The 82941-nt window shown below is 69.6% G+C and carries 62 protein-coding genes and 5 pseudogenes; 30 read left to right on the forward strand and 37 right to left on the reverse strand.

Annotated features, from left to right (window positions below):
* Window positions 1–169 (forward strand): response regulator transcription factor (locus NFU81_RS24030; protein WP_251493455.1); only part of this gene is annotated, 169 nt, incomplete at its 5' end.
* A gap of 40 nt (window positions 170–209) precedes the next feature.
* Here NFU81_RS24030 and NFU81_RS24035 read toward each other — a convergent pair.
* The 3 genes from NFU81_RS24035 to NFU81_RS24045 form a co-directional block, all read right to left on the reverse strand.
* A complete protein-coding gene (locus NFU81_RS24035) occupies window positions 210–1928 on the reverse strand; it encodes a GAF domain-containing sensor histidine kinase (RefSeq protein WP_251493323.1) in 1719 nt (572 codons plus the stop codon).
* A gap of 239 nt (window positions 1929–2167) precedes the next feature.
* Window positions 2168–2830, reverse strand: a complete 663-nt coding sequence (locus NFU81_RS24040; protein ID WP_251493325.1) for a helix-turn-helix domain-containing protein — start codon at window positions 2828–2830, stop codon at window positions 2168–2170.
* A 319-nt stretch (window positions 2831–3149) separates the two neighbouring features.
* The gene (locus NFU81_RS24045; RefSeq protein WP_251493328.1) at window positions 3150–3713 is read right to left on the reverse strand and encodes a pyridoxamine 5'-phosphate oxidase family protein; all 564 of its coding nucleotides are present in this window, start codon (window positions 3711–3713) and stop codon (window positions 3150–3152) included.
* 507 nt (window positions 3714–4220) lie between these two features.
* Between NFU81_RS24045 and NFU81_RS24050 the strand changes: the two genes are divergently transcribed.
* The 3 genes from NFU81_RS24050 (at window position 4221) to NFU81_RS24060 (ending at window position 9366) form a co-directional block, all read left to right on the forward strand.
* The gene (locus NFU81_RS24050; RefSeq protein WP_251493330.1) at window positions 4221–6887 is read left to right on the forward strand and encodes a cation-translocating P-type ATPase; all 2667 of its coding nucleotides are present in this window, start codon (window positions 4221–4223) and stop codon (window positions 6885–6887) included.
* A gap of 355 nt (window positions 6888–7242) precedes the next feature.
* On the forward strand, window positions 7243–8118 hold the full coding sequence (locus NFU81_RS24055; RefSeq protein ID WP_251493332.1) for a universal stress protein: 876 nt from the start codon (window positions 7243–7245) through the stop codon (window positions 8116–8118).
* Window positions 8119–8373: 255 nt separating this feature from the next.
* The gene (locus NFU81_RS24060) at window positions 8374–9366 is read left to right on the forward strand and encodes an Acg family FMN-binding oxidoreductase (protein ID WP_251493334.1); all 993 of its coding nucleotides are present in this window, start codon (window positions 8374–8376) and stop codon (window positions 9364–9366) included.
* 42 nt (window positions 9367–9408) lie between these two features.
* On the opposite strand, the pseudogene NFU81_RS41600 reads toward NFU81_RS24060, so the two are convergent.
* Both NFU81_RS41600 and NFU81_RS41340 read right to left on the reverse strand, forming a co-directional pair.
* Window positions 9409–9483 (reverse strand): annotated as a pseudogene (locus NFU81_RS41600) (CBS domain-containing protein); the annotation flags it as partial.
* A 38-nt stretch (window positions 9484–9521) separates the two neighbouring features.
* Window positions 9522–9755 (reverse strand): annotated as a pseudogene (locus tag NFU81_RS41340) (hypothetical protein); the annotation flags it as partial.
* A gap of 84 nt (window positions 9756–9839) precedes the next feature.
* Here NFU81_RS41340 and NFU81_RS24065 point away from each other — a divergent pair.
* Complete coding sequence (locus NFU81_RS24065) at window positions 9840–10715, forward strand: universal stress protein (RefSeq protein WP_251493336.1); 876 nt, start codon at window positions 9840–9842, stop codon at window positions 10713–10715.
* Window positions 10716–10830: 115 nt separating this feature from the next.
* On the opposite strand, the gene NFU81_RS24070 is transcribed toward NFU81_RS24065, so the two are convergent.
* The 4 genes and pseudogenes from NFU81_RS24070 to NFU81_RS24085 all read right to left on the reverse strand — a co-directional run bounded on the left by NFU81_RS24070 (window position 10831) and on the right by NFU81_RS24085 (window position 12975).
* Entirely contained in the window at window positions 10831–11073 is a 243-nt protein-coding gene (locus NFU81_RS24070) for a carbohydrate-binding protein (RefSeq protein WP_340188952.1), read from the reverse strand.
* A 22-nt stretch (window positions 11074–11095) separates the two neighbouring features.
* Window positions 11096–11649, reverse strand: a pseudogene (locus NFU81_RS24075) (beta-galactosidase); the annotation flags it as partial.
* A 118-nt stretch (window positions 11650–11767) separates the two neighbouring features.
* Entirely contained in the window at window positions 11768–12160 is a 393-nt protein-coding gene (locus NFU81_RS24080; protein ID WP_422665269.1) for a hypothetical protein, read from the reverse strand.
* On the reverse strand, window positions 12157–12975 hold the full coding sequence (locus NFU81_RS24085; RefSeq protein ID WP_251493338.1) for a phytanoyl-CoA dioxygenase family protein: 819 nt from the start codon (window positions 12973–12975) through the stop codon (window positions 12157–12159). Before NFU81_RS24085 ends, NFU81_RS24080 begins: the two co-directional genes overlap by 4 nt.
* A 151-nt stretch (window positions 12976–13126) precedes the next feature.
* Between NFU81_RS24085 and NFU81_RS24090 the strand changes: the two genes are divergently transcribed.
* Window positions 13127–13924, forward strand: coding sequence for a helix-turn-helix transcriptional regulator (locus NFU81_RS24090; protein ID WP_251493340.1), 798 nt, complete (start codon window positions 13127–13129; stop codon window positions 13922–13924).
* Window positions 13925–14386: 462 nt separating this feature from the next.
* Here NFU81_RS24090 and NFU81_RS24095 read toward each other — a convergent pair whose 3' ends face one another.
* From NFU81_RS24095 to NFU81_RS41345, 4 genes are all read right to left on the reverse strand, one after another.
* Complete coding sequence (locus tag NFU81_RS24095) at window positions 14387–14929, reverse strand: hypothetical protein (protein ID WP_251493342.1); 543 nt, start codon at window positions 14927–14929, stop codon at window positions 14387–14389.
* A 226-nt stretch (window positions 14930–15155) separates the two neighbouring features.
* Entirely contained in the window at window positions 15156–16553 is a 1398-nt protein-coding gene (locus NFU81_RS24100; RefSeq protein ID WP_251493344.1) for a C39 family peptidase, read from the reverse strand.
* A gap of 396 nt (window positions 16554–16949) precedes the next feature.
* Complete coding sequence (locus NFU81_RS24105) at window positions 16950–17666, reverse strand: G1 family glutamic endopeptidase (RefSeq protein WP_251493346.1); 717 nt, start codon at window positions 17664–17666, stop codon at window positions 16950–16952.
* Window positions 17667–18034: 368 nt separating this feature from the next.
* Window positions 18035–18247 (reverse strand): hypothetical protein, encoded by a 213-nt coding sequence (locus tag NFU81_RS41345; protein WP_422665270.1) that lies wholly within the window; start codon window positions 18245–18247, stop codon window positions 18035–18037.
* Window positions 18248–18364: 117 nt separating this feature from the next.
* Between NFU81_RS41345 and NFU81_RS24115 the strand changes: the two genes are divergently transcribed.
* Complete coding sequence (locus tag NFU81_RS24115) at window positions 18365–18892, forward strand: hypothetical protein (RefSeq protein ID WP_251493348.1); 528 nt, start codon at window positions 18365–18367, stop codon at window positions 18890–18892.
* A gap of 257 nt (window positions 18893–19149) precedes the next feature.
* On the opposite strand, the gene NFU81_RS24120 is transcribed toward NFU81_RS24115, so the two are convergent.
* Window positions 19150–20580 (reverse strand): M1 family metallopeptidase, encoded by a 1431-nt coding sequence (locus NFU81_RS24120; RefSeq protein WP_251493350.1) that lies wholly within the window; start codon window positions 20578–20580, stop codon window positions 19150–19152.
* Window positions 20581–21840: 1260 nt separating this feature from the next.
* Here NFU81_RS24120 and NFU81_RS24130 point away from each other — a divergent pair.
* The 4 genes and pseudogenes from NFU81_RS24130 to NFU81_RS24145 all read left to right on the forward strand — a co-directional run bounded on the left by NFU81_RS24130 (window position 21841) and on the right by NFU81_RS24145 (window position 25900).
* The gene (locus tag NFU81_RS24130) at window positions 21841–22191 is read left to right on the forward strand and encodes an arabinofuranosidase catalytic domain-containing protein (RefSeq protein WP_422665271.1); all 351 of its coding nucleotides are present in this window, start codon (window positions 21841–21843) and stop codon (window positions 22189–22191) included.
* 129 nt (window positions 22192–22320) lie between these two features.
* Complete coding sequence (gene xynC, locus NFU81_RS24135) at window positions 22321–24174, forward strand: glucuronoarabinoxylan endo-1,4-beta-xylanase XynC (protein WP_251493464.1); 1854 nt, start codon at window positions 22321–22323, stop codon at window positions 24172–24174.
* Window positions 24175–24346: 172 nt separating this feature from the next.
* Window positions 24347–25285 (forward strand): annotated as a pseudogene (locus NFU81_RS24140) (arabinofuranosidase catalytic domain-containing protein); the annotation flags it as partial.
* The gene (locus tag NFU81_RS24145) at window positions 25268–25900 is read left to right on the forward strand and encodes a cellulose binding domain-containing protein (RefSeq protein ID WP_274037776.1); all 633 of its coding nucleotides are present in this window, start codon (window positions 25268–25270) and stop codon (window positions 25898–25900) included. The pseudogene NFU81_RS24140 and the gene NFU81_RS24145, both read left to right, overlap by 18 nt.
* A 224-nt stretch (window positions 25901–26124) precedes the next feature.
* On the opposite strand, the gene NFU81_RS24150 is transcribed toward NFU81_RS24145, so the two are convergent.
* The 11 genes and pseudogenes from NFU81_RS24150 to NFU81_RS24195 form a co-directional block, all read right to left on the reverse strand.
* Window positions 26125–27660 carry a glycoside hydrolase family 43 protein gene (locus NFU81_RS24150; RefSeq protein ID WP_251493352.1) on the reverse strand — a complete coding sequence of 512 codons (1536 nt, stop codon included), beginning with the start codon at window positions 27658–27660 and terminating at the stop codon, window positions 26125–26127.
* 125 nt (window positions 27661–27785) lie between these two features.
* On the reverse strand, window positions 27786–28856 hold the full coding sequence (locus tag NFU81_RS24155) for an aldose epimerase family protein (protein ID WP_251493354.1): 1071 nt from the start codon (window positions 28854–28856) through the stop codon (window positions 27786–27788).
* Window positions 28857–28961: 105 nt separating this feature from the next.
* Window positions 28962–30467, reverse strand: coding sequence for an L-arabinose isomerase (gene araA / locus NFU81_RS24160; protein WP_251493356.1), 1506 nt, complete (start codon window positions 30465–30467; stop codon window positions 28962–28964).
* A gap of 12 nt (window positions 30468–30479) precedes the next feature.
* Window positions 30480–30617, reverse strand: a complete 138-nt coding sequence (locus tag NFU81_RS24165) for a hypothetical protein (RefSeq protein WP_251493358.1) — start codon at window positions 30615–30617, stop codon at window positions 30480–30482.
* Window positions 30617–30850 (reverse strand): class II aldolase/adducin family protein, encoded by a 234-nt coding sequence (locus NFU81_RS41350; RefSeq protein WP_422665272.1) that lies wholly within the window; start codon window positions 30848–30850, stop codon window positions 30617–30619. The genes NFU81_RS24165 and NFU81_RS41350 overlap by 1 nt, the downstream gene beginning before the upstream one ends.
* A gap of 67 nt (window positions 30851–30917) precedes the next feature.
* Window positions 30918–31250, reverse strand: a pseudogene (locus tag NFU81_RS24170) (ribulokinase); the annotation flags it as partial.
* Window positions 31251–31315: 65 nt separating this feature from the next.
* Complete coding sequence (locus tag NFU81_RS24175; protein WP_251493360.1) at window positions 31316–32374, reverse strand: LacI family DNA-binding transcriptional regulator; 1059 nt, start codon at window positions 32372–32374, stop codon at window positions 31316–31318.
* A gap of 345 nt (window positions 32375–32719) precedes the next feature.
* On the reverse strand, window positions 32720–34300 hold the full coding sequence (locus NFU81_RS24180; RefSeq protein ID WP_251493362.1) for an RICIN domain-containing protein: 1581 nt from the start codon (window positions 34298–34300) through the stop codon (window positions 32720–32722).
* A 458-nt stretch (window positions 34301–34758) separates the two neighbouring features.
* The gene (locus NFU81_RS24185) at window positions 34759–36282 is read right to left on the reverse strand and encodes a glycoside hydrolase family 43 protein (protein WP_251493364.1); all 1524 of its coding nucleotides are present in this window, start codon (window positions 36280–36282) and stop codon (window positions 34759–34761) included.
* A gap of 304 nt (window positions 36283–36586) precedes the next feature.
* The gene (locus NFU81_RS24190) at window positions 36587–38383 is read right to left on the reverse strand and encodes an RICIN domain-containing protein (protein WP_251493366.1); all 1797 of its coding nucleotides are present in this window, start codon (window positions 38381–38383) and stop codon (window positions 36587–36589) included.
* A gap of 398 nt (window positions 38384–38781) precedes the next feature.
* Window positions 38782–39846: a LacI family DNA-binding transcriptional regulator gene (locus NFU81_RS24195; RefSeq protein WP_251493368.1), complete on the reverse strand. Its 1065-nt coding sequence runs from the start codon at window positions 39844–39846 to the stop codon at window positions 38782–38784.
* Between the two features lie 279 nt (window positions 39847–40125).
* Between NFU81_RS24195 and NFU81_RS24200 the strand changes: the two genes are divergently transcribed.
* The 9 genes from NFU81_RS24200 (at window position 40126) to arfA (ending at window position 50867) form a co-directional block, all read left to right on the forward strand.
* Window positions 40126–41376 (forward strand): sugar ABC transporter substrate-binding protein, encoded by a 1251-nt coding sequence (locus NFU81_RS24200; RefSeq protein ID WP_251493370.1) that lies wholly within the window; start codon window positions 40126–40128, stop codon window positions 41374–41376.
* Between the two features lie 101 nt (window positions 41377–41477).
* Window positions 41478–42467 carry a carbohydrate ABC transporter permease gene (locus NFU81_RS24205; protein ID WP_251493371.1) on the forward strand — a complete coding sequence of 330 codons (990 nt, stop codon included), beginning with the start codon at window positions 41478–41480 and terminating at the stop codon, window positions 42465–42467.
* 83 nt (window positions 42468–42550) lie between these two features.
* Window positions 42551–43345 carry a carbohydrate ABC transporter permease gene (locus NFU81_RS24210; RefSeq protein ID WP_251493373.1) on the forward strand — a complete coding sequence of 265 codons (795 nt, stop codon included), beginning with the start codon at window positions 42551–42553 and terminating at the stop codon, window positions 43343–43345.
* 67 nt (window positions 43346–43412) lie between these two features.
* On the forward strand, window positions 43413–45197 hold the full coding sequence (locus NFU81_RS24215) for an amylo-alpha-1,6-glucosidase (protein ID WP_251493470.1): 1785 nt from the start codon (window positions 43413–43415) through the stop codon (window positions 45195–45197).
* Window positions 45194–45337 carry a hypothetical protein gene (locus NFU81_RS24220; protein WP_251493375.1) on the forward strand — a complete coding sequence of 48 codons (144 nt, stop codon included), beginning with the start codon at window positions 45194–45196 and terminating at the stop codon, window positions 45335–45337. Before NFU81_RS24215 ends, NFU81_RS24220 begins: the two co-directional genes overlap by 4 nt.
* Before the next feature lie 698 nt (window positions 45338–46035).
* Window positions 46036–47319, forward strand: coding sequence for an ABC transporter substrate-binding protein (locus tag NFU81_RS24225; protein WP_251493377.1), 1284 nt, complete (start codon window positions 46036–46038; stop codon window positions 47317–47319).
* An 11-nt stretch (window positions 47320–47330) separates the two neighbouring features.
* A complete protein-coding gene (locus NFU81_RS24230) occupies window positions 47331–48347 on the forward strand; it encodes a carbohydrate ABC transporter permease (RefSeq protein WP_479688507.1) in 1017 nt (338 codons plus the stop codon).
* A complete protein-coding gene (locus tag NFU81_RS24235) occupies window positions 48347–49249 on the forward strand; it encodes a carbohydrate ABC transporter permease (RefSeq protein ID WP_251493381.1) in 903 nt (300 codons plus the stop codon). Before NFU81_RS24230 ends, NFU81_RS24235 begins: the two co-directional genes overlap by 1 nt.
* A gap of 118 nt (window positions 49250–49367) precedes the next feature.
* The gene (gene arfA, locus NFU81_RS24240) at window positions 49368–50867 is read left to right on the forward strand and encodes an arabinosylfuranosidase ArfA (protein ID WP_251493383.1); all 1500 of its coding nucleotides are present in this window, start codon (window positions 49368–49370) and stop codon (window positions 50865–50867) included.
* A gap of 86 nt (window positions 50868–50953) precedes the next feature.
* Here arfA and NFU81_RS24245 read toward each other — a convergent pair whose 3' ends face one another.
* Window positions 50954–52540 carry a CocE/NonD family hydrolase gene (locus NFU81_RS24245; RefSeq protein ID WP_251493385.1) on the reverse strand — a complete coding sequence of 529 codons (1587 nt, stop codon included), beginning with the start codon at window positions 52538–52540 and terminating at the stop codon, window positions 50954–50956.
* Between the two features lie 348 nt (window positions 52541–52888).
* On the opposite strand from NFU81_RS24245, the gene NFU81_RS24250 reads away from it, so the two are divergent.
* On the forward strand, window positions 52889–54568 hold the full coding sequence (locus NFU81_RS24250; protein ID WP_251493387.1) for an RICIN domain-containing protein: 1680 nt from the start codon (window positions 52889–52891) through the stop codon (window positions 54566–54568).
* Between the two features lie 70 nt (window positions 54569–54638).
* Here the strand turns inward: NFU81_RS24250 and NFU81_RS24255 are convergent, their stop codons facing one another.
* Complete coding sequence (locus NFU81_RS24255) at window positions 54639–56807, reverse strand: glycoside hydrolase family 36 protein (protein WP_422665274.1); 2169 nt, start codon at window positions 56805–56807, stop codon at window positions 54639–54641.
* An 87-nt stretch (window positions 56808–56894) separates the two neighbouring features.
* On the opposite strand from NFU81_RS24255, the gene NFU81_RS24260 reads away from it, so the two are divergent.
* The 4 genes from NFU81_RS24260 to NFU81_RS24275 are packed head-to-tail and all read left to right on the forward strand — an operon-like array spanning window position 56895 to window position 61145.
* Complete coding sequence (locus tag NFU81_RS24260) at window positions 56895–57929, forward strand: LacI family DNA-binding transcriptional regulator (protein ID WP_251493390.1); 1035 nt, start codon at window positions 56895–56897, stop codon at window positions 57927–57929.
* Between the two features lie 59 nt (window positions 57930–57988).
* The gene (locus tag NFU81_RS24265) at window positions 57989–59323 is read left to right on the forward strand and encodes an ABC transporter substrate-binding protein (RefSeq protein WP_251493392.1); all 1335 of its coding nucleotides are present in this window, start codon (window positions 57989–57991) and stop codon (window positions 59321–59323) included.
* A 20-nt stretch (window positions 59324–59343) separates the two neighbouring features.
* Window positions 59344–60288 carry a carbohydrate ABC transporter permease gene (locus NFU81_RS24270; protein ID WP_251493394.1) on the forward strand — a complete coding sequence of 315 codons (945 nt, stop codon included), beginning with the start codon at window positions 59344–59346 and terminating at the stop codon, window positions 60286–60288.
* A gap of 5 nt (window positions 60289–60293) precedes the next feature.
* Window positions 60294–61145, forward strand: coding sequence for a carbohydrate ABC transporter permease (locus NFU81_RS24275; RefSeq protein ID WP_251493473.1), 852 nt, complete (start codon window positions 60294–60296; stop codon window positions 61143–61145).
* A gap of 69 nt (window positions 61146–61214) precedes the next feature.
* Here the strand turns inward: NFU81_RS24275 and NFU81_RS24280 are convergent, their stop codons facing one another.
* A complete protein-coding gene (locus tag NFU81_RS24280; RefSeq protein ID WP_251493396.1) occupies window positions 61215–63197 on the reverse strand; it encodes an alpha-L-fucosidase in 1983 nt (660 codons plus the stop codon).
* Between the two features lie 68 nt (window positions 63198–63265).
* The gene (locus NFU81_RS24285; RefSeq protein WP_251493398.1) at window positions 63266–65671 is read right to left on the reverse strand and encodes a ricin-type beta-trefoil lectin domain protein; all 2406 of its coding nucleotides are present in this window, start codon (window positions 65669–65671) and stop codon (window positions 63266–63268) included.
* A 599-nt stretch (window positions 65672–66270) separates the two neighbouring features.
* Between NFU81_RS24285 and NFU81_RS24290 the strand changes: the two genes are divergently transcribed.
* Entirely contained in the window at window positions 66271–67647 is a 1377-nt protein-coding gene (locus NFU81_RS24290; protein WP_422665273.1) for an RICIN domain-containing protein, read from the forward strand.
* 158 nt (window positions 67648–67805) lie between these two features.
* Here NFU81_RS24290 and larE read toward each other — a convergent pair whose 3' ends face one another.
* Genes larE through NFU81_RS24315 form a run of 5 tightly spaced genes read right to left on the reverse strand, consistent with a single transcriptional unit; the run spans window position 67806 to window position 72518 of the window.
* Window positions 67806–68642 carry an ATP-dependent sacrificial sulfur transferase LarE gene (larE, locus tag NFU81_RS24295; RefSeq protein ID WP_251493400.1) on the reverse strand — a complete coding sequence of 279 codons (837 nt, stop codon included), beginning with the start codon at window positions 68640–68642 and terminating at the stop codon, window positions 67806–67808.
* Complete coding sequence (larC, locus tag NFU81_RS24300) at window positions 68639–69793, reverse strand: nickel pincer cofactor biosynthesis protein LarC (RefSeq protein ID WP_251493402.1); 1155 nt, start codon at window positions 69791–69793, stop codon at window positions 68639–68641. Before larC ends, larE begins: the two co-directional genes overlap by 4 nt.
* Complete coding sequence (gene larB, locus NFU81_RS24305) at window positions 69790–70467, reverse strand: nickel pincer cofactor biosynthesis protein LarB (protein WP_251493435.1); 678 nt, start codon at window positions 70465–70467, stop codon at window positions 69790–69792. The genes larC and larB overlap by 4 nt, the downstream gene beginning before the upstream one ends.
* A 10-nt stretch (window positions 70468–70477) precedes the next feature.
* The gene (larA, locus tag NFU81_RS24310; RefSeq protein WP_251493437.1) at window positions 70478–71779 is read right to left on the reverse strand and encodes a nickel-dependent lactate racemase; all 1302 of its coding nucleotides are present in this window, start codon (window positions 71777–71779) and stop codon (window positions 70478–70480) included.
* Between the two features lie 25 nt (window positions 71780–71804).
* The gene (locus tag NFU81_RS24315; protein WP_251493439.1) at window positions 71805–72518 is read right to left on the reverse strand and encodes a FadR/GntR family transcriptional regulator; all 714 of its coding nucleotides are present in this window, start codon (window positions 72516–72518) and stop codon (window positions 71805–71807) included.
* A 259-nt stretch (window positions 72519–72777) separates the two neighbouring features.
* On the opposite strand from NFU81_RS24315, the gene NFU81_RS24320 reads away from it, so the two are divergent.
* The 4 genes from NFU81_RS24320 to NFU81_RS24335 all read left to right on the forward strand — a co-directional run bounded on the left by NFU81_RS24320 (window position 72778) and on the right by NFU81_RS24335 (window position 77774).
* Complete coding sequence (locus tag NFU81_RS24320) at window positions 72778–74082, forward strand: enolase C-terminal domain-like protein (protein WP_251493441.1); 1305 nt, start codon at window positions 72778–72780, stop codon at window positions 74080–74082.
* A gap of 77 nt (window positions 74083–74159) precedes the next feature.
* Complete coding sequence (locus NFU81_RS24325) at window positions 74160–75215, forward strand: sugar ABC transporter substrate-binding protein (RefSeq protein WP_251493443.1); 1056 nt, start codon at window positions 74160–74162, stop codon at window positions 75213–75215.
* Window positions 75216–75235: 20 nt separating this feature from the next.
* Window positions 75236–76744, forward strand: a complete 1509-nt coding sequence (locus NFU81_RS24330) for a sugar ABC transporter ATP-binding protein (RefSeq protein WP_251493445.1) — start codon at window positions 75236–75238, stop codon at window positions 76742–76744.
* The gene (locus tag NFU81_RS24335; protein ID WP_251493447.1) at window positions 76737–77774 is read left to right on the forward strand and encodes an ABC transporter permease; all 1038 of its coding nucleotides are present in this window, start codon (window positions 76737–76739) and stop codon (window positions 77772–77774) included. Before NFU81_RS24330 ends, NFU81_RS24335 begins: the two co-directional genes overlap by 8 nt.
* Before the next feature lie 113 nt (window positions 77775–77887).
* On the opposite strand, the gene NFU81_RS24340 is transcribed toward NFU81_RS24335, so the two are convergent.
* From NFU81_RS24340 to NFU81_RS24350, 3 genes are all read right to left on the reverse strand, one after another.
* A complete protein-coding gene (locus tag NFU81_RS24340) occupies window positions 77888–79318 on the reverse strand; it encodes an arabinofuranosidase catalytic domain-containing protein (RefSeq protein WP_251493478.1) in 1431 nt (476 codons plus the stop codon).
* Between the two features lie 172 nt (window positions 79319–79490).
* The gene (locus tag NFU81_RS24345; protein WP_251493449.1) at window positions 79491–80978 is read right to left on the reverse strand and encodes an endo-1,4-beta-xylanase; all 1488 of its coding nucleotides are present in this window, start codon (window positions 80976–80978) and stop codon (window positions 79491–79493) included.
* Window positions 80979–81436: 458 nt separating this feature from the next.
* Window positions 81437–82941, reverse strand: a 1505-nt coding sequence (locus tag NFU81_RS24350; RefSeq protein WP_251493452.1) for a ricin-type beta-trefoil lectin domain protein, incomplete at its 5' end; no start/stop codon positions are given.

Genomic DNA, 82941 nt, shown 5'->3' on the forward strand with positions numbered 1-82941 from the left:
CGCGCTGATCGGCGAGGGCCTGACCAACCGCCAGATCGGCGAGCGGCTCTACCTGTCGGAGAAGACGGTGAAGAACAACGTCTCCCGGCTGCTCAGCAAACTCGGCGTCGAACGTCGCATCCAGGCCGCGGTCATCGCCACCCAGAGCGGTCCCGGGCAGGCCCGCTGAACGACTGACTGCCAATGGTTGACGCGAGCCCCCGGGCTCCTCACGTATTCGGCGCCAGTGGCACGGTCCACTCCAGGCAGGTGCCCCCCTCAGGGCCGGGACCGGTGCTCATCCGGCCGCCGCGGCGTTCCGCGCGTACGGCGAGGCTGTGCAGGCCGCTGCGCGGCACATCCGCGGGAATGCCGACCCCGTTGTCGGTGACGGTCACCGTGAGGCTCCCGGATCCGACGACCAGCGACACCGCCACCCGGCTCGCCCGCGCGTGACGGACCGCGTTGGACAGGGACTCGACCAGCACGGCCACGGCGTCCTCGACCACAGGTTGCGGCACATCGGTGTCCAGCAGACCTTCCATGTGCAGCGCGGGCGTGAAACCGAGTCCGCGTGCGGCGTTCTCGATCTCGGCCGTGGCACGCGAGCGCAGCCCCTGCGGTCGGCGCTCCCCTTCCCGGGCACGCAATCCGAAGATCGTCGATCGGATGATCTTGATCGTTTCGTCGAGGTCGTCCACGGCACGCAGCAGGCGCTCGCTGGCTTCCGGATGGTCCACGAAGCGCACCGCGCTCTGAAGGGTCATCCCGGTGGCGAACAACCGCTGAATGGCCAGGTCGTGCAGGTCCCGGGCGATCCGGTCGCGGTCCTCCAGCAGGGCCAGCTGTTCCGCTGCACGCCTGCGCTGGGCCAGCTCCATCGCCAGCGCCGCCTGCCCCGCGAAGGCGAGCAGCGGCCCGGTGTCGGCCTCGGTGAACGGCGGTGCCTGCTCCCGGCGCCCCAGCAGCAGCGCGCCGCGCGCTCCTTCTTCGGTCATCAGGGGCACGGCGACGACCGGCCCGAGGCCGGCGAATCGGGGCGGTCCCACCGTCACCCGCGGATCCTTCTGGATCTCGGCGGTGGTGATCGGCTCGCCTGCGGCCATCGCCGCGCCCATGAACGAGCCCTCCAGAGGCAGGACCAGTCCCTGGTGGTCCTTCGCGTCCACTCCGGTGGCGATCATCACCCGCAGATCCGAGCTGTTCTCGACGGTGAGCGCCACTGCCCCCAGGTCCGCGTCGAGGATGCTGCTGGCATGCCGCACGATGCCTCGCAGCACGTCCATCTCGTCGGCCCCGGACAGCAGTGCCGCGACGATCTCGGCGTTCGCCTCCATCCAGCGTTGCCGGTCGCGGGACTGCTTGTACAGCCGCGCGTTCTCGATGGCCACGCCGGCCGCGACCGCCAGCGTTCGCAGCACCGTCTCGTCCTCGCTGTCGAACTCCCCGCCGCCGCGCTTCTGGGTCAGGTAGAGATTCCCGAAGACCTCCTCCCGCACGCGGATCGGCACCCCGACGAAGGAGTGCATCGGCGGATGGTTCGGCGGGAAGCCGTAGGACGCCGGATGCTCCGAGATCTCCTCGATGCGCAGGGGTTCAGGGTTGCGGATCAGCTCGCCGAGGATGCCGTGGCCGGACGGCAGCGGGCCGATCGCCGCAGCCTGTTCCTCGGTCACCCCGACGGTCAGGAAGGCCGACAGGCGCGTTCCCTCGATCACGCCCAGTGCCCCGTATTCCGCGTCGACCAGCACCACGGCCGACTCCACGATCTGGCGCAGCACCTGCGGCAGGTCGAGCTCACGGCCCACGGACAGCACGGCTTCGAGCAACCCGTGCACCCGGTCCCGCGTGCCGCGCACCGCGTTGATCCTGACCTGCAGTTCGTCCAGCAGTTCATCGAGCTGCAGCCGGGGAAGCTGCCCGGCGTCGCCGCCCGAAACCTCGCCCACCGGTTCCTCCACTCACGCCGACCTGCAGATCCGGGACGATCCCCGCACCACGGTAGCCGTCAGCAGAGCTCGTCGCGCCCGCTACGAGCGACCAGAGGTGGCACCGCCTCGTCGTGCGAGCCGACGGACACCGGGCAGGACCATCCGGCCCGCCCATGGGCAGAGCGCTACCGGGCCGGCGGCGAGGCTGCCCTGCGGGTCCTCGGAGTCCCCGCCGGGCCTTCCCGCTGTGCCAGGCGTCAGCCGGAGCCCGCCCTGATGCGGCGCCCGGTGATGCGGACGGGACTGATCCGTACCCACATCTCGCGATCGCCGCCGGCCCAGGGAGCGCTGCGTGCCCGGGCGCGGAGCCGGCGGACATCATCGGCCTCGGTGACCTGAGTGGCCGGCCCGAGGACCAGCACACTCCAGCCCTCGCTGAGAGCTTCGTCCACCCGGTCCACCTCGAACGCCACGTCGCGGCCGACCGTTGCGGAGGGTGCCGCGGTCGGTGCGGTCCTGAAGGCGATGGTCCCCCCCTCCACGGCATAGTTGACCGGCAGGATCGCCGGGCCGTCCTCCGTGGTGACCGCGACCCGGCCCACCCCGTGGTCGGACAGCAGAGCAAGGCATTCGTCGCGGCCGAGAGGCGTGAAGACAGGGTTGACGGCTGCCTCGCCCATGCCAGGTGGCATCCCTGCCGCGCCACCGCGCAGTTGCGGGACGGTGGACTCCAGCGCATCCGCCACCCGCAGCATGAAGGTCGGCCCGGGGAGAGCGGTCGGCTCCTCCTCGACGTACCGCAGATAGGCGGCAGCGATTCCGGCACGCTCGGCCACCTCCTCGCGGGTGAGGCCGAGCTCTTCACGGCGCAGCGCGAGCCGCCGACCGATGTCGCCTGCGGGAACCGGATCCTGCGGCATGCGATCACGTCCGTTCGTCGGTCCGGACGCTCATGGTGTCACGGGGCGGTTCGCCGAGGACGGTTCTGAGCGCCCCGCGCTCGGCCGCACGGGCGAAGACGTCGTAGGCCTCATCCATCTGGGCCAACGCGAAGGTGCGGGTGACCAGTGAGGCAGCCGGGACATGCGCACCATGCCGACGATGCCGCCTGCCGGTCGCGCACACGGCGTCGACCGCGTACGCGCCCTCGACATCACAGCCGTGACCGGCCGGACGGTAAGTTTGTCAGGCCAGGGGAAGCTGGCCCGCCCGGGCCGTTCGGCGCCGAAATCAACGGTGCTACGACCCGCCTGACATGCTTCTGATGTGGCGCCCCGTGACCTCGCCCGGCCCGATGCGTATCCACAGGGGCCGGTCTCCCCCGGCCCATGGCTCCACTGTGAAGTGCTCGGTGAGGCGTCGCACCATGGCCGGGTCCTCGATCCGCTCCGCGACGCCGGTGATCAGGACGCTCCAGCCCTGGCTGAGGCGGTCGTCGATGCGGTCGACCTGGAAGGACACCCTGGCTCCCGTCTCGGGCGCGGCTGGGCCGCCGTTGGCCGTGCGGTACAGGATCGACCGGGCCTCCACAGCGTAGTTGACCGGGAAGACCGCGGGGCCGGGCTGGACGGGCAGGGCGACTCGGCCGACTCCCCGAGTGCCGAGCTTGTCCCAGCATTCGGCTGTGGTGAGCCGGATCAATGCGGGGCGCGGCGTCGGCGCGCTCTGCCCCGGTGGCAGATCACCGCGCCCTTCGAGCAGCTCGTGATACGTCATCTGCAGCGCCGCAGCTATCCGGAGGAATCCGCCGGGGTCGAAGCCCGGACCTTGTACGAGCAGGTGCTGGAAGTATCGGGGCGTCATGCCGGCCTGGGTGGCCAGAGCGTTTTCGCTCAGGCCGAGGGCTGCGCGGCGTCTGCCGATACGACGCGCGATGGCACCGGGCTCGGGCGCCCGCCCATCGGGTCCGGCGTTCGCATTCACAGCAGATCCACCTTCTTCGCCCGGCGGTTGTGGAGAGCGCCCGCCTTCGGCGGGCGTGGACAGGCCGTTTACCACAAAACAGGCGGCCTGCTACTCCAGCCTCACTCACCAGTCCGGCGAGCGCCATGCGGCGCGTACGTTCCGCCGTGGTGCGGCGTGCCGCTCCCGGGCGGTTCCGACCTGGCCCGGGCGGCGGTCGCCCTCGTCCGCGGGCCACGGACATCACCCGACCGGCCTCCGGCGCCTCGCCCGTCGCCGGCCGGCCGCGAGGATAGTGTCACAGAGCGTGTCATCACACCCGTGGAGGCAAAGTGCTCTGGACTGAGTCGGGTGCCGCCGGTACCGGTCGCGCGGCGGACCGGGTGGCGCGGATCCGGACCGAGCTCCGTGCCTGAGGAGCCGTACCCGTCGCCCCACGCGGACCGGGCAGGGGTCGGACTGCCGCAGCGGGAGGCGGACCGGCGCCTGGCGGAGTACGGCCGGAACGAGGTGGGCCGCCGGCGACGGACCCCCGTGTGGTCCCGCGTCCTGGCTCAACTGAGAGACCCGCTGATCCTGGTGCTGCTCGGGGCGCTCGTTCTCACGCTGGCGATCGGGGACCACCCGGACGCCGTGGTGATCGGCTTTGTCGTTGTCGTCAACACCTCGGTCGGGGTCACGCAGGAAGTGCGGGCCGACCGCGCGGTGGAGGCGCTGAGCGCCATGTCCGCGCCCATCGCCCGGGTGCTCAGGGACGGGGTCGAGCGCCAGGTGGCCGCCATGGAGGTGGTACCCGGCGACGTCGTACTGCTGAGCGAGGGGGACATCATTCCCGCGGACGCGTCGCTCCTGGAGTCCTCGGCCCTGCTCGTCGACGAGTCCGCGGTCACCGGCGAGTCGGTGCCGGTGGAGAAGGGGACGGGCGGAGAAAGCGACTCGGTGCTGCGCGCCGGGACCATTGCCGTCCACGGCCGCGCGGTCGGGGTGGTCACGGCGACCGGCGCGGCCAGCACCCTGGGACAGATCGCGGCCCTGCTCGACACGAAGACCGGGACCACGCCCTTGCAGCGCCGCCTGGCCGGGCTGGGACGGATTCTGGCTCTGGTCACCATCGCCTTGTGCCTGGTGGTCCTGATCCTCGGACTGGCCAGGGGCCAGAGCCTGGAGGTGATGGCGGTGACCGCGGTCAGCCTGGCGGTGGCGGCCGTTCCCGAGTCGCTTCCGGCCGTTGTCACCCTCAGCCTGGCGTTGGGTGCGCGGAGGATGGCAGCCCGCCACGCCATCGTGCGCCGGCTGTCCGCGGTGGAGACCCTCGGCTCGGTGACCATGCTGGCCACGGACAAGACAGGCACCCTGACCGAGGGGTCCATGGTCGTCGAGGAGGTGTGGACACCACGCGGCGCGGCAACGCTCACCGGGATCGGATACGCCCCCCTGGGCGAGGTCCGTCTCCGGTCGGGGGCCGAGGAACCGCTGGCCCGCGAGGCGGTACGGGACCTCTTCGTCGCCGCCGCCCTGTGCAACGACGCGACGCTGAGCGCGCCGGAGGAACCGGACGGCGCCTGGACCGCACTCGGGGACCCGACCGAGGCCGCCCTGCTCACCGCCGCAGGGAAAGCAGGGATCGACCACGAGCGTCTCGTGCGCGAGCGTCCGCGAATCGGCGAGGTGCCTTTCGACAGCACTCGCCGCAGGATGACCACCGTGTGTCGCACACCTGGTGGTGACGTGCAGGTCTGCCTCAAGGGGGCACCAGAGGCAGTCCTGACGCCCGGCGTACTGGCCGAACCGGCGAAGTTGTTGGAAGACGCCCGCCAGGAAGCCGCTCGCCTGGCGAACGACGGCTACCGCGTACTGGCAATCGCCCGGACGACACGGGCACAGGCCCCAGCCGACCCGCAGACGGCGGAGTCCGGACTGGCCCTGCTGGGTCTGGTGGCGATGAGCGACCCGCCCAAGCAGTCGGCCGCCGACACGCTGGCCGCGTGCCGCCGGGCCGGCATCACCACGGTTCTGATCACCGGCGACCACCCGGCGACCGCGGCCGCGGTCGCCGGACGTCTGGGCCTGCTCACCGGCACGCACCCGAGCGACGTGGGGTCGCACGGGCACGTGGCAGGACGCGCATGCGTGGCAGGAAAGGCGGAGGCCCCCGACCAGCAGGTGGTCACGGGTGGGCAACTGGCGGCGGGTGAGATCGCGGACCTCACCCGGGTGCGGGTCTTCGCCAGAACGAGCCCGCAGCAAAAACTCGAGATCGTTCAGGCCTGGCGCTCCCAGGGGAGGGTCACGGCCATGACCGGAGACGGCGTCAACGATGGCCCCGCCCTCCGCCACGCCGACATCGGCGTGGCCATGGGTCACCGCGGCACCGAGGTCGCACGGCAAGCAGCCGACCTCGTGCTGGCCGACGACGATGTGGCGACGATCGTCAGCGCCGTGAAAGAGGGGCGACGCATCTACGACAACATCCGCCGATTCCTGCTCTTCGGAATGTCCGGGGGGACGGCGGAGATCGCCGTCATGCTGCTCGGCCCCCCGATGGGCCTGGCCCTCCCGTTGCGCGCCGGGCAGATCCTGTGGATCAACCTCCTCACCCACGGCCTGACCGGCGTCGCCATGGGGGCGGAGCCGGCCTCTCCAGGTGCCATGAACCGACCGCCGCGCCCTCCGCAGCAGCACGTCCTCGGCGATGGCCTGTGGAATCGCGTCCTGATCTTCGGTGCCCTCATCACAGCTGTCAGCCTCGGGGCGGGACTCTGGGCAGAGCACCGCGGCGGCACCTCCTGGCAGAGCATCCTTTTCCTGACCCTGCTCACCGCGCAGCTCGGGCTCTGCCTGGGCCTGCGAGAACGGTTGCTGACCTGGGAGAACCCGTGGCTTCCGGCCGCTGTGACCACCTCCGTCACACTGGGCGTCGCCGCGCTGTACGTTCCTGCGCTGCGCACCCTGCTCGACACGGAGCCGCTGAGCGGCTGGGAGCTGCTTCCCGCGCTGCTCGCCGCCGTGCTGGGGCTTGCCGCAGGTCGTGAAGGACGGCAGAGGAGACAAGGCGGCACACTCCGCGAGACCTGAACGGCCTCGGCGGCACGCCGGGAGGGCGGGACAGCGCCGTGGCGACGCCGCCAGGGCCGCCCGGTCCCGCCCATTTCCCCGTCGTCCACGACTGACGTTCTGCTGTGCCGGATGGGCAACCCGGACTCGCCGCACCGCGAGACCCGCGTTGCCGTCCGCCACGGGCTCCCACCCCCAGCCTCCCGGTCCTGCTGTCCCCGGGCCGCCGGTCGGCCAGGATCGGGGTCCGGCAGGGCCGCGCTCGGGGGGCCGCCGGCCGGATTGCGGCGGCCGCAGGGCAGCCGCAGGCTGGGAAGCGGGCTGCGTTCGCCTGGCCTCCAGCCCATCTCCGCTCGGGCTCGACGCAGGAGGAACCATGGACACAGCGGCGCGGCAGCACCACCTGCTCGGCCCGGTCGTGGTCGGCACGGACGGCTCGGACCAGGCGACCCGGGCGGTGCTCTGGGCGGCGGCCGAGGCGACCGCACGTGATCAGCCGCTGGCCGTGGTCCACGGTGCGGGTGCCAGGCACGCGCGCTACTGGACCCCCGACAGCCCCCTGACCGCGGTCGACGAGGGCCGGGCCGTCCTCGACCTGGCAGCGGCGACCGTCGGCGACCGGTATCCCGGACTGAAGGTCGACACCGTCCTGAGCCGCGCCGATCCCGGCGAGAGCCTCCTGGAGGCGACCGGTCCCGAGAGCACCCTGGTGGTCGGGTCCCGTGGGCACGGCGGTTTCGGCAGCCTGCTGCTCGGCTCGGTGGGACTGCACGTCTCCGCCCGCTCCCGCGGTCCGGTGATCGTCGTCCGGGAGGTGACGGAGCCGGCGGCGGGCGCGGTCGTGGTCGCCGTGCGGGACGACGGTGACCGCGGCGCCCTGCGGTTCGCCGCGCTGACCGCGCAGGCCCGCGGGGCCTCGCTGCGCGTGGTCAGCGCGTGGATGTTCCTTGAGGGCGCGGGCAGCATGGTGGCGGTCGTCGACGATGTGGGCGAGATCGCCAGGCTGGAGATCGAGGCGACGGAGCGGACCGTGGACCCGGTCCGTGAGGAGTTCCCCGGCCTGGCCATCACCGAGGACGTCGTCAGGTCCCGGTCGGTGGCCGGCTCCCTGGTCGAGGTCTCCCCCACCGCGGATCTTCTGGTGATGGGTGCCAGGCGACCGGCTCGCTCCGTCGGGGCGCCCCTGGGCAGGGTCACGCACGCCGTCCTGCACCACGCCCGCTGCCCGGTCGCGGTGGTCCCGCGCGGATGAGCGCACGCCCAGGACGCCGGCGCTCGCGGTCGACCGATGTGACGGCACCGGTGGAACATGGCCGCTGAAGGCGGCGGAACCCGACCCGCCACGGCGTCGGGCGATGGGGCTCCCGACCCCCGTGAGCCCGTCAGACTACTCTACCGCGACCTGCGGAGGGGGCCGTTCGGACGCCCGCCGGTGACCAACGGCCCTACCCCACGCCGGTGCCGGTTCACCAGACTGGGGGCCAGGACGACCGGTGAGGAGGCCGCCATGGCCACCGCGGCATTGGACGCGGCCACGCTGGAGAAGCTCATCTCGGCAGCAGTGGCGGCACCCTCGATCCACAACACCCAGCCGTGGCGCTACCGGCTGGACCCGGACACCACGACCGTCGAAGTGCACGCGGCCCCCGAACGCGGGTTGCGGCACACCGACCCCGAAGGGCGTGCTCTCCACATCTCGGTCGGCGCCGCCGTGCTCAACCTGCGGGTCGCCGTGTCCCACTTCGGCTGGGAACCGGTCGTCCGCCTGCTGCCCAGGCCCACGGAACCGGGCCTCCTGGCGGCCGTACGGCTGGCCGGGCCGCGGGCGCACGGAACCGGGCAGCGCCTCGGCGACCTGTACGACGCGGTCTGGCGCCGGCACAGCAGCCGCCGCCCGTTCTCGGAGCGGCCCGTGCCCGGCGAGGTCCTGGCACAGATCGCCGAAGCCGCCGACGCCGAGGGCGCACACCTGACGTGCCCGGGGCCGGGCGAGAACGCACGGGTGCTGCAACTCACCGACGAGGCCGAACGCACCGCCGTCTCCGACGCCGACCGCGGCGCGGAGAGCCGCTCGTGGATCCGCGAGGGAACCTCCGACGGCCTCCCGCGCGCGGCGCTCGGCCCGCACGACGCCAACGCCCGGCTGCCCATGCGGGACTTCGCCGCACTGCGTCCCGCCGACCAGCGCCCCTCGGTCCCCTTCGAACCGGACCCGGTCATCGCCGTGCTCGCCACCGCGCACGACGCCCCCGCCGACTGGCTGCGCGCGGGGCAGGCCCTGGAACGTGCGCTGCTGGTCGCCACCTCCCACCAGGTGCGGGCCTCGCTGCTCAGCCAGGCCATCGAAGCACCGGACGTGCGGTGGGCGCTGCGCGATCCGCGCGGCGGGTCCGAGCACGTACAGATGCTGATCAGGTTCGGCTACGGCCCCGAGGGACCGGCGACCCCGCGACGCCCGGTACGCGACGTCCTGGACACCGGCGGCCGCCTGCCGCGCTGACGCCGGCAGCCGCTTCACACCTGGCTGGGCCATGATGCGGGCCGCCTCCGACACCACTCCCACGACCCGCCCCTCGCCCTCCAGCACGGGCAGACCGCTGACCTTCCAGGGATGAAGACGGTCTCGCGATCGTCCTCCGTCCAGCGCACCAGGTAGAGCGGTGTGCCGCCCGGATGTTCGAGGTGCACGATCTGCCCACGGCGGCGCGGCCCGTCCAGATGCAGGGTCAGCGGTCGCCGGAGCGGCCACCGGCGGGACGACGAGCGCGGCTCCCTCGTCCCGGGCGCCACGGCACAAGCGAGCCGGACTCCTGCAGCACCCTCGCCACCTGACCGGGCCGTCTCACCGGCTCCCGCAGTGCGCCCCACGACGGCCCCTTCGCCGTCCATGACGGGCTGATCGGCCCTACCGGGAGACGTGCCGGCCGGCGCAGCCTGGAAACGCGGGCGGGCAGTCCCGACGAAGGAGCCCTGATGAGCCAGACGAACGTGAACGTGGTGGCAGGCGTCTCCACCGTTCGGCAGAACCTGAACGGACCGGTGATCGACTGGGCCGCGGCCGAGGCGGCCGCCCGTGGATTGCCGCTGCACGTCGTCCATGCCCAGGAGTGGCCGCGCGGCGTCCCACCGCAGCCAGGGCCGGAGCACCCCGCCCACCTCTGGGCGCAGCACTTCAGGGCCGGTGGGGAGCAGGTGCTCGACACCGCCCGCCGTGCGGCGTCGGCACGATGGCCAGGACTCACCGTGACCACCGAGCTCGCAGCGGGTCGGCCCACGCCCGTCCTGCTGGAGTCCGGCGAGAGCGCGGCGCTCATCGTGCTCGGTGCCCGTCGTCTCACGGGCGTCGAGGGCGCCTTCGCCGGCCGCGGCAAGGGGCACGCCCTGCTCGGACACCTGCCATGCCCGGTGGCCCTGGTGCCCGAACCCGCCGCCTCCGTGCCGGATGACGCGCCGGTCGTCGTCGGTGTCGACGGGTCGCCGTCGTCGACGGCCGCCGTCGACCTCGCCTTCGCCGAGGCCGACGCGGCCAAGACCGCACTGGTCGCCGTCGCGGTGCGCAATCCCAGGGACTACGCGTGGGCGGAGTACCGCGAGGACACCGAGGTGCTCGTGTCCGAGCAGCTCGCCGGTCACCGGCGGCGCTACCCGGACACCGAGGTGCGTCAGGAAATCCTCAGAGGAGACCCCGCGCTCATGCTCGCCTCCGCGTCCCACAACGCGCGATGCCTGGTGGTCGGCAGCAGGGGCAGGGGCGGCTTCCGCGGCCTGCTCCTGGGTTCCACCGGCCGGGCGCTGATCCACCACACCGATTGCCCGCTGCTCGTCGCGCCCCGACCGCCGCAGACGTGAGGAGTCCCGCGGGAGGCCGGCGACGTTGCGGTACGGCGGGGTCGGTCAGCTCCGCCTGCGCCGAACACGCCCGCTGCCCCGTCCTCGCCGTCCACGGCGACACCCCTCCCCCGCCTCAGTCGGCCGCCGCGGGCGCGGAGGCACAGCGGAAGGCTGCAAGCCGGAAGCCACCGTGCGTGGTCACGCGGAGGTCGTGGACGCCGTCCAGCGCCATGGGGAAAGGGTGGGCGACAGTCGTCCAGGTGTAGCGGCCACCGGTGACCGGCGCGGTGACGGCCGCGAGGGGCCGTTCGCCGACACTGAACTCCAGCCGTGCCTCGCTCGGGCCGGAGACCGCTCGCGCGACCTCGGCCTCCACCCGGACGGCGGACGTCAGGTCGATGGACCAGGCCCCATTCCTGGTTGAGCGTCTCGACGTCCCCGTAGCGGTGCCGCAGGTCGTCCACGAACCGCTGGAAGACCCCGTGGTTGTGGAGCAGCGCCACGCCCGGTTCGTTGTCGACCTGGAAGCCGATCACGGCGGGGTGCCCTGCGTAGTGTTCCGCGATCCTGCGGATGACCCGCTCGGCGTGGAAGCGGAATGCGGGGTGGGTGAAGTCGGCCTCCTGCCGGCCGCCCCAGCCGATCCGCTCGCCGCTGCGGTGCTCCCCGGCGATCTCGGGATACTGCCTGGCCGGCCATGGCGGGACGGCATAGGTGGGGGTGCCTATGACCACCCCGATGCCGCGCTCGTGCGCGCCGTCCAACACCGGCCGCAGCCGGTCCACTTCGAACCGGCCGTTCTCCAGTTCCCAGGTCGACCAGACGGACTCGCCGACCCGTATCACGGAGAAGCGGGCCGCGCCATGAGGTCGACCTCCTTGAGCCGGTCGCGGGGCTGGTACTCGCTGTAGTAGGCCCCACCGAAGAGGACGCGCCCGGAGGGCTGGTACATGCGTTCTCCGATTCGTTCGGGTGCGCGCGTGCGTATGGTCAGAGCGGCCGGTCGTGGACCTCAAGTGCCCGGATGGAGGCCCGCGCACCGGGCGGCAGTGCGGTGACGGTGACCCCGGTCACGGCTGCGGCGCCGGCGCTCGCTCGGCCAGGCCCCCGCCCCGCCCGGCGCGGGCGTCGACGATCTTCTCGAAGAAGAACTCGTGTTTGAGGAAGGAGACGTCGTACTCATGCCCCGGATAAGGCGGGATGAGCTGGGCGGCCTGGATCAGCCGCCACCCGTCCCGGAGGGCGGCGACGCCCGTCGGGTAGGGGGGTTCGTCACTGTCACCCGTGGTCGGCGAGGTGCGGCCGGTGCCGTCGTAGAGCGACCAGCCGACGACGTGGGAGTCAAGGGCGGAGCTCCCCAGGTAGAGCACCAGCACCTGCTGCCGGAGTACCGGCGTGTCGTCGGTTGCCTGGGTCGCGGCCCGGTTCCGGGTGGAAGGCACGGGAGCCGAGTCGGTCGTCATACGGCGGCCTCCTGAGGGCGGTTGGCGACCCTGGTCACCCAGTGGTCGAGGTCGAAGTCGTCGTCGCCGGTGAGCGCGCGCCACAGCAGGACGCGGTTGTACACCTCAAGCCGCCCCGTCGCCTGCTCGTACCAGGGGAACATCGCTCCCAGCTCGGCGGCGACCTGAGGATCGCGCAGGTCCGAGGTGTCCCAGAGGAGTCGCTGACGCACGGTCGGGTTGAAGCGGATCTTGAACATGTAGCGGGTCTCGTCGCCGTCGTTGCGCCGCCCGCCGTGCCAGATCCCATGGTGCAGAAACACCACGGTGCCGGCCGGGCAGACCAGACGGTCCTGCCCGCGCAGGTTCTGGTAACGGCCGGTGTCGCTCTCGTTGGTCCGGCGCAGGTGGCTGCCGGGGACGCTGAGGGTCCCGCCCATGTCCAGCGTCACGTTCTGCGGGTAGTACATCAGTTGCACGTCGAAGGCGTACGTCCGGACGTCGATGATGGCGTCCGCGTGCAGCGCCTGGGCTTCCCCGCCGCGTGGCTCCCGGATGTGCACCGCGTGGTGGTCCACCTCAGGCTCCGGGCCGACCAGGCTGCGCAAGGCCCCCGCCACCTCGGGCAGCTCAAGCAGCCGGCGGGGGAACGAGCCCTCCGTATAGGCATCGGAGAGGGGCGTTCCGTAGGGGATGTCCGGCACGCCCTCCGCCAGCACGTTCATCGCCTCGGCGTTCATCGCCGCCGGGACCACCGCGTCCAGGCGCAGCGAGCCGCGCGCCGCGAAGCGCGCCATCTGCACGGAGCTGAGCAGTATCCGCCTGTTGTCGTCCATGAGGGCAACGCTAGGGACGATTCCGGCCCACCGCGTGGGCCGTGTTCACCCATCACTGGTCAATTCTCACCATGCAGGAGAGGTGGGGAGGTGAGGGCGCGGTGGGCGGTCAGGGGGCGCCCCGTCCACCGCCGTGATAGACAACGGGCTCATGCACACGGTCTTCGCCCGGCTCGACGAGCCACCCGCCCTCGCGGCCGTCGGCATCGGCGTCCACGGGCCCGCCGGCCGGGTGGACGAGTTCGAGCTCCCGGAACTCTGGCAGCTCCACCTCTACGGCTATGACGCCGACCTGACGGTGGCAGGCACCCACCACGCGATCCGCCCGGGCCGGATCAGCCTGATTCCCCCCGGCACCAGAAGCCGATACGCCTACCGGGGCCGCTCCGAGCACCTCTACGTGCACCTGCGCATGGCGACGACCGGAATTCCCAGGAGCGTCCCGGTGATCCAGGACGCGGGTCCCGAATCCGCCGCGCTGAAGGCCCGGCTGCTGCAGGGGCTGAACGCGTGGCCGAACACCCCGGCCCGTGCGACGGCGGAGGTGTGGGCGGCGCTGTGGCGGGTCGCCGAGCTGGCCCCGCCACGGGGCGGAAGCGGACCGGTGGACAGCGGGCAGCCGAGCCATCCGGCGGTGGCTGCCGCGGCGGCTCTGATCGAGGCACGGCTGGCAGAACCGCTGACCGTACCCGGGATCGCCAGGACCGTCGGCATCTCGCACAACCACCTGACCCGCCTGTTCCGCTCCGCCACCGGGGAGACGGTCGTCGGTTACATCCGCGCCCGCCGGATGGAGCGGGCACGCCACTTCCTGCTCGCCACCACGATGTCCATCCCGGCCATCGCGGTGTCCGTCGGCATCCCCGACCTCCAGGCCTTCAACAAGGCGTGCCGCCACGAACTCGGCGCCGCCCCGCGTGCCGTCCGCGCCGCGCAGTCGGTGCGGTAGCCCGTCCTCCCCTGCCGCTCGGGCCGGATCGGAGCGAAGATGAACGCGTCATCTGGTGGGTGAGGTGCCAATGGCCGACAGCAAGGGATGTCCTTGATGTCGGGGGCGCTGCCGAGGACGGACAAGGCGAACTCGCCGCTGACCACGAAAGGGCAGCCGTGACGGACATACGATCCGCAGGACCCGCAGGCGACACGCAGGAAGCGGGTCGATGGGGAGGCCAGCCGGCCGGCCGCACTTGGCGCCGTCATCATCGGTCCGTTCGAGGACGAAGGGCTCGCCCCCGTGTGGTCCTCGGTGACCTCGGACAGTGGCCGGTAGACCGCTCCGGGTCGTCCAGGCAGTCCAGGTACGGGTGCGTGGCCGAGTACGGACAGGTGCTCTCGATCGGGTGATGTCGACCCCTTCGACAACGACACCGAAGCGGACCGCCCGACGCCGGTGTGTCTGCCCTGTCCGTGCTCACTCCAGCCGAAAGCCCCCGTGTTCGCGGCAGGTGCGCAGCCAATCGACCCACAGCGGCCAGTACTCGTTGTCCGAGGCGAGCTGGGCATGCAGCTCGGCAGGGGCCGCGTCGTGGGCGGTCAGGGCCTCTTCGATCTCCTCCGCGGTCACCGTCCACGGACCGTTGGAGGTCAGTTTGAACACCGGAATACCCGTCCGGCCCGGGACTCGCTGAGCGTGGTAGGCCAACCGCGCATCACAGTGCGCCTGTTGTTCCGCCGGGCTCGCGGCCGGCCACTCCTCATGCGAGTACTGCCTCGCCGTGAACGGCTGGGGCTCGGCGTCGAAGCACATCCCGGCCCAGTGCATCCCGGCGATGTACCGGTCCATGCTGAAGATCGTGACGTGGAACTGATAGGGGGCGGCGAGGGTGAGGTAGGTGTCCAGGCACGGTGGATCATGCGGGCAGGGCGGGGCGTCCAGCCAGTCGCACGCGTCGTACCGCGCCCTTCCCGACGCTGCCGGCTCGGGCAGGTCGACCCATTCCAGGTCGTAACTCACCGCTCAACTCCTCTGCCGGACCGGGCAGGCGAATGGTCTCCCCCGGCCTGCTCATTCCTGCACCCTCAGCCTCCACGGCGCCCCCGTCCAGCACGCCACCGCCTACGGCCGCGCCACGTGCACCAGCACACCACCGGCGCCATGACCGACCGGTTCGTCCAGAGCCGCGGGCGCTACGCCGGCGTGCGGACGGCGGGTGCTCGGCCGTACTCATTCATGGCTTCGGCTACCAGGTGGGGTTCGCCGGGTCGAGGACCGGCGGGAGCGCCATGTCGTGCGGGGTGATCACGTAGGCGACGCCGCCCGAGCCGTAGCCTTTCGAACCGTCGGCGCGGGTCCAGTACGTGCGCAGCCAGATGTTCTCCAGCTGGGAACGTGCGTAGACGTGGCGGACCTGGGCGTCCGAGGCGGAGAAGGGGTCGTTGACGATGAAGTCGCCGGTCTGCGTGAACCCGACGACGACCATGAGGTGGCCGGCGGTGCCGTACCCGGATCCGGTGAGCTCGCCGTTGTCGAACGCGACAGAGATGGCCACCGGGACGCCGGCCTTGATCAACTGCTCGATGTCGTCGGTGCTCTGCAACTGGACGATCTCGGCGTCCAGCCCGAAGTTCGACGCGTAGCCCCCGTTGAAGGGCCAGTTGCCCGTGCCCTGGTAGCGGTAGTCGTACGTCTCGCGGGCGGCGTAGTCGACGGCAGGGTCGGCGTACTTCGGGTCCACCCAGGACATGTCGGCCGCGCTCGGTCCCACACCCCAGTACTCGTCGATCATCTCGTTCGAGGTCGGGCTGCACCATGCGTCGCCGCCACCGCCGTACTTCTTGTACTCCCCCGCGTGGATCTGCTGCGAGTACCTCGGGACGGCCAGTTCGATCCCCTCGGCACCGCCGAGCGGGCCGGCCGGAACGGACGTGCGGGCAGGAACGAGCGACGCGAACGCGGCAAGCTGCCACAGCCGGGGCGTCGCGGTCGAGCCGGAGAGCCGGTAGAGGGTGGTGCGGAGCCGGTAGGTGTGGACCGTATGCCCGGCGGACGCGTTGAACGTGTCGGTGTCGACCTGACCGTACGGAGCGGCGCTCGGGCTGACGGAGGTCCTGGCGATGTCGGTGTCCAGGGCAGCCCAGTGGCCCATGTCCAGCCAGCCGGTCTGGCCGCCGTCGTCCATGGTGGCGTTCAGCTCGACCTTCAGCCATGTACCGGCGGGGGTCCGGGCGCTCCACGACGAGACCAGCTCGGTCGCACCGAACGTCAGCTGGTGGACCGGGGAGGTCCAGGTGGCGTAGTCGTAGGTCTTCGTCGTGTGCAGGTAGGCGTCCTTGTACGTCAGGGAGCCGGCGGCGGCGGCGATGTCGATGCCTGTCCGGTCACCGGCCAGCTCCTCGACTCCGTTGCCGGTTCCTGACGTGAAATCGGCCTGGGTGGTCCACTTGTGGAAGTCGACCTGGCCGGCGGCGCCGGCGGCGGGACGTACGGTCGCCTGCTCCGGGCCGGCGGTCGCGGGAGCCGCACCGGCGGCCAGGGCGCAGACCGACAGCGCGAACGCGGCGGCGGCCCGCGCCGGCCGGGAGGCCGGGGGCAGGCGCAAGGGCCGGTACAGGGCGAACGTGCCGGTGCGTGCGCTCATGAGCGGGCCTCCACAGATGTGGGCGGGCGGACGGGGACCACGGACCCGCGTGACGCGACGGGCGGCCGCTGCTGCCCAGGCAGGGTGCCAGCCGCCCCGCCTGGGCGTCAATGCTCCGAGTTGCTCCCGGTGACCACTCGTCAGACCGGTCGAACCCGCTGCGTGCCAGTGAGCGCTGTCGACGGTGTACGTGCGGACATTGCATCCATGCTGGTCACAGTGCTGGCCTGAGGCCACGGTGTTCACTTGGCAGCTGCTTCCCATGCAGAGAAGCTGCCCGTGGAGCAGCCACGACCGGCAGCGAGGATGCTCGATCCCTCCCCCGGCTGTCCCGGCCGCCGGGCTGCATGGAGCCTGCGTGCGCTGGGGCGGGTGAGCGCCCCAGCGCTGGTGCGGCTACTCCCGCAGGTACGTTTCGCTGAAGCTGGTGCCGCCGGAGCCGAGTGCGCCGGTCCGGGCCTCGTAGGCGCCGTTCGACGGGTCGAGCGCGACCGGGCCGAAGGATCCGAGAGAGCTTCCGTTGACGGTGGCCGAGGTGAAGTTGAGGGTGCCGAAGTTCGGGTAGGCCCCGGTCGGCGACTCGATGATGACCTCGGCGCTGGCCCTCTGGGAGGAGAGGGACTTGCTCGTGGTGTAGGTCCAGCCACGCGAGGAGTCGGTCAGCTTCAGGGTGTACTTGCTGCTTCCGGCGTAGGTCACCGAGGCGGTTATGTGGTCGCCCGCCGAAACCGGGTACGAACTGCGGCTCAGGTAGACCGGGTTCGCCGGGTACATCTCGTACCAGGCCTGGTGTACGGGGCTGCCGCTGGAGCAGTCGGTCGCCACCCCGGTCTGCTCCACGGTGGACGAGCCGTACCCGTCGATGCCGACCCAGGGAGCGTAAAGGTCGTCGGTGGAGTTGCAGGTCGCGTTCGCTTCGGTCCAGGCCGCCGAGACCGAAGTGAAACCGCTGCCCGTGGCGGCGTACCCGCCCCAGTTGTAACCGTTGATGTTGTAGTGCAAAGGGCGGAAGGACAGTCCCGGTGCGGCCGCCGCGCCGGCCGGCACGGCGGGGGCGGCAAGGGCGAGCGCCGCTACCGCAACGGGGGCGACGCGTGTCAGGAATCTGCGCATGCTGGCTCCTTCGTAGGGGGATCAGAATGCTCAAAACGCCACCCCTGGGCCGTGTGCGGAACTTGGGGCGGCAGTACAGAATCACTGACCGTCATGCACCTGTCAATATGGCATTGCGCGCCGCTGAACTGCCGTTCCCGAAAGAGGTCTTGGCAGCGCTCCCCGACGCTGTAAGTGCCGGATATCGCATCCGTCCTGGTCGCAGCCCTGGTTTCGTGCCGGCGGTGCGCGGTGGCAGCTGAGCATCCGCTGCGGGGAAGGCTGCTCGTGGGGCAGCTTCCCGCCGGCTGCGCGGTGAAGTTTCCCTGTGATCTCGGACACTCGTTCTTACGTGGCGAGGGTGTGTCGTTGTCGGGTCTCGTGCGGGGTCAGGTAGCCCCAGTCGGGTGCTTGCGTGGCCTGCGGCTGTTGTAGAAGGTCTCGATGGAGGTGGCCAGGTCCAGCCAGCAGGGCAGGTAGAGCCGGCCCTGCTCGGTAGGCAGGCAGGTGATGTCTGCGACCAGGCGGGTTCCGGGCCGGGCCGCGGTGAAGTCACGGCCGATCAGATCCGGTGCCGGCCGCGCCTGCTCGTCCAGGACCACGGGGATGCTTCAGCCCCACCTACGCACGGCGGTTGCGGCGATTGCCTATCGGTCCATGTCGACCGCTGTCCCGATCGTGGTCTACCGCGGGCCACGGCCTGCTGACAGGCTGGGGCCATGGATCGTATGGGCCTACCTGAGCAAGGGCGTGCTCTCCAGAAGGCCATGTACGAGGATCTGGAACGGGCGTTCGCGGTGAGTCCGGATCCCATGTACCAGATGCGGGCCCCGTGGCTCGCTCCCCGCACCCTGGCCGAATGCCACACCGTGGATGGCTCCCTGCAATCGCTCACCCTCGCCTACGGCCCCTGGGACACCGATCAGCCGCACATCCGCGTCACGACCTGGCGTGACCTGCCGGGCCAGGACTTCGAGCCCGACGCCCCCGCCGACCTCCTGGACGCCCCGGGCGAGGGCATCACGATCGGCATCGACGGCAATGCGACCGCTGCCACTCTCGTACGGCTGGCCAGTACCGCATGGCTGCTGCGCGCGGATCCCGGCCGGGTCCATCTGTTGGCTTCCGGGCGCGGACCGACCGGGGACCTCTCCTTCGAACCGCTGGCAGACATCAAGCCGGTGATCGACGCCCGCCGCAGGCTCCTGACCTCCACCGTAAAGGGCTTACCCCACCGCGCACCGTGATCGTGTGACGAGTTCTACGGCACGAGGAAGCTCGGCCTCAACGGACAGCCGTGATCCACAGGTATTGACCATTGCTCGTTCGAGTCTGCGCGACCGGCGATTCGCCATCCAGGATCGCCCGGTCACTCGGGTTGAGTTGGACCCGCTATCGGCTCAGTTGTCTGTCCAACACCGCGATCTGACAGTGGAGTGCGAGGATCTCTGCGTCCTTGGCCCGATCGCTCAGCGGCAGCAGGCGCAGCGCCGCGATCGCCGGTTCAGTTCCCGGCCGGGAAGGTCGGGGGTTTGGCGGGTGTGTGGAGCCAGACCTGGAAGAAGGAGGTCAGGGCTTTGCCGGACAGCCGCTCGGCCAGGTGCTGGAAGTCGGCGATGGTGGCGTTGCCGTAGCGGTGCAGCGTCGGCCACGCCCTGAGGAGGGCGAGGAAGGCGTGGTCGCCGATGGTGTTCCGGAGCGCCTGGAGGGTGAGTGCGCCGCGATCGTCGACGGCACGGTCGAAGAGGTGCTGAGGGCCGGGGTTGCCCGGTTCGACGGTCCAGAAGGGGTCGTCGGCGGGGTGGAGGTCGTAGATGTACTGGGCGATCTGCTGCATGGTGGCGACATGCTCGTGCGCCTCCCACAGCCAGGAGCCGTAGGTGGCGAAGCCCTCGTTCAGCCAGATGTCGGCCCAGCGGGCCAGCGAGACGCTGTCGCCGTACCACTGGTGGGCCAGCTCGTGGGCGACGACACCGGTGTCGGCGTCATCGGTGAAGTAGGCGGATCCGTAGAAGGCTCGCGTCTGGCTTTCCTGGGCGATTTTGGTGGTGACGTCCGGGACGTAGCCGCCGGCCGATTCGAAGGGGTACGGGCCGAACCAGCTGCTCAGGAAGTCGACGATCTCGGCGGTTCGTTCGACGGCGGCGCGGGCGTTGGCGGCGGTGGCGGGGGGCAGGGCGGGGGCGTAGGCGTTGATGACGGGGATGCCGGCCTTCGTGCGGCTGCGGGTGATGTCGAAGTGGCCGACAGCGAGGGTGGCCAGGTAGGTGGCTTCCGGTTCGCTCTCGTGCCAGTGGTAGGTGGTCCAGCCGTTCGCGGTGCGCCGGCTGACCAACAGCCCGTTGCTGATGCCCTGGTCACCGTCAGGGACCTGGACGCGTACGTCGTAGGTGGCCTTGTCCAGGGGGTGGTCGTTACTGGGGAACCACCACCACGCCGACTCCGGCTCGTTGGCGGCCACTGCGCCGTCGGGTGTGCGCTGCCAGGCGGTGAAGCCATAGCGCTTCACCGTGGACGGGACGCCGGAATAGGTGACGGCGACGGTGAACCGGTGGCCTTCGGGGAGGGTGCGGGCGGGGGTGACGACCAGTTCTTGTTCGCCGCCGGCGGTGAAGTGGGCGGGGCGTCCGTCGACGGTGACAGCGGTGGTCGTCAAGGCGAAGTCCAGGTCGAATCGGGTCAGGCCCTGGGTGGCGGTGGCGGTGATCAGGGCGGTGCCGTGGAGGCGGTCCGTGGCGGGCTGGTAGTTCACGTCGAGGTCGTAGTGGGAGACGTCGTAGCCGCCGTTGCCGTAGGTGGGGTAGTACGGGTCGCCCATGCCGGGGGCGCCCGGGCCCGCGGCGGCGGCCCCGGCCGGGGCCGCCGGGGCCGCCGGGATCGCCAGCAGCACGCTCAGCGCCGTGGCAACGGCGGACGCGATCACTCCGGTAGGCACAGGGATCCTCCAGCGGACACGGCTCGCCCCGGTCACCACAAGGTTGGTCTCCCGGCCGACCCTAGAAGGGCTCGCGCGCACCGGCCACCCGTCCTGCTCCGAACGGGACCGTGGCCACCCGCTCCTCGGCAACCGGGACCGCATCGTGGACCCCGGACAGTGGCTCCAGGTCCAGTTCGAGCTCCGACTCCGCCGACGACGCCGTTGCGGTTGCCACCGGTGGTGACCGAGCCGAAGCCCAGCTCCTGGGGCAGAAACTTCCAGCGGATCCCGCTGTCCAGCACGCACAGGATCCCGCGCAGCACCCTGCGACCATCCAGACGCTGACGACCCGGACGCCGCGGATTGCGCGGGACGAATCGATCCTTTGTCCAGGAGCCGTCAGGCGTCCCTCGCCGGGCGGGAATCGGGACCGGAATGATCGGAGCGGCATCCGTCGGTCGGGGATGGCCCACCCGAGAAGGTGCAGGGTCATCACTGCCGGGACCGCTGCGCTCGCTCACCGACTGGGCATCACATGAGCGCCCACACATGGGATGTCGACGCCTCCAGATCGCGTCTGACGGCCAATTCTCCCGACCCCGGGGAGCATCACCTTCGAGGCTCGACGGTGGATCCAGGTGCACCGAGGCCTTGACAGGAGCGCCGCGATGGGCGAACTTCGTATGCGAGCGTTATGTTAACGCTCACTTTACCGTGGTTCGCGGGATGCCGGTCCTCGCTGCCGCGGTTGTCCGTGCAGCGCCCAGGCGCTGACAGCGGATCCTTCCCCCCACGCTAGGAGATTGGCATCCCATGTCCCGGTACCAGATGCACCATGCCGTGGCGCGCCGCCTGCCGCCGGTTCGATCACGACCGCCAGGGTAGCGAGGCCGGGAGCACCGATGCGGCGGCCCACTGCACCCTCGGCAGCGGGCAGAGCATCAGCCGGGGCCGCAGCAGAACCCTGAGGACCTGCGGGCCAACGTGACCACCAGAAACGTCGCCCCCACGCGGCGGGTCACTACAGCCGCCGGCCTCGGCCACCTTCGGATTCCTCGCTACCGGCGCGGCATCCGCTCCCATCCTCACCAGCACCAGCACCAGCCCCTGGGCTACGGCGGGGCCTGAACGCCGACAGCACTCCTCCTGCTGCCTGCCGTCTCCCCCCGTCCGGGTGGCCTTCGCCGCCCGCCCCAGAGCTGCCTCTTCCCTTGGCCGGCCATTTCCGGCGCAGGCAGCTTCGTGCGCAAATCCCCCGCGTTCCCAAGGAGGACGCTGATGTCGTCATCAGCAACTGCCCGGCTCTCACGCCACGTCAGAAAATGGGCGGCCGCCGGGCGTGCGGCCGCAGCTCTCGCGGCCGGGCTCCTCGTCAATGGCACGACCACGTCGCAGGCCGCGGGCTCGCTGCCCTGTGACATCCACCAGTCCGGCGGTACGCCCTGCGTTGCCCCGCAGGACTCCTTCTGCTCCGGCACGACCTGCCTGATCACCGCGATCTACCACCAGTCAGGCCGCGGCAACGACCTCACCCAGGCACCCCCCGGCGGTGCGGCAGCCGGCCCGGACAACCTCGCCACCGGGGCCGGCTCGCCCGCAGCCCGGGCACGCTCCATCGTCGTTCCCTGACCAGCCCGGACCGACGCATCCCCCTACCAAGGCCCAGGAGAGAGAACCATGACACCACGACACGGCGAAGCAACGGCCCCGAAGCCGGTGTCCCCGTCCCGGCGAGCTGTACTGGCGGGGTTGGGCGTAGTGCCGATCCTCGCGGTCGCATTGCCGTCCGCCAGGGCGACCGCCGCGGCCGCGGCCGCCGTGGTCGTCGACCCGTCCGCGCGGCGGCAGACGATTCGCGGCTTCGGTGGCATGAACCACCCGGAATGGGCCGGCGACCTGACCGCCGCCCAGCGCGACACCGCGTTCGGCAACAGCGCGGGCCAGCTGGGGTTCTCCATCCTGCGGATCCACGTCGACGAGGACCGGTCGAACTGGAGCAAGGAGGTGGCGACGGCCCAGCGCGCGGTCGCCCATGGGGCGATCGTCTTCGCCTCGCCGTGGAATCCCCCGGCGAACATGGTTGAGACCTTCACTCGCGGCAGCCAGACCAACGCCCAGCGCCTGCGGTACGACATGTACGGCGCCTACGCCCAGCACCTGAACGACTTCACCCAGTTCATGAAGGACAACGGGGTGGATCTGTATGCCATCTCGATCCAGAACGAGCCCGACTACGCCTCGACCTGGACGTGGTGGACCGCGAGCGAGATCGTCACCTTCCTGCGGAACAACGCCGGTTCGATCAGCACCAGGGTCATCGCACCGGAGTCCTTCCAGTACATCAAGAGCATGTCCGACCCGATCCTCAACGACTCCACAGCACTGGCCACCATGGACATTCTCGGCGCCCACCTGTACGGCACAGCGTTCTCGAACTTCCCCTACCCCCTGTTCCAGCAGAAGGGGCAGGGCAAGGAACTGTGGATGACCGAGGTCTACTACCCCAACAGCACCGATTCCGCGGACCTGTGGCCCGCGGCGCTCGGCGTCGGGGAGCACATGCACCACGCGATGGTGGACGCCGAATTCCAGGCGTACGTGTGGTGGTACATCCGGCGCAGCTACGGCCCGATGCGCGAAGACGGGCAGATCAGCAAGCGCGGCGCCATCATGGCGCACTTCTCGAAGTTCGTCCGCCCGGGATACGTGCGCATCAACGCGGCCTCGAACCCGCAGACGAACGTCTACACGTCCGCCTATACAGGTGGCTCCACGGTGGTCATCGTGGCCGTCAACAAGGCGACCAGCGCGGTGAGCCAGCAGTTCACCCTGGCGAACACCTCTCCGTCCAGCGTGGCCTCCTACGTGACCGACGCCGGCAGGACCCTCGCGTCCCTGAGCGGGCCCAGCCTGGCCAACGGCACCCTCACCGCCTCACTGCCCGCGCAGAGCGTCACCACCTTCGTCGTCTCCGTCGGCTCCTCCTCCGGCAACGACACCCAGGCGCCGAGCACGCCCGGGACCCTCACCGCCTCCCAGGTCACGAGCACCTCCGTCACCCTGAGCTGGGCAGCATCCACCGACAACACCGCCGTGACCGGCTACGACGTGGTACGGCTCAGCGGCAGCACCGAGACCGCCGCCGCGTCCTCCACCACCAACCAGGCCACCGTCACCGGCCTGACCGCCGGCACCGCCTACACCTTCGCGGTCTACGCGCGCGACGCGGCAGGCAACCGCTCGTCCCGCAGTTCCACCGTCGGCGTCACCACCAGCACCGGCACCTCGACGGGGGGCTGCGGGGTCGGCTACCGGGTCACGAGCAGTTGGAGCGGTGGCTTCCAGGGCGAACTGGTGATACAGAACACCGGCACTGCCGCCCTCGACGGCTGGACCCTCACCTTCTCCTTCACCGCCGGACAGACCATCACGCAGATGTGGGGCGGAACCGCCGCCCAGAGCGGAGGCGCGGTGACCGTGACCCCGGCCGACTACACCCGTTCCATTCCCTCCGGCGGGTCCATCACCGTCGGCTTCCTCGCCGACCAGGGCAGCACCAACCCCGCACCGACCGGCTTCACGCTCAACGGTGGCGCCTGCACGACCGCCTGAGCATGGTTTCGGCCGACTGCGGAATTCCAGAGAGAAAAGGAGAGTCCGTACCATGCTGCACACATGGTGGCGCCGATTTCAGCGCGGTGTTTTCAGTACTGCCTTGGCGGTGACCGTCGCCGCGGGTGTTCTGGCGGGGACGGCCCCGTCGTCGCAGGCGGCGACACAGCAGCCGTGCGACATATACGCGGCGGGCGGTACGCCGTGTGTGGCCGCGCACAGCACGGTTCGCGCGCTGTACGGCACCTATACCGGGAGTCTCTATCAGGTGCGGCGGTCGTCCGACAGCACGACCAGGGACATCGGCGTCGTGACGGCCGGGGGCCGCGCCGACGCGGCCGCACAGGACTCCTTCTGCGCCAACACCTCCTGCGTGATCACCACCGTCTACGACCAGTCAGGCCACGGCAACGACCTGAGGTACCAGGGCCCCGGCGGTGCCGGCGGATCCGACACCCCCGCGAACGCCACCTCGGAGTCGCTCACGGTGGGCGGCGGCAAGGCGTACTCGCTCTACATCAACCCCGGCAACAGCTACTGGCGTGACGGTCACCTCACCGGCATCCCCACCGGCAGTGCGCCCGAAGGCGCGTACATGGTGACCAGCGGTACCCACGTCAACCACGGCTGCTGCTTCGACTACGGCAACAGCGAGACCGACCGCAAGGCCGACGGTGCCGGCGCGATGGATGCGATCTACTTCGGAACCAGTTGCTGGTTCGGCGGCTGCACCGGCACCGGACCCTGGGTCCAGGCAGACCTCGAATACGGGCTCTACTCCGGCGGCAGCCAGTCCTGGAACAGCAACCAGAAGGCTTTCACCAGCAAGTACGTCACCGCGATGCTCAAGAACAACGGCACCTCCAGATTCGCCATCAAGGGCGCCGACGCCCAGTCAGGAGGCCTGAGCACCCTGTGGGACGGCGCCCTGCCACCCGGCTACAGCCCCATGAAGAAACAGGGCGCGATCATCCTCGGCAGCGGCGGCGACTGCTGCAACGGCAACACCAACCAGTCCCAGGGCACCTTCTACGAAGGCGCCATCGTCGCCGGCTACCCCTCCGACACCACCGACAACGCCGTCCAGGCCAACATCGCCGCCAACGGATACGGGTCCACCACCAGCCCGGGGAACACCGTCACGGTCACCAACCCCGGTACGCAGAACGCGACCGCGGGCACCACAGTCAGCGCGCTGCAGATCCAGGCCGCCGACTCCGGCTCCGGGCAGACCCTGACCTTCACCGCCAGCGGGCTCCCCACCGGCCTTTCGATCAGCTCCTCCGGCCGGATCACGGGAACACCCACCACCGCCGGAAGCTATTCCGTCGCGGTGACCGCCACCGACTCCACAGGAGCCAGGGACACGACCTCCTTCACCTGGACCGTCGCCGGCGGCGGTTCCACCGGTGGGACATGCCACGTCGTCTACGCCAAGTCCAGCGAGTGGCCGGGCGGCTTCACCGGCGACGTGACCATCGGCAACACGGGCACCACGCCCGTCAACGGCTGGACCCTCACCTTCTCCTTCCCCGGCGACCAGAAGATCACCAACGGCTGGAACGCCACCGTGACCCAGTCGGGCACGTCCGTCACCGCCACCAACGTCGCCTACAACGCCACCGTCTCCCCCGCGGGCACTGTCTCCTTCGGGTTCCAGGGCACGTACACCTCCGATGACACCTCGCCGACCGCCTTCACGCTGAACGGCAGTACCTGCACCTGATCCCTCTGCGGCGCCGAGCGGGCCGCACCGCCCGGCCTGCTCGACCGGACGCGCAGCCCAAGGGCACCTGCAGCGCGGTCTGTTCGGAGCGCCGGATCACATCGAACGACCTTCAACCGTGGGCATCAGCAGACCCACGAGCGCTACGTGACGTGATGGAGCGCTCGTGGGTCGGCGTGCTGTCGTACCGGCGGGCGCCTTGCGGGTGCCGACGCCGTTGCACGTCACCCCCGCACGCACGGGCGGTGGTCGAACCAGTCGAAGGCGACACTGCCCTCGATGGCGTACATGCCGATCACCCGGCCGGTGAAACCGGTGCTGAGCTGGGTCGAGAGGTAACGGCCGTCGAGCTCGGCCAGCGGCTCCGCGTCCGACCCGACGACCGAGAAGACGATCGTGTCCGGCCCGCCTGCCTCGGTGCCGATCGGGCCGTCGTCCACCTGGTCGGCGGAGATGACGGAGGGCGGCAGGACCTCGGTCGTCCGGGTCTCGACGACCAGGGTGAGCGGTCCGGAAGGAACCGGGCGCCGGGCCACCGTCTGCCGCAGCGGCCCGATCCGGGCGACCACACTCACCTCTCCCCCACCCACTTCGATCTCGTAGTGATGCGCCTCGTCCATGCGCACGCACAGTCCACCGCGGCCCGCACCGGGGTCGAGGCGGGCGGAGGTGCGACCGTCCAGATGCTGCTGGCGGCGGCCGATGAAGGTGTGACCAGGGCGGTCGAGGGTCGAGCCGGTGGCATGGAGCGTCAGCCATCCGGGGCGGTCGTGCAAAGACCAGGAAGTCTCCGGACGGCTGCGTGGGGTGACCCATCGTGGCGCCAGCACCTGGGTGTCGAAGTCGTCACGGACCGTTTCGAGCGGCAGCGGGTGCCATGCCGCGGGAGCCGGATGCCGGGGCTGGACCGGACCGGCAACGGGCCAGCCGTCCTCCCAGCTCACCGGCGCGAGGAACATCTCCCGCCCCATGACGTGGAATCGGGGAAAGGCTCCGTGCGGGCGCGTGCCCAGCATGATCAGCCACCACGTGCCATCGGCGGCCTGGACGAGATCGGCGTGGCCGGTGCTCTGGATCGGCAGACTGGAACCGCGGTGGCTCAAGAAGGGGTTCGATGGGCACGGCTCGAACGGCCCACGGGGCGAGCGGCCACGGGCGATGGAGACTGCGTGCCCGTCCCCCGTGCCGCCTTCCGAGACCAGCAGGTACCACCAACCGTCGATACGAAAGAGATGCGGCGCCTCGGGGTACTGCCCACCGGAGCCCGACCACGTCTGCCACGGGCCTTCGAGGACCGCGCCCGTCGACGGGTCGATGCGCGCCGTACGGATCCCGGAGAAGGTGCACCAGCATCCGCCCTCGTCATCCCAGAAGAGGTCGGGGTCGACGCCGGGCAGGTCGACATGCACCGGATCGGACCACGGCCCTGCCGGCTGCTCGCTGGTGACGATCAGATGCCCGCCGGGGATCCCGCCTGCGCCCACCCGCGAGGTGATCACGTAGAACAGGCCGTCGTGATGGCGGATCGTCGGCGCGTAGATTCCGCGGGAGGACGGTGTGCGGTCCGTCAGGTCCAGCTGGCCGGCCCGGTCCAGGACGTTGCCGATCTGCTGCCAGTGCACCAGGTCACGGCTGTGGAAGAGGGGTACTCCCGGGAAGTACTCGAAGCTTGAACACACTGCGTAGTAATCCTCCCCGACCCGGCACACACTCGGATCGGGGTGGAACCCGCTTATCACTGGATTGTCGTACGTGCGCATGGGGATGAGTCCTCTTTCGGTTCGCGAACGTAGGGCGGCCGCGCTGCGCAGGCGGATACCGACAGCAGTGCCGCAGGGGCCGGATGACACGCCGGCACGCTGCTGGTGCCCCGTTCCCACGGGCCTCACTGACGCAGCCCGAAACGGTAGACGGTCGTCGACCGGTACACGTCGCCCGGCCCGAGCCACGAGGAGGGGAAGTCCGGCCGATGCGGCGCGTCAGGGAAGTGCTGTGTCTCCAGGGCGATGCCGCCGTACCGCGGGACGGGGCGGCCCCGCGGATCGGGGAAGGAACTGTCGAAGTGGTTGCCCGTATAGACCTGGAGCCCGGGCTCGGTCGTCAGGCATTCCAACCGGCGTCCCGACCCGGGATGGCTGAGTACCGCTGCGGTCGCCACCGTGCCGGGAGTGCGCGCCCGCAGGACCCAGTTGTGGTCGAACCCGGCGCCCGCCATGCGTATCTGCTCGTTCCCCGATGCCAGCGCCCGGCGCAGCCCCGCGGGCTCCCTGAGATCGAAGGGGGTTCCTGCCACCGCCTCGTGAGGTCCGGGGAGGGGCAGCAGGCTGGGATCGACGCGTGTGTAATGATCCGCTGCCACCTGGAGCTCGTGGTCCAGCACCGTCTCGTCCTCACCCGCCGCGAGGTTCCAGTACGCGTGGTTGGTCAGGTTGACCACGGTGAGGGCATCGCTTGTGGCGGCGTAGTCGATGGCCAGAGCTCCCTCATCGCTGAGGGTGTAGGTGACCGTCGCTTCGAGCCGGCCGGGGAAGCCCTGGTCCCCCGCCGGGCTGACAAGGGTGAACTCGACGCCGGCAACGGTCCCGTCGCCGGCCGGGCGGGCCGACCACGATCGCAGGTCGAATCCGTCCTCTCCGCCATGCAGCGTGTGACCGTTCTCGTTGGCGCTCAGGGGCAGCATGCTCCCGTGCAGAGGGAGCAGCGCGCCGCCGATGCGGTTGGCGTACCGTCCGATCGTGGCACCGAAGTATCGCGCCGCGCCGAACCGGTCCGCGATGTGCAGAGGGCTGACCACTACCTCGGCGATGCGCCCCACCCGGTCAGGGCAGCGGACCGAGTGCAGGCTCGCGCCGAGGTCGAGGAGTTCCACGGTGATTGGTCCGGCGGCAAGGTGCCAGTGTTCGACCTCACGGCCGTCCGGAAGGGCTCCGCCGGTCGAACGTGTGACGGTGGGCATGATGCTCCCTACGCGTGAGTGGGTGCGGGCCGTGCGCACGCGTCCACCGGACGGGACCTTGCGGGAAGGACCGTCCGGCCGATGACCCGCGGTGCAGGTGACGGGTCACAGTCCGCCTGCGAGGCGGTAATAGGCCTGGTTCCAGCGGATCTCCTTGGTGAACTGCCGGACGGTGGTGTCCGCGTCGATCATCAGGAGTTCGGTGCCGAGCATGTCGGCCAGGTCTCCGAGTTCCTCGGTGCCGACGGCTGAGGACAGCACCGTGTGGTGGGGACCGCCGGCGGTCAGCCATGCCTCGGTCGAGGTCCGCAGGTCGGGGGCCGGCCGCCAGACCGCACGTGCCACGGGGAGCCGCGGCAGTGGCTCGGGCGGTGGGACGACGTCGATCGCGTTGGCCACCAGCCGGAAGCGGTCGCCCATGTCGGCCATACCGACCACGACCGCAGGCCCGGGCGCGGCGTCGAAGACGAGCCGTACCGGGTCCTCACGGCCCCCGATGCCCAGCGGGTGGATCTCGCACGACGGCCGGTCGGCGGCGATGCTGGGGCAGACCTCCAGCATGTGCGCGCCCAGGATCACCTCGTTCCCAGGCGCAAGGTGGTAGGTGTAGTCCTCCATGAACGAGGTTCCCCCGGGCATCCCCGCGCCCACGGTCTTGAGCGTGTGCAGCAGCACCGACGTCTTCCAGTCGCCCTCGCCGCCGAAGCCGTATCCGTCGGCCATCAGGCGCTGTACGGCCAGTCCGGGCAGCTGCCGAAGTCCGCCGAGGTCTTCGAAGTTGGTGGTGAAGGCGCCGAAGCCGCCGTCCGTGAGGAACGCCCTCAGACCCAACTCGATGCGCGCGGCGTAGCGCAGTGACTCGTGGCGGTCACCGCCCACGGCGAGCTCGGGAGCCAGCCGGTAGACGGCGGCGTACTCCTTGACCAGTTCACTGACCGCGGCGTCGTCGGTCGAGTCCACTGCCTCGACGAGTTCGTTGACGCCGTAGGTGTTGACGGACACCCCGAAACGCAACTGCGCTTCGACCTTGTCGCCCTCGGTCACAGCGACATCGCGCATGTTGTCGCCGAAACGCGCGAGTCGCAGCTCGCGCAGCGCGGCACGGCCGAGGGCAGCACGCATCCACGCATGGACCCTGGACAGCACCGCCGGGTCCGACACATGGCCGGCCACCGTCTTTCGCACCACGTTCAGCCGGGACTGTATGTACCCGAACTCGCGGTCGCCGTGGGCAGCCTGGTTGAGATTCATGAAGTCCATGTCGATCGTCGCCCACGGCAGATCGGCGTTGGCCTGGGTGTGCAGGTGCAGAAACGGTTTGCTCAGCAGGTCCAGACCGGCGATCCACATCTTGGCCGGCGAGAAGGTGTGCATCCACGCGATCAGCCCGACGCACTCCGCGGTGGCGTTCGCATCCAGCACCGTGGTCGTAATCGCCGCGGCGTCCGTCAGAACGGGCTTCCACACCACACGGACCGGCGAACCGGCTGCCGCGGCAAGTTGCCGGGCGATGTCCCGCGACTGCTCGGCGACCTGGCGCAGCGTGTCCTCTCCGTACAGGCCTTGGCTCCCGGTGAGGAACCACACCTCACGCTGGTCGGACGATGTCATGGTTCAGACTCCTCACGGGGTGGACGGCCCGGGCCGGCCGTAGCCGTTCTGGTACCGGTCGTACAGACGGTCGATATCGGACTGCGCGATCGGCAGCGGATCCCCGAGCAGCCGGGAGGTGTGCACCGTGCGCGCGACGCCCTCACACATCACGGCGCCTCCACGGCCGCACGGGCGTCCTTACCGATGGCGAACACCCCGTGGTTGCGCATGAGCACAGCGGGCGGGCGGTGGCTCCTGGACGACGGCGGGAGATCCCCCTCCGGACGAGTTCCTGGTGCAGGTCGCTGACCTGCCGACGCAGGGCGATGGCAGGTCGCTGACCTGCCGACGCAGGGCGATGACCGTCCCGTCGGATGCCGTCGGCGGGGGCGGCTCCTCATGATGGCGGACCTCACTGGAAGGAATGAGCGCTAACAATTGGGATGAGCGCTAACAAACGGGCTCGCACAGCGGCGTCCCCTCCCACGGGGTCGGCAGAACCGTGCAGGCGGTGAAGTCCGTGGCGAGGCCGATCACCTGGTCGGACTGCACCCCGGCGGCCGCCAGCGCGCGAGGAACGGCGAAGCGCAGCACATCGCGCCAGTCCTGCGGGATCTGCAACGCCCAGTCCGGAGGCAGGGCGGAACCGCTCCCGGGCAGGGCGGACTCGACGACACCGTGCGTGTACTCGTGCACCGCGGTGCCCAACTCCCGTCCGTCCTCGACGGCGACGACCAGGGCACGCCCCGACAGCGTGCCGAAGTCGACTCCGACGGTGACCGCGGGTGGATCGCTTGTCATGGTTGTCTCCAGATATGCGGGAAGTCCCGGTCGTGAGCCGGAACTTCCCGCCGCGAGAGCCTGCGTCAGGCGGGAGTGCTGCTACTGCGGACTATCAGGCGGGGCTCGATGACCACGCGTTCGTCGTTCGGCATCCCGCTCGCCTCCAGCCGGCTGAGGAGCAGGCGGATGCTGGCCTGGCCGACGGCTGCGAAGTCCTGCCGAACGGTGGTCAGCGGCGGTGCGAAGAACTCCGCCTCGGGGATGTCGTCGAACCCGGCGATGGCCACCTGCCCGGGGACGGACAGGCCGGCCTCCCGGAAGGCTCGCAGCACGCCCAGCGCCATCTGGTCGTTCGCCACGAAGACCGCAGTGACGTCGGGAGAACGGCGACGCGCCCCGCTGGCGGCGACCCTGCCCGCCAGCTCCTGGCCGGCCCGGTAACCGGAGAGCGGTGTCCAGTCGCCGACGAGCGGCGGCGGGACTTCCACACCCGCGTCTTCCAACGTGCTGCGCCAGCCGCGGACACGGGCCTCTGCCTCCAGCCAGTCGGACGGCCCTGCAACGTGCCAGACGGTCCGGTGCCCCGCACCGAGCAGGTGGCCGGTCACCAGGCGGGCACCGAGATCCTGGTCGACCGACACTCCCGGTATCGGCAGCGAGTGCCCGCCCTCGACCGTCACCACCGGGAAGGGCAGCCGCAGATCCGCCAGCGCGGCGACCGCGGCGCGATGCGGGACGATCACCACGATGCCCTCCACCCCCCAGTCGCTGAGGTGGTCGATCGCCTCGGAGAGCGCCTTGGCGCTGTAGCGGCGCAACGTGACGGCGGAGACCATGAATCCCTCGTCGCGGGCAGCCTCCTCGAGACCGAACAGCATACTCGCGGGGCCGAAGAGGGTCGGGTTGCAGGCCACCACGCCCAGCGTCAGCGTCCGCCGTGTCACCAGTGCCCGCGCCGAGGAGTTCCGCCGGTATCCGAGCTCCTCGATCGCCCGCAGCACATCCGCCCGTGTCGTGTCACGTACATTGGGGTGATTGCTCAGCACCCTCGAAACCGTCTGATGCGACACCCCAGCGCGCTGGGCCACGTCGGCCATCGTGGGTGCCCGACGCGGTCCGGTACTCGGCGCGGATTGCGACATATGACTCCCATCAGTGGTGACGTTATTGTTAGCGTTCACAGATATCGGAGTCAAGCCCTCTCACCACAAACTCACCGACCGGGTCGGCCCAGCTCAGCCCGTTGGCCGCACATACGATCCGGCAAACTCGGACAGCTGCCTGCCGGCGAGGGGAGACCGCTGTGCGACCGGGACGGGCGGGGCACGGTGCTGTCTGCTGACACCATGAACGTACCCAGTAAAAGGGCAAAGGATTGTTCGTCGCAGAGACCGATCGGCCCCCCCGGTTCCGGGGGGCCGCCACTGGCTGCCGCTCGGGTGGGAACCCGGCAGCCAGTGGCGGCTGAGCCGGCCGAATGGTGCGGGTCAGCGCGGGTTGAGCTTCCACAGGTGGTCAGCCGTGCCGTTGTCGTCCCACTGCAGGACCTGGGCGCCACTGCTGGTACTCATGTTCTGCACGCCCAGCAGCAGTCCGCTGTGGCTGTTGACGATCTTGTAGTAGCCCGTGCCGTCCGGGTTCAGGCGCCACAGGTGGTCGGCGGTGCCGCTGTCGCCCCAGATCAAAGCGGTGCCTCCGTCGGATGTGCTCATGTTGGTGATTCCGAGCACGAGCCCGCTCGCCTGGTTGCGGATCTTGTACAGGCCCGAACCGGCGGACGCCAGCGTCCACTTCTGCGTCGCCGAGCTGTTGGGCGTGGCCTGGTCGACCAGCGCGCCCTGCCCGGTCGCCTCGTTCTGGGTGTCGAGTGCCAGGCCGCTGTTCTTGTTGGCGATCTGGTACGTACCGTCCAGTGTGGAACCCCCGCTCGCCGGCGTGATCACCAGATGGTAGGCGTAGGTGCTGTTCGCCGTAACGGGAACGGTGAGGCTGCCGTTGCTCACAGCGTAGTCGGACTCCGAGACGGTGGTGGGTCCGGACACCCCGACCGTGCGTCCGGGGGAAGGCGTGTACTCCACCTTGACGTGAACGGTCGAACCGAAGGCGGACAGCGCGCCGAGTCCGTTCACGGTGACGGCCGAGTCGCCTGAGCTGCCGCCGAAGACCACGTCGATCTCGTTGCCTGCGCTGTTGCGCGAGGCCGCACCGTCGATGCCGGTCTGCGCAGGAGGCGTGGTGACGAGCATGGAGCCGCTCATGTCGGCGTACCACTTGTAGAGCCAGTAAGCACCGTTCGGGCTGCCTCCCTGACCGGTGAGCAGGTCGCCGAGCGCGCCGGACTGGTTCCAGAACGCCAGCTCGGCATCGTGGACGCCGAGCCGCTCGAACTTCGCGATGTACCCCACCAGAGCGCCGGGGACGCCGACTTCGGACGGCGCCGCGTACTCCTCGATCGCGATCGGGCGCGGCGAGATGCCGTACTTGTTCTCCAGGCTGGTGACCGTTGCGACGTCACCTGCGATCTTCGACGACCGTGACAGCTCGTGCCAGGCGATGATGTCCGGCACGGTGTTGGTGGCCACCGCGTTCCGCAGGAAGTTGTCCATGTCGCTGATGTTGTCCGAGAAGCTCGGTCCCTGGATCGGCGTCGTGGAGTCCTTGGACCGGATCTCGCGGTAGGTCCGGGTCCAGAAGTCCTCGAAGGTCCCGTTGGAGGACAGCCAGGTGTTGTCCGACTCGTTCCAGGGCGCGTACGCGGCCAGGTTCGTGATCCCGGAGGCCTTGGTCTGCGCGATCTGGTCGTCGACCACGGACAGCCAGTTGCTCCAGCTGAACTGGTAGGGCCAGCCCGCGTAGTAGTCCGAGAGCCGGTTGACGACCTTCGCGCCGGCCCGCGCCGCTTTCGGCGCCACCGTCAGGATGTCGCCGGTGCCCTGCTGATGACCGCCCTGAGGCTTCTGGACGAACGTGTTCGGCTTGATCGCCTGCACCAGGCTGTCAGCCGGCGTACTGGCGTTCGCCAGGCCGTACAGACTGCCGGTGGCGACATGAGTGACCGGGCGCAGCACTTGGTTAGCGCTAACAACCAAGGTCGTAGAGGGGGACGCCGCTGCTTGCGCAGGTGGGCCGGCGATCACGGCGGAACCAACGGCCAGCACGGCGGCACCGAGGCCTACCGCGCCGGTCAGCCGCCGGCTGGTGCGGAAATGCGCGAATCCACGCATGAAAGACACCTTCCAGAGAGGTGGGGGGAACACCGCGACCGCTGCGAGCACCGCTGAAGGCGAAGCCGCCCGTCCAACGGCGCCGTATCGACCGGCGCGGCACAGATCGCGCTCAAAGAGCAACGGTTTGCTCAGCGCACAACGTAGGAGCGTTCCACCGGCGGGTCAAGGGAGCGCACAGAAATACATTCCCCTTTGCCTCCGCATCCGCCGGTCTCCCTGCGGTCGGCGGATCTTCTCCGCAGATGTGGTGCCTGTCGAAGTCTCCGGAGCCGGCGACACGTGTCCGATGCCGTCCGGCGTCAGGCCGAGGGGACCGGTTCGTAGTCGAACCAGTCGAAGGCGACCGTGCCGCGAGTGGTGTACATCCCGATGACACGTCCGGTGAAGCCGGTGGCGACCTCGGTGGACAGGTAGCGCCCCTCGAGTTCGGCCAGCGGCACCGCGCCAGGGGCGTCCGGGTCCCCGATCCAGAAGGCGATGGTGTCCGGGCCGGTGGGCTCGATACCGGTGAACTCAGGCGACGGGGAGATGATGTCGGTGGTGCGGACGGTGACAGTCAGGGTGAGCGGACCGGGCGGCACCTGGCGACGGGCCACCGTCTGGCGCAGCGGCCCGATGCGCGCGACGACGCTGACTTCCCCGTCACCGGCTTCCAGGTCGTAGTGGTGGGCCTCGTCCATACGCACGCTCAGGCCGCCCCGTCCGCTGCCCGGGTCCAGCAGGGCGGCGGCGCGGCATTCGTGGTGCTGCTGCCGGTGGCCGACGAAGGTGTAGCCGGGGCGGTCCAGGGTGGGGCCGGTCGCGGTGAGGGTGAGCCAACCCGGGCGCTCGGCCAGCGACCAGGAGGCGTCGGGGCGGGCGTACGGCGAGATCCAGTGCGGCGCGAGCGCCGGCTCGTCGAAGTCGTCGCGGGCCGAGCGCACCGGGAAGGGGTGCCAGGCTCCGGCGGGCGCGGGGTGGCGCTCGAGCACGGGTCCCACGACGGGCCAGCCGTTGTCGTCCCATTCCACGGGAGTCAGGAAGGTCTCGCGGCCGAGCACCTGGAATTTGGGCGTGTAGCCGCGGGGACGGGTGGCGAGCAGCACCATCCACCAGGTCCCGTCGGGCGCCGTGACCAGGTCGGCGTGGCCGGTGCTCTGGATGGGCCGGTCAGTAGCGCTGTGGGTGAGCACGGGGTTGCCCGGGGCGCCTTCCCATGGGCCGCGCGGCGAGCGGGCGCGGGCGACGGACACGGCGTGGCCGCGCTCGGTGCCGCCCTCGGCGATCAGCAGGTACCACCAGTCGCCGATGCGGTAGAGGTGCGGGGCCTCGGGGTACAGCAGACCGGTGCCTGACCAGATGGGGAAGGGTCCTTCCAGCACCTCGCCCTTGACCGGGTCGACCCGCGCGATGTGGATGCCGGGCACGGTGAACGCGACCCAGCAGGTGCCGTCCTCCTCCCAGGCCAGGTCCGGGTCGATGCCGGGCAGATCGAGCCACACCGGGTCCGACCACGGGCCCTCGGGCCGCTCCGCGGTCACGATGAAGTGGCCGCCGCCGCTGACGTTGGTGTTGATGACCCAGAAGCGGCCGTCGTGGTGACGGATCGTGGGGGCGTACAGGCCGCGGGATGCCATGGTGCCGGGCAGCGGGAGCGGCAGTTGCTCGGGGCGGTCGAGCACGTTCCCGATCTGCTGCCAGTGCACCAGATCCTTGCTGTGGAAGAGCGGCAGGCCGGGAACGTACTCGAAGCTCGAGCACACCAGGTAGTAGTCGTCACCGACGCTGCACACGCTCGGGTCGGGGTGGAACCCGCCGATCACGGGGTTGTCATAGGTCCGCACAGGGCGTGGTCCCTTCGGGATACCGGGCTTGGAGGTCCAGCGCGGCGGATCCAGCGAGCCGCCGCGGCCGAGCGACTCTATACGACCGCCCCCGCTCGTAGCTGCGCCGGCTCCGGCCGCCGAGGTCCAGGAAAGCGCTGGCAGGGCGGCCGTCGATGCCCCTTCGGTCAGACGTGGAACGGGGACAGGCTCTGCAGCACCGCTGCCGGTCTCCTCTTCCCGTCGACAGGGCCGGCCCGCCCGCTGACCGCGTGCGCGGGTGGCCGGATCGCGTTCCGGCCACCCGCGCACCCGCGACCAGGGTCTATCCGAGGGTCCATTGCTGGTTGCTGCCGCCGTTGCAGTTCCACAACTCGACCAGCGCGCCGTTGGCCGTGCTCGCACCGGTCACGTCCAGGCAGAGCCCTGACAGGGCGCTGGTGACCGTGCCGTTGGAGTTGATGTTCCACTGCTGGTTCGGCTGGCCGTTGCAGGACCAGATGATGACCTTGGTGCCGGCCGTGGTGCCTTGCCCGTTCGCGTCCAGGCACATCTGGCCGCTGCCGGAGTAGACGCTCAGCTGGTTCGCGGAGGTGCGGGTGAAGACCTGGTTGGATCCGCCCGAGCAGTCCCGGATCTGCAGCTGGGTGCCCGCCGTCGTGGACGCGTTCGGCACGTCCAGGCATTTGCCCGCACCGACGGCGTGCAGTTCGCCGCTGGTGTTTCCGCCCGTCGATCCGGCCGGGGTCACGTAGACGGCGAAGGCGTCGTGCGCTGCCTGGAAGGTGACGGGCACCGTGACCGAACCGGCGGAGGCGCTCAGGTTCTGGTCGTACACCACCTGCGGTGCGCTGAGCGGGTACTGGTCCGGGATCCTCTCGACGGTCACGTTGACGCTGCCGTTGTTCGCCAGCCAGGGCACCGAGGCCAGGCCGTTGAAGGTCACCGAGGCAGTGCCGGTGTAGCCGTTGCTGTCGCCGATCACGGCCACCGCACGCTTGGCCGTGCTGTCCTTCGACGCGGAAATCGCGGTCGAGCCGACCTGACCTGAGGTGTTGACGAGCGTCCCTGTCATGTCGGCGTAGGTGCGCAGCGCCCACCAGTTCCCGTTGGGCTGCCACGTTCCGTTGCTCTGGGTGAGGACCCCGGTCAGGTTCGGGGTCATGCAGCACGACCAGTTTCCGCGCATCGCGTTGGTGTACCCGGACTGAGCGAACCGTGCGAGGTACCAGGCGGTCACGCCGGCCGTCTGCCGGTCCGCGGGCTGGTACTCGTTCGCCGACAGCGGCCGGGCGGAGACGCCGTTGGCTGACAGCGCGTTGCCGAGCGACTGCGACACGGTGACGGGGTCGTCGACATCGCCCTCGTCGTGATTGGTGATCATGTCAGGGACCGTTCCTGCTGACTTGACGTGGGCCAGCCAGGTGTTCCACTCCCCCGGGTTGCTCTGAGGGGTGAAGGCGAGGGACGGACCGACGATCGTCGCGTTCGGGGCGATGCGGCGGATCTCCCGAAAGGCGGTGTCCCACATCTGGAAGTACTGCGAGCTGTTCATCCCCCGGGTCCAGAACACCGAGATGTCCGGCTCGTTGTAGATGTCGTAGGCGAAGGGCAGCCCCGACGCCTGCAGGGCGCCCACGGCGGAGTCGATGAAGCTGACCCAGTTCGAGCAGTTGCCGTTGTCGCAGGGGTACACCTCGTTCGACGGCTGCCCGCCGTTGTTGCCCCACAGGTCGCTCAGGATGACCTGGTACTGGGCGTGGTAGGGCGGCTGCGTCAGTCGCGTGGCCTGCGCGGTGATCGACGCGATGTCGGCCTTGGTGGCGGAGCCGTAGCTGTAGTTGTCCTTGATCCAGCCGCCGGAGAACCAGCCGCCTCCGCGGAAGGCGTTGATCCCCAGGGGCTGGAGGTACTGGTCCGCCGGCTGCGTGCCGTCCTGGGTGATCCCGTAGAGGAAGCCTTCCCCTACCCCGGTCGAGGGTCCCCGCGAGGAACTCAGATCCACGCTGAGTGACTCGCCGGCGGCAGCATGGCCGGCAGTCGGCATCACCAGCAGGGCGGCGAGCCCCAGCACGGCAGCTGCGGCCATGGCCAGTCGGCCCGGTTTTGCTCTCTTTCTCATCGACTTCCTCCTACGACGGGGCGCCACAGCACTGAGACGGGGGCGCGGCGTGGTGATGGGGATCTGATGCGGTGTGCCGCACACGGCACGTGAGGCCCTTGCGGGTCGAGCCGGACCGCAGCCCACGGGTGGACGTCGGCCGAAGGCCGGCCGCCGGCGTCGGACGCCAGGCCGATCTCCCGGACTGCGCGACCGCGGGCTGGTGCATCGAATCGATTGGCAGGAATCGGTTCGACGGGATATTACGGCTGGGGTTCACGTGGGTCAATGAGGTGTGACAAGCCAACTGCCCACGGCTGTCCGCGTGTCGGGCGATGAGAGGACCGGGCTGAGCGAACCGATTCCTGTGGCGGCGTCGAGTGCCTGCGGCGCCCCTGTGCCGCAGTAGTCAGACGCGGTCAGGCGCGGGGAGCACCGGCTCCGCCGGGATGGGGCGCCGGGCCGGCGGCGGGCCTGGCGGGGGCGGCGCCTGTGCTGGAGCGAAGGGAGACAGGTGGCGCGAGCAGGATGTGGCGGGGAGGAGTGTGCGGCGCCGCGATGCGTTCGATGAGCAGGGAAACGGCCTGCACGCCCATGTCGTGAGCGGGGACATCGGCGGCGGTGAGGGGTGGACGGAAATCCTCCGCCCACAGCCGGCCGGCAACGCCGGTCACCGAGAAGTCGTACGGCACGCTCAGGCCGGCGTCCGCCAACGCCCGCTGGATACCCGGCAGGGCCGCCTCGTTGACGGTCGTGACAGCGGTGAGGTCCGGATGTGCCCGCAGCAGGCCCTCGATGCTCTCCTGGCCGGAACGCGCGTCGTCCCCGCACGCGACTTCGACACCCTCGACACCCCGCTCGCGGACAGCCTCGGTGAAGCCCTCCCGCGCCCTGATCGCGGGACCGTAGCCCGCAGCGACGAGTTCGGGTGAACGGCTGATCAGTGCGACCTTTCGATGCCCGAGATCGGCAAGGTGCCGGACCGTGTGGCGGACCAGGCCGGCGTAGTCGACGTCGATCCAGCACATCGCACGGTCGTCCGTCGTGTGCCCGATCCCGACGAAGGGCAGACGCGCCTGCAGGAGGCGGCCCACTCGGGCGTCCTGGAGCCGGATCTCCATGAGGATCACACCGTCGACCCGGCTTTCCGAGATGAGCCGTTCGAAGGATCGGTCGTGGTCGCCCCCGGACGGGGACAGCAGCACGTCCAGATCGGCGCGGGCCGCCGCGTCGACGACGCTGCCGACGAAGTCCAGTTGCATGTGGGTGAGCCTGTTGCCGGCCGGCGGGATCACCAGGCCGATCATGCGGGTCCGCCCTTCCTTGAGCGCCCGCGCGGTCGCGTTCGGCCGGTAGCCCAGTTCGTCGATCACGTCCTGGATACGTTTACGGGTAGCCGCCGCGACGGGGCGCTTGCCGCTGAGGGCGTACGACACCGTGCTGCGCGACACACCCGCCCGCCGGGCGATCTCCCCGATGTTCATCCAGCTCCTCACGCCCTTGGTCAGGAGAACCATACTCTTCGCGAATCGGTTCGCGACATGGAGTACGGCTGACCTGACCAGCGCTGGCCTGCACCGTCGGCGTAAGGCCCAGGGGCCGCGGCGTCAGGTTGATGCAGGAGTATTGACGGAGGTGCGCGGGGGTTCTACTTTCACGGTCGAACCGATTCGCTACCTCAGCGATTCGACTCGTCCCTGTCGCCGCGATCGGCCACTGCCGACCGATGGCGGGACGAGCACTGAGCGAAAGGGACAAGCGCCATGAACACTTCCGTCCGGCGACGGTTCGTTGTCGCGTCGCTCGCCGCCGTCGTGGTGGCAGCCACGGCCACCGCCTGCGGGTCGTCGTCCTCGGACGGATCCTCCGGCTCGACCGCGGCCGGCGGCACGTACACGGTCTGGGACCCGTACCCGCAGTTCGACGGCACGTCCGACTGGGTGAAACTGCTGGGCAGTTGTGGCAGCCAGGCCGGGGTGAAGGTGAAGCGGACAAGCTTCGACACCACCGATCTGACCAACAAGACGCTGCTCGCGGCGCAGCAGGGCAACTCCCCCGACGTCCTGATCGTCGACAACCCGGTCGTCTCCACGCTCGCTGACGCGGGCGTCCTCACCACCACGGACGACAGCAGGATCGACACTTCCCAGGTGGAGCCGAACCTCCTGGCTGCCGGCCAGAGCGGCGGTAAGACCTACGGCACGCCGATCGGGGCGAACACCCTGGCGCTGTACTACAACAAAGAGGTCCTGAAGGCCGCAGGGGTGGACCCGGCCTCGGTCAAGGACTGGGCGTCGCTGAACGCGGCGCTGGCCAAGGTGAAGGCGGCGGGCAAGAAGGGCATCACCTTCTCCGCCATCGGCACCGAGGAGGGCAGCTTCCAGTTCCTGCCCTGGTTCTGGGGCTCGGGGGCACAGCTGACCGACCTTGCCTCGGACCAGGCGGTTGCGGCGGTCACGCTGTGGAAGGACTGGCTCAAGGAGGGGTACGCGCCCAACTCCGTGATCAGCAACACTCAGACCACCAGCTGGCAGGAGTTCGCCACCGGGCAGTACGCCTTCGCCGAGAACGGCACCTGGCAGCTGGCCAACGCCAAGAAGGCGGGGTTCGGCTACGGAACCATCGCGATCCCCACGTCCACCGGCGGCACCGCGCCCGCGCCGACCGGCGGCGAGTTCGTCACCGTCCCCGTGCAGAAGGACACCGGCCGCTACACCGCCTCGGACAAGATCGTGTCCTGCCTGACCGACGCGAAGAATCTGCTGGCCACCGACACCACCCTGTCCTACGTGGGGCCGACCGGGCAGGTCCAGAACCAGCAGGCGGCCGCCACCCCCGAACTCAAGGTGTGGGTGCAGGCGGTGCAGGCGGCCAAGGGGCGCACGAGCGACGACCTCGGGACGAAGTACCCCAAGATCTCCGAACACCTGTGGGGCGCGGTGCAGGCGGCACTGACCGGATCCAAGTCGCCGAAGGACGCGCTGTCCGCCGCGCAGTCGTCCGCCTCCCAGTAGTACCCCGACTCGACGCACCGGCCCGCGGCGCGGGCGGGGGCCTGGCCGACCGGCCCCGCCCGTGCCGCCGGTCGGCCTGCTCAGCGAAGGACCGCACCTCGATGAACAGCACCGCACCGACGCCGGGCGCCTCCGCGGCGCCCAGCGCAACGGACCCGGTAGGCACGGCGCCTCCACCGTCCGGAGCCGCCGACCGATTCCCGCACGGGCCGCGCTCGCAGCAGTGGGCGGCCTGGGGCTTCCTGACCCCTGTGGTGATCTACCTCGGTGCCTTCTACGCGTACCCGCTCTACCGCAACCTCGACCTGTCGTTGCGCAACTACACGGTGCGCTCGTTCGTGCAGGGCAACGCGCCGTTCACCGGTCTGGAGAACTACCGGAAGGTCGTCGACGACCCGACCTTCGTGCCGGCTCTGGAGCACACCGTGCTCTTCACCGGGGTCTCCCTCTTCTTCCAGTACGCGATCGGGCTGGCGCTGGCGGTGTTCTTCGCCCAGCACTTCCGGCTCTCAGCCACGCTGCGTGCCCTGTTCCTGGTTCCCTGGCTGCTGCCGCTGATCGTGTCGGCCTCCACATGGTCGTGGATGCTCAACAGCGAGTCGGGAATCGCCAATGCGGCGCTCGGGTGGCTGGGCGTCGGACCGGTGAACTGGCTGACCTCACCTTCGTGGTCACTGGCTTCAGTGATCATCGCCAACATCTGGATCGGGATCCCCTTCAACCTGGTCGTCCTCCACAGCGGCCTCCAGGCGATTCCCGCCTCGCTGAACGAGGCCGCGGCCATCGACGGGGCGAACGCCTGGCAGCGCTTCTGGCGGGTGACCTTCCCGTTGCTGAGACCGGTCTCCGCGATCACCCTGCTGCTCGGGCTCGTCTACACGCTGAAGGTCTTCGACATCATCTGGATCATGACGAGGGGCGGTCCCAGTGACTCGTCGACCACTCTCGCCACCTGGTCCTACCGGCTCGGCTTCGGGAACCTGCTGCCGGAGTTCGGTCCGGGAGCCGCCGTGGGCAACCTCCTCGTGGTGATCGCCCTCGTCTTCGGGCTGGTGTACATCCGCGCCCAGCGACAGCAGGACAACCCGTGAGCGCCCGCGTGAGCACGGTCGGACGGCCGTATCCGCCGAAGCCGGAGCCACGACGCGGGCGCGGCAGAGGGAGATCCCGCCGGATGACGGCGCTGGGTCTGCTGTTCACCGCGATGATGCTCTTTCCCGTGTACTGGATGGTGAACGTCTCCCTGACGCGCGAACGGGACATGCGCAAGACCCCGCCGGACCTCTTCCCCGTGCACGCCACGCTCAGGGGCTACCGGGAGGTGCTCGACCAGCAACTGCCGTACCTCGGTACGAGCTTGGTGATCGGACTGGGCACCGTCGCGGTCACGGTCCTCCTTGCCGCCCCGGCAGGATTCTCACTGGCGAGACTGCGGCCGCGCGGCGGAGGGCTCGTCGGTTTCCTGATGCTGGTGGCCCAGATGATCCCCGGGATCATCATGGCGATGGGTTTCTACGCCATCTACCTCAGCCTGGGGTTCCTGCACTCCGTTCCCGGCCTGATCATCGCCGACTCGACCCTGGCCGTGCCGTTCGCCGTCCTCATCTTCACGGCATTCATGTCCGGCATCCCCGCTGAGCTCCTGCAGGCCGCCAGGGTCGACGGCGCCGGATCCGTCCGCATCTTCCGATCCATCGTGCTTCCGATGAGCCGCAACGCGATCGTCACCGTGTCGCTGTTCGCCTTCCTGTGGTCCTGGTCGGACTTCGTCTTCGCCAGCACCCTGGACAGCGGCGGAGCCCACCAGCCCATCACCCTCGGCATCTACCACTACATCGGAAACAACAACCAGGAGTGGAACGCCATCATGGCCACCGCTGTCGTGGCCTCACTGCCGGCCGCGGTCATTCTGGTCCTGGCCCAGCGTTATGTCGCCGCCGGGGTCACGGCTGGAGCCGTAAAGGACTGACCGGCATGCTCTGCCAGGCCGCCCGATGACCGAAGCGCCCCATCAGAAGAGGATCGAGTTCCCGCAGATGACCGTCACCCCCGACAGCCACGCCTTCGCGATCCAGGAGATACCGTTCAGCCGCCAGGGATCGTGGTTCAACATCTCGTCGGTCACCGCTCAGCACGCTCGGGCACAGGACCTGCATCTGATCTCCCACCAGAACGGCATGCACGCGGTACTGCGCTTCGTGCCGCTCCATCCGTCGAGCGGGAGCCGTGCGGAGACCGTCTGGAGGGCGACACCCACCATGCTGACCTGGGAGGCGGACCCGGGCCGTATCTCGATGGTCTACGAGAGCGCCGACACCGTCCGGCTGCGCGGTGAACGGCTCGACCTGGCGATCACGCCCGCGGACCAGGAACTGACATCTTTCACCGGCACGTACCTCTACCGCGACCCCGTCGACGGGTCCTACCAGTTCACCTCGTACGAGACGGGCCGCCGCTACCGCGTCACTCTTCTGGATGGCACGATCGCAACCGCGGTGGGGCTGGAGGGACTTGCCGGTGCAGACCGCCGGCTGGTCCTGTCCGGCCCGCAGGGCTGGGAAGCGGTCATCGAGGAGATCGACAGCGCACGGCAGCCGTACGCACCCCGGGGGGACTTCGATGCCGCGGCGCTCTCGCACGCCGAGGCGTTCCGTGACTTCGCCGGTGCCGTGGCTCCCCTTCCGTCCCGCCAGGCGCCTGCCGCCGAACTGGCCGCCTACGTCCTGTGGTCGGCCACCGTGCGTCCCGCGGGCTTCCTGCGGCGTCCTGCCGTTCTGATGTCGAAGCACTGGATGGACAAGGTCTGGAGCTGGGATCACTGCTTCAACGCCCTCGCGCTGGCCCAGGGGCTGCCGGACCTCGCGTGGGACCAGTTCCAGATCCCCTTCGACCACCAGGACGAGACCGGAGCACTGCCCGACTCGGTCACGCACTCGGAGATCCTGTTCAACTTCGTCAAGCCGCCGATTCATGGCTGGGCACTGCGGAGACTGCGCGAACGCCTGCCCCGGCAACCGGAGTCCGACGAGCTGAGGGAGACCTACCGGCGCCTCGGGCGCTGGACCGACTTCTGGCTCCGAGCCCGCACAGCACCCGGCCTGGGCCTGCCGCACTACCAGCACGGCAACGACAGCGGCTGGGACAACGCCACCACCTTCGACGGCCGGAGGGTGCTGATCACCGCCGACCTGGCGGCCTTCCTCGTCCTCCAGCTGGCGGAGCTGGCCGAACTCGCCAAGGACCTCGGAGACGCCGGCGCCGCGGACCGGCATCTGGGCACCGCGGACGCCGTTCAGCAGGCGCTGCTGGAAGAGTTGTGGTCCGACGGGCGTTTCCGCAGTCGTTCGCCGCATTCCGGCGACTGGTCCACCAGCCGCAGCCTCCTGGACCTGATGCCGATCGTCCTGGGCGAACGGCTGCCCCGCGAGGTCGCCGACCGCCTCGCCGAACGTATCGCCGAGCACCTGACCCGTCATGGGCTGGCCACCGAGCACACGGACTCGCCGCATTATCAGCCCGACGGGTACTGGCGGGGTCCGATCTGGGCGCCGGCCACCGTCCTCATCGAGGACGGCCTGCGCCGGGCCGGTCACACCGGCCTTGCCGACGACATCAGCCGCCGCTTCCGGCATCTGTGCGAGACCTCCGGCTTCGCGGAGAACTTCGACGCCCTGACCGGCGAAGGGCTGCGCGACCGCGCCTACACCTGGACGGCGAGCAGTTACCTGCTGCTCGCGGACGAGCACCACCGGCGCACCTCGGATGAGCCGGGCGACCCGCCGGCCTCGGCGGACCGCGGCCGGGGCGGAGCACACCGGTGACCGGCACGGCACCCTGGCTGCCCGAACGCCTGCACTCGGCCGGTCCGACCGACGTCGTCACGGTCACAGGAGCTGCCGGAGACCTTGCCGCGACGGCGGGGCTCGCGCGGCGCGCTGACGGCACGTCGGTCTTCGGGTAGGCGTCCGACGAGCCGCGGTCGGACGGCCTCCTCGCCGCGGACGCCGAGGGGCTTGCCGCCCTGCGCGACGCGGGCGGCGTCGTCACCCCCGAGGTCGTCCTCGCCGCCTGCAGCGTACACGTGGGCCGAGGCCGACCTGGCCCGCCCGTGGACGGCGCGGCTGCCACCCGAGGACATGTGCTCTGCGAGCGGTACGCCGAGCTGACCGGGCTCGGCCGGAGCCGGCGCGACCGCATGCCGATCCTGCAGCTGCGCCAGCACCTGGCCGTGATCGCCCGGTTCGACCCCGGCTGGGGCGCCGCCGGCCGCTGCCGCACCCAGGGTCCGTTTACCCGTCGAAACATAAGTCATCACAGTCGAAAGTTTCCACACAGGCCGTTTTCACGAAGCGCGCCCGCGTCCACCGTTCGGACACATACCGGATCGATTAAGGCCCACTGGGTTCTCTGTGGGATGTATTGACGTGCTTCGACAGGCGACCTAGTGTGCCCGCAACGATCGCAAGGCACCCGAAAGTTTCGGTGAGTCCCGACACGTAGCACACCCAGTGCGAGCCGCTCCATCGGGTGTGCAGCATGTTAGCGCTCACTTTCAACTGGACCAAGCAACCTCGCGACCGCTTGCCGCAACAGGATCCATCAATGGTGACAGATCAGGGAGTTTCCAGGATGACGAGGAAAACACGCAGCGCGACGGCTGTGGCTATCGGCGTGGGGGTCGCACTCGCCGTCACCGCCTGCGCCGGCGGCAGCGACGACAGCAGCAGCAGCGACAACAGCGGCGGCAGTTCGTCGGGCGACAAGGTCACGGTGACGGTCTGGGAGAACGCGCAGCCCGGACCCGGCGCTGAGTACTGGAAGAGCGCTGCGGCGGCGTACCACACGCTGCACCCGAACGTCACGATCAAGATCCAGTACGTCCAGAACGAGGACCTCGACGGCAAGCTGCAGACCGCGCTCAACTCGAACTCCGGGCCGGACATGTTCCTGCAGCGCGGCGGCGGCAAGATGCAGGCCATGGTCAACGCCGGCCAGCTCCAGGCGCTGGACCTCACCGACACCGACAAGGCGAACGTCGGCGCGGCCGCTCTCGCAGGCGACTCGATCGACGGCAAGGTCTACGCGATGCCGCTCGACACGGCACCCGAAGGCATCTACTACAGCAAGGACCTGTTCAAGCAGGCCGGCATCACCGCCACGCCGACCACGATGGACGAGCTCGAGGCGGATGTCGCGAAGCTGAAGGCGATCAAGGTCGCGCCGATCGCGGTGGGTGCCAAGGACGCCTGGCCGGCCGCGCACTGGTACTACAACTTCGCCTTGCGCGAGTGCAGCCAGGACACCATGACGGAGGCCGGCAAGTCGCTCAAGTTCGACGACCCGTGCTGGACCAAGGCCGGCGAGGACCTGTCCTCGTTCCTGAAGGTCGGCCCCTTCCAGAACGGATTCCTGACGGCCTCCGCGCAGCAGGGCGCCGGGTCCTCGGCGGGCCTGCTGGCGAACCACAAGGCCGCCATGGAACTCATGGGCAACTGGGACCCCGGGGTGATCGGCAGCCTGACCCCGAACCAGAAGCCGCTCCCCGACCTGGCCTGGTTCCCCTTCCCCGCGGTGGCCGGCGGCAAGGGCGACCCGAGCGCCATCATGGGCGGCAGCGGCGGATACTCGCTGACCAAGAACGCGCCGAAGGAGGCCTTCAACTTCCTCCAGTTCCTGGTGACCAAGGAACAGCAGGAGGGCTACGCCAAGGGCTTCTTCACGATCCCGGTGAACAAGGCCGCCCAGTCGGTCGTCACCGACTCGTACAACATCTCGGCACTGCAGGCCTTCAACAAGGCGGCCTACTCCATGCAGTTCCTCGACACCGAGTACGGCCAGAACGTCGGCAACGCCATGAACACCGCCGTCGTGAACCTGCTCGCCGGCAAGGGCTCGGCTGCCGACATCGTCAAGGACACGAACAAGGCTGCCGAGAGGGGCTGAGTAAGTAGCCAATGAGCGACACCCTGGGTACTGACACGGCCATCGGCCGCCAGTCGCAGGGCACGTCTCGGGTCGGGGGCGCTGCCACGCCCCCGACCTCGCCGCGAGCGGCTTCGCGCCGCCGCGGCCGTGCCAAGATGCGACTCGAGATCGCCCTCCTGTCCGGACCGGCGATCCTCATGTTCCTGGCGTTCGTGATCTTTCCGGTCGCGCTCGCCGCGTACTACGGCTTCTACCGCTGGCACGGCTACGGAGCACCGACCGACTGGGTCGGCCTGAACAACTACAAACTGATCCTCACCGACCCCGCGTTCCAGCAGGTCCTGAAGCACAGCTTCATGATCATGGGACTCTCCCTGGTCATCCAGGGACCGCTGGCGATCATCCTCGCGCTCCTGCTCAACCAGAAGATCCGCGGCCGCTCGGTCATCCGGGTCCTGATCTTCGTGCCCTACATCATCTCCGAGGTCATCGTCGGCACCGGCTGGAGCCTGATGCTCCAGGGCAACGGCGCCATGAACGACCTGCTGCGGCAGATCGGCCTGGGCTCCCTGCAAGCTGACTGGCTCTCCGACCCGAAGCTGGCCATCTGGACACTGATGGCCATCATCTCGTGGAAGTACATCGGCTTCGCGGTGATCCTGATGCTCGCCGGCCTGCAGTCGATCCCCGAGGAACTCTTCGAGGCCGCTCAGATCGACGGCGCCTCCTACTGGCAGATACAGCGCCGCATCACCCTGCCGCTGCTGGGGCCGACGATCCGCATCTGGGCGTTCCTCTCGATCATCGGCTCGCTGCAGCTGTTCGATCTCGTCTACATCATCTGGGGCCAGTACGTCTCGGGTACCGCGGGCACCTCGACCATGGCGATCTACATGCTCGCCCAGGGCCGCAACGCGGGCAACTACGGCTACGGCAGCGCGATCGCGGTCGTGATGTTCCTGATCTCGCTCATCGTGGCGCTGATCTACCAGCGCGTCGTCCTGCGTCGTGACCTACGGGGAGCCGTCACGGAGGGAACCGTCTGATGAGCGCGACCACTGCAAGATCCTGGTTCTCCTCCGCCGCCGGGCCGAACGAGCCGAGCGGCCGTCGGGTCGGTCGTGACGCGCCGCAGAAGTGGGGGAGCCCCTTCACCTACTTCGTCGCGCTGCTGTTCATCGGGGTCTGTATCGCTCCGGTGATCTACATCGTCATCGGCGGATTCCGCACCAACTCGCAGATCACCACGAGCCCTGCCGGCCTGCCGCACCCCTGGATCACCGCCAACTACGTCAACGTCCTGAAGTCCTCGAGGTTCTGGGGCGAGTTCGCGAACTCCGTCCTGGTCGCGCTGGCGAGCACCGTCGGCATCGTCGTCCTCGGCCTGATGGTGAGCTTCGTGATCGCGCGCTACGACTTCAAGCTCAAGGGCGCGATGTACTCCCTGTTCGCCGCCGGCCTGATGTTCCCGATGGTCATCGCGATCACCCCGCTGTACATCGTGGTCAAGGACCTCGGACTCGTCGACAACCTGCTGGGCGTGATCGTCCCGCAGATAGCCTTCGGCCTTCCGACGACCGTCATCATCCTGGTGCCGTTCCTCCGGGCCATTCCGAACGAGATCGAGGAGGCCGCCGCGATCGACGGCACCAGCCGGCTCGGGTTCTTCGTCCGGATGGTCATTCCACTGTCGCTTCCGGGTGTCGTGACAGTCGGCATCCTGGCGTTCATCGGAAGCTGGAACAACTACGTCCTTCCCCTCTACATCCTCAACTCGCAGGCGAACTTCACCCTGCCGCTCGGCGTGCAGGCCTTCTCCTCGCAGTACTCCACCGACACGGCGAAGGTCCTCGCTTTCACCTCGCTTGCGATGCTGCCCGCACTGATCTTCTTCTCCATCTTCGAGAAGCGGATCGTCGGCGGTCTCACGGGCGCCGTGAAGGGCTGAGAACCCGCTGCAGAACACGCACCCGTTGTGAGCCTGCCCGTGCCGTACCTCGGCAGGGGCAGGCCGCTGAGCGGCGCCTTCGCTCGGCCCGCACCACCCCCAGACAAGGACCACTGAATTGCCCCGCGCGCACATCACGCTCGACAGGCAGGCTGTCATCGCTCCTGTCCGACGCCGCACCTTCGGCTCGTTCGTCGAACACCTCGGCCGCTGCGTCTACACCGGCCTCTACGAGCCGGGACACCCGACTGCGAACGACGACGGATTCCGCATGGACGTCGTCGAACTCGTCAAGGAGCTCGGCAGCACGACCATCCGCTACCCAGGCGGAAACTTCGTTTCCGGATTCCGGTGGGAGGACTCGGTCGGCCCGCGGGAGCAGCGCCCGGTGCGCCGTGACCTCGCATGGCACGCACTCGAATCGAACCAGGTCGGCCTCGACGAGTTCGCCAAGTGGCTCAAGCTCACGGACTCCGAGCTGATGCTGGCAGTCAACGTCGCGACGCGAGGCATCCTGCCCGCCCTGGACCTGCTGGAGTACGCCAACCACCCGTCAGGTACGGCGCTGTCGGATCTGCGCGTCGCCAACGGCACGCCGGACCCGCACGACATCCGCATGTGGTGCCTCGGGAACGAGATGGACGGACCGTGGCAGACCGGCTTCATGACGGCTGACGACTACGGCAAGATCGCCGCCCGCACCGCCGCCGCGATGAAGATGGCCGACAAGGACCTCGAACTCGTCGTCTGCGGTTCCTCCGGGTCCGGCATGCCGACGTTCGGCGACTGGGAGCGCACGGTACTCGAGCACGCCTACGACCACGTCGACTACGTCTCGTGCCACGCGTACTACCAGGAGCACGACGGCGACCTCGGCTCCTTCCTCGCCTCGGCGACCGACATGGACTACTTCATCGACACCGTCGTCGCGACCGCCGACCACGTGGGGTTCAAGAAGCGCTCCGACAAGAAGATCAACATCTCCTTCGACGAGTGGAACGTCTGGTACCTCAAGGAGCACATGGAGTCGCAGAAGCTCGACACCGAGTGGCGACACGCTCCTCGGCAGCTTGAGGACACGTACACGGTGGCGGATGCCGTCGTCGTCGGCAACCTGCTGATGACGCTCCTCAAGCGCAGCGACCGCGTCACCTCGGCGTCGCTCGCGCAGCTCGTCAACGTGATCGCGCCGATCATGACCGAGCCCGGTGGGGCGGCCTGGCGGCAGACGACCTTCTACCCGTTCTCGATCACCAGCCGGCTCGCGTCCGGCGAGGTGATCCGGCCCGTGGTCGACGCGCCGACCTACCAGACGGGGCGGCACGGCGAGGCATCGGTCATCGACGCCGTCGCAACCGTCGACGAGGACCGGTCTGCGGTATTCCTCGTCAACCGCGACCTGGAGGAGGCCGCGCAGATCACGATCGACGTGCGCAGCCTGGGCTCGTCCCGCATCGCCGAGGCGGTCACGCTCGCCGACTCCGACGTGTATGCGAAGAACACGCTCGCCGAGCAGCACCGGGTGAGCCCGGCCGCGAACACCACCGCAGCAATCGCGGACGGCGTGCTCACCATCGACCTGCCGCCGGTGTCGTGGACGGCGATCGCCCTCCGCTGAGGGACGGCACGCGACAGATCCGGCACCGCGGCAGCTTCCTCGCGGTGCCGGATCCCGTCTCGTAGCGGAGATCCGGGGTTCCGCGACTACGAGGGCAGTGCAGCGGAGGCCCACACCGGCAGGTCGATCCGGGAGGGCCGGGCGGTCTCGTGGGAGATCTCCTGCTCCGCACGGACGGTGGCCGTGGCGCTGAGGGCGGGTTCGCCGGTGCCCGGGTTGCGGGCGTAGCGCGGATGTGCGCCCGAGCTGACCTGGACGCCGATGCGGTGACCGGCCGCGAACCGGTGGAAGGCCGGCCACAATGGCACCTCCACCTCGGCGAATCCGTCCGGGCCGGGCCGCGGGTCGGTAGCGGCCGAACCGAGGCTTCCTACGCGCCGGATGCCGTCGCAGACGGTCATGGAACGGCCGTCGGGGTGGACGTCGCAGATGCGGACGAACACATCGGCGCTGGGGGCGGAGGAGCGGAACCGGATCCGGGCGACCGGCTCGCCGGCGATGACCACGGCGTCCTCCAGCGGTGTGCTGCGGAAGGCGGTGACATCGGTGCGGCGTTCGTGCGCGCTGTTGTCGACCGGACCGGAGTCCGGGGTCAGGCTGGGGCCTCCGACGGCAGGTGTCGGATCGCAGGGGTCGTAGCTGTAGCGGGTGACACCACCGTCCGGGGCGGCCGGATCGAGCAGGCCGGACGCATGCAGGTGCCACGACCGCGCTGTGGTGCCGGTCGGTGGCCACGCGGGCAGGTCGTGCCATTGCCCGGCGCCGGTGAGGAACGCCCGGACAGGCGCGACGCGGCTGCCCGACGCGCCGGCGAAGTGCTCCTTGAGGAACTCGACGGACCCGACGAAGGACGGGCCCTCCCCGCCGGCCATGTGTCCCCACGGGCCGACGGTCAGCAGCGGCGGCCGGCCGGCGTTCGCGAGCTGGGCGTAGGTGCGCAGCTGCCAGGGGAGGAAGATGTCGTACCAGCCGGTGCTCATGTAGACGGGCGCGGTGACATCGGGCACAGAAGCGGTGTGCGACTGCTGGGTCCAGTAGTCGGTGGTGAGTTCCTCGTGGGCGAGCCAGTCCTGGTACCAGCCGATCGGCCGCCCGGCGGCGGCGGTGTCGCCGGCGCCCAGCGGCAGCACGGCGAAGGCCGAGCCCAGCTTTCGGTCGGGCCGGCGCAGGAGTCCCAGCATCGGCGCAGGGCCGCGACGGCTCGTCAGGTCCATCCATTGCGACCAGCCGAGCGCATTGCGCAGCGCGAAGGCTCCGTTGTCCCAGGTGACCGCTCCGAAGTCGGGCATCGTGTTGATCAGGCAGAGCGCTTCGGGAGCGTGGTCGGGCTCCTCCCGCTGCAGCCGCCCGGCCACCGCCCACTGGGCGTAGCCGAGGTAGCTCTGCCCGTATGTCGCGACCGAGCCGGTGAACCACGGCTGCCGCCGTACCCACCGGTGCGTGGCCATGCCATCGCGCTGCTCGTTGACCTGCGGGACGAAGGTGCCTCCCGATCCCCCGGTGCCGCGGCAGCTCTGGACCACGACGGTGAAGCCCTCGCGGGCGAGCGCCGCAGCGTGGGTGACGGAGTTCCGGCGGCCGTACGGGGAGCGGATGACGATCGTGGGCAGCGGCGGAGTCACCTTGCCGACCGGCACGTAGAGGTCGGCGAGGAGTTCGACACCATCGTCCATGGGCACCGGCAGTCTGCGCCGCACCCGAAACTCGCAGGGGCCCGGTGTGACTCCTGGGAGCTGCCTGGCCTGCAGCCGGCGCGACAGCCGTCGGCGTATCCCGGTCATTGCACGTCCTTCGGTTCGGGGAGGTCGGGAACAGACTTTCACCTGCCCGGGCGCATGTGGAGGCGGGCGGCCCGGAGGTTTCCCGGGCGGCCGCTGTCGCGCTGCTCCTTGACGAACTCCTTGACGGGTCTGCGTGTTACCGGTCACACTCATGCCGTTGTGACCGGTAACACAAGCTCCGCATCCCCCCACCGCACCCTCAAAGGAGGAGTTGTGCCACCTACAAGGACAGTCCGCGCGGTGACGCGACGACGTACGTGGACGGCCCTGGGCGCCGCGCTCACCACCGCCGCGGCCCTGAGCGTCTCGCTCGCGTCAGCGTCCCCGGCCTCCGCCGCAACGTCCCAGTTCGTCGGCGCCGGATCGGGCCGCTGCCTGGACGTCACCGGCAACACGGACACGTTGGGCAGCGCGATGGAGATCTGGGACTGCAACGGCCAGCCCAACCAGCAGTTCGAGACCACCTCGGCCGGGGAACTGCGCACCTTCAACGGCACGCGGTGCCTGGACGTGTACAACAACGGCACCTCCCCGGGCACCGTGGTGGACATCTGGTCCTGCAACGGGCAGCAGAACCAGAAATGGCAGGTGAACTCGAACGGCACGATCACCGGTGTGCAGTCCGGGCTGTGCCTGGACGTCGACCACGCCGGGACTGCCAACGGCACCCGCGTGACGCTGTGGACCTGCAACGGCCAGTCCAACCAGCGCTGGACCAGCAGCGGTGGCGGCGGCACGGGGAGCACCCTGGTGGTCGATGCCGCCTCCGTGGTGCGTCCGGTCACCCATGTCGGTTCCGGCACTCTGGACGGGCTGAAGGACGAGACGACTCCGCCGGCGTCCATCGTGGTGCCACTGCATCTGAACCAGATACGCCAGGCGCCTCCCGGCACCCAGCACCGCCCCAACGGCTACCCCGCGCCCGTCGGTGACGCCATGAAGGTCTCGTCCACCGCCATGCAGGCCGGCGCCAAGATGACCGTCAACATGGCCGACTTCCTGGACGGCTTCCCCTACAACTGGCCCGGCTGGACAGGCTGGCTCAGCGACGTCGACAGCATGACCGCCGCCGTCAAGGCCCGGCCGGACGTGACCGACATCAACGCTTTCGAACCGTGGAACGAGCCGGACTGGACCTGGCCGAGCGCGGCGGGCGGCTTCACCGACGGCTGGACACGCACCGTCCAGCAGGTCAGGAAGACCTTGCCCGGCATGCCGATTCTCGGTCCCAGCACGTCGTACCTGAATCTGGACTGGATGCGCAACTTCCTCACCGCCGCGAAGGCGTCGGGGACCCTGCCCGACGTCATCTGCTGGCACGAGCTGGGCGGTTGGAAGAACGTCACCAACGACGTCCAGGCATACCGCTCGCTGGAGCAGCAGCTCGGAATCTCGGCGCGGCCGATCTCCATCGACGAGTACGCCACGACGAGCGAGATCGACGTGCCCAGCAGCACCAACCACTACGTGGCCCAGTTCGAGCGCGACGGAGTCAGGGACGCCGAGCGCGCCTTCTGGTACGAGGCGGGCACGCTCAACGGGCTGCTCTACAACAACCAGCCGACCGCCTCGTACTGGATGTACAAGTGGTACGGCGACCAGACCGGCAACGTCGTCAAGGTCACGCCTACCCAGAACCAGGACGGCGTGGCCGCCTACGACGCCGGCCAGAACACCTTCAGCCTGGTCTTCGGCGGTGAGTCCGGCAGCAACACCGTCAAGGTCAACGGGCTCGGTGCCATGGGCTCGTCGGTGACGGCCACGCTCAAGTACGTCTCGGGTACCGGGCGCACGACGAACGTGGCGTCCGCGACGACGCTGTCCTCCGCGGCATACCCGGTCACCAACGGCACCGTCACCTTCCCCGTGCCCAACGAGGACCCCAACGGCGCCTACCAGTTGGTGCTCGCCCCTCGGTGACCCCCTTGGCCGGCCAGGCCGTACCCGGTGGGTAAGCAACCCGGGTACGGCCTGGTCGTACGGTGCGGGTTCAGCTCACGGGGTCCAGCCGCAGCAGCACCGCCGCCGGTGTCCGGGGCAGCAGCAGCCCGACAGCCGCACCGCCCGCGTCCCACACCGCCTCGCCTTCCGTCTTCCGCGGGTGGAGGATCCCCACGGCCACCTCGGAACGACCGGCCAGGTGCCGTACGGGGACCGACAGCCGCGGCTCGGTTCCCTGCCTGCGCCAGACGAGCAGGTAGGTGGGGCCTTCCGGCACCCGCATGCCCAGCGACAGCCAGTCGTCGCTCCAGCCGGGCAGGCCGAGCGGCCAGAAGGGCAGGGCACGGGGCAGATCGGCCCGCAGGCGCTTGTACACCGCCATCGCGTCCCCGACCAGGGCCAGCTGATGCGGCGACATGCGGTCGAGGCGCCCGGAGAGGTGGACCCGGCCGAGCAGGGCGCCGGCGAGCGCGAAGGTGATCTCGTCGTCGGTGAACTCCGGCTGGGGGTAGGCCCACACGGCGCACTGCTCCGGGGGCATCGCCGTAGGCGCCGCGACGGTGATGGGCGGGTAGCGCAGCGGGTCCTGCTGGTCGCTGGTGGACTGGAGCTGGGTGACGGCGAGACTGGCGCCGTCCATGCGCATGCCCCCGGAGGCGCAGTTCTCGATGACCAGGCCGGGGTGCCGGTCCAGGACCTCGGCGATCCAGTCGAGGTAGGCGCGTGCGTGTCCGAGCAGCCCCGCGCCGGGTGAGGTGTCGCCGGGTCCTTGCGTGCCGGGCGCGACGACGATGTTGTAGTCGAGCTTGAGGTAGCCGACACCCCATGCGCCCACGATGCGGTCGACGGTGGCGTCCAGGTGCGCTCGGGCGGCGGGGTGGCGCAGGTCGAGCTGGTGGCGGCCCTGCTCGGTGATGCGGACCCCGTCCTGCTGGAAGAAGGCGTCGTCCGGGAGAGCCTTGGCGACCGGGCTGCGGACGCCGACGACTTCGGGCTCCAGCCACAGGCCCGGCACCATGCCCAGGTCCCTGATGTGGTCGAGGACGACCTGGATGCCGCCGGGGAAGCGTGCGGAGGAGGGCAGCCACTCCCCCACGCTGTCCCACCAGCCGTGCAGGTCGTCGTCGTACCAGCCGGAGTCGATGCAGAAGTACTCGGCGCCGGCCTGCGCGGCGGCGTCGATCAGCGGCACCAGCTTCGCCGTGGTCGGATCGCCCATCAGGGTGTTCATGTAGTCGTTGAAAACGACCGGGAGCGCCGTGTGGTCGGGGTGGGCTCTGCGCACGGCCCGCCGGTAGGTGGTCAGGGCGGCGATCGCGTCCTCGAAGCCGGAGCCGAGTGCCACCGCGACCGGCACGGTGGTGAACTCCTCGCCCGGGGCCAGCGCTTGACGCCACTGGTGATCGGCGTCCGCAGGTCCGTGAAGCGTCAGGTGGCAGCCGTGGGCGTACTCGCCGATGTCCCAGCGCCAGCCGGCGGGTGATTCGACCTGCCATGCCCAGGCCCGGCCGCCGGCGCCGTCGGTGAGGGCGCCCGCCGCCAGGTGCCCGTCGGTGGGCCAGCTGCCGCGGCCCGCCAGTGCGAGGGTGGCGCGGCTGTCGTGCTGATGGCTGTCGACCCCGATGTCCGCCACGGTCCCGCGCAGCGGCTCGGCATACCACCGGCCCTCCGCCAGCCAGTCGTTGCGTGCCCGGTGGACCTCCAGAGCATCGGCCGGCGGAAGCCCGCCGAGCAGAAGACTGCTGACCGACTGGACGACCGCGACCCGGGTGCCGTCGTTGCGCAGCCGCACGCGGGACCGGAGGACCGGAACACCGTCGGGAGAGGAGAGTTCGACGGTGGCGGCCAGCCCGCTGGCCGGATCGTGGACGTCGAGGTCCAGGAAGTGCCAGCCGTCCCGGATCCCGGCCCGTACAGCGCGCCTGCGCATCCGCTGGTTCAGTGCCGTACCGGTGAAGCGCGGACCGGACCAGCCGGTGCCGTGTCCCAGGGCGGTCACCTCCAGCAGGGGCAGGAAGGCAGCGGGTTCCGCGTCGTGCCCCGCTGCCCCGGGCTGCTCCAGCCGGGCCAGCCGCGGTACACCGTCAGGACCGGTGCTCACTTCCAGGCGCAGTGCCGTATGACCCCACACAAGCGGGTCGTCGACCCGGTCACCGGCCGGTTCAGCCGCTGTAGCCGCATCGGTCACCCTGTTCTCCTTGTCCTGGCCTTTCCCCATGACCTGGCGGTGGCGGGCCGCCCTACCCGGGAAATCCATTTTCGCAAGCATCTTGACGGCCGCATTGTGACCGGTAACAATCCTGACATGAATGTGACCGGTAACACAAGGCGCCAGCCCAGCATCCGGGATGTCGCCACCGCCGCCGGCGTCTCTCACCAGACGGTCTCCCGGGTCATCAACGACCACCCGAGCGTCAAGTCCGCCACGCGCGAGCGGGTGAACCGGGCCATCGAGGAACTGGGTTTCCGGCGCAGCGCCACCGCGCTGGCGCTGGCCAGCGGACGCAGCCAGAGCGTCACCGTGCTCACGGCGAACACCACCCACCACGGCTATGCGTCGGTACTGCAGGGCGTGGAGGAGGCGGCCCGCAAGGCCGCCTACGGGGTGGGCATCAGCGTGCTGGAGTCCGCCGACGAGCAGACCGTCGCCGCCGCCGTGCAACGAGCCGGCGACTCCGTGGGCGGCCTGATCGTGATCGCGTACGACCCCGCGGGCGTGGCGGCGCTTGCCGCGGCGGACCCGGACCTCCCGGTGGTGGGCGTGGTGGAGACGCCCGCGGACCCCCCGCCGCACGACCGGCTCTGGGTGTGGACCGACGACCGCCAGGCGGCGTACGAGGCAACGGGGCACCTGCTGTCCCTGGGACACCGGAACGTGCACTACGTGGCCATCCCGTCCGGTACCCGCCGGGTGAGCGCGCGTACCGCGGGCTGGCAACGGGCACTGGAGGACGCCGGCGCCGCCGTACCGGAGGTCGTCCACGAAGGGTGGGGGCCGGAGAGCGGTTACGCCGCAGGCAGCCGGTTGGCCCGTGACCCGGAGGTCACCGCGGTGCTGTGCGGCAACGACGACCTGGCGCTCGGCGTGATGCGCGCCCTGCACGAGGCCGGCCGGTCCGTTCCCGGCGACGTGAGCGTGGTCGGTTTCGACGACGCGCCGCACTCCGCGTTCGTCACCCCGACGCTCACGACGGTCCGGCTGGACTTCTCCGGTCTGGGCCGGTCCGCCTTCGACCTGCTGCACGGCCTGCTGACCAGGTCGACCCCGGTCAAGCCGCACTCGGCCGCCGTACCCGAGCTGGTGGTCCGGGAGAGCATCGCCCCGCCGCGGCACCTCTGACGCGGTGCCCGCATCGCGCCGCCCATCCATCCGCACACCACAACGACGAAGAGGTCGCCATGCATCACCCGAGGAGAAGAGCGTTCCTGCTGGCGCTGGCCGTGACCACCGCCGTCCTGGCGAGCGCCTGCAGTGACCCCAGCTCGGACGACTCCGGCACCAGCAGTGCTGCGACTGCGTCCTCGGTGAATCCGACGGCCCGCCTGGACGGCGTGAAGCTGACCATGTGGACTGCGCAGAACACCGTGAACGCGCCCAAGCAGGTCATCGACGCCTTCCGGAAGGCCACCGGCGCGAGCGTCAGTGTGCAGGCCATACCCGATCTCTACGAGCAGAACGTGCCGACAAAGCTCGCTTCCGGCGACAAGCCCGACCTGATGTTCTGGCAGCCGTCCATATCCACCCTGCCGTTCATCCAGCCGCAGCGGAATCTGCTGACCCTGGACGGCGAGCCGTGGGAGTCCAAGCTGGGCGACACCGAGCGCTCCCTGGGCGTCATCGACGGCAAGCGGTACGCCGCGATCGTGACCAGTCCCGCGATGCTCGGCGTCTACTACAACAAGGACGTCTTCAAGAAGGCAGGCCTGACCGAGCAGGACTTCCCCACGTCCTACGACCAGCTGCTCGCACTCGGCCACAAGATCGTCGACCGTACCGACTCGGCGGCCTTCTACGAGGCGGGGGGTGACAAGTGGCCGATGCAGTGGCAGATGCAGGTCCAGCTCACCGATCTCAAACCGCAGTGGTGGACCGACCTGAACCACAACAAGGTCAAGTGGACCGACCCCGCCGTCGTTGCCGCGATCACGAAGTACAAGGACAAGCTGCTGGACGCGGGCCTGGCCCAGAAGAACTACCGCACAGGCACATTCACCGGACAGGCCGACGCCCTGTGGAACGGCGACGTCGGTATGGCGCTCAACGTCACGTCCTTCCAGTCCCAGCTGCAGGCCAAGCACTCCACCGCCGAACTCGACCAGCACATCGGCTGGTTCCCGATCTCGAACTCCTCGAACACCGGTATGTACTCGCCCGACCAGACCAACGGGGTCGTGGCCTTCAAGACCGGCGACGCCAAGCGCCAGGACGCCGCCCGCCAGTTCCTCGCCTTCTGGCTCGGCCCTGACTACGCCGACTACACCAAGACCATGAAGATCCCCTCGGTCGAGCCGGCGGTGCCCAGCCCCGCCGATCTGCCGCAGTCGTCGAAGGCGCAGATCGCCGCCCTGCCCACGGCCACCGGTGTCTTCCAGGCCAAGGCCATCGTCGCGCCCGACACGCATCTGTACCTGGCCGACATGATCTTCGGCAAGAAGAACCCCCAGCAGGTGGCCCAGGCCATCGAGGACCAGTTCGCGCAGATCGCCAAGGCGCAGGGCGCTCCCGGCTTCTAGCACTCGACCGGGGGACTCCCATGGCTCACGCCACCGTACGCACCGGCCCCGGCGGCCCGGCCGAACGTCCGGCCCGCCCGGGCCGGGTCCGCGCGGCCCGGCCCGGGCGGCTGCCGCGCGCCGCCGTCCACCACCCCTGGTGGTTCGCCCTGCCCGCGATCGCCGTCTTCACGGCGTTCTTCCTGGTACCGAACCTCCTCAACTTCTACTACCCGTTCACCAATTGGTCCGCGTACCACTCCAGCATCTCGTTCACCGGGCTGGGCAACTTCCGCTCCATCCTCGACGACGGCTCCCTGCTGCGCTCGCTGCGCACCACAGTGCTCTACGCGGTCCTTGCCGCGCTCTTCCAGAACGCCTTCGGCCTGGTGCTGGCGCTGCTGCTGGAGGAGGACACGCGGTTCAACCGCTTCTTCCGTGCTGCCTTCTTCCTGCCGGTGCTGATATCGGCGCTCGCCACCGGCTACGTCTTCCAGTCCCTGCTGAACCAGGACGGTGCCGTCAACCACCTGCTGGGCACGGACATCGCCTGGCTGGGCTCGACCACCTGGACGCTTCTGGTGGTCACCGTCATCCACGGCTGGAAGTGGATGGGCCTGTCGATGCTGATCTACCTCGCCGGGCTCAAGGGCATACCGGGCGACATGCTGGAGGCCGCCCGCATCGACGGCGCCGGCCCCTGGCAGACGTTCCGCTCGGTGCGCTGGCCCATGCTCGCGCCTGCCGTCACCTTCAACGTCACCACGGCCCTGGTCGGATCCATGAACACCTTCGACATCGTGCAGGCCACCACCGGCGGGGGGCCGGCGGCCTCGACGGAGGTCTTCAACATCTACCTGTTCCGCATCTTCGGCGAGGGACTCTACGCACAGGCCTCCGCGATGAGCCTGGTCCTCTTCCTGGTGGTGGTCGCCGCCGCGATCCCCCTCGTCGTCGGTCTGCGGCGAAGGGAGCTGTCGCTGTGAGCACCGTGGCCCTCAGGAGCGGTCGCGCTCCTGCCTCGGCCGCCTGGCGCGTCGGCCGCCCGCTGATAGTCGTCCTGCTGGCGGTGGCCGCCATCGGGGTACCGCTGTGGCTGACCCTGGCCACCTCCGCCAAGCCGCAGGCCGAAGCGGTCAGGCCCAATCTCTCCGCGCCCCGCCACTGGCAGGCCGCCCACAACTACCACGACGCCATGAGCCAGGGCGACATGCTGCGCGGCTTCGCCAACTCCCTGCTCGTCGTGCTGCCGTCCGTGCTGCTCGTCCTGATCCTCGGTGCGGCCGCCGCCTGGGTCTTCGCCCGCCGCAGCTCCTGGCTGGTGACCGCCGCCTACGCGGTGTGCATCAGCGGGCTGCTGCTGCCGCCGTCCGTCATCACCGTCGTCATGGAACTGCGCCAGCTCGGCCTCGCGGGCACCAGACCCGGCATGATCGCCGTCTACACCGGGATGTACCTGTCCACCTCGGTCTTCTTCATCACCGGCTTCATCCGCGCGATACCGCTGGAACTCGAAGAGGCCGCCCGCATGGACGGGGCAAGCCCCCTGCGCATCTTCGTCCGTATCATCCTGCCGCTGCTGCGACCGGTCCTGGCCACCGCGACGATCATGGTGATGCTCTATGCGTGGAGCGACATCTTCTACGCCTTCTTCGTCCTGGGCAGCGGCGACCGCGCCACCCTCCCGCTCAACCTCTTCAAGGTCGCCAGCGCCCAGCTCTACCTCAACAACTGGCACCTGGTCTTCGCGTACGTCGTCATCATGAGCCTGCCCATGGTGGCCGTCTTCCTGGTCGCCCAGCGCAAGATCGTGGCGGGCATCACCAGCGGAGCCGTCAAGTAGCGGACGTCCGAGGGTGTGTGCCACTTCCAGGAGAAGTGGCACACACCCTCGGGTCGCGCGCCGGAGCGGTCAGACTCCGCTGATCGTCCACTGGTTGTTGGTGCTGGAGTTCGGTGCCCACATCACCGCGGTGGAGCCGGCCGTGGTGCTGCCGGAGCCGTCAAGGGCGGTGCCGGTACCGCGGTTGACGATCTGGTAGCGGCTGTTGCCCACACTGGTGAGCGACCACTGCTGGTTGTTGCCGCCGTTCCATGTCGTCTGCCGGGCCGGAGCGCCGTTGGCGGTGTTGCCCCAGCTGTCGGCCACCATCCCATTGGTGCGGTTGACGATGCGGTAGTAGCCGTTGCCGAGGTCCACCAGTTGCCACTGGAGGTTGCTGCTCCCGTCGTAGTTCCACTGCTTGAGGTTGGAGCCGGAGGCGACGTTCCCACCGCTGTCCAGCACCAGTCCGCTGGTCACGTTGGCGATCTTGACGTACCCGGTTCCGGTCCCACCGCCGCCCAGCGCGGGGATCTGGCCGGAGAAGGTGAGCTTGACCGTGTAGGCCAGCGCGTTGAAGGGCGCGTTCGAGGAGGGCATGGCCAGGTGCAGGCCGGAGCCGTCCTGGGTCGGCGTGGGCAGGCTGATGTAGCTGCCTGCGCTGTTGTCCAGCAGTTGGGCGCTGGTCAGGCTGCTGATGTTGAACTGGTTGGAGTTGAGGGAGGTGACGGTCATGGTGCCGCCCTGCCAGCCCAGGGAGGTGGCGTAGAGCACCGTGTTGTCCTGGCTGCGGGTGAACCGGACGTCCTTGGCGACGCCGGCCTTGGGACCGCTGAAGGAACCGCCGCCCATCGCCGTCGGGCCCTCGCCGTAGCTGGACCAGGAGCGGGTGCCGTAGATGGCCTCTCCGAAGCGGCCCAGCCAGTCCCCCATGCCGCGCAGGACCGTCTGCTGCCCCGAGGGGATGGTGCCGTCGGCCATGGGTGCGATGTTCAGCAGCATGGTGCCGCCCTTGGCGGTCCGGTCGATCAGCGCGTGCAGCAGTGCCTGGGTCGTGTAGTAGCCGATGCCCGCGGTGTAGCACCAGCTGGACGAGGAGATGCTGTCGTCCGTGAGCCAGTAGGGGGTGAGCAGCCCCGCCGGGCCGCCGCGTTCGAAGTCGAAGACCTCGCCCTTGTTGTCCAGGCCGTCCTTGTAGGTCGCGGCCACGTCCCTGTTCCAGGCGACAGCCTTGTTGTAGTAGTACGCCAGGAACTGCAGCCGGTAGGACTCCTGCACCAGGCCCAGATCGAAGTCCTGCCAGATCAGGTCGGGTTGGTAGCCGTCGATGACCTCGATCAGCTTGTTGTACCAGAGCTGGTTCTCCGCGGCCGACCCCTGCTGTCCGAAGAGGATGCGCAGTGTCGGGTCCGACTGGTTCGGCACGTGGTCGTAGTAGCCGTTGAAGTGGTAGGCGTGGTGCAGCGAGGCCATGAACTTCAGACCCTGCCCGCGGATGGCCTGGGCGTGCTGCGCCACGAGGTCGAGCTTGGGCCCGTGCTGGACCGAGTTCCACGGGTTGGAGGAGCTGTTCCACATCGAGAAGCCGTCGTGGTGCTCGGCGACCGGGCCGGCGAACCTGGCGCCCGCGGCCTTGAACAGCTGCGCCCAGGCGGCCGGGTCCCAGTTACCGCCCTGCGAGGCCAGCTTGGGCGCGAACTGCACGAAGTTGCCGGCCTTGTCGCGGGCACCGTCGATGAAGTTGTTGTACGGCCACGACGAAGGATCGCCGTAGGTGGCGATGTGGTGCTGGTTCTCGGCCGAGCCGCCGATGTACATGTTGCGCGGGTACCACTCGTTCCCGAACGCGGGAACGCTGAAGACGCCCCAGTGGTAGTAGATGCCGAACTTCGCGTCCTGGAACCAGGCCGGGGCCGGGGGGTGCTGATCCACCGAGGACCAGCTCGCGCTGTAGCTGCCGGGGCCGTCGGTCGCGGCGGCGTCGGGGGCGAACCGCAGCAGTCCGAAGGCAGTGGCCGCACCGGCGGCCGCCAGCAGGCTGCGCCGGCTGATCGGCGCGGAAGAGGAAGACATGCGTGAGCCTCTCAGATCGGGTTTCGAGGTGGTTCGGCTGATCGGGAGCCGTCCGGCCGGGTCCCGGCTCAGCCGCGCGTCCACTTCTGGTTGCTGCTCCCGGTGCACGTCCACAGCTCCAGCAGGGTGCCGTTGGCGGTTCCGTTGCCCGTGGCGTCCAGGCACAGGCCGGACTGCACACCGGTGATGGTGCCGTTGGCGTTGATCGTCCACTGCTGGTTGCCGCCGCCGTTGCAGCCCCAGATGTCCACCTTGGTGCCGGGGGTGGTGCCTGCGCCCGACGCGTCGAGGCAGTCGCCGCCGTAGACCCGCAGCTCGTGGGACGAGGTGCTGGTCCACTGCTGGTTGCTGCCGCCGTTGCAGTCCCACAGCTCCACCTGAGTGCCGGCTGTCTGCGACTGGTTCGGCACGTCCGCGCACCTGCCGGAGGCGACGCCGACGATCGTGGACGTGGTGCCGCCGTTCCCACCGCTGCCGGGGGTGATGGACAGGTTGTCGAACTGCGCCGTCTCGGTCTGACCGGTCTGGTAGCCGACCTGTCCGCCGGCAAAGGTGTAGTCGTTCACGGAGCCGACCGCCGCACCGTCGACCACCGCGGAGATGGTCGAACCGGCAAAGGTGAGAGCCAGGGTGTGCCACCGGTTGGTGCCCAGCGCCGCGACCGTGCCGTGGGCCAGGGTAGAGACGCTTCCGTTGGTGCTCGAACTCAGGATCGACCACGCGCCCGCGTCGGTCACCCGCAGGTGGTAGGCGTTCAGGCCGCCGGTGGTGGTGTAGTCCTGCGAGTTGGCGCGGCCGAGCAGGTCGGCGTATCCGGACTGTTCCAGCAGCACATCGGAGGAAACGGTGTAGTTGCTCCAGCCCACGTCACCGAGCAGGGCGTGCGGATCGGACAGCGCGTCCCAGGTGATCGGCTTCTGCGGGCTCATCTGGCGCACGCACATCCCGCTGCGGCTGCCCCCGCAGGCTGTCGCCTCGAAGGCGCCCTGCCAGTCCATGAGGTACTTCGCCTCGGTGCCGGCCGCGTAGCTGTCGAAGGAGTCGCTGTACGGCAGTCCCAGCGAGCCCTGGCTCGGGCCGGTGGCGGTGCCCTTGCCCTGACCGGTGGTGGTGGTCACGGTGTAGACGCGGCCGGGCTGCACGGTGAGGCTGAAGCTGCCGCCGGACGGGGTGATGTCCGTGGCGTGCACGAAGTAGTCGGCCGGGTTGCTGGAGTTGACGTTCGTCGACCACACGTGGACGGCTCCGGTGGACAGTCCCCCGCTGACGTTGAAGTTCAGGGTCTGGGCGCTGCCGGCGTCCATCGTCTCGATCACCGTGGAGTAGTCCGAGTTGTTGGTGGACTTCAGCGACACGTAGCTGCCGTTGGCGCGGTTGCCGCCGATGTAGCCGCTCGACGAGTCGAGGTACTTCCAGCCAGGGGCGGTGAACTGGCTGGTCTGCGCCATCACCCAGGCGTTCTTGCCGATCGAGTAGGAGCCGGACCACGGCTGGGAGGCCAGGGCGAGTCCCATGGTGGGGTACGGCAGGTTCGGCGTGATCGAGGCGACGACCGGCCAGTTGAGATAGGCCGTCATCTTCCCGTCGATGTAGCCGCGGTTGATGCCGCGCGCCATCGCCTGGGCACCGCCGTTGTAGTCGTCGGACCCGTTCTCGCTCGCCCACAGCTGCTTGCCGGACGACAGGGCGGCCGCCGGGACACTGCAGTTGGACTGGGACGAGCGGTACCCGCACGGGTAGTGCGTGCCGATGACGCCCACCGAGGCAGCAAACGTCGGGTTGGAGTTGACGTCATTGGCGATGGTCCAGTCGGAGTCGGCCCCGACGATCTTGATCGCGGAGTAGCCGTTGCTGTTGAGCGCGCTGCGCAGCTGCTCGTACCACGAGACGTTGTAACCCCGCTCGTTCCAGCCGCCGAGATAGTCGATGGTCAGCCCGTGCTGCTTGGCACAGCCCAGCCATGAGACCAGGTAGTTGACCATGTCGGTGGACCAGAAGTTGCCGTTGCCGATCCAGCCGGGGGCACCCCAGGCCAGCCCGTACAGCTTGATGTTCGGGTTGCGCGCCTTTGCCTGCTCCATCAGCCACCACTCGTAGCCACGGTTGCAGTTCAGGTCGGACCGGGTGTGCTGGTGGCTGGGCTCGGCGCCCGAGGTGGAGTTGGTGTCGCCGCCGATCTCGGCCTTGAGGATCTGCAGGGAGGCGCCGTAGGCGGGCTTGAACAGGTAGTCCAGGATCTGGCCTCGCTGGGGCTCGGGATAGTCGACCAGGAGTCTGCTGTTGCCGCCGCCGCCGCTGATGGCGCCGACGCCGTCGAACGTCCGGCCGCCGGAGGCGCCGTCGATCGTGATGGAGGTCGCGGCATGGGCCGGCGACGCGCCCGTGCCCACGATGCCGCCGGCTGCGAGGAGAAGGCCCAGGAGCACGACCGTCGAGGCTCGCATTCGCCGGAACAACAGGCCGAGTGCTGACACAGTGGATTCCTTTCGCAGGGTGGGAGGTCTCCTGCGGCCGGAGTCGGAGATCCGGCCCGCAGGACCCGCTGACTGTGGTGCTTGCGGCAATCGCCCCTGGTGCGTTAGCGCTCACATTCCAGAAGTGCCGGAAAGTGCGGTCCTGAAGTGGGATTGCCGAGAGGTTTCGAGGTCAGACGGTGCTCTCAACTCCGCAGGTCTGTCAAGGGTGCGAAGTCCGGTCCGGACCAAGAAAGTTGCCGAATGCGAACACCGACGGGCGCCTCGTGCCGCCACGACTCCAGCCTCGATCCCCGGGTCGGCACCGGGTCGCGCCGACACCCGTCGAGGGGATGCGCGTGTGATCAACGCGCCGCTTGTGATAAGGGTTGACAGAGCATGCAGGGTGATGCAGGATGCCGCCGTTGCCCAAAAGACATCCCATCTCCCCACCCGAGAGCAGTCTCTCGCAAAGGTTCGGATGTTAGCGCTCACGTCCTTTGCGAGCCGAGCCCGCAGCGCAGCAACGCCGGCTCGGCGCCGGTGCGAATCCCGGCTGCTGACGCCCCTGCGGGCCGGCGCACTGCGGCTCCTGTCCCCCCACAAAGAAGGAAGCGCCCATGAGACGCAGATCCCTCCTCATGCCCGTTCTGGCCGCGTTGGCTCTGGTCCTGGCCGCCGCCGGCACGGCACTGAGCACCACCCTCGGCACGGGTGCGTCGCCCACCGCCGTCAGAGCCGCCGCGGCCACAGCCGGGTGCGGCAAGGCTCCGACGCTGGCGAGCGGCACGCACACGATTCAGAGCAGCGGTCAGAACCGCAGTTACATCCTGAGAGTCCCGGCCAACTACGACAACAGCCGCCCCTACCGGCTGGTCTTCGGGTTCCACTGGGTGGGCGGCACCATGAACGACGTCGACTCGGGCGGGACCGACGGCTACAACTGGTCCTACTACGGGCTCAGGCGCCTGGCCGACAGTGCGAACAACGGCACGATCTTCGTCGCGCCCCAGGGCATCAACAACGGCTGGGCCAACTCCAACGGACAGGACGTCACCTTCGTCGACGACATGGTCGGGCAGCTCGAGTCCGGCCTGTGCGTCGACACCACACAGGTGTTCTCGTCCGGGTTCAGCTACGGCGGATCGATGACGTACGCACTCGCCTGCGCCCGGCCGACGGTCTTCCGCGCGGTCGCGGTGTACTCCGGGGCGAACCTCAGCGGTTGCAGCGGGGGCACCCAGCCCGTCGCGTACATGGGGCTGCACGGCATCAGGGACAACGTCCTGCCGATCGCCAACGGGCGCTCGCTGCGGGACACGTTCGTCAGGAACAACGGCTGCACCCCGCAGAATCCGCCGGAGCCGGCCTACGGAAGCCTGACGCACATCATCACCGCCTACTCCGGGTGCAGGTCCGGGTACCCGGTGGTGTGGGCGGCCTTCGACGGAGCGGGCCACGACCCCGGCCCCATCGACGGGTCGACCGGGGACGGCTGGCGCACCTGGACCTCGGGAGAGGTGTGGAAGTTCTTCACGCAGTTCGACTCCTCCACCCCGCCCACCAGCCAGCCCCCCACGAGCCAGCCTCCCACCACCCCGCCGGCGGGCAACCGGCAGATCGTGGGCCAGCAGTCCAACCGCTGCATCGACATCAACAACTCCTCGACCGCCAACGGCACGCAGGCGGCGCTGTGGGACTGCAACGGCGGTAGCAACCAGCAGTGGAGTTACACCTCGGGCAAGCAGCTCATGGTCTACGGCAGCAAGTGCCTCGACGCCTCCGGACAGGGAACCGCCAACGGCACCGCCGCGGTGATCTGGGACTGCAACGGCCAGGCGAACCAGCAGTGGAACCTCAACTCCAACGGCACGATCACCGGAGTCCAGTCGGGGCTGTGCCTCGACGCCTCCGGCCAGGGAACCGCCAACGGCACGAAGATCCAGCTGTGGACCTGCACGGGCGGTTCGAACCAGCAGTGGAGCCTGCGCAGCTGAGCAGGGCTCGGATGCCAGGCGCCGTGCGGTCCGGCCGGAAGGCTTGCCGCGGGATCTCGCGGTGGCAGTCCGGGAGCGCCTGGAGCCTTTCCTCCAGGTGGACTGCCGCCGTATAGGGGGCCGTCCTCGGCCGGTGGGGGCCGAGGACGGCTCTCGCGTCACGGCGGGCTGATGAGAAGGTCGTTCAGCGCGCCGGAGCGGAACGCGGCCACTTCGACCGCGCCCGCGTCGAACCCCGCGGCAGCCACGACCTCGCAGAGGCCGGGAACCGCGGCCGCGGCGGACAGGGCATCCGCCGGCACCTCGATACGTGCCCGGCGACCACCGAGGTCCCTCACCCGCAGGTCCGCCACCTCGACACCCGCCGTGCCGAGCCTGGCCCGTACGGCGGCCTCCGCCCGGTCGATACGGGCCAGCCTGGGGCCGGAGATCCGCAGTCCGTAGACGACACGGCTGGCCAGGCACGGGGTGGCGGGCTTGTCCCAGGTGGGCAGGGACCAGTGACGACTGAGCCGGCGCACCCGCGGCTTCGTCAGGCCGGCGCTCAGCAGCGGCGTCAGGACACCGCGTTCGCTTCCGGCCCGGATACCGGGCCGGAAGGGGTCGGCCGCGTCGTCGGCGTTGGTTCCGGTGGCCACGTGGCGGAATCCTGATTCGGCCGCGAGCCTGCCGATCGAGTCGAGGACCTCCGACTTGCAGAAGTAGCAGCGGTCCGGGCCGTTGGCGCGGTAGCCGGCGCGTTCCAGCTCCCTGGTCCTGGGCGTGCGGTGGGTGACGCGCAGGGTCGCGGCCAGTTCCGCGGCCCGCTCCAGCTCTCCCGAGGCCAGGCTCTCGGAAACGGCGGTGACAGCCAGGACGTTGGCGGCCCCCAGCGCCCGTACCGCGGCGGCCAGAACCAGAGCGGAGTCGGCACCCCCGGAGAACGCGACGGCGACCGATTCCCTCCCCTCGAACTGCCCCAGAAGCTCAGCCGCATCGACTTCCACGTCGCTCATGACCCGTCCTCCTCGCGGGCCGCGGCAGCCGCGGCCAACTCCGCCACTTCGCGCAGTGAAAGGCCGAGCCTGGCCGCCGCCGCCGCGACATCGTCGTGTTCCGCCTTGACCCGGTACGGCCCGTGCTTGACCCGGACCGCCGCTCCCCGCACGTCCACCACCTCGGTGTGCCGCGGAAGCACGCTGCGGGAGATGTCGCTCCTGCGGATGCCCAGCGTGCCCGTCTCGGCCGACATCAACTCCTGCACGGAGTCGGCCAGACCGGGGTGGCACAGGCAGTGCAGCACGTGCGCCGGACGGCCCTTCTTCATCACCGCCGGCGTCACCCAGGCGTCCAGCGCGCCCGCTTCGAGGACCCGGTGGACCACGTGGGCCAGCGTTTCGCCGGTGACGTCGTCCAGGTTGGTCTCCAGCAGGGCGACGCTCTCCCGGCCTGCCGGCACGCCCTCGGCCACGGTGACGGCGCACACGTTGGGCCGGTCGCCGAGGGTCCGGGTGCCGGCGCCGTAGCCGGTACGCCCCAGCACCGCGGGCGGCAGCGGCTCGTACCGGGCGGCCACCGCGGACAGCACGGCCGCAGCCGTGGGCGTGACGGTCTCGCCGGGGATGTCCGTGCCTGTCACGACGGCCCCCCTGAGGAGTTCCAGCGTGGCCGGGGCGGGGACGGGGATGATGCCGTGCGCCGAGCGCGTGCGCCCGACGCCGAGCGGCAGCGGACCGCAGACGACCTCCGTGACACCGAGGTGGTGCAGCGCCGCCGCGATACCGACGATGTCGACGACCGCATCGTGCCCGCCGAGTTCGTGGAGGTGCACCTCGTGCGGATCGACGCCGTGCAGCCTGCCCTCCACCTCGGATATCGCGGTCAGGGCCGCGGCGGCGAGCACCGAGACGGGCCTCGGCCGGACGCGCGAGACCATGTCCACCAGCCGGCCCGCCGGGCGTTCCGTGGCGGTGTCGCTCACCTCCACCCGTACCCGTACCGCGGCCAGGCCGTGCGTGGTGACCCGCTCCGCCGACAGCTCCCAACCGGTCAGACCGGTGGAGCCGATGGCCTCCCTGATCCGGTCCACGGGCGCCCCCGCGTCGATGAGAGCAGCCAGCAGCATGTCCCCGGCCAGGCCGGAGAACGGATTGATCCAGCAGATCACGACGGGTCCTCCCGCGTCCGGGCGAGGCGGTGCGCCGCCATCGCGGCGCCGAATCCGGAGTCGATGTTGACCACGGTGATCCCGGCGGCGCAGGAGGCGTGCATCGCCAGGAGGGCGGTGACCCCTTCGAGTGACGCCCCGTACCCGGTGGACGTGGGGACCGCGACGACCGGGCAGGCGACCAGGCCGCCCACCACGCTGGCCAGGGCGCCCTCCATCCCCGCCACCACGATCACGGCGTCCTGCCGCCGCAACTGGTCCTTGACGGCCAGCACGCGGTCCAGCGCGGCGACGCCGACGTCGTGCCAGGCGGTGGTGGCCAGTCCGAGGCCGGTGGCGACGGCCGCGGCCTCGGCGGCCACCGGCCGGTCGGCGGTGCCGGCGGCCACGATGCCGAGCGCGAAGCCGCGCGGGGGTGCCGGGCGCCATGTCAGCAGCCGCGCCTCGGCGTCGTACCGCCCTGCGGGCACCTCCTGTGCGACGGCTTCTGCCTCGTCGGGTCCGATACGCGTGACCAGTACGGGGCCCTGGTTGTGCCGGAGCAGTGCGCTGACGATCCCGACGATCTGCCCGGCGGTCTTGCCGGGGCCGTAGACGACCTCGGGCACGCCCTGCCGGGCCTCACGGTCGACGTCGACCCGGGCGAAGCCCAGGTCCAGATAGGTGGTGTCCACGCGGACCCCCTCACGTGTCAGATCGGTCCGGTCGGATTCCGGTCAGGTAGGGAATCGTCTGCGGGCCCTCGGGCAGCACGCACAGCCGCGCCCCCGGCCCCGCGGCGGCCAGCGCCCGGGCCACGGTTTGCGAGACGTCCGCAGTCTGCCGCAGGTGCGCGCCCGCCAGCTCGTCGTCGGTCAGGTACGAGGTCGCCATCACCACGTTGCTTCCGGCCTGGATACGGGCCTGGATCTGCACCTGCCACTGGTCGGGGACGGTCTCGCCGGCGGAGCGCGCCCCGATGTTCCGCAGCAGCTCCTGGGGTGAGGCCGCCGAGGCCAGGACCTGGCGGTAGGAACCGTGGTCGGGGAAGCCGTCGCGGCACTCGGCGGCGCACACGATGGTCCCTCCCGGCCGTACGACCTGGAAGGCGGCCGACATCCCCTTCACCGCCTGGTAGAGGTTCTGGTCCAGCGGGAAACCGGAGTTGGTCGTGACCACCACGTCGAACGGCTCGGGCACCGGGCGCATGGCCATGCGTGTGGCGGCAGCCGTGGCGGCGGCGTGCATGGGGAGCAGGTCCCCGCCGAACGCGGCGACGATGTCCTTGTCCCGGTTCAGGACCACGTCAAGGGCGAAGGTGACGCCGGTGGCTTCCGCGATGGCGCGCACATCGTCGTGGACGGGGTTTCCGCGGGTGATGCCCCAGGTGGCGCGGGGGCTGCCGATACGGGAGGCGTCGTGGAGTACGAGTACGGTCTCCAGCGCGGCCAGCCCGGGGGCGACGAGCTTGGGGCCGCCGGAGAAGCCGGCGAAGAAGTGCGGTTCGACGAACCCCGTGGTGATCCGCACGTCCGCCTCGGCCCATTCCTTGTTGAGCCACACCGGCACCTTGTCGCCGTGGGTGCCCATCCAGGTCAGCAGGCTCCGGTCACGTGCGTCGTGGTTGACCACCCGCACCCGGTCGACGATGTCGTCGCCGAGCATCCGCCGCAGTTCGGCGTCGGTGTTGCCGCGGTGGGTCCCGGTGGCGACCAGGATCACCACGTCGTCGAGGCGTACGATCCCCTCCATTTCCGCCAGGACGGCGGGGATCATCAGATGCCGCGGCTGCGGACGGGTGCCGTCGCATATCGAGATCGCCACCGTCTGCCCGGGGCGGATCCGCTCCCGCAGCGGAGGCCCGGCGACCGGGTGCCGCAGCGCCGCGGTCAGTGCCGCGGCCTGGTCGCGGGCGGCCTCGTGGTGCACCGGCTCGACCACGGTGGTCACGGCGGGGTCGACGTCGATGTCCAGCCCGCTCTCGCCGTAGGCCAGGCGTATCCTCACCGTTCTCGTCCCTCCGGCCCGGAAGTCACGGGCGGCTGCCCGTACTGCTCTGCGTGCCCTCCTGGTCGAAGTGCTCGCGCAGCCACTGCTCGGTCGTACTCACATGGATCAAGGCCGCGGCCTCTGCCAGGGCGCGGTCCCGTGCGACCAGGGCGTCGTAGATCGCCCGGTGTTCCGCGACGGTCCGGTCGCCGGCCTTGTCGTCGACCAGCCCGCGCCACACCCGGGCGCGTACCGTGCGGCTCGAGATGCCCTCCAGCAGGGTGGCCAGCGTGCTGTTGCCCGCCGAGGCGATCACGGCGCGGTGGAAGGCGGCGTCGTGCTTGTTGAGCAGTTCGACGTCATCGCTGGCGCGCGTCATCGCGTCCAGGTGGTACTTGATCTCGGCCAGGTTCTCCTCGGTGATCCGGCCGGCAGCCAGACCGGTGGCGATCGGTTCGAAGAGTCTGCGGACCTCGGTCAGCTCCAGCAGCTTGTCGCCGCGCAGCAGTTCCACCGCGGACCCGAGGCTTTCCAGCAGCAGCGCCGGCTCCAGGCTGGTGACATAGGTGCCGTCCCCTCGCCGGATCTCCAGAACCCGTGCGACGACGAGGGCTTTGACCGCCTCGCGCATCAGGTTGCGGGAGAGCCCGAGGTCCGAGGCCAGCTGCTGTTCCGGAGGCAGTTTCGCCCCGGGGAGAAGCTCTCCGGACTGGATGAGTTCCCTGATCCGGGCGATGGCTTTGTCGGTCAGTGACATCGATTGATCCCCACTCCCCTGCTGGCGCTGCATGAGAGTAGCAGGGTCATCCAATGTCTGACAGACATGGGATGGATATTCCCTGGTCGCGCAGCATGCCCCCATATCGCCCGTAGTCCGCTCTACCTGCGGCGTCAACAGCCGTTCGATGACGTCCTCTAGACAGGCCCGCGGCGCGGCCCGTATAAATCCATCCCATGTCATGGATGCAGCAGTGCCCCGGGGCGCACGCCCGTGGGATTCAGAAGGGCCAGGGCACATGGCCGAGCTGATCATCGCCGTGGAGACGGCCGATGTCCGCTTCCCCACCTCGCTCGACCTGGATGGATCCGACGCTATGAACCCGGAGCCGGACTACTCGGGTGCCTACGTGACCGTGCGGACCAGCAGTGGAGCGGCAGGCTACGGTCTGGCCTTCACCGTGGGCCGGGGCAACGAGGTGGAGGTCGCCGCCGTCCAGGCCCTGGCCCAGCTCGTGGTGGGCCTGCCGGTCGACGAGGTGCTGGGCGATCTCGGCGCCTTCTCGCGCCGGCTGACCGGCGACAGTCAACTGCGGTGGCTGGGGCCGGAGAAGGGCGCGATCCACATGGCTGCCGCGGCGATCGTCAACGCCGTCTGGGACCTCTACGGCCGCCGGGAGGGCAAGCCGGTCTGGCGCCTGCTGGCCGAGCTGTCCCCTGAGCAGCTGGTCGGCCTGGTGGACTTCCGCTATCTGCAGGACGCCCTGACCCGTGAGGAAGCGCTGGACATCCTGCGCCGTGCCGAGCCCGGCCGGGCCGAGCGGACCGAGCGGCTGATGTCCGAGGGGTTCCCCGCCTACACCACCACACCGGGCTGGTTGGGCTACTCCGACGAGAAACTGGTCCGCCTGTCGAGGGCCGCGGTCGCCGAGGGCTTCACCCAGATCAAGCTGAAGGTGGGGGCGGACCCCGACGACGACGTGCGCCGGCTGCGGCTGGCCCGCGAGGCGGTCGGACCGGGCATCCGTATCGCGGTCGACGCCAACCAGGCCTGGGGCGTGCAGCAGGCGATCGAGTGGATGCGGCAACTGGCTCCCTACGACCCCTACTGGATCGAGGAGCCCACCTCTCCTGACGACATCCTCGGCCATGCCGCCGTCCGCAGGGCCGTCGCCCCGATCAAGGTGGCCACCGGGGAGCACACGCACAACCAGGTGATGTTCAAGCAGCTGTTGCAGGCAGGCTCCCTGGACATCCTTCAGATGGACGCCAGCCGGACCGCGGGCGTCACCGAGAACGTCGCGATCCTGCTGCTGGCTGCCAAGTTCGGCGTCCCGGTGTGCCCCCACGCCGGCGGTCTCGGGCTGTGCGAGATGGTCCAGCACCTGGCCATGTTCGACTACGTAGCCGTCTCCGGCACGCAGCAGGACCGGGTCATCGAATACGTCGACCACCTCCACGAGCATTTCACCGACCCGGTGCGCATCCGCCGAGGCCGCTATCTGGCGCCGACCGCCCCGGGGCTGAGTGCCGAGTTGCGCGCGCAGTCGGCGGCCGCCCACCGCTTCCCCGAAGGCGCGGTGTGGAAGCGGAAGGCGGCATGAGCGGCCTGCATCGCCTCCGCCCTCCGCGTCAGATCCGGCCCACCCCGTACGCGCAAAGACCCGAGGAGAGCAGATCAATGAAGCCAGCCACCAGCAGAACCACCGCCCTGGCAGCCGTCCTCGCCGCGGTGGCGATCCCGGTGCTCGCCGCGTGCAACTCCGACTCCGGCGGCTCGTCCGCCGTCGGCGTGGACTACCCCCGCTCCGACACCGACTTCTGGAACTCGTACATCAAGTACACGCCGCAGTTCGCCAAGCAGCTCAAGATGACGCTGAAGACGACGAACTCCCAGAACGACGTGGCCAAGCTCACCGCCGACGTCCAGACCTTCATCAGCCAGGGCGTCAAGGGCGTGGCGATGGCTCCGCAGGACACCGCCGCCATCGCCCCGACGCTCGACCAGCTGGCGAGCAAGAAGATCCCCGTCGTCACCGTCGACACCCGCCCCGACAGCGGCAAGGTGTACATGGTGGTCCGCGCCGACAACCGGGCGTACGGCGAGAAGGCCTGCCAGTTCCTCGGCGCCAAGCTCGGCGGCAAGGGCGCGATCGTCATGCTGGAGGGCGACCTGTCCTCGATCAACGGCCGCGACCGCACGGAAGCCTTCAACTCCTGCATGAAGCAGGACTTCCCCGGCATCAAGGTCTACGGGGAGGCCACCAACTGGGACGGCGCCACCGCGGCGCAGAAGCTGCAGACGGACCTGACCGCCCACCCCGGCATCAAGGGCGTCTACATGCAGTCCAGCTTCGCCCTGTCCGGCACCTTGCAGGTCCTCAAGCAGAAGGGGCTGCTGGTCAGCCCCGGCGACCCCAAGCACGTCTTCGTCGTGTCCAACGACGGCATCCCTGAGGAACTCAGCGACATCGCCGCCGGCAAGATCGACGCCACCGTCTCCCAGCCGGCCGACCTGTACGCCAAGTACGCGCTGTACTACCTCCAGGCCGCCCTGGACGGGAAGACCTTCAAGCCGGGGAAGACCGACCACGCCAGCACCATCATCCAGGTCCGCCCCGGGGTCCTGGAGGACCAGCTGTCCGCGCCGCTCGTGACGGCCGACGGCGCCGCGTACGGCGGGGTGGCCAGCGTGAAGAACACCGACACCTCCCTGTGGGGCAACCACCTCAGCTGACCGGGAAGGCGACACCAGCCATGGGAACGGCACCGCCCGTCGCCGAGGCGTCGGGAATCGTCAAGCAGTTCGACTCCACCGTGGCGCTCGACGACGCCCACATCACGATCCACCAGGGACAGACCCACGCACTCGTCGGCCGCAACGGCGCGGGAAAGTCCACCCTGGTGTCCATCATGACCGGCCTGCAGGCCCCCGACCGGGGAACGGTCGCCTTCGACGGCCGGCCCGCCCCCCGGCTGGCGGACCGCGACGCCTGGCGCACAAGAGTCGCCTGCGTGTACCAGAAGTCCACCATCATCCCCGAAGTGACCGTCGCGGAGAACCTGTTCCTGCACCGCCTGGACCGCGGGCCGCTCGGGCTGGTCCGCTGGAGCGAGGTCCGGCGCAAGTCCCGCGACCTGCTGGAGAAGTGGTCGGTGGACGTGGACGTGCGCCTACCTGCCCGCGAACTGACCATCGAGCAGCGCCAGTTCGTCGAGATCGCCCGGGCGCTCTCCTTCGGCGCGCGGTTCATCGTCCTCGACGAGCCGACGGCCCAGCTGGACGGTGCGGCCATCAGCCGGCTGTTCACCCGGATCGAGGACCTCCAGCAGCAGGGCGTGACCTTCCTGTTCATCAGCCATCACCTGCAGGAGGTCTACGACATCTGTGACACCGTGACGGTCTTCCGCGACGCCCGCCACGTCCTCACCGCGTCCGTCGCGGACCTGCCGCGCAGCGAGCTGGTGGCCGCCATGACCGGCGACGCGGCGGACACCGGCCGGCGCGGATCCCGCCGTCCGCCCCCGTCCGGCGCGGCTGGCACTCTCACCGTCGGGTCCCTCACCAGCGCCGGCACCTACCAGGGCGTCTCGTTCGAGGTCCGCGCCGGCGAGATCGTCGGTCTGGCCGGCGCTGCGGGCAGCGGCCGCACCGAGGTCGCAGAAACCGTCGTGGGACTGCGCGCCGCCGACAGCGGAACCGTGGACATCGCCGGTGTCCGCCCCCGGCCCGGCAGCGTTCCCGGCACGCTCGCCGCAGGGGTCGGCTTCGTCCCCCAGGACCGGCACCACCAGGGGTACGTGCCGCACATGTCCATCGCCGACAACGGCACCCTGACCGTCCCCCGCCGCCTGGGCAGTTACGGATTCATCAACGGACGGGTGCGCGAAGGGCTCGCACGCTCGGCGATCGAGGACCTGGCGATCAAGACGCCCGGCCCCGACCTGCCCGTCGCCGGACTGTCAGGGGGCAACCAGCAGAAGGTCGTCATGGCCCGCGCCCTCGCCAACGACCCGAGGCTCCTGGTCCTGATCAGCCCCACCGCGGGCGTCGACGTCCGGTCCAAGGAGTTCCTGCTGCACAAGGTGGAGGAGACGGCCGCCGGCGGCACCGCCGTCCTGCTCGCCTCCGACGAGCTGGACGACCTGCGCATCTGCGACCGGGTCCTGGTCATGGTCCAGGGCCGCGTCGTCGCCGAAGTGCCCCGCGGATGGAACGACCACGAACTGGTGGCCGCCATGGAAGGAGTGGACCTCGATGCCTGACACCGTGGCCACGGGTACACCGAAAGACTCCACCGAGCCCTCGAAGCCCGCGGTGTCGGCCGAGCGGCGGATCGCCTTCGCGCGCCTGCGGGACCTCGCCCTGATCCCGCCCATCATCGTGATCGCGATCGTCGGTCAGCTCGTCAACTCCGTGTTCCTGCAGACCGACAACATCATCAACGTCCTCCAGACGATGTCGGAGATCGCCGTCCTGGTCCTGGCCGAGACAATGGTCCTGATCGTCAAGAAGATGGACCTGTCGCTGGAGTCCACCATGGGACTGGCTCCAGGCGTAGCCGCCTGGCTCACCGTGCCCACCGGCACCGGCCACGGCCTCGGCCTGCTCCCCGGCGGCTGGGCCGTCCCGGTGACGCTCGCCGTCGGGCTGGCCATCGGCGCCGTCAACGCCCTGTTCATCATCAACTTCGGACTCAACGGCTTCATCGTCACACTGGGCATGCTCATCGTGCTGCGCGGCATCCTCACCGGCATATCCGGCGGCCAGACCTTCTTCCACCTGCCCGGCTCCATGCTCTACCTCGGCACCACCGAATGGCTGGGGATGCCGGCCTCGGTCTGGGTCTGCCTGATCCTCTTCGCGATCGGCATCGTGGTCCTGGGCTTCACCAGCTTCGGCCGGTCCCTGTACGCCATCGGCGGCAACGTCGACGCGGCCAAGGCCGCCGGCATCCGCACCGACCGCGTGCTGTGGACCGTCATGACCGTCGCCGGCGGCCTGGCAGCCCTCAGCGGCCTCATGCTCTCCGGTCGTCTCGCGTCGGTCGCCTCGGCCCAAGGCAACGGCTACATCTTCACCGTCTTCGCCGCCGCCGTCATCGGCGGCATCAGCCTCAACGGGGGCAAGGGCAGCATGTTCGGAGCCTTCACCGGGATCCTCCTGCTCTACCTCATCCAGAACGTCCTCACCCTCGGCGGCGTCCCCGCCCAGTGGATAGGCGCCCTCAACGGCGGCATCATCCTCATCGCCCTGGCCCTGTCCCGCGTCACCGGCGGGAAGATCCAGGAGTAGACCGGGGCCGGACGGCTCGCCGCCCGTGGTGCCGTCCCCTCGTCGAGGACGGCGCCACGGGCGGTTCGATCAGCACGACTCACGGCAACCGGTGCCGATCGGCGCGCCCCGGCTCAGCGGTACCCTGCGGCCGTGATGTTCGCCTGCACCGCGGCATCGGCGGCATCCGACGGATAGCCGGCGACGATGGCTCCTTCGTAGAAGGTCCCCGCGCTGAGATTGGCTCCGCCCCCGGGCTTGCAGCAGTCGCCGCCACTGCCCAGGACGATGGCCCCCTGCTTCTTCATGGGGCTGTATCCGCTCGGCAGGCCGCCGTCCCACAGCGTGGTCAGCGAACCGGACTGGGCGTTGGCGCCCTTCAGCGCGAACCGCGACGTCCCGTTGTTCTTCAGCATCGCGGTGACGAACTTGCTGGTGAAGGCCCGCTGGTTGGAGTTCCAGGACTGGCTGCCCCCGGGGTACAGGCCCCATTCGAGGTCCGCCTGCACCCACGGGCCGGTGCCCGAGCAGCCGCCGAACCAGCACTGGGTACCGAAGTTGATCGCGTCCATGGCTCCGGCGGCGTCCGCCTTCCTGGTCGTCTCGCTGTTGCCGTAGTCGAAGCAGCAGCCGTTGTTGACATGGGTTCCGCTGGTCACCATGTACGCGCCCTCCGGCGCGCTGCCGGTCGGAACACCCGTGAGGTGGCCGTCCCGCCAGTAGCTGTTCCCGGGGTTGATGTACAGCGAGTACGCCTTGTTCCCCCCGGCCGTCAGCGCCTCGGAGGTCGCCTTCGCGGGGCTGCTCTGGCTCGATCCCGGGACCTGGGACGATCCCTGGTACCACAGGTCGTTGCCCCGGCCGGACTGGTCGTAGACAACCGTGATCACGCAGGAGGTGTTCGCGCAGAACGAGTCCTGCGCCGCAGCGTTGGCGTAGCCGCCCATGGCCAGCACACCGATGTCCCTGGTCGAGCTGTCGGACGACCGCCGCACCTGGTAGAGGCTCCCGCTGTACGAGCCGTAGAGCGCACGCACTGTGCTGTGCGCGGCGACGCACGGCGTGCCGCCCGAGCTGTAGATGTCACACGGACCCGAGCCCGTCGGGGGCGGGGTCGTCGAGGTGGTCCACTTCTGGTTGCTCTGGCCGTTGCAGGTCCACAGGATGACCGCGGTGCCGTTGGCCGTGGCCGCACCGTTCACGTCGAGGCACAGACCCGACTGCACACCGGTGATCGAACCGTCGGAATTCTGCCGCCACTGCTGGTTGGACTGCCCGTTGCACGACCAGATGATCACCTGGGTTCCGGGGGTGGTGCCCTGGCCGTTGGCGTCCGCGCAGCGCGTGCCGTTCAGCGTCCGCAGCTCACCGGCCGAGGTGAATTCGAAGGCCTGGCCGCTCTGGCCGCCGCAGTCCCAGATGTCCAGCGCAGTGCCCAGCGTGTCGACGTTGCCCTTCACGTCCAGACACCGGCCTGATGACGCGCTCACCACGGGCGCCGTGGCGGCTGACGCGGGCACCGACATGCTGACGGCCGCGGCGAGCAGGGTGGCCAGGAGGGCCAGCACGGATGACACGACGGCGGCCGGCCGGGCCCGTCTGCGCTTGGCGCGGCCTGGCGAGGTGTTCGGATGCACCATGGTTCCACTCCTTGGGGTGGGGGGAAGGCACGGCGGAAACGGCCGTGCCGATAAAGGGGTGCCCCTGCCGGTTGTCCGGCAGGGGCGCGGTACAGGTTCAGCTCAGCGTCCATTGCTGGTTGCTGCCGCCGTTGCAGGTCCACAGTTCGGCGAGGGCGCCGTTGGCGGTGGAGGCTCCGGTGACGTCGAGGCACAGTCCGGACTGGGTGCTGGTGACGGTGCCGTTGGAGTTGACGCTCCACTGCTGGTTGGCGCCGCCGTTGCACGACCAGACCTCGACCTTGGTACCCGGGGAGGTCTGGTTGTTGTAGGCGTCCATGCACAACTGGCTGCTGCCGGAGAAGACCGTCAGCTGGCCCGAGGACGTACGCGTCCAGCTCTGGTTGGCCTGGCCGTTGCAGTCCCAGATCTGCAACTGCGTACCGGCCGTGGTCGAGGAGTTCGGCACGTCCAGGCACTTGCCCGCACCCACCGCGTGCAGCGCCCCGCCGCCGCTCGGCGGCGGGGTGGTCGTCGAGCTCCCGCCGAGGGCGGTCACGGTGGAGTTGTAGGCCGGCTTGGGCTGGAAGTTGCGGTCGTACATGGTGGCGGCGCCATAACCGGGGAAGGTGCCGTCTATCCAGGAGTTGGCGTCGTCGACGCCCCACTGGGAGACGCCCACGCAGCGGGAGACGGCCAGGCAGTCCTTGGTGATGTTGCCGTAGTCGGTGGCCTGCTGCTGGAGTCCGGAGCTGGAGGCGGGCAGTTGCATGCGGTCGTCGAGCTCGGTGACCGCAACGTCCAGGCCGAGGTCGGCGAAGCGCTGCATGTTCGCCCGGAAGTCGGAGGGGACCTGGCCGACGATGAAGTGGCTCTCGAAGCCGATGCCGCCGAGGGGGACGCCCTGGGACAGCAGGGACTTGGCCAGGTTGTACAGGGCGTTGCTCTTGGCGTTCTGGCCTTCGATGTTGTAGTCGTTGATGTAGAGCTTGGCGTCGGGGTCGGCGGCGTGCGCGGTACGCAGGGCCTCGGCGAAGTAGTTGGAGCCCATCGCCTTGTAGAAGGCGTCGTTGACGAAGGAGCCGTCGCCGTTGAAGGGCTCGTTGACCACGTCCCAGGCGTAGATCTTCCCCTTGTAGTGGTTGACTTCCGTGGTGATGTGGGCGTCCATGGCGCCCTGCACCTGGTTGGCCGGCAGGTTGCTGACCCAGGAGGGCAGCTGGGCGTGCCAGACCAGGTTGTGGCCGCGGACGCGCATGTTGTGCGACGCGGCGTAGGAGGCGATCTGGTCGCCGGGGCCGAAGTTGAACCGGCCGCTGCTCGGCTCGGTGGTGTCCCACTTCATCTCGTTGCCGGGGGTGACCATGTCGAACTGGGCGTTGGCGATGGTGGTCTCGCCGGTGTTACTCAGATCGGCGACGGTCAGCGCGGTGCCGAAATAGCGGCCCTGGGCCTCGGCCAGGGTGCGCAGAGGCGTTGCTGCCTGGGCGGACGAGGCCGCCACGAGAGCGAGCAGGGACGTGCCGGCCACCGTGACGGCCAGTCCGGCGGCAAGGGCGCCGAACCGGGAACGCCGTTGGCGCAGGCGGGGGTACAGCGGGGTCATGAGACCTCCAGCAGTGAATGACGACGATTACCTGACAGATACGCGTGAACCGCTGGGAGGGGGGCGATCGCATGCACACGGAAATGCGACGTGCGGAGAACTGACGGTCCTGCCCGTCCAGGCGGACCGGCTCAGGCAACATGTCCGATCCGGCAATCGGAATCGCGGCACCCGCAACCGCCGAGCACATGTTAGCGCTCACAACACTCCGTCTCCAAGGTCTCATACTGTCCACCCGCACAGGTCGCCAGGAGTTGCCCGCGCACACCACACCGGGTGAACCCGACTGATCGAATCGACCCATCACCGTCTCCCTCCGTGCGATGACATCTCCGTTGCAGGTGCAGGGCGCCACCACACCATGTCGCCCTGCACCCCTTCCTGCGACTCCGCTGCCCTCCGCCGGGCGGCTCAGGCCCCCGGTTGCCGGAAGCCCGGTGCGGAGTGCGCCCCGGTCATCAGCCCAGCGTCCACTGCTGGTTGCTCTGGCCGTTGCAGGTCCACAACTCGACCAGGGCTCCGTTGGCAGTGGAGCCTGCGGTGACATCCAGGCACAGTCCCGACTGCACACCGGAGACCGTGCCGTTCGCGTTGAACGTCCACTGCTGGTTGCTCTGGCCGTTGCAGGTCCAGGTGGCGACCTTGGTGCCCGGCGTGGTGCCCTGACCGCTGGCGTCCAAGCACAGCTGGCTGCTGCCGCTGTAGACCGTCAGCTGCCCGGAGGACGTGCGGGTGAAGGTCTGGTTGGTCGCGCCGTTGCAGTCCCAGATCTGAGTCTGGGTGCCCGGCGTGGTGGTGGCGTTGGGCACGTCCATGCACTTGCCCGCCCCCACGGCGTGCAGCGCCCCCGTGCTCCCCGTGCCGGTGCCGCTCGTCACACCCGCCTGGGCGATGACCTGCTGCGCGCCGGACGGCCAGTTGGTACCGCTCACCTGGACGTTGCCGGTCAGGACGTTGTTGTGGGGTGAGCCGGTGGCGACCTGGGTGGCGCCTGAGTTGTACCAGTTGGTGTCGAAGGTGCTGTCGTTGGTGTTGTTGGTGCCGCCGGCGTTGGTGAAGGCCCATACGCCGGAGTCCTGGATGACGTTGTTCTTCAGGGTGACGTAGCGGGAGCCCTCGTCGAGGTAGAGGCCCACGGTGTGCTGGTTGTCGTAGATGTAGTTGTGGTCGATGCTCGTACCGGGGTTGGCCGACAGGTTGTAGATGCTCCCGCCGTCGTGGAACACCTTCTTCGTGCCGTGCACCGCGTTGTAGCTGACGACGGTGTTCTTCAGGGTCGTGGGCGTGGTGTAGACGGGCTGGTAGTTGTACAGGCCGCGGTTGCGGTAGTCCTGGCTGCCGCCGGGGTCGTTGGCGCCCCAGCCCCAGCCGACGTCGATGCCGTCGTAGGCCAGGTTCGACACCTCGTTGTGGCTGATGACCGCGTGCGTGACGTAGGTCGACAGGATGCCGGCCATGTCCTTGTAGTCCTTGGCCACGCCGGTGATCCGGTTGCCCTGGATGGTGATGTCCTGGTTGGTCATCGCCGCGTTGGAGGGGTGGTGGGCGTCCGGCTGGACGCCGCCGACCACGATTCCGGCACCGGAGTCGTCGGTGAAGGTGCTGCCGGAGACGGTGACGGAGGACGCGCCGAGCCCCACGCCGGAGGCGTGGGCGTTGGCGTCGTTGCCGATGCCCAGGCCCACCTGGCCCAGGTGCGCGAAGGTGTCGCCGGTGAAGGTGATACCGCGGGCCGCCGAGACCTGAACGGCCGCCGGCACCTGGCTCCAGTTGTTGCGGGCCGCTTCGAACAGCTGGCAGCCGGACTGGCAGGACGTCATGAAGTCGGAGGGCTGGGTGAAGGTGCGTCCCAGGAAGGCACCGCTCTGCTGGTCGGCGTAGCCGGTGGAGGTGCTGGGCTGGAGCCAGGTGGTGTGCTGGAAGGCGATGTCCTTGACGGTGATGTCGTGGACGGGGTTGGTGT

The organism is Actinacidiphila cocklensis (assembly GCF_907177275.1).
GTDB classification, from domain to species: domain Bacteria; phylum Actinomycetota; class Actinomycetes; order Streptomycetales; family Streptomycetaceae; genus Actinacidiphila; species Actinacidiphila cocklensis.

Excerpts from the sequence above, each read along its gene's own strand:
- araA (WP_251493356.1), bottom strand. The coding sequence starts at position 30,467 with ATGACATCGTCCGACCAGCGTGAGGTGTGGTTCCTCACCGGGAGCCAA.
- NFU81_RS24215 (WP_251493470.1), top strand. The coding sequence starts at position 43,413 with ATGACCGTCACCCCCGACAGCCACGCCTTCGCGATCCAGGAGATACCG.
- NFU81_RS24205 (WP_251493371.1), top strand. The coding sequence starts at position 41,478 with ATGAACAGCACCGCACCGACGCCGGGCGCCTCCGCGGCGCCCAGCGCA.
- NFU81_RS24260 (WP_251493390.1), top strand. The coding sequence starts at position 56,895 with ATGAATGTGACCGGTAACACAAGGCGCCAGCCCAGCATCCGGGATGTC.
- NFU81_RS24055 (WP_251493332.1), top strand. The coding sequence starts at position 7,243 with ATGGACACAGCGGCGCGGCAGCACCACCTGCTCGGCCCGGTCGTGGTC.
- NFU81_RS24265 (WP_251493392.1), top strand. The coding sequence starts at position 57,989 with ATGCATCACCCGAGGAGAAGAGCGTTCCTGCTGGCGCTGGCCGTGACC.
- NFU81_RS24245 (WP_251493385.1), bottom strand. The coding sequence starts at position 52,540 with ATGGACGATGGTGTCGAACTCCTCGCCGACCTCTACGTGCCGGTCGGC.
- NFU81_RS24040 (WP_251493325.1), bottom strand. The coding sequence starts at position 2,830 with ATGCCGCAGGATCCGGTTCCCGCAGGCGACATCGGTCGGCGGCTCGCG.
- NFU81_RS24315 (WP_251493439.1), bottom strand. The coding sequence starts at position 72,518 with ATGTCACTGACCGACAAAGCCATCGCCCGGATCAGGGAACTCATCCAG.
- NFU81_RS24165 (WP_251493358.1), bottom strand. The coding sequence starts at position 30,617 with ATGTGTGAGGGCGTCGCGCGCACGGTGCACACCTCCCGGCTGCTCGGG.
- NFU81_RS24270 (WP_251493394.1), top strand. The coding sequence starts at position 59,344 with ATGGCTCACGCCACCGTACGCACCGGCCCCGGCGGCCCGGCCGAACGT.
- NFU81_RS24190 (WP_251493366.1), bottom strand. The coding sequence starts at position 38,383 with ATGAGAAAGAGAGCAAAACCGGGCCGACTGGCCATGGCCGCAGCTGCC.
- NFU81_RS24325 (WP_251493443.1), top strand. The coding sequence starts at position 74,160 with ATGAAGCCAGCCACCAGCAGAACCACCGCCCTGGCAGCCGTCCTCGCC.
- NFU81_RS24060 (WP_251493334.1), top strand. The coding sequence starts at position 8,374 with ATGGCCACCGCGGCATTGGACGCGGCCACGCTGGAGAAGCTCATCTCG.
- NFU81_RS24155 (WP_251493354.1), bottom strand. The coding sequence starts at position 28,856 with ATGCCCACCGTCACACGTTCGACCGGCGGAGCCCTTCCGGACGGCCGT.
- NFU81_RS24195 (WP_251493368.1), bottom strand. The coding sequence starts at position 39,846 with ATGAACATCGGGGAGATCGCCCGGCGGGCGGGTGTGTCGCGCAGCACG.
- larE (WP_251493400.1), bottom strand. The coding sequence starts at position 68,642 with ATGAGCGACGTGGAAGTCGATGCGGCTGAGCTTCTGGGGCAGTTCGAG.
- NFU81_RS24175 (WP_251493360.1), bottom strand. The coding sequence starts at position 32,374 with ATGTCGCAATCCGCGCCGAGTACCGGACCGCGTCGGGCACCCACGATG.
- NFU81_RS24290 (WP_422665273.1), top strand. The coding sequence starts at position 66,271 with ATGAGACGCAGATCCCTCCTCATGCCCGTTCTGGCCGCGTTGGCTCTG.
- NFU81_RS24330 (WP_251493445.1), top strand. The coding sequence starts at position 75,236 with ATGGGAACGGCACCGCCCGTCGCCGAGGCGTCGGGAATCGTCAAGCAG.
- NFU81_RS24210 (WP_251493373.1), top strand. The coding sequence starts at position 42,551 with ATGACGGCGCTGGGTCTGCTGTTCACCGCGATGATGCTCTTTCCCGTG.
- NFU81_RS24200 (WP_251493370.1), top strand. The coding sequence starts at position 40,126 with ATGAACACTTCCGTCCGGCGACGGTTCGTTGTCGCGTCGCTCGCCGCC.
- NFU81_RS24235 (WP_251493381.1), top strand. The coding sequence starts at position 48,347 with ATGAGCGCGACCACTGCAAGATCCTGGTTCTCCTCCGCCGCCGGGCCG.
- NFU81_RS24115 (WP_251493348.1), top strand. The coding sequence starts at position 18,365 with ATGGATCGTATGGGCCTACCTGAGCAAGGGCGTGCTCTCCAGAAGGCC.
- NFU81_RS24150 (WP_251493352.1), bottom strand. The coding sequence starts at position 27,660 with ATGCGCACGTACGACAATCCAGTGATAAGCGGGTTCCACCCCGATCCG.
- NFU81_RS24085 (WP_251493338.1), bottom strand. The coding sequence starts at position 12,975 with ATGGACGACAACAGGCGGATACTGCTCAGCTCCGTGCAGATGGCGCGC.
- NFU81_RS24090 (WP_251493340.1), top strand. The coding sequence starts at position 13,127 with ATGCACACGGTCTTCGCCCGGCTCGACGAGCCACCCGCCCTCGCGGCC.
- NFU81_RS24335 (WP_251493447.1), top strand. The coding sequence starts at position 76,737 with ATGCCTGACACCGTGGCCACGGGTACACCGAAAGACTCCACCGAGCCC.
- NFU81_RS24100 (WP_251493344.1), bottom strand. The coding sequence starts at position 16,553 with ATGAGCGCACGCACCGGCACGTTCGCCCTGTACCGGCCCTTGCGCCTG.
- NFU81_RS24320 (WP_251493441.1), top strand. The coding sequence starts at position 72,778 with ATGGCCGAGCTGATCATCGCCGTGGAGACGGCCGATGTCCGCTTCCCC.
- NFU81_RS24280 (WP_251493396.1), bottom strand. The coding sequence starts at position 63,197 with ATGTCTTCCTCTTCCGCGCCGATCAGCCGGCGCAGCCTGCTGGCGGCC.
- NFU81_RS24255 (WP_422665274.1), bottom strand. The coding sequence starts at position 56,807 with ATGGGGAAAGGCCAGGACAAGGAGAACAGGGTGACCGATGCGGCTACA.
- NFU81_RS24080 (WP_422665269.1), bottom strand. The coding sequence starts at position 12,160 with ATGACGACCGACTCGGCTCCCGTGCCTTCCACCCGGAACCGGGCCGCG.
- NFU81_RS24045 (WP_251493328.1), bottom strand. The coding sequence starts at position 3,713 with ATGACGCCCCGATACTTCCAGCACCTGCTCGTACAAGGTCCGGGCTTC.
- NFU81_RS24105 (WP_251493346.1), bottom strand. The coding sequence starts at position 17,666 with ATGCGCAGATTCCTGACACGCGTCGCCCCCGTTGCGGTAGCGGCGCTC.
- NFU81_RS24230 (WP_479688507.1), top strand. The coding sequence starts at position 47,331 with ATGAGCGACACCCTGGGTACTGACACGGCCATCGGCCGCCAGTCGCAG.
- NFU81_RS24130 (WP_422665271.1), top strand. The coding sequence starts at position 21,841 with ATGTCGTCATCAGCAACTGCCCGGCTCTCACGCCACGTCAGAAAATGG.
- NFU81_RS24065 (WP_251493336.1), top strand. The coding sequence starts at position 9,840 with ATGAGCCAGACGAACGTGAACGTGGTGGCAGGCGTCTCCACCGTTCGG.
- NFU81_RS41350 (WP_422665272.1), bottom strand. The coding sequence starts at position 30,850 with ATGAGGAGCCGCCCCCGCCGACGGCATCCGACGGGACGGTCATCGCCC.
- NFU81_RS24345 (WP_251493449.1), bottom strand. The coding sequence starts at position 80,978 with ATGACCCCGCTGTACCCCCGCCTGCGCCAACGGCGTTCCCGGTTCGGC.